General features: G+C 66.9%; 87 protein-coding genes (1 of these 87 cut by a window edge). 33 read left to right on the top strand and 54 right to left on the bottom strand.

Features of this window, described 5'->3' with window-relative positions; all coding sequences use genetic code 11:
• From DIE04_RS12430 to DIE04_RS12405, 5 genes are all read right to left on the bottom strand, one after another.
• A partial coding sequence (locus tag DIE04_RS12430; protein ID WP_148091649.1) for a methyl-accepting chemotaxis protein occupies positions 1-917 on the bottom strand: 917 nt, incomplete at its 3' end.
• A gap of 123 nt (positions 918-1,040) precedes the next feature.
• Entirely contained in the window at positions 1,041-2,174 is a 1,134-nt protein-coding gene (locus tag DIE04_RS12420; protein WP_044847544.1) for a hybrid sensor histidine kinase/response regulator, read from the bottom strand.
• Positions 2,175-2,679: 505 nt separating this feature from the next.
• Complete coding sequence (locus DIE04_RS12415) at positions 2,680-4,263, bottom strand: Na+/H+ antiporter (RefSeq protein ID WP_044847545.1); 1,584 nt, start codon at positions 4,261-4,263, stop codon at positions 2,680-2,682.
• Positions 4,264-4,507: 244 nt separating this feature from the next.
• The gene (locus tag DIE04_RS12410) at positions 4,508-5,941 is read right to left on the bottom strand and encodes an aldehyde dehydrogenase family protein (protein WP_124573038.1); all 1,434 of its coding nucleotides are present in this window, start codon (positions 5,939-5,941) and stop codon (positions 4,508-4,510) included.
• 28 nt (positions 5,942-5,969) lie between these two features.
• On the bottom strand, positions 5,970-7,610 hold the full coding sequence (locus DIE04_RS12405) for an acetolactate synthase large subunit (RefSeq protein ID WP_044847547.1): 1,641 nt from the start codon (positions 7,608-7,610) through the stop codon (positions 5,970-5,972).
• Positions 7,611-7,991: 381 nt separating this feature from the next.
• Here DIE04_RS12405 and DIE04_RS12395 point away from each other — a divergent pair, with 381 nt between their 5' ends.
• Positions 7,992-8,309 (top strand): type II toxin-antitoxin system RelE/ParE family toxin, encoded by a 318-nt coding sequence (locus tag DIE04_RS12395; protein WP_124523764.1) that lies wholly within the window; start codon positions 7,992-7,994, stop codon positions 8,307-8,309.
• 3 nt (positions 8,310-8,312) lie between these two features.
• Positions 8,313-8,612: an addiction module antidote protein gene (locus DIE04_RS12390; RefSeq protein WP_006750245.1), complete on the top strand. Its 300-nt coding sequence runs from the start codon at positions 8,313-8,315 to the stop codon at positions 8,610-8,612.
• Positions 8,613-8,660: 48 nt separating this feature from the next.
• Here DIE04_RS12390 and DIE04_RS12385 read toward each other — a convergent pair whose 3' ends face one another.
• The 5 genes from DIE04_RS12385 to andAc all read right to left on the bottom strand — a co-directional run bounded on the left by DIE04_RS12385 (position 8,661) and on the right by andAc (position 13,448).
• Positions 8,661-9,947, bottom strand: a complete 1,287-nt coding sequence (locus tag DIE04_RS12385; RefSeq protein WP_124520320.1) for a DUF445 domain-containing protein — start codon at positions 9,945-9,947, stop codon at positions 8,661-8,663.
• Positions 9,948-10,111: 164 nt separating this feature from the next.
• Positions 10,112-11,332, bottom strand: coding sequence for an anthranilate 1,2-dioxygenase system ferredoxin--NAD(+) reductase (gene andAa, locus DIE04_RS12380; protein ID WP_124488770.1), 1,221 nt, complete (start codon positions 11,330-11,332; stop codon positions 10,112-10,114).
• Positions 11,322-11,648, bottom strand: a complete 327-nt coding sequence (gene andAb / locus DIE04_RS12375; protein ID WP_044847551.1) for an anthranilate 1,2-dioxygenase ferredoxin subunit AndAb — start codon at positions 11,646-11,648, stop codon at positions 11,322-11,324. The genes andAa and andAb overlap by 11 nt, the downstream gene beginning before the upstream one ends.
• Before the next feature lie 25 nt (positions 11,649-11,673).
• Positions 11,674-12,159, bottom strand: a complete 486-nt coding sequence (andAd, locus tag DIE04_RS12370) for an anthranilate 1,2-dioxygenase small subunit AndAd (RefSeq protein ID WP_044847552.1) — start codon at positions 12,157-12,159, stop codon at positions 11,674-11,676.
• A gap of 17 nt (positions 12,160-12,176) precedes the next feature.
• The gene (gene andAc / locus DIE04_RS12365) at positions 12,177-13,448 is read right to left on the bottom strand and encodes an anthranilate 1,2-dioxygenase large subunit AndAc (protein WP_044847583.1); all 1,272 of its coding nucleotides are present in this window, start codon (positions 13,446-13,448) and stop codon (positions 12,177-12,179) included.
• A gap of 210 nt (positions 13,449-13,658) precedes the next feature.
• Here andAc and andR point away from each other — a divergent pair, with 210 nt between their 5' ends.
• Positions 13,659-14,615, top strand: a complete 957-nt coding sequence (andR, locus tag DIE04_RS12360; RefSeq protein ID WP_124488772.1) for an anthranilate 1,2-dioxygenase regulatory protein AndR — start codon at positions 13,659-13,661, stop codon at positions 14,613-14,615.
• Positions 14,616-14,817: 202 nt separating this feature from the next.
• Here the strand turns inward: andR and DIE04_RS12355 are convergent, their stop codons facing one another.
• Positions 14,818-15,708: a LysR family transcriptional regulator gene (locus DIE04_RS12355; RefSeq protein WP_044847554.1), complete on the bottom strand. Its 891-nt coding sequence runs from the start codon at positions 15,706-15,708 to the stop codon at positions 14,818-14,820.
• 91 nt (positions 15,709-15,799) lie between these two features.
• Between DIE04_RS12355 and DIE04_RS12350 the strand changes: the two genes are divergently transcribed.
• The 3 genes from DIE04_RS12350 to catC are packed head-to-tail and all read left to right on the top strand — an operon-like array spanning position 15,800 to position 18,204.
• A complete protein-coding gene (locus DIE04_RS12350) occupies positions 15,800-16,933 on the top strand; it encodes a muconate/chloromuconate family cycloisomerase (protein WP_124488773.1) in 1,134 nt (377 codons plus the stop codon).
• Positions 16,934-16,969: 36 nt separating this feature from the next.
• The gene (catA, locus tag DIE04_RS12345; protein ID WP_044847556.1) at positions 16,970-17,872 is read left to right on the top strand and encodes a catechol 1,2-dioxygenase; all 903 of its coding nucleotides are present in this window, start codon (positions 16,970-16,972) and stop codon (positions 17,870-17,872) included.
• 41 nt (positions 17,873-17,913) lie between these two features.
• Complete coding sequence (gene catC / locus DIE04_RS12340) at positions 17,914-18,204, top strand: muconolactone Delta-isomerase (protein ID WP_044847557.1); 291 nt, start codon at positions 17,914-17,916, stop codon at positions 18,202-18,204.
• A 145-nt stretch (positions 18,205-18,349) separates the two neighbouring features.
• Here the strand turns inward: catC and DIE04_RS12335 are convergent, their stop codons facing one another.
• On the bottom strand, positions 18,350-19,135 hold the full coding sequence (locus tag DIE04_RS12335; RefSeq protein ID WP_124520322.1) for an NAD(P)H-dependent oxidoreductase: 786 nt from the start codon (positions 19,133-19,135) through the stop codon (positions 18,350-18,352).
• Positions 19,136-19,221: 86 nt separating this feature from the next.
• On the opposite strand from DIE04_RS12335, the gene DIE04_RS12330 reads away from it, so the two are divergent.
• Together DIE04_RS12330 and DIE04_RS12325 are read left to right on the top strand one after the other, a co-directional pair.
• Entirely contained in the window at positions 19,222-20,115 is an 894-nt protein-coding gene (locus DIE04_RS12330) for a LysR family transcriptional regulator (RefSeq protein ID WP_124523769.1), read from the top strand.
• A 306-nt stretch (positions 20,116-20,421) separates the two neighbouring features.
• A complete protein-coding gene (locus tag DIE04_RS12325; protein ID WP_044847560.1) occupies positions 20,422-20,832 on the top strand; it encodes a DUF2471 family protein in 411 nt (136 codons plus the stop codon).
• Between the two features lie 25 nt (positions 20,833-20,857).
• On the opposite strand, the gene DIE04_RS12320 is transcribed toward DIE04_RS12325, so the two are convergent.
• Entirely contained in the window at positions 20,858-22,891 is a 2,034-nt protein-coding gene (locus tag DIE04_RS12320; RefSeq protein WP_124488776.1) for an NADPH-dependent 2,4-dienoyl-CoA reductase, read from the bottom strand.
• Positions 22,892-22,967: 76 nt separating this feature from the next.
• Between DIE04_RS12320 and DIE04_RS12315 the strand changes: the two genes are divergently transcribed.
• A complete protein-coding gene (locus DIE04_RS12315) occupies positions 22,968-24,050 on the top strand; it encodes an AraC family transcriptional regulator (RefSeq protein ID WP_124523771.1) in 1,083 nt (360 codons plus the stop codon).
• Between the two features lie 64 nt (positions 24,051-24,114).
• Here DIE04_RS12315 and DIE04_RS12310 read toward each other — a convergent pair whose 3' ends face one another.
• The 3 genes from DIE04_RS12310 to DIE04_RS12300 form a co-directional block, all read right to left on the bottom strand.
• The gene (locus tag DIE04_RS12310; RefSeq protein WP_124523773.1) at positions 24,115-24,564 is read right to left on the bottom strand and encodes an aconitase X swivel domain-containing protein; all 450 of its coding nucleotides are present in this window, start codon (positions 24,562-24,564) and stop codon (positions 24,115-24,117) included.
• Positions 24,557-25,804: an aconitase X gene (locus DIE04_RS12305; RefSeq protein WP_124523775.1), complete on the bottom strand. Its 1,248-nt coding sequence runs from the start codon at positions 25,802-25,804 to the stop codon at positions 24,557-24,559. The genes DIE04_RS12310 and DIE04_RS12305 overlap by 8 nt, the downstream gene beginning before the upstream one ends.
• Before the next feature lie 65 nt (positions 25,805-25,869).
• On the bottom strand, positions 25,870-26,298 hold the full coding sequence (locus tag DIE04_RS12300) for a MarR family winged helix-turn-helix transcriptional regulator (protein WP_044847566.1): 429 nt from the start codon (positions 26,296-26,298) through the stop codon (positions 25,870-25,872).
• 112 nt (positions 26,299-26,410) lie between these two features.
• On the opposite strand from DIE04_RS12300, the gene DIE04_RS12295 reads away from it, so the two are divergent.
• The 5 genes from DIE04_RS12295 (at position 26,411) to DIE04_RS12275 (ending at position 32,061) form a co-directional block, all read left to right on the top strand.
• Entirely contained in the window at positions 26,411-27,331 is a 921-nt protein-coding gene (locus DIE04_RS12295) for a LysR family transcriptional regulator (protein WP_044847567.1), read from the top strand.
• A gap of 107 nt (positions 27,332-27,438) precedes the next feature.
• A complete protein-coding gene (locus DIE04_RS12290) occupies positions 27,439-27,870 on the top strand; it encodes a MarR family winged helix-turn-helix transcriptional regulator (protein ID WP_044847568.1) in 432 nt (143 codons plus the stop codon).
• A gap of 61 nt (positions 27,871-27,931) precedes the next feature.
• Positions 27,932-29,020, top strand: coding sequence for an HlyD family secretion protein (locus DIE04_RS12285; RefSeq protein WP_124523777.1), 1,089 nt, complete (start codon positions 27,932-27,934; stop codon positions 29,018-29,020).
• Between the two features lie 13 nt (positions 29,021-29,033).
• Positions 29,034-30,608: a DHA2 family efflux MFS transporter permease subunit gene (locus DIE04_RS12280; protein ID WP_124488781.1), complete on the top strand. Its 1,575-nt coding sequence runs from the start codon at positions 29,034-29,036 to the stop codon at positions 30,606-30,608.
• A gap of 16 nt (positions 30,609-30,624) precedes the next feature.
• Entirely contained in the window at positions 30,625-32,061 is a 1,437-nt protein-coding gene (locus tag DIE04_RS12275; protein ID WP_124520328.1) for an efflux transporter outer membrane subunit, read from the top strand.
• A 142-nt stretch (positions 32,062-32,203) separates the two neighbouring features.
• On the opposite strand, the gene DIE04_RS12270 is transcribed toward DIE04_RS12275, so the two are convergent.
• From DIE04_RS12270 to glmS, 4 genes are all read right to left on the bottom strand, one after another.
• Entirely contained in the window at positions 32,204-32,614 is a 411-nt protein-coding gene (locus DIE04_RS12270; protein ID WP_124488821.1) for a TIGR02594 family protein, read from the bottom strand.
• 329 nt (positions 32,615-32,943) lie between these two features.
• Positions 32,944-33,168: a hypothetical protein gene (locus tag DIE04_RS12265; RefSeq protein ID WP_044847573.1), complete on the bottom strand. Its 225-nt coding sequence runs from the start codon at positions 33,166-33,168 to the stop codon at positions 32,944-32,946.
• 280 nt (positions 33,169-33,448) lie between these two features.
• Complete coding sequence (locus DIE04_RS12260; RefSeq protein ID WP_006485974.1) at positions 33,449-33,652, bottom strand: cold-shock protein; 204 nt, start codon at positions 33,650-33,652, stop codon at positions 33,449-33,451.
• Positions 33,653-34,195: 543 nt separating this feature from the next.
• The gene (gene glmS, locus DIE04_RS12255; RefSeq protein WP_124520329.1) at positions 34,196-36,013 is read right to left on the bottom strand and encodes a glutamine--fructose-6-phosphate transaminase (isomerizing); all 1,818 of its coding nucleotides are present in this window, start codon (positions 36,011-36,013) and stop codon (positions 34,196-34,198) included.
• Positions 36,014-37,285: 1,272 nt separating this feature from the next.
• Between glmS and wecB the strand changes: the two genes are divergently transcribed.
• Positions 37,286-38,503 carry a non-hydrolyzing UDP-N-acetylglucosamine 2-epimerase gene (gene wecB, locus DIE04_RS12250; protein ID WP_124488785.1) on the top strand — a complete coding sequence of 406 codons (1,218 nt, stop codon included), beginning with the start codon at positions 37,286-37,288 and terminating at the stop codon, positions 38,501-38,503.
• 144 nt (positions 38,504-38,647) lie between these two features.
• Here wecB and DIE04_RS12245 read toward each other — a convergent pair whose 3' ends face one another.
• From DIE04_RS12245 to DIE04_RS12220, 6 genes are all read right to left on the bottom strand, one after another.
• A complete protein-coding gene (locus DIE04_RS12245; RefSeq protein WP_124488822.1) occupies positions 38,648-39,436 on the bottom strand; it encodes a hypothetical protein in 789 nt (262 codons plus the stop codon).
• 102 nt (positions 39,437-39,538) lie between these two features.
• On the bottom strand, positions 39,539-41,401 hold the full coding sequence (locus tag DIE04_RS12240; protein WP_124523780.1) for a methyl-accepting chemotaxis protein: 1,863 nt from the start codon (positions 41,399-41,401) through the stop codon (positions 39,539-39,541).
• Between the two features lie 149 nt (positions 41,402-41,550).
• On the bottom strand, positions 41,551-42,228 hold the full coding sequence (locus DIE04_RS12235) for an OmpA family protein (protein WP_124573036.1): 678 nt from the start codon (positions 42,226-42,228) through the stop codon (positions 41,551-41,553).
• A gap of 18 nt (positions 42,229-42,246) precedes the next feature.
• Entirely contained in the window at positions 42,247-43,011 is a 765-nt protein-coding gene (locus DIE04_RS12230; protein ID WP_044847579.1) for a flagellar motor protein, read from the bottom strand.
• Positions 43,012-43,033: 22 nt separating this feature from the next.
• Entirely contained in the window at positions 43,034-44,269 is a 1,236-nt protein-coding gene (locus tag DIE04_RS12225) for a Crp/Fnr family transcriptional regulator (protein WP_044847580.1), read from the bottom strand.
• A 126-nt stretch (positions 44,270-44,395) separates the two neighbouring features.
• Complete coding sequence (locus tag DIE04_RS12220) at positions 44,396-44,833, bottom strand: hypothetical protein (protein ID WP_124520333.1); 438 nt, start codon at positions 44,831-44,833, stop codon at positions 44,396-44,398.
• A 90-nt stretch (positions 44,834-44,923) separates the two neighbouring features.
• Between DIE04_RS12220 and DIE04_RS12215 the strand changes: the two genes are divergently transcribed.
• Positions 44,924-45,892 (top strand): hypothetical protein, encoded by a 969-nt coding sequence (locus DIE04_RS12215; RefSeq protein ID WP_409333446.1) that lies wholly within the window; start codon positions 44,924-44,926, stop codon positions 45,890-45,892.
• Positions 45,893-45,933: 41 nt separating this feature from the next.
• Here DIE04_RS12215 and DIE04_RS12210 read toward each other — a convergent pair whose 3' ends face one another.
• Entirely contained in the window at positions 45,934-47,628 is a 1,695-nt protein-coding gene (locus tag DIE04_RS12210; protein ID WP_124520334.1) for a bacteriophage N4 adsorption protein A, read from the bottom strand.
• Positions 47,625-49,583, bottom strand: a complete 1,959-nt coding sequence (locus tag DIE04_RS12205; protein ID WP_124520335.1) for a glycosyl transferase family protein — start codon at positions 49,581-49,583, stop codon at positions 47,625-47,627. The genes DIE04_RS12210 and DIE04_RS12205 overlap by 4 nt, the downstream gene beginning before the upstream one ends.
• A gap of 959 nt (positions 49,584-50,542) precedes the next feature.
• Between DIE04_RS12205 and DIE04_RS12200 the strand changes: the two genes are divergently transcribed.
• The 3 genes from DIE04_RS12200 to DIE04_RS12190 all read left to right on the top strand — a co-directional run bounded on the left by DIE04_RS12200 (position 50,543) and on the right by DIE04_RS12190 (position 53,578).
• The gene (locus DIE04_RS12200; RefSeq protein WP_235879201.1) at positions 50,543-50,848 is read left to right on the top strand and encodes a hypothetical protein; all 306 of its coding nucleotides are present in this window, start codon (positions 50,543-50,545) and stop codon (positions 50,846-50,848) included.
• Positions 50,849-50,860: 12 nt separating this feature from the next.
• Entirely contained in the window at positions 50,861-52,504 is a 1,644-nt protein-coding gene (locus tag DIE04_RS12195; RefSeq protein ID WP_124520336.1) for a DUF2334 domain-containing protein, read from the top strand.
• A gap of 105 nt (positions 52,505-52,609) precedes the next feature.
• Entirely contained in the window at positions 52,610-53,578 is a 969-nt protein-coding gene (locus DIE04_RS12190) for a hypothetical protein (protein ID WP_124520337.1), read from the top strand.
• Between the two features lie 204 nt (positions 53,579-53,782).
• Here the strand turns inward: DIE04_RS12190 and DIE04_RS12185 are convergent, their stop codons facing one another.
• Positions 53,783-54,445 carry a glutathione S-transferase family protein gene (locus DIE04_RS12185; protein ID WP_124488793.1) on the bottom strand — a complete coding sequence of 221 codons (663 nt, stop codon included), beginning with the start codon at positions 54,443-54,445 and terminating at the stop codon, positions 53,783-53,785.
• Positions 54,446-54,778: 333 nt separating this feature from the next.
• Between DIE04_RS12185 and DIE04_RS12180 the strand changes: the two genes are divergently transcribed.
• Entirely contained in the window at positions 54,779-56,134 is a 1,356-nt protein-coding gene (locus tag DIE04_RS12180; protein ID WP_124488794.1) for a polyhydroxyalkanoate depolymerase, read from the top strand.
• Between the two features lie 123 nt (positions 56,135-56,257).
• Here DIE04_RS12180 and DIE04_RS12175 read toward each other — a convergent pair whose 3' ends face one another.
• From DIE04_RS12175 to DIE04_RS12150, 7 genes are all read right to left on the bottom strand, one after another.
• Complete coding sequence (locus DIE04_RS12175) at positions 56,258-56,725, bottom strand: DUF3761 domain-containing protein (protein WP_044848073.1); 468 nt, start codon at positions 56,723-56,725, stop codon at positions 56,258-56,260.
• Positions 56,726-56,793: 68 nt separating this feature from the next.
• Positions 56,794-56,931 carry an HHHH-motif protein gene (locus DIE04_RS29745; RefSeq protein ID WP_185500349.1) on the bottom strand — a complete coding sequence of 46 codons (138 nt, stop codon included), beginning with the start codon at positions 56,929-56,931 and terminating at the stop codon, positions 56,794-56,796.
• Positions 56,932-57,225: 294 nt separating this feature from the next.
• On the bottom strand, positions 57,226-57,660 hold the full coding sequence (locus DIE04_RS12170) for a cupin domain-containing protein (RefSeq protein WP_124488795.1): 435 nt from the start codon (positions 57,658-57,660) through the stop codon (positions 57,226-57,228).
• A gap of 70 nt (positions 57,661-57,730) precedes the next feature.
• A complete protein-coding gene (locus DIE04_RS12165; protein ID WP_124488796.1) occupies positions 57,731-58,498 on the bottom strand; it encodes an ABC transporter ATP-binding protein in 768 nt (255 codons plus the stop codon).
• A 24-nt stretch (positions 58,499-58,522) separates the two neighbouring features.
• Entirely contained in the window at positions 58,523-59,236 is a 714-nt protein-coding gene (locus DIE04_RS12160; RefSeq protein WP_044848076.1) for an ABC transporter permease, read from the bottom strand.
• Positions 59,233-59,922 carry an ABC transporter permease gene (locus DIE04_RS12155; RefSeq protein ID WP_044848077.1) on the bottom strand — a complete coding sequence of 230 codons (690 nt, stop codon included), beginning with the start codon at positions 59,920-59,922 and terminating at the stop codon, positions 59,233-59,235. The genes DIE04_RS12160 and DIE04_RS12155 overlap by 4 nt, the downstream gene beginning before the upstream one ends.
• Before the next feature lie 155 nt (positions 59,923-60,077).
• Positions 60,078-60,851 (bottom strand): ABC transporter substrate-binding protein, encoded by a 774-nt coding sequence (locus tag DIE04_RS12150; protein ID WP_124488797.1) that lies wholly within the window; start codon positions 60,849-60,851, stop codon positions 60,078-60,080.
• 494 nt (positions 60,852-61,345) lie between these two features.
• Between DIE04_RS12150 and hutC the strand changes: the two genes are divergently transcribed.
• A complete protein-coding gene (gene hutC / locus DIE04_RS12145) occupies positions 61,346-62,041 on the top strand; it encodes a histidine utilization repressor (protein ID WP_124488798.1) in 696 nt (231 codons plus the stop codon).
• 16 nt (positions 62,042-62,057) lie between these two features.
• Here hutC and DIE04_RS12140 read toward each other — a convergent pair whose 3' ends face one another.
• Entirely contained in the window at positions 62,058-63,299 is a 1,242-nt protein-coding gene (locus DIE04_RS12140) for a glycosyltransferase (RefSeq protein WP_124488799.1), read from the bottom strand.
• Between the two features lie 95 nt (positions 63,300-63,394).
• On the opposite strand from DIE04_RS12140, the gene DIE04_RS12135 reads away from it, so the two are divergent.
• Together DIE04_RS12135 and DIE04_RS12130 are read left to right on the top strand one after the other, a co-directional pair.
• A complete protein-coding gene (locus DIE04_RS12135) occupies positions 63,395-64,015 on the top strand; it encodes a TetR/AcrR family transcriptional regulator (RefSeq protein ID WP_124488800.1) in 621 nt (206 codons plus the stop codon).
• 374 nt (positions 64,016-64,389) lie between these two features.
• Positions 64,390-64,743 carry a hypothetical protein gene (locus DIE04_RS12130; protein WP_044848115.1) on the top strand — a complete coding sequence of 118 codons (354 nt, stop codon included), beginning with the start codon at positions 64,390-64,392 and terminating at the stop codon, positions 64,741-64,743.
• Positions 64,744-64,794: 51 nt separating this feature from the next.
• Here the strand turns inward: DIE04_RS12130 and DIE04_RS12125 are convergent, their stop codons facing one another.
• From DIE04_RS12125 to DIE04_RS12110, 4 genes are all read right to left on the bottom strand, one after another.
• The gene (locus DIE04_RS12125) at positions 64,795-65,607 is read right to left on the bottom strand and encodes an alpha/beta fold hydrolase (RefSeq protein ID WP_124488801.1); all 813 of its coding nucleotides are present in this window, start codon (positions 65,605-65,607) and stop codon (positions 64,795-64,797) included.
• Positions 65,608-65,730: 123 nt separating this feature from the next.
• Positions 65,731-66,648, bottom strand: a complete 918-nt coding sequence (locus tag DIE04_RS12120) for a LysR family transcriptional regulator (RefSeq protein ID WP_044848082.1) — start codon at positions 66,646-66,648, stop codon at positions 65,731-65,733.
• Positions 66,649-66,898: 250 nt separating this feature from the next.
• The gene (locus DIE04_RS12115) at positions 66,899-67,144 is read right to left on the bottom strand and encodes a DUF3717 domain-containing protein (RefSeq protein ID WP_044848083.1); all 246 of its coding nucleotides are present in this window, start codon (positions 67,142-67,144) and stop codon (positions 66,899-66,901) included.
• Positions 67,145-67,505: 361 nt separating this feature from the next.
• Positions 67,506-69,041: an amino acid permease gene (locus DIE04_RS12110; protein WP_124488802.1), complete on the bottom strand. Its 1,536-nt coding sequence runs from the start codon at positions 69,039-69,041 to the stop codon at positions 67,506-67,508.
• Between the two features lie 518 nt (positions 69,042-69,559).
• On the opposite strand from DIE04_RS12110, the gene DIE04_RS12105 reads away from it, so the two are divergent.
• From DIE04_RS12105 to DIE04_RS12090, 4 genes are all read left to right on the top strand, one after another.
• A complete protein-coding gene (locus DIE04_RS12105; protein ID WP_409333445.1) occupies positions 69,560-71,092 on the top strand; it encodes a diguanylate cyclase in 1,533 nt (510 codons plus the stop codon).
• A gap of 154 nt (positions 71,093-71,246) precedes the next feature.
• Positions 71,247-72,317 carry an FUSC family protein gene (locus DIE04_RS12100; RefSeq protein WP_124488804.1) on the top strand — a complete coding sequence of 357 codons (1,071 nt, stop codon included), beginning with the start codon at positions 71,247-71,249 and terminating at the stop codon, positions 72,315-72,317.
• 350 nt (positions 72,318-72,667) lie between these two features.
• A complete protein-coding gene (argG, locus tag DIE04_RS12095) occupies positions 72,668-74,002 on the top strand; it encodes an argininosuccinate synthase (RefSeq protein ID WP_044848086.1) in 1,335 nt (444 codons plus the stop codon).
• A gap of 207 nt (positions 74,003-74,209) precedes the next feature.
• Positions 74,210-74,707: a shikimate kinase gene (locus DIE04_RS12090; RefSeq protein WP_124488805.1), complete on the top strand. Its 498-nt coding sequence runs from the start codon at positions 74,210-74,212 to the stop codon at positions 74,705-74,707.
• Positions 74,708-74,834: 127 nt separating this feature from the next.
• On the opposite strand, the gene DIE04_RS12085 is transcribed toward DIE04_RS12090, so the two are convergent.
• Positions 74,835-76,145 carry an MFS transporter gene (locus tag DIE04_RS12085; protein WP_124488806.1) on the bottom strand — a complete coding sequence of 437 codons (1,311 nt, stop codon included), beginning with the start codon at positions 76,143-76,145 and terminating at the stop codon, positions 74,835-74,837.
• Positions 76,146-76,346: 201 nt separating this feature from the next.
• Positions 76,347-77,429, bottom strand: a complete 1,083-nt coding sequence (locus DIE04_RS12080) for a tartrate dehydrogenase (protein ID WP_124488807.1) — start codon at positions 77,427-77,429, stop codon at positions 76,347-76,349.
• Between the two features lie 108 nt (positions 77,430-77,537).
• On the opposite strand from DIE04_RS12080, the gene DIE04_RS12075 reads away from it, so the two are divergent.
• On the top strand, positions 77,538-78,446 hold the full coding sequence (locus tag DIE04_RS12075; protein ID WP_124488808.1) for a LysR substrate-binding domain-containing protein: 909 nt from the start codon (positions 77,538-77,540) through the stop codon (positions 78,444-78,446).
• Between the two features lie 160 nt (positions 78,447-78,606).
• On the opposite strand, the gene DIE04_RS12070 is transcribed toward DIE04_RS12075, so the two are convergent.
• The 3 genes from DIE04_RS12070 to DIE04_RS12060 form a co-directional block, all read right to left on the bottom strand.
• Positions 78,607-79,608, bottom strand: coding sequence for a LysR family transcriptional regulator (locus tag DIE04_RS12070; protein ID WP_124488809.1), 1,002 nt, complete (start codon positions 79,606-79,608; stop codon positions 78,607-78,609).
• A 99-nt stretch (positions 79,609-79,707) separates the two neighbouring features.
• Positions 79,708-80,127, bottom strand: coding sequence for an ATP--cob(I)alamin adenosyltransferase (locus DIE04_RS12065; RefSeq protein WP_124488810.1), 420 nt, complete (start codon positions 80,125-80,127; stop codon positions 79,708-79,710).
• Positions 80,128-80,265: 138 nt separating this feature from the next.
• A complete protein-coding gene (locus tag DIE04_RS12060) occupies positions 80,266-81,066 on the bottom strand; it encodes a helix-turn-helix domain-containing protein (protein WP_124488811.1) in 801 nt (266 codons plus the stop codon).
• Between the two features lie 171 nt (positions 81,067-81,237).
• Between DIE04_RS12060 and DIE04_RS12055 the strand changes: the two genes are divergently transcribed.
• From DIE04_RS12055 to DIE04_RS12045, 3 genes are all read left to right on the top strand, one after another.
• Positions 81,238-81,864: a LysE family translocator gene (locus DIE04_RS12055; RefSeq protein WP_044848096.1), complete on the top strand. Its 627-nt coding sequence runs from the start codon at positions 81,238-81,240 to the stop codon at positions 81,862-81,864.
• Positions 81,865-81,876: 12 nt separating this feature from the next.
• On the top strand, positions 81,877-82,638 hold the full coding sequence (locus DIE04_RS12050) for a bifunctional 2-polyprenyl-6-hydroxyphenol methylase/3-demethylubiquinol 3-O-methyltransferase UbiG (RefSeq protein ID WP_124488812.1): 762 nt from the start codon (positions 81,877-81,879) through the stop codon (positions 82,636-82,638).
• A gap of 197 nt (positions 82,639-82,835) precedes the next feature.
• Positions 82,836-84,059: an RtcB family protein gene (locus tag DIE04_RS12045; protein WP_124488813.1), complete on the top strand. Its 1,224-nt coding sequence runs from the start codon at positions 82,836-82,838 to the stop codon at positions 84,057-84,059.
• A gap of 110 nt (positions 84,060-84,169) precedes the next feature.
• On the opposite strand, the gene DIE04_RS12040 is transcribed toward DIE04_RS12045, so the two are convergent.
• Positions 84,170-84,838 carry an O-methyltransferase gene (locus DIE04_RS12040; protein WP_044848099.1) on the bottom strand — a complete coding sequence of 223 codons (669 nt, stop codon included), beginning with the start codon at positions 84,836-84,838 and terminating at the stop codon, positions 84,170-84,172.
• 133 nt (positions 84,839-84,971) lie between these two features.
• Between DIE04_RS12040 and DIE04_RS12035 the strand changes: the two genes are divergently transcribed.
• On the top strand, positions 84,972-86,267 hold the full coding sequence (locus DIE04_RS12035) for an O-acetylhomoserine aminocarboxypropyltransferase/cysteine synthase family protein (RefSeq protein ID WP_124520338.1): 1,296 nt from the start codon (positions 84,972-84,974) through the stop codon (positions 86,265-86,267).
• A 319-nt stretch (positions 86,268-86,586) separates the two neighbouring features.
• On the opposite strand, the gene DIE04_RS12030 is transcribed toward DIE04_RS12035, so the two are convergent.
• Positions 86,587-87,015, bottom strand: coding sequence for a VOC family protein (locus DIE04_RS12030; RefSeq protein ID WP_124520339.1), 429 nt, complete (start codon positions 87,013-87,015; stop codon positions 86,587-86,589).
• 83 nt (positions 87,016-87,098) lie between these two features.
• Complete coding sequence (locus DIE04_RS30110; RefSeq protein WP_260426899.1) at positions 87,099-87,221, bottom strand: hypothetical protein; 123 nt, start codon at positions 87,219-87,221, stop codon at positions 87,099-87,101.
• 418 nt (positions 87,222-87,639) lie between these two features.
• On the opposite strand from DIE04_RS30110, the gene DIE04_RS12020 reads away from it, so the two are divergent.
• Positions 87,640-87,930 (top strand): DUF4148 domain-containing protein, encoded by a 291-nt coding sequence (locus tag DIE04_RS12020; protein WP_124520340.1) that lies wholly within the window; start codon positions 87,640-87,642, stop codon positions 87,928-87,930.
• A gap of 163 nt (positions 87,931-88,093) precedes the next feature.
• On the opposite strand, the gene DIE04_RS12015 is transcribed toward DIE04_RS12020, so the two are convergent.
• The 5 genes from DIE04_RS12015 to DIE04_RS11995 form a co-directional block, all read right to left on the bottom strand.
• A complete protein-coding gene (locus DIE04_RS12015; RefSeq protein ID WP_124520341.1) occupies positions 88,094-89,302 on the bottom strand; it encodes a phosphotransferase enzyme family protein in 1,209 nt (402 codons plus the stop codon).
• Between the two features lie 60 nt (positions 89,303-89,362).
• The gene (gene pnuC / locus DIE04_RS12010) at positions 89,363-89,974 is read right to left on the bottom strand and encodes a nicotinamide riboside transporter PnuC (RefSeq protein ID WP_124520342.1); all 612 of its coding nucleotides are present in this window, start codon (positions 89,972-89,974) and stop codon (positions 89,363-89,365) included.
• A gap of 59 nt (positions 89,975-90,033) precedes the next feature.
• On the bottom strand, positions 90,034-92,265 hold the full coding sequence (locus DIE04_RS12005; protein ID WP_124520343.1) for a TonB-dependent siderophore receptor: 2,232 nt from the start codon (positions 92,263-92,265) through the stop codon (positions 90,034-90,036).
• 617 nt (positions 92,266-92,882) lie between these two features.
• Positions 92,883-93,086, bottom strand: a complete 204-nt coding sequence (locus DIE04_RS12000; RefSeq protein WP_021164122.1) for a DUF2970 domain-containing protein — start codon at positions 93,084-93,086, stop codon at positions 92,883-92,885.
• Positions 93,087-93,209: 123 nt separating this feature from the next.
• Positions 93,210-93,234 carry the end of a pyridoxamine 5'-phosphate oxidase family protein gene (locus DIE04_RS11995; RefSeq protein WP_124524417.1) on the bottom strand. 2,024 nt of this gene lie beyond the right edge of the window, so 25 of the gene's 2,049 nt are visible here — the last part of the coding sequence; its start codon lies off the right edge, out of view; it ends in the stop codon at positions 93,210-93,212.

The raw sequence follows: 93,234 nt of genomic DNA, 5'->3' as shown, positions 1-93,234 counted from the left end.
GCGGTCGCCTGCTGCTCGCGCGACGTCGCCGCGATTTCGGCGACCGACGTCGTCACCTGCAGCGACGACTGCTGCGCGCGCGCGACCAGCTCGGTCAGCTCGTCGGCCATCCGGTTGAAGCCCGTCTCGAGCGTGCCGAATTCATCGCGGCGGCGCAGGTCGAGGCGGCGCGTCAGGTTGCCGGTACGCATCACGTCGTGCACCTCGACGAGCCGCGTCATCGGCACGGTGACGGAACGGTACAGCCCGTAGCCCAGCCCCAGCGCGGACAGCAGCACGATCGCCAGCGCGGTCGCGAGCACGACCTCGGTGTCCTGCACGGATTCGCGGATCAGCTTCGCGGACTGGTCGGCGAACTTGCGGTTCTCCTGCACCAGGATATTCGCGTTGCGCACGACCTCGGCCCATGAAGGCTGCACCTTCGCATAGGCGGCGACGGCCTCTTCGCGCGACACGCGACTCTTCTGCACCGCGTCGTTCAGCAGCGGCAGGTAGCGGTCGAAGGCGCCTCGAAACGTCGCGAAGCGCTGGCGGTCGTCATCGCGGAACGTCGTGTTCTGGTAGTCGACCGACAACGACTCGACCTCCTTGAGCGCCTCGCCGATCTTCGCGAAATCGCGCTGCACGAGTTCGGGATCGGTGTCGACGAACGTCGCCTGCTGCAGCGCCGTGAACGATTCGTTGACCGCGCCGCGCAGCGACGCCGCGAGATAGACGCCGGGCAGCGAATCGCGTTCGATGCTGACGGCTTCGCTGTTGATCGCGCGCAGGCGCTCGTAGGACACGCCGGCCATCACCAGCATCAGCACGAACAGCACGCCGAAGCTGATCAGGATACGGTTGCCGAGCGTCAGCCGGGCGGCGCCGCTCGTCGTGTGCAGGCTTTCATTGGTCGCGCGGGGCGTCACGGTGGCCATGTTCGTTATGGGCTTTCTAAAATCAGCGTTGAAAAAATCCGCGCCCGCCTGCGCGCCGGACGGCGCGCCACGAGCGCATCGGGGTCTGCGGGCAACGCGGCACCGGCGGGCCGCGCCGCGAAATCATCGCTCCGCTTGTGCCGGCAGCCGAAGCGCGACCATGAAGCCGCGCGCCGTATTGCGCATCAGGATCTGGCCGCGATGCCGCGCGGCCGTCGCGCGGACGAACGCAAGCCCGAGGCCGAAGCCGCCGCGCGCCGCGCCATGCGCGGATTCGAGCCGCACGAACGACTCGGTCGCGGCCGTGCGCTGCTCGGGCGCGATGCCGGAGCCGGCGTCCTCGACGCCGATCAGCCAGGCACCGTCATCGTCGCTCAGCGTGCAATGCACGTCCGTACCGGCCGGGCCGTATTTCAGCGCGTTGTCGATCAGGTTCGCGACCGCGCGCGTGAGCATCATGCGGTCGCCCATCGTCACGCACTCGGTGCCGGGCACGTGGGCAACGACCCGGCTGCCGAATCCGGCCGCCTTCTCCCACAGCTGGTCGACCGCGTCGAGCACGATCTCATTGAGGCTCAGGACCTCGTGCGCGCGGCGTTCCGACTGCGCGCGGGTCAGATGGATGAAGCCGTCGGCGAGCGCGAGCGCGCGCCGGGCGTGGCCGGCAATGCGCTCCATGATCGCCGGCATGTCGCCGTGCTCGGTCCGGTAGACCTCGAGCAGCGCGAGAATCGAGGTCTGCGGCGAGCGCATGTCGTGCGACAGGAAATCCAGTGCTTCGTCGCGCTGCCGCGACATCAGGTACGAATTCGAGTGATAGCGGATGCGCGCGGTCAGCTCCATCGCGTCCGGGAGCTTCACGAGATAGTCGTTCGCGCCGGCGATGAACGCCTCGCGCTTGACGATCGGCTCTTCCTTCGCCGACAGCACGATGATCGGCACGCGTGCGGTGTCGGCGTTCGCGCGCCACGCGCGAACGAGGTCGAGGCCGTCGATGTCCGGCATCACGAGATCCTGCAGGATGACCGTCGGCTTCACGTCGCGCGCGACCGCCATCGCCCGGTGTGCGTCGGTGCACACATGCAGGTCGATATCGTGCTCGCTGCGCAGCGCGCGACGGATCACCTCGCCGACGAACGGCTGATCGTCGACGAGCAGAACCGATAGCCCCGATTCGAGACAATCCGGCGCATTTTCACCGCTGGATTCTTTCATAAATACCGTTTCAAACGCCAAATCTCCAATTGATTCTTTCATAGGAGTTGTTTATCCGACTTGGACGCCATCTTAAAACATGGCGGCAGAGAAATCCGCCTGTGTTGCCGAACTGGCCTGTCGGCATTGCCTCGCGGGGATCCGAACGCCGAATTCACCCCGACGACGGTCGCATTACCTCCGCGCGCTTTCTCTCAATAAAGATAACCGGCTGATTCTAAATGAAATTAGAACACAGCATCTATCTCCTTCCGGTTTAGTTTTGCCAAATATGGTGAGAGAGCGGAATTCAGATAAATCAGATCATTTCCTGGCGCGAAAGACGACAACGTTTGCGAAGCCGCCGCCATGAGGTTTGCATGCGCTGCAAGGCCGCCCGTCGAACGTATCGGGACCGGATTTCGATGCGACGGAATGGGGAAGGTGGAGAGGAGAAAAGCGCGCGCCGCCACCGGATCGGCCGCGACGCGGCACGCATCGAACGCCGCCGGCCGGCGCCGGTGGCGCAGCAAGGCGGCCGTGCGCTCACGCCCGACCGCGCGGCCGGTTACCCGCGCGCGTGCTGCGCGGACACTTCCTGCAGGTCGAGATCGCGCTCGACCATGTGCAGCATCTCGTCGTGAATGCGGCCCGTACGATGCAGGCGCAGCAGCTCCGCGCGCCCGGCCTTGATCGCGGCCAGCACGACGTCGTAGTGCGCGACGCGGACCTCCGCCGGATATTCGGGCTCGTTCTTCGCCCGCTCGGTCAGCTCCGCACGATACGTGTATTGCTCCAGCAGGCGCGGATGAATCACGTTGCCGCTGTCGTCGCGCACCAGCGGCTGGATCGCCGCGAGCTGCGCTGCCTCGATATGCGCCCACGTCTGCGGCTCGGTCAGGTGATGCGCGGCGCGCTCTTCGCGTTGCGGCAGGCGCAGCAGCCGGATCAGCGGCCCGATGGTCGTGCCCTGCAGCAGCACGGTGACGAGGATCACCGCGAACGACGCGACCAGGATCACGTCGCGGCCCGGCAGCGCCTCCGGCAACGACAGCGCGATCGCCAGCGTCACGACCCCGCGCATGCCGGCCCAGCTCATGACCGTCGCGGCCTTCCAGTCGGGCGCGCCGCCGCGCCGCACGATCCCGCGCACCGGCCACTTCAGCACCTCGACGGCATAGATCCACACGAAGCGCGATACGATCACGGCCGCCAGCACCGCGAGCACGGCCGGCATCATCGTGGCGAGCACCTGCTCGAAGCCGCCGAGCCGGTGGATCGCGCCGCGCAGCGACAGCCCGATCAGCACGAACACCAGCGCTTCGAGCAGGAACACGATGACCTGCCAGAACGCGGTGCCGCGCGTGCGCACGGCCGCCGAGAACACCTCGTGCTGATGCCAGCCGACGATCATGCCGGTCGTGACCGTCGCGATCACGCCCGACACCTCGGCCATCTCGCCCGCGATGTATGCGATCCAGCCGGCGATCACCGCGACGGTGACCACCAGGTAGTCGTCGTCGAGCAGCTTCAGGAACCACACGACGAGCTTGCCGACCAGGAAGCCGACCACGACGCCACCGAGCCCGAGTTCCGCGAAACGCACGACCGCGTGCTCGAGGCTGAACGCGCCCGTCAGCGCGGCGGCGACCGCGAAGCGGAACAGCACCAGGCCCGCCGCGTCGTTCAGCAGGCTCTCCCCTTCGAGCAGCACCATCAGACGGCGCGGCAGCGCGACGCGTTCGAGCACCGCCTTCGCGGCCACCGCATCGGGCGGCGACACGATCGCGCCGAGCGCAAAGCACGCGGCCCACGGCAGCGACGGCACGACCCAGTGCACGGCGAAGCCGACCGCGAACGTCGTGAACACCACCGCGCCGATCGCGAGCAGCAGGATGCCGCCCACATTGCGCTTGAACTCTTCCCACACGGTGAAATACGCGCCGTCCATCAGCAGCGGCGGCAGGAACACGAGCAGCACGAGCTCCGGATCGAGGTTGATCGGCGGCAGGCCGGGAATGAACGCGATGCCGATGCCGCCGATCAGCAGCGCGGCCGCTGGCGGCAACCGCAACCGCTTGGCGATGTATTCGAGCGCAACGATCGCGAGGAATGACAACAGAACCAGCTTGAATGCCGAGACGGGGGACATGAATCGACCTCGTGAGGAATGAATGCGCACGCCAGCCGGTGTCGTACCCCGGTTGGCCATTTCGCGCGATTACATCACGATGCGATGCGTGCAGTCGAGCGCGTTCGGCCGGCGCGGCCCGCATTGCCACGACGATGGCGCACGGCGGACATCGCCGCGATCCGTCGGTGTGCGCCGAAACGAAAACGGCACGCGGGCCGGCGCGATGCGCCCGCCCGCGTGCCGTCATGCGGCGCCTCTCGCGCTAGCGGCGCCGCACGACCATCAGGCGCGGCTCGGTCATGTCCTCGATCGCGTAGCGGATCCCTTCGCGGCCGAGCCCCGAATCCTTCACGCCGCCATACGGCATGTTGTCGACGCGGAACGACGGCACGTCGTTGATCACGACGCCGCCCACCTCCAGTTCGTCCCATGCGCGCTGCGCATGCGCGAGCGAATCGGTGAACACGCCCGCCTGCAGGCCGAAGTCGCTGTCGTTGACGCGCGCGAGCGCATCGTCGAAGCGCTCGAACTTCTCGAGGATCGCGACCGGACCGAGTGCCTCCTTCCGGTAGAGGTCCTGTTCGCGGCCGACGTTTTCCAGCAGCGTCGCCTCGAACATCGCGCCGTCGACCTTGCCGCCCGCGACGATCTTCGCGCCCGCCGCGACGGCCGCATCCATCCAGCCCGACAGGCGGCGCGATTCGGATTCCGAGATCATCGGGCCGACGAACGTCGACGGATCCTTCGGATCGCCCATCTTCAGCGAACGCGTCTTCGCGACCAGCTTGTCGCGCAGCGCGTCGTACAGGTCCGCATGCACGAGGATCCGCTGCACGCCGATACAGCTCTGGCCCGACTGGTAATACGCGCCGAACGCGAGACGCTCGACCACGTAGTCGAGCTGGTCGTGCTGGTCCGCGTCGACGATCGCCGCCGCGTTGCCGCCGAGCTCCAGCACGACTTTCTTCTTGCCGGCCTTCTCCTTCAGCGCCCAGCCCACGGCGGGCGAGCCCGTAAACGACAGCAGCCTGAAGCGCTCGTCGGTCGTGAACAGGTCCGCGCCGTCGCGATGCGCGGGCAACACCGAGAATGCGCCCTTCGGCAGGTCGGTTTCGGCGAGCACCTCGCCGATGATCAGCGCGCCGATCGGCGTGCGGCTCGCGGGTTTCAGCACGAACGGACAGCCAGCGGCCAGCGCCGGTGCGACCTTGTGCGCGGCGAGGTTCAACGGGAAGTTGAACGGCGAGATGAACGAGCACGGGCCGATCGGCACACGCCGCGTATAGCCGGTGTAGCCTTGCGCGCGGGCCGAGATCTCGAGGTTGATCACTTCGCCGTCGATGCGCACCGACTCCTCGGACGCGACGCGGAACGTATCGATCAGCCGCGTCACTTCGCCCTTTGAATCATTGATCGGCTTGCCGGCCTCGATGCACAGCGCCTCGGCCAGCTCGTCGAAGCGCTCGCGAAAGCGCGCGACACAGTGGTCGAGCACCGCCTGCCGCCTGTAGGCCGGCAACTCGCGCATCGGCTTCGCGGCGTCGACCGCCGCGCCGATGGCCGCATCGATCGCCTTCGCGTCGGCCAGCGCGACGCGTGTCGCGACCTTGCCGCTGAACTTGTCGGTGACTTCGAGATCGGTGTTCGCGTAGACGGCCTCGTTGGCCAGATAGTACGGATAGGTATCCTTCAGCATGGAACGCTCCTTCCGGTGAACGGCGGATTCAGAGTTGCGCCGACAGGCGCTTGATTTCGCGGTTGAGCACGCGCTCGTTGTCCGAATAGTCGATCGGCACGTCGATCACGTGCACGCCCGGCGTCGCGAAGCAGTCGCGCAGCAGCGGCCCGAGATCGTCGGCCGCTTCGACGCGATGCCCGTGCGCGCCGTAGCTCTGCGCATACGACACGAAATCGGGGTTCTTCAGCGTCATCGCGAAATCGGGGAAGTTCATGTTTTCCTGCTTCCAGCGGATCATCCCGAACGCATCGTCGCGCAGGATCATCACGACGATGTCGAGCTTCAGCCGCACGGCCGTTTCGAGTTCCTGCGAATTCATCATGAAGCCGCCGTCGCCGCAGACGGCGATCACCTTGCGCTGCGGATGCACGATCTTCGTCGCGATCGCCGACGGCAGGCCGGCGCCCATCGACGCGAGCGCGTTGTCGAGCAGCAGCGAGTTCGGTTCGTGCGCGCGCCAGTAGCGCGCGAACCAGATCTTGTACATCCCGTTGTCGAGACAGACGATCCCGTCGACCGGCAGCGCGTTGTACAAGTCGTTCACGATCCGCACCGGGTACATCGGGAAGCGCGGATCGTGCTGGCCCTTCTCGAGGTGCGCGTCGAAATGCGCCTTGATCATCTTGAAGCGCTCGAAATCCCAGTGCGATTGCGGCGTCACCGCTTCCTTCATCTGCCACACCGCGTTCGCGATGTCGCCGACCACTTCGATCTGCGGGAAGTAGACGGGATCGACCTGCGCGCCGAGGAAGTTCACGTGGATCACGGTCTTGTCGTCCGTGCGCATGAAGAACGGCGGTTTCTCGATCACGTCGTGGCCGACGTTGATGATGCAGTCCGCGTGCTCGATCGCGCGGTGCACGAAGTCGCCGTCGGACAGCGTCGCGTTGCCGAGCCACAGCGGATGCGTTTCGTCGATCACGCCCTTGCCCATCTGCGTCGTGAAGAACGGGATGCCCGTCTTGTCGACGAATTCGAGCAGCATCTTGCAGGTCGTCTTGCGGTTGCCGCCCGCGCCGATCATCAGCAGCGGGTGACGCGCGGCCTGGATCGCGTCGACCGCGTGCGCGACCGCCTTCTCCTCCGCCACCGGCCGCCGGCTGTAGCTGCGCGGAATCGGCTTGCCGTCGCCCTCCTCGTGCGCGATGTCTTCCGGCAGTTCGAGGTGCGCGGCGCCCGGGCGCTCCTCCTCCGCGCGGCGGAACGCCTCGCGCACCGCCGACGGAATGTTGCCGATCGACACGATCTGCCGCGTGAACTTCGTGAGCGGCTGCATCATGTCGACGACGTCGACGATCTGGAAGTGGCCCTGCTTGCTGGACTTGATCGGCTTCTGCCCCGTGATCATCAGCATCGGCATGCCGCCGAGCTGCGCATACGCGGCGGCCGTCACGAAGTTGGTCGCGCCCGGCCCGAGCGTCGCGAGACACACGCCGGTGCGGCCCGTCAGGCGGCCGTAGGTGGCGGCCATGAACCCGGCCGCCTGCTCGTGCCGGGTCAGCACGAGCTTGATCTTCGAGCGCCGCAGCGATTCGAGCAGATCGAGGTTTTCCTCGCCGGGAATGCCGAACACGTACTCGACGCCTTCGGCTTCCAGCGCCTTCACGAACAGATCCGATGCTTTCATGGGGGACTCTCGGTTGATGCCGCCTGGCCGGCTTACGGGCGCGCGACGTTCAGAACGCGCGCCGGCCTACGGCACGCGGACGCTTTACCTACTGGACACTGACCACGGCACTGCCCGCCGTGCAACGCACAGCGGCGCCTCCCTGTGCAGGAGGACAAACGGATTCACCCGCGCGCGGCAAGCACGCGCGGGCGGCAAGGACGTTTTTGATTGTAGACGGATTCGCGGAATTCCGACTTCGGCCGAATGGCCGGGTCCGGCCGCGCGAAAGGGTCGGCCTGACGGCCAATTCGACCTCAAGCGGCGCGCGCGGCCCTATCGTCGGGGGCAAGCCAATTTCATTCATCGAACCTGTGAACCATGGTTGACATGCCGAGATCCATGCCCTACAGTGCCCCTACGTTCAGTATCCGGACCACCGATGTCTTCGACGCGTGGTTTGCCGGCCTGCAGGATCGCGTCGCCAGGCGGCGCATCCAGGCCCGCATCGACCGCCTGTCGATGGGCACTCCGGGCGCCTGGAAATCCGCCGGCTCGCCCGTCGTCGAAATGCGTATCGACCACGGCCCCGGTTATCGCGTCCACTACGTCAGGCGCGGAACGATATGGGTGATCCTGCTCTGCGGCGGCGACAAGTCGACGCAACAGGCGGACATCCGCGCCGCCCACGCGATGCTCGAGCGGCTCGATCTGGAGTAACCGATGGACAAGATCAAGACCCGGCCGTGGGATTCGGCCGAACACCTGAAGACCGACGACGACATGGCCGACTACTTCGAGGCCTGCCTGCAGGAAGCCGGCGACGACCCGGCCTTCATCGCGCATGCGCTCGGCGTGATCGCCCGCGCGCGCGGCATGTCGCAGGTCGCGCGCGACGCGGGCCTGTCGCGCGAAGGGCTGTACAAGGCGCTGTCGCACGACGGCAATCCGAGCTTCGGCACGATCCTGAAGGTGATCAAGGCGCTCGGCCTGCAACTGCACGGCGCGAAAGCGCACGCGTGATGCGGCGGCACACGATGCCGCGCCACATGCTCGACGCTCGGGGCCGCATCAATGCAGCCACTCCGCGGCCCAGCGCGGCACCAGCGACACCAGATACAGCCCGAGCCCGATCAGCCCGCCGACCAGCGTGCCGTTGATGCGGATGTACTGCAGGTCCTTGCCGATGTTCAGCTCGATCTGCCGCGACATCTCGCGCGCATCCCAGTTGCGCACCGTGTCGCGGATGTGACGCATCAGGAAATCCGCGAAATCCGGCGCCATCTCGTGCACGGCCTTCTCGATGTGCTCGTTCAGCGACGCGCGCAGCGCCGGGCTCTCCGCGAGCCGCGCGCCGAGCCAGCCGCCGAGCGTCGCGGCCTGCCGGTGCAGCGTCGAATCGGGCCGTGCGAGATCGGCCTTCAGCCATGCGCGCAACTGGTCCCACAGATCGCGCACGTAGTCGTTGAACGCGTCACCATCGCGGATGTAGCGCTTGATCTCGTCGCCCTTCGCGATGAACGCCGGGTCGTGCTTCAGCCGCTCGGTCAGCCGCACGACCGTGCGGTCGAAGCGCTGCCGCAGCTCGTGTTCGGGATCGGCCGCCACGCCCTCGAGCACGCTGCTCACCGCGCTCGCCAGCATGCGCGCGCCGTTCTCGCCGAACCACTGCGTCGGCATGATCTTCTCGATCTTCGGGTATTGCGTCTTCAGCCATTCGACGATGAAGCCCGCGATCACCTCGCGGTTCTCCTCCTTGTCGAGCACGTCGACCACCTGTTCGATCGCGTCGTCGAGCAGCGCCTGGTGGCGGCCGTCCTTCGTCAGCGTGTCGAGGATCGCGCCGGCCGATTGCGACAGGTCGATCCGGTCGATCACCGCGCGGAACGCGTCGTGCACGAACGACTGGATCCGCGCGTCGTCGGTCATGTCGAGCGCGAAGCTCATCAGCTTCGTCACGTAGCCGCCGAGCGCGTCGGTGTTCGCGGGCTCGCCGAGCCATGCGCCGAGCTTCTGCGCGGGATCGTGCTGGCGGATCTGCGCGGCGAGCGCGTCGGGGCCGAGGAATTTCTCGCGCACGAACACCGCGAGGTTGTCGGCGATCTTGTCCTTGTTCTTCGGGATGATTTCGGTGTGGCGCGACACGAACGGGATCGGCACGCGGCGGAACAGCGCGACGACCGCGAACCAGTCGGCGAGCGCGCCGACCATCGCAGCCTCGGCCACCGCCTTGAAGCCGTCGACCCACGGGCCGCGCGGCAGCAGGATCGTCGTGACGAATACCGCGACGGCGGCCAGCAGCAGCCAGAGCGCGCGGCGCTTGCTGCGTTTCAGTTCGAGGGCTTTGTCTGTCGTCATGGGCGACCGGTGAAACGGCAATGCCGCTAATATGCACCGATCGCCGGCCCGCGACAAACCCGAGCGCATTGCGCGCGCCGGGAATGTTGTCCCGAACGGGTTTCCTCCTGCGTTTGAGCGATCCGACGCGAACACGGCCGCCCCGGCCGCATTCGCGCGTTGCCTCAGAGAAACGTCTTCAGGTTCACCGCCGGATCGGCAAGCTTCGCCGGATCGGGCACGGCCCCTGCCGCAATCAACCGCCGCGACGCGCCGATGTCGCGCCCCAGGTTCGCCGCGGCCACCGCGACGATCTTCCCGTCGTCGCCCAGCCCGAACACCGTGAACGGCCCGCTCGCGGGATCGCCGCGCACGACGGTCGTCCGTTCGCTGCCGAACAGCCCGAGCATCTGCAGGTTGCAGTCGTACTGATCGGACCACAGCCAGGGCAGCTCGGCATAGGTTTCGTCCGCGCCGAGCAGGTTCGCGGCCGCGACGGCCGGCTGGTTTTCCGCGACCTGCCACGACTCGATCCGTACGTGGCGACCGAGCAGCGGATTGAAGTGCATCGTCACCTCGCCGGCGGCGAAGATCGCGCGATCGGCCGTCCGGCATCCCGCATCGACACGGATCCCGTTGTCGACCTCGAGGCCGGCCGCCTGCGCGAGCTCGACATTGGGCACGACGCCGATCCCGACTACCACGATATCGGCCGGCACGTCGCCGCGATCGGTCTCGACGATCGCGCCGCCGCCCGGGGCGCGGCGAATCGCGCGCGGCAGCGTCGCCATCTGGAAGAGCACGCCGCGCGCGTCATGCAGTTGCCGCGCATACGCGCCGACGACTTCCGGCAACGCACGCTGCAGCAGGCGCGCAGCCGGGTCGATCACCGTCACGTCGCAACCGAGCTGGCGCGCCGCGGCCGCCACTTCGAGGCCGATGAAGCCGCCGCCGAGCACCGCCACGCGACGCCCCGGCGCGAGCTGCGCGCGCAACGCACGCGCGTCGGCCACGGTGCGCACGTAATGCGGGACGACGCCTTCGTCGACCGGCCCGCCGAACGCACGCACGCGCGAACCGGTCGCGAGCACGAGCCGCGTGTACGGCACCGTCGCATCGTTATCGAGCCGCACACGCTGCGCGGCGCGGTCGATCGCGTCGACGCGCGAGCCGAGCCGCAACTCGATGCGCTGCGCGTCGTACCACGCGGCGTCGCGGATGAACGCGCGCTGCTCGCCGCCGTCCGACAGCAGCGCGTCCTTCGACAGCGCGGGCCGGTCGTACGGCAGCTCGCGCTCCGCGCCGATCATCACGATGCGTGCGTCGGCGTCGCGCGCGCGCAGCGCCTCGGCCGTACGCCGCGCCGCGTGGCCGGCGCCGACGATCACGAACGGGTCAGCCGACATTGACTTCCACCTGCCCGTCGACGATCCGGATCGGATAGGTCCGCACCGGCTCGGTGATCGGCGCGCATTTCGGCGCACCCGTGCGAATGTCGATCAGCCCCTGGTGCAGCGGGCATTCGACGCAGCCGTCTTCCACATAGCCTTCGGACAAGCGCGCGTGACCATGCGAACAGAGGTCATGCATCGCGAACAGTTCGTCGCCGATCCGGAACACCGCGATCGGCTTCTGGCCGGCGACGCGTGCCGCCGGTTCGTCTTCGGAGAATTCGTCGAATGTGCCCAGCGGGTGCCATTCGGCGAGGGTTGCTTCGGTCATGTCGTTTCCTTGGCTGTCGGATCGGTCAGATCGGGGTGGCGAGCAGCGTCTGCACGCGCGACGTGTCGTAGATCACGCGCTTGGTCTTGTAGCGCAGCCCGTCAGGCGTGCGCACGACCGTGTCGTAATACTTGCCGGCCTGGTACACGTTCGATTCGCCGTTGCTGCGCGTCTGCACGACCACGTAGTTGCTCTCGGTGTCGATCTCGCCGTCGCGTTCGGCGACGATCGTGAGGCCCGACGTCATGTGCCGGTACGTGTGCTCTTCGAAGATGTTCGCGTGCCGCAGCGACACCACGCGGTCGCGCAGCATCCGCTGGTTCGTGCAGTGGACGATCCCGACCGGCAGCCCGAGATCCGCGTTCTCCTTCGGCACGATCTCGTACGTGCAGTCCTCGGTGAACATCTCCGGCCAGCGTTCGAGCCGGTCGTTGTCGAGGTGGCCGATGTAGCGGTTCTGGAGCATGTAAATCTCGAACCACGTCTTCATGTCTTCCGTCAGGTTTTCCATCGTTCCGCGCTCCCGCTTCAATAGCCCATCAGCTTCTGATAACCGACCCAGAACTTGCGGATCAGGCTTTCGGTGATCACCGTGTCCTGCTGGTCAGGGTTGCCGCGCGACATCTCGATCACCGACGTCGCATCGGCGTCGCGCACCGTGCCGCGCTGCACGAGTTCGGTCGCCTCCGTGTCCTCCATCGAGATGTAGCCGGCCGGCCCGACGAGGTTCGCCTGCTTGATGCGCAGCGCGCGCAGCTCGGGCGTGTCGTCCGCGTAGCCGAAGAAGTGGAAGATCAGCTCGAAGTTGTCCGGCCCCTTCGGCAGGATCTGGCGCGCGACCAGCGTGTTGTGGATCTGCTGGATCACGAGCTGCGGGAAGATCGGCTGGATGTGGTTCGTGCAGTCCTCGTCGTATTCCGACACGAGATCGAGGATCGACTCGTCTTCGAGATGGAAACCCTCGTCGAACGAGCGGATGTTCTGCTGCTTGTACGCGGCCGACGTGTCGTCGCCCGTCTTCGTCACCGTGATGATGCTGTGCAGCCCGTGGTTCGCATCGGGAATCGAGCGCGCCTTCATCCCGACGCGGAAGATGTTGAAGGTCGTATGGAACAGGTGCAGCATGCTCGCGTGATACGGATCCTTCACGTTCTCCATGTACAGCTTCCAGTTCGACTTCGAATACTGGCGCGTGCAGCCGAGATACTCGATCGGCTTGTGGAAGATCCGGTCGATCCACGGACGCATCTGCTCGCCCAGGTATTCGGGCAGCGGCGCCACGTCGTCGCTGAAGGTTGCGAACACGAGCCCGCGATAGCTGTCGACGCGCAGCTTGCGCAGCCCGTGCTGCTTCGGGTCGAAGTCGGCCGGCATCCCGGTCATCCCCTTCTGGCCGCGCCGGAACGGCACGCCGAGCAGGTTGCCCTGGTTGTCGAAGCTCCACTGGTGGTAGACGCACGTGTGCGAGCTCGCGTTGCCGCGCGACTTGCGGCAGACCTGCGCGCCGCGGTGCGCGCAGCGGTTCACCCAGGCTGACAGCGTGCCGTCCTCGGTGCGCGTGACGACGACCGGCGTATCGCCGACGAACGTGCTCTTGAAGTCGCCGGCGTTCGGGATTTCCGCTTCCAGCGCGACGAAATTCCAGGTCGGCCCGCGGAAGATGCGTTCCTGCTCGCGATCGTAGACCGCGCGCGAGCTGAACACCTTGTACGGCACGCGCGAACCGTCTTCGTGCGGAAAGCGCACATCGGACGCGTCGTCACGCGTGGCGAATACGACGGGCGATTCTGTCTGCTCCATGTCGGACTCCTTGTGGTTCCGTTTCGTTGATTCCATGGAGCCGATTTTTGAAAAGCTAATATTCGGCGTCTATCCGGAAAGTGTGATTGCGGCGGCGCAATATCCACTTTCGGCGGATTTCTGCGCTAGCATGGCGACACACGCGACCCGGCGCACGATCGCGACCCATTCGTCGGATCGAAGCGCGCGTCCACACCAAGGCCGATGCCCATGTCCCCAACGTCGTTCGAGCCGCTTGCGCTGCGCGCGCACCGGCTGTTCGAATCCCGCGATCTCGACGAGACGCGCGAGCGGATCTCGCGCGTGATGCAGCCGCACGCGCTGCTGCCGAGCGGGCGCGTGCAAGGCGCATCGCATATGGATTTCGTCCGGCTCGGCGGCCTCGGGATCGGCACCATCGCGTTCGGCGACGCGATGCGCGTGCAGGTCGACGCCGTCGACGGCTATTACCTGCTGATGTTCTGCCTGTCCGGGCAGGCGGAAGTCCACGCGATGGGGCGCCGGCTCGGCGTCGACGGGCAGACGGGCGTGCTGTGCGCGCCCGGCGAGCGCTTCGACGCGGTGCTCTCCGCCGACTGCGAGCAGTTCGTGCTGCGCATCGATGCCGCGACCGTCGGCTCGCTGACCGGCGATCCGCGCGCGATGCTCGACCCCGTGCTGCACATCAGCGATGCCGCGCTCGCCGCGTGGCGCCAGCAGCTGATGCTCGTCGCCCGCTCGCCCGAGCTGCTCGAACGTGCGAATGCCAACCCGCGCGTCGCGTCGCAGCTCGAGCACCTGCTGATCGATCTGCTGATCGAAGGCCACCCGCCGTCGGTACCGAGCGCGCGCCTCGATCCCGCGCCGGGGTTCGTGCGGCGCGCGCAGGAGTTCGTGAACGCGCACTACGCGCAACCGCTGCAGCTCGCCGATATCGTCCAGGCCGCCAACGTGCCGGAGCGGACGCTGCGCGACGCCTTCCTGCAGTTCCGCGGGATGAGCCCGATGCAATACCTGCGCGCGACGCGGCTCGAGCATGCGCGGGAGTTGCTGCGCGGGTCGGCGTCCAAGCGACGGATCGCCGATATCGCGCTCGATTGCGGGTTCACGCACCTCGGGCGGTTCGCGATCGCGTACCGGGAGAAATTCGGCGAATCGCCGTCGGAGACGCTCGACGGGATGCGGTAGGCGGGTGCCGGGCTTGTCGGGCTCGGCTGCCTTGCTGCCTTGCTGCCTTGCTGCCTTGCTGCCTTAGCGCCTTACCGGCCTGATCGGCTCGCTGCGCGCCTGCATCTACGGCAAATGACATCGCATCGCGATGCCCTCTCCGCATTTGGCGTAGCGTGGTGAAATTGACCGTTAGTTGCAATTGATACGGAAACGGCCGGCCCTACGCCGCCGGCGCGATCATCGCCCGCGCGATCGCGCAGAACGCGGTCGTCGCGGCGCTTTCGCCGTGCAGCCGGCGGCTCATGATGATCGGCGACGTCGCCGTGGGTTCCGGCAGCCGCCGGTAGACGACGCCCTTCACGCGCACGCCTTCCACGCTTTCCGGCACCAGCGACACGCCCACCTGCGCGGCGACGAGCCCAAGCGCCGTCTGCAGTTCGCGCACCTCGTGCACGGCCGCGGGCACGAGCGCGCCGTCGCGCAGCGCGGACAACTGCTGGTCCGCGAAGCTCGGCCGCGGCGTGCTCGGATAGACGATCAGCGTCTCGTTCGCGATGTCCGCGAGCGTCAGCGGCCGGTCCGGATCGGCGAGCGGATGGCCGACCGGCAGCGCCGCGATCAGCTTTTCCTCGATCAGCGCCTCGCGCACGAGCTGGTCGTCGTCGAAGCGCAGGCGGCCGAACCCGACGTCGATCCGCCCGCCCTTCAGCGCGCCGAGTTGCTCGAGCGTGAACATTTCGATCAACGACAGCTCGACGTCCGGCTGCGCCTCGCGAAACGCGCGGATCACGTCCGGCAGCGCGCCATAGAGCGTCGACGGCACGAAGCCGATCACGATCCGCTCCGACAACTGCGCGAGCCGCCGCGTCAGCGGGCCGAGCTCGTCGGCCTGTTCGACGACCCGCGTCGCCTGCGCATAGAACACGCGGCCCGCGTCGGTCAGTTTCAGCGGCCGCGCGCCGCGCTCGAACAGCGGCAGCCCGACCTCGTCCTCGATCGCCTGGAGCTGGCGGCTCAGCGGCGGCTGCGTCATGTGCAGCCGCTCCGCGGCCCGCGTGATGTTCATCTCCTCCGCGACGGCGATGAAGTACCGGAGCTGGCGCAATTCCATTTCATGCCTCAAAGGTATGGAAGTAGTCGGAAAGAGTGTTGGACGACGCCGGGCGGGAATTCCTACCATGTGCACCAACAGGAGGAATCGCATGATAGCAACTGCCGCCACCATCGAACGCATCGAGACGCTGCTCGTCGACGTGCCGACGATTCGGCCCCACAAACTGTCGGTCGCCACGATGAATTGCCAGACCCTCGTACTGGTCCGCGTTCGATGCACGGACGGTATCGAAGGCGTCGGCGAGGCGACCACGATCGGCGGGCTCGCGTATGGCGAGGAGAGCCCCGAGAGCATCAAGGTCAACATCGACACCTACTTCGCGCCGCTGCTGCAAGGCATGGACGCGACACGTCCGGGCGCTGCGATGGCGCGTGCGCGCAAGCTGTTCCAGGGCAACCGGTTCGCGAAGTGCGCGCTCGAAACCGCGCTGTTCGATGCGCAGGCGCGCCGCCTCGGCGTGCCGCTGTCCGAGTTGTTCGGCGGCCGCACGACCGACGCGGTCGACGTCGCGTGGACGCTCGCGAGCGGCGACACGCAGCGCGACATCGCGGAAGCCGAGGCGATGCTCGACGCACGCCGCCATCGCGCATTCAAGCTGAAGATCGGCTCGAACGCGGTCGACGACGACGTCGCGCACGTGATCGCGATCAAGCGCGCGCTCGGCGAGCGCGGCGACGTGCGTGTCGACGTGAACCAGGCCTGGACCGAAACCGACGCGATCCGCGCCGGCGCACGACTCGCGGACGCCGGCGTGAGCCTCGTCGAGCAGCCGATCGCCGCAACCAATCGCGCGGGGCTGAAACGCCTCACGCAGCTCGCGCACATTCCGATCATGGCCGACGAGGCGCTGCACGGCCCCGTCGATGCGTTCGCGCTCGCACAGGACCGCGCGGCCGACGTGTTCGCGGTGAAGATCGCGCAGTCGGGCGGCCTGCTCGGCGCGGCGAGCGTCGCATCGATCGCGTCGGCGGCCGGCATCGACCTGTACGGCGGCACGATGCTCGAAGGCGCGGCCGGCACGATGGCGTCCGCGCAACTGTTCAGCACGTTCGGCTCGCTGAAATGGGGCACCGAGCTGTTCGGCCCGCTGCTGCTCACCGAGGAAATCCTCGTCGAGCCGCTGCGCTACCAGGATTTCAAGCTGCACCTGCCGGCGACACCCGGCCTCGGCATCACCTTCGACTGGGCCCGCATCGAACGGATGCGACGCGACGCCCGCTGATCCCGCACGACACGACAACCGAAACCGGAGACACAGATGAACAAGCAAGCCATCGACGCCCTGCTGAAAACCTTCGACGACGCCGCGGAAAAGCCCGGCAATCCGCGCGTGCGCGCGATCGTCAACCGGATCGTGAAGGACCTCTGCTACACGATCGAGGATTTCGACGTGCAGCCGAGCGAGTTCTGGACCGCGCTCAACTACCTGAACGAAGCCGGCCGTGAATTCGGGCTGATCGCCGCGGGCCTCGGCCTCGAGCGCTTCCTCGACGTGCGGATGGACGAGGCCGAGGAGAAGGCCGGCTTCCACGGCGGCACGCCGCGTACGATCGAAGGGCCGCTGTATGTCGCGGGCGCACCGGAATCGGTCGGCCATGCGCGTCTCGACGACGGCACCGATCCGGGCCAGACGCTGATCATGCGCGGCCAGGTGCTCGGCCAGGACGGCACGCCGCTCGCGAATGCGCTCGTCGAGGTATGGCACGCGAACCATCTGGGCAACTACTCGTACTTCGATCAGTCGCAGCCGGCGTTCAACCTGCGCCGCTCGATCCGCACCGACGCCGAGGGCCGCTACAGCTTCCGCAGCGTGCTGCCGGTCGGCTACAGCGTGCCGCCGGGCAGCAAGACCGAGCAACTGCTCGACCAGCTCGGCCGCCACGGCCATCGTCCGGCGCACATCCACTTCTTCGTTTCCGCGGACGGATATCGTAAGCTGACGACGCAGATCAACATCGAAGGCGATCCGCATATCTGGGACGACTTCGCATTCGCGACCCGCGAAGGGCTGATCCCGAAGATCAGGCAGGCCGAGGGTGCGGAAGGCAAACCGTATGGCGTCGACGGGCAGTTCGCGCTGATTGACTTCGATTTCTCGCTGCTCAAGGACAAGCAGGACGTGCCGGCGAGCGAAGTCGAACGGGTGCGGGCGCAGGCCTGAGCGGCCGTCCCGTTCGCCGAATCGACAACAAGGAGCGCAGGATGCTGTTTCATGTGGAAATGACCGTCCGCCTGCCGGCGGACATGGATCCGGTCAAGGCGGCCACGCTGAAGGCCGAAGAGAAGGCGATGTGCCAGCGGCTGATGAACGAAGGCGTCTGGCGGCATCTGTGGCGGATCGCGGGGAAGTATGCGAACGTCAGTATTTTCGACGTCGAAAGCGTGCAGCAGCTGCACGACCTGTTGAGTCAGCTGCCGTTGTTTCCGTATATGGAGATGGAAGTGCGGGCGCTGTGCCGGCATCCTTCTTCGGTGCGGGAAGATGATCGGTAAGAAGTGAATGTGAAGCGCGGCGTTATCGAACGGCCGCGCGAAGCACGGCCCCGGGCGGCCGGCGATTTTCTCGCCGGTCGCCCGTGACGTTTTGCACAGCCGCCGGGTTCAGGTGGCGCCCCGCGTCACGACGATACAGTGACGATCACCGCTCGCTCGCCAGATGCGCCGCGAACCCGACCGTCCCCGGCGCGATTTCCGCCTTCAGCGTCAGCGCCGGAATGTCGTAGTCGCCCGCGTTCTGTCGCCGGAACGGAATCGGCTGCGCGGTCCACAGTTCGTCGAGACGCTTGCCGAGCGCCGCACGCGTTGCGTCGAAGCGCTCATCGTTCATCTTTCCCGTCCGGTAAATCACGAACGGCGGCAGCACGTCGAACCCCGGGTAGTACAGAATCCCGTGCTGGATCGGGAACAGCACGTCGTCGATCGGCCCGTTGATGCCGCGCGCGCTGTAATGCGACTCCCAGCCGCCCGTCGTGACGATCACCATCGCCCGTTTGCCCGCCAGCGAACCTTCGCCGTAACGGTCGCCCCAGTGCAGGTCGGAATGCTCGCCGACGCCGTATGCGAAACCATACGCATACACACGCTCGACCCAGCCCTTCATGATCGCCGGCATCGAGAACCACCACAGCGGGAACTGCAGGATCACCGCATCGGCCCACTTCAGCTTGTCCTGCTCGCGCGCGATGTCGTCGCGCTGCGTGCCCGTCTCGAACGCATGCTTCGAATCGAGCGCAGGATCGAAACGCGCGTCGGGTGCACGGACGGTCACGTCGTCCGCGTCGAACGCGGCCTTCCAGTTCATCGCATACAGGTCCGTCACCTGCACGCTATGACCCGCCGCTTCGAGATGCTCGACGGCAAAGTCGCGCAGCGCGCCGTTCAGCGAACGCGGCTCCGGATGGGCATAAACGATCAGCACATTCATGTTCGTCACTCCGTTGATTGAATGACTGCAGGATGACGTCGCCGAAGGTATATTGGAAATGAATTCCCGATATTCCAGGTATAGCCGTGAACAATCTCAGACGACTGGATCTGAACCTGCTGGTCACGCTCGACGTGCTGCTTGCCGAGCACAACGTCACGCGGGCGGCCGAGAAACTGAACATGTCGCAGCCGTCGGTCAGCGTGCAACTGCAGAAACTGCGCGACCTGTTCGGTGATCCGCTGTTGCTGCCGGGGCCGCGCGGAATGCGGCCGACCGCGCGGGCGGAAACGCTGCGCGAGCCGCTGCGAGATGCGCTCGAAGCAGTCGAACGCGCGGTGCTGACGGCCACGCCGTTCGATCCGGCAACCGCGACGAACACGTGGCGCGTGGCCGCAACCGACTATGGCGAATCGACGATCGTGCTGCCCGCGCTGAACAGGCTGCGCTCGGCCGCGCCCGCGACGCGCCTCGCCGTCGTCGAACTCGTGCCGCCGCGCATCGAGCAGGACGCCGAGCGAAACGGTATCGACCTGGCCTTCCACACGACAGACGGTTCGCCGGAAGGGATGCGGCGTCTGCCGCTGTTCGTCGAGCGTTACGTGCTGGTCGGCCGCGCCGGTCATCCGAAACTCAAGCGCCGCCCGACGCTCGCGCAGTTCGGCGCACTGGAACACGTGATCGTGTCGCCCGACGGCGGCGGCTTCTTCGGCGTGACGGACGAAGCGCTCGCCAAAGCCGGCGCCACGCGGCGCGTGGTGCTGTCGGTGCCGCATTTCCTGTTCGTGATGACGGCCGTCGCCGGCACGGACCTCGTCGCGATGCTGCCCGAGCGGCTGGTGCGCAATACGCCCGCATTGCGCGTCGTGGAGGCGCCGGTCGAGGTACCCGGCTACGAGATGTCGATGCTGTGGCACGAACGCGTGCATCGCGATCCGGCGCATCGATGGTTGCGGGAGACGATCGCCGCGTCGGTGTAGATCGCCAGACGAGCGGTCGGCACAGTGAGGCCATCGCGAGGTTCCGAGACATGACGTGCGCAGCGCGATGCAGCGAAGAGCACGGAGCAGAAACGCGCTTCTTGCCAATGCGGCTTCATGCGTCGGCCGCCCTTGCCGGTCGCCCTTGCCGGTCGCCCGAATCCGCTCACCCGAATCCCGGTCGCCGCACGAACACATTCATTCAGTACTTGAAACCGCCTCGAACACTGTATATATTTACAGTGCTTTTGTACCATTTGACCCGAATTCCGTCACCCATGACGGACGGACTTTTGTGAGGCGACCATGTTCCAGTCATCCGCATTCGATCCCGAGCAACCCGGCTTCAACCCCGTCCACTTCGAGCGTGCCGCGCGGCAAGCGGTCGTCGATCTCCAGCGTGTCGTCGGCGGCCCTGCGCAGCGGGCGCTCGGCTTGCGGCGCCGCAGCCATCCGGCCGCCGTCCGCACGATGAGCTGGCAGGCGCTGCTGAATGTCGAGGAGCTGGCGTTCTCGAACACCGGCTTCCTGAACCGCAACGATCCGATGGTCGTCGACGCCTTCATCCGGCTGCGCGACAGCCGGATGGTCGCCGCGGACGTCGAGGAAGCCGTCGACTGGAAGCGCGACGACGACGATCTGCCCGCCGTCTATCTGATCGTCAAGGCGATGCTGGAAGCGGAAGAGCGCGAGACACAACGCGTCGAGATGGAGTGACGGCGGCGCCTCGCGCGCCGTACCGTTACAGCCGCGCCGCGAGCCGCGCGCCCTGATCGATCGCACGCTTCGCATCGAGCTCGGCCGCCAGCTCCGCGCCGCCGATCAGATGCACGGAGCGTCCGGCCGCCTGCAGCGGCGCGAACAGCGCGCGCTGCGACTCCTGCCCCGTGCACAGCACGATCGTGTCGGCTTCGATCAGTTCGTGATCGGTGCGCTGCTCGCCGTACGACACGTGCAGCCCGCGCGCATCGATCAGTTCGTAGTTCACGCCGCCGATCATCTTCACCTGCTTCATCTTCAGCGTCGCGCGGTGAATCCAGCCGGTCGTCTTGCCGAGCCCCTTGCCGAGCGGCGCGGCCTTGCGCTGCAGCAGCGTCACTTCGCGAGCGGGCGCCGCGACCTGCGCGCGCGTCACGCCGCCGCGCGTCGCGGCCGGATCGGTCACGCCCCACTCCGCCTTCCACTCTTCCAGATCGAGCGTCGGCGACTCGCCGTCCTGCACCAGATACTCGGCGACATCGAAGCCGATGCCGCCCGCGCCGACCACGGCGACCCTCCGGCCGACCGGCTGCCTGCCGGCGAGCACGTCGATATAGCTGAGCACGTTCGGCCCGTCCTGGCCGGGAATCTTCGGGTCGCGCGGCGCCACGCCGGTCGCGAGCACGATCTCGTCGTAGCCGCCCGCGATCAGTTCGCTCGCGTCGACGCGGCGGTTCAGGTGCAGGTTCACGCCGGTCAGCTCGACCTGACGGCCGAAGTAACGCAACGCTTCGTCGAACTCCTCCTTGCCCGGAATCCGCTTCGCCATGTTGAACTGGCCGCCGATCTCCGGCGCCGCGTCGAACAGGTCGACGTGGTGGCCGCGCTGCGCGAGCACGGTCGAGCATGCAAGCCCGGCCGGCCCGGCGCCGACCACCGCAATGCGCTTCGGCTGCTGCACGCGCGTATAGATCAGCTCGGTCTCGTGGCAGGCGCGCGGGTTCAGCAGGCACGACGCGATCTTGTTCCTGAACGCGTGGTCGAGACACGCCTGGTTGCAGCCGATGCAGGTGTTGATCTCGTCGGCGCGGCCCTGCGCGGCCTTGACGACGAACTCGGCATCCGCGAGCAGCGGGCGCGCCATCGACACCATGTCCGCGCAGCCGTCCGCAAGGATCTGCTCGGCCACTTCCGGCCGGTTGATCCGGTTGGTCGTCACGAGCGGAATGCCGACCTCGCCCTTCATCTTCTTCGTCACCCACGCGAACGCGCCGCGCGGCACCGACGTCGCGATCGTCGGCACGCGTGCCTCGTGCCAGCCGATCCCGGTGTTGATGATGGTCGCGCCCGCGCGCTCGACGGCCTTCGCAAGCTGCACGGTCTCGCTCCAGTCGCTGCCGTCGGGAATCAGGTCGAGCATCGACAGCCGGTAGATCAGGATGAAGTCGCGCCCGACCGCTTCGCGCGTGCGCTCGATGATCTCGATCGGCAGGCGGATCCGGTTCTCGTACGAACCGCCCCACTGGTCGGTGCGCTTGTTCGTATGCATCGAGATGAACTGGTTGATCAGGTAGCCCTCGGAGCCCATGATCTCGACGCCGTCGTAACCGGCCTCGCGCGCGAGCTGCGCACATCGGACGAATGCACGAATCTGCCGCTCCACGCCGCTTGCGCTGAGTTCGCGCGGCGCGAACGGCGAAATCGGCGACTTGATCTTCGACGGCGCAACCGCGAACGGGTGGTAGCCGTAGCGGCCGGTATGCAGGATCTGCAGCGCGATCTTGCCGTCGTCCGCATGCACGGCGTCGGTGATCACGCGATGGCGCCGCGCGCCGGCCGACGTCATCAGCGTGCCGCCGAACGGCTTGGTCCAGCCGGCCACGTTCGGCGCGAAGCCGCCGGTCACGATCAGGCCGACGCCGCCGCGCGCGCGTTCGGCGAAATAGTCGGCGAGCCGCGGCAGCGTCTTGCGGCTGTCCTCGAGGCCCGTGTGCATCGACCCCATCAGCACGCGATTCTTCAGCGTGGTGAAGCCGAGGTCGAGCGGCGCGAGCAGATGGGGAAAGGAGGTCGTCATGATGATCCAGCCGGTAAGCGATGCGTGTCATCGTAGGCCGCGCGCCGCCTTGAACGTGAGGGGGCAAACAGCCATAATGCTTGTCATTTCCGGCCAAATCGACATGACCTCCCCGTCTCGCAAGGATCACCTCGGGCTACGCCGGCCGACGATTCCGGTCGCCTATACGCGCCTGCTGCTGCAGGCGCTGGCCGCACGCGGCGTCGACCTGGCCGCGGTGCGCGCGGGCACCGGGCTGCGCGATGCGGTGTTGGCCGAACCGGACGCGCGCGTCGCGCCGTCGCAATGGGGCCGGCTCGTGCTCAACGCGATCGAGATCGGCGGCGATCCGGGCATCGGGCTGGCGTTCGGGCTGCTGCTGAAGCCGACCGTGCACGGCTTCCTCGGCTATGCGACGCTGACCGCGCGGGACATCCGGGAAGCGCTGGTCGTCACGCAGCGCTACTTCCGGATGCGCAACCGCCAATATCGGCTGACCTACGCGGAGGACGCGCACGGCGCGACGCTCGAGCTGCACGGCGTGCAGGCGAGCCCCGTGCTGCAGCATCACGTGATGTTCGAGTTCGTGCTGACGGGGCTCGCGCAGAACATCTCGCAGTGGTCCGGACGCGCGTCGCCGCCGATCGTGCTGCGCTTCACGTGGCCCGAGCCCGGTTATTTCGCGCGTTATCGCGACCAGTTGCCGCCGGTCGAATTCGGCTGCGCGGCGAACGCGCTGTGGATCGCGCACGACGTGCTCGACTGGCCGCTGCCGCTCGCCGACGAAGTCGCGCACCGGCAGGCGCTGGTGCAGGTCGAGCGCGAGTATGCGCAGGTACGCCAGGAGGAAGGCGATCTCGTCGAGCGCGTGCGTGCGGAACTGGCGCGAACGGCCGGCGACTATTCGAGCCCGGAGGCGCTCGCCGACGCGCTGCTGGTATCGACGCGCACGTTGCGGCGCCGGCTCGAGGACGCCGGGTCGAGCTATCGGCAACTGCTCGACGAAGCGCGGTTTCGCGACGCGAAGCAATTGCTCTGCGCGTCGGACCTCGACCTGAAGACGATCGCCGAACGGCTGCAGTTCACCGACCCGGCGAATTTCACGCGCGCATTCCGGCGCTGGGCCGGGCAGACGCCGAGTGCGTATCGGGAAGCGGCCGGCGCCCCGGCGAGCGAGTGAGCCGGAAAGCGCTCGCGCTCCGTCGCCCGCATCGCCGACGTGAAACGGAACCAAGCGCTGCCCGTCAATCGCCGACGAAGATCCACGCGCCGCCGTCGCCCTCACCCGCCTCGATCCGCACCTCGCCCGTCGCGGCGACGATCGCGTCGTACACGTCGTCCGTCACGCACACCACCGGCACCGCGATCGCATACAGCTCGGCGGCGACGATCGCGCCGATCGAGATGATCAGGTCGCGCTCCTTCAGCACGATCCCGACCGGCCCCGTGCCGTTGCGCACCGCTTCCGCGAGCACGCTGCTGCTCGAACTCGAGCCCTTCGCGTGCGGCATCACCATGATCCGGCCGGCGAGGCTCGCGCCCGCCTGCGGATGCCCGCGATCGACGATCCGCCCCGCCCCCGAGTCGTAGCCGCCCCAGAAGCTGAGCGGCTTGTCGAGCACGATCGTCTTCGCGCATGCGCTGCCCGGCACGAGCGTGTCGCCCGTCAGTTTCCCGATCGTTGCATCAGTCATCGAATCGCACCTTTCCTTCCAACGCGGAACGCACGCATTCGCGCATGCTGCCGTACGCCACCGTGACGCCGATGTTCGCGGGCGCATACGACGCCCACTTCCCCGAGTTGGTCATCACCAGGCCCGACAGCTGTTTCATGACCGGCGTGATGTACGTGCAGGTATCGACGACGATCTGGATGCCGCGCGCGTCGAACTTGCCGGCGAGCCCGAGCTCGCCCAGCTCCCACAGGATGAAGCGGCTCGTGTTCACGTAGAAATCGCACTTCGGCCGGCCGTCGAACTGATCGAGCAGCGCGTCGAGCGTGCGGAACTCGGCCAGCGAGAAGTGCGGCGTGCCGAGCGCAACCGCGACGAGCGCATCGCCGGCCGCGCCGTGGTTCAGCGTGCGGCGGATCTCGTCGAGATCGGCCATCGCGACATCGACCGTGCGCTGCGCCGCCCGCCCGTGCAACGCGGCGTCGAGCGTCGGCGCCTCGGGCGTGACGCCCACCGCATGGAACAGCGCAACCGCGCCGCTCGATGCGGCAGCCGCGCCGAGCGCCTTGAGTTCGTCTTCGGTGGTGTCCGCGGGCAGCCCGACGATCGCCGGCACGGTCGCGCCGGCGATCCGGCCGATCAGAAGCCCAAGCGCCGCGAAATAGATGTCGCGCGAGGGCCGCTTGCCGAAGTCCGGCGCGTTGAACACGATCCGCGCCGCGCGATTCGCTTCGACGTGCAGCCCCGCATACGGCGCACGCCCGGTGATCGCGGCGGCCAGGTCGAGAAAGTCGCCGTAGCGGCTGGTACGCGCACCGAGCACCGAATTGGCGAACACGATCGCATTGGATTCCGCCCACGCGATCTGCTCGCCCAGGCGCGGACGATTCTTCAGCTGATACGGCGCGCACGTGAAGCTCGATTCGCAGCCGAGCTGCAGATGCGCATCCATCAGGCGCTGCGCGTCGCGCTGGATCGCGCGGTCGCCGTGATACAGCTCGGGATGGATCAGGTCGAGCGACCCGACGTTCAAAGTGGTCGGCACCGCGACCCGCGCGCCGGTGTCGACGAAATACTCGACGAAGTCGAGGCTGGTCCGGCCGTGGTAAAGACAGCCGTCGATATGCGCGGACGTGATGTCGATCAGGTGCGGCGCCGACATGACCTCGGCCGTGCGCGCGACGATCCGCATCGCGCGCGCGACGCCGTCGCCGAATGCGCCGCGCAACATCGCGTCGTCGCGTTCGCTCAACTGCAGCATGGGGGGCTCCTCGTGTCTCGTCCGGTGGATCCGGATCGCTTTTGTCATACTACCGCGCGTCGCGCCTAGCGCTGCGCCGTCAGGCTGAACAACTCGTCGCGCAACGCCTGGGCGCGGCCCTGGCCGAATTGCGTCTCGAACTCGTCCTGCGCGGCTTGCCACGCGACCTTCGCCTGCGCGTAGGTGCGCTCGCCGAGCTTCGTCAGGCTGAGCGCATGCGCGCGGGCGTCGTGCTCGGACGCGGCCGCGGCGACGAAGCCGTCGCGCTGCAGCGGCTTCAGCGCGCGCAACAGCGTCGTGCGGTCCATCACCAGCCGGTCGGCGAGTTCGCTCATCAACAGGCCGGGCCGGCGCGACAGGTTCGCCATGATCGAGAACTGCGCGGCCGTGACGCCGACGGGGGCCAGATGCCGCTCGTAGAGTTGCGTGACGAAGCGCGCCGCCTGACGCAGCGCGAGGCAATTGCAGGCCTGGGCCATCTGGATGTCGTTCATGACCGGCAATTTATATGTGCATATGCATAAAGTCAATGTACACTCGGCCGTAACAAGGGCCGGCGCCGGCCGCGCGCATCCGGCGCCGCGCCATCGCTTCGAGGAGACGGACATGGACTACATCGACAAGCTGCGGATCTTCCGGTCGGTGGTGGAAATGCGCAGCTTCACGCGCGCGGCCGACATGCACGGCCTCGCGCGGCCGGTCGTGTCGCGGGCGGTCGCGGATCTGGAAGCGCGCTTCGGCAGCCGCCTGCTGCACCGGACCACGCGCCAGGTCTCGCTGACCGAAACTGCCGAGCGCATCTACGAGCGATGCGCGGCGGTGCTCGACGAGCTCGACTCGCTGGAAGCGCAGGCGCAGTCGTACACGCGCGAGCCCGAGGGACTGCTGCGGCTCGTCGCGCACACGACGGCCGCGCTGAACCGGCTCGTGCCGCTGATCGCCGGTTTCAAGGCCGCGCATCCGAAGGTGCGGCTCGACGTCACGCTGACCGAGCGCCCGGTCGACCTCGTCGGCGAAGGCTACGACATCGGCATCGTCGTGCCGTACATGCTGACGAGCGAGACGACCGTCGTGCGGCTGATCGAACGCATTCCAGTGGTGATCGTCGCGACGCCCGCCTACCTGCGCGCGCATCCGCGTCCCGAAACACCGGCCGAGCTCGCCGGCCACATGTTCGTGCCGATGTCGCCGTCGCTGCGCCGGCCCGCGCTGTCGTTCCGCGTCGACGGCGACACGCTGACCGTGCCGTTGAGCTTCGACGTCTCGTCGAACAGCCCCGTCTTCAACCGCGAAATGGTGATGCACGACTTCGGCATCGGCGTGGTGCCGAGAGCGCTCGTCGAAGCCGAACTCGCGTCGGGTGCGCTCGTGCAGTTGCTCGAAGGCGCCGATCTCGTCGACGCGTTCGTGGAAATCAAGCTCGCCTACGCGAACCGCGCGCTGCTGCCCGCGAAGGTCAAGGCGTTCATCGACTACACGGCCGCGTACTACGACCGCGAAGGCTCGATTGTTCCGGCCGCGGCCTGATCCGGCGCGCAAACGCACCTTTCCACCGCCGATTGGTACAGCCACGGCACCAATCTGATCCTGTCTCGCCGCTCGCTTCGCATCGCGTGGGCACCTAATATGTGCACATGCACAAGTCCACGCTTATCGATGACGATTGCTTCGCGGTCCGGCAAGCCGCCCGGCGAATCTCGCAGTTCTACGAGCGCTACCTGTCGCGGGCGGGCGTCACGCCGTCGCAGTACAGCATTCTCGCGCTGCTGCGGGAGCGTCCGGGCCTGACGATGGCGACGCTGTCGGCCGTGCTGGTGATCGAGCGCACCGCGCTGTTGCGCGCGCTGAAGCCGCTGGTCGGCGCGGCGCTGGTCACGGGCCGGCTCGAGCCGCGTTGCCGCCGCCAGACGTTCGCGCTGACCGCGCACGGCGAAACAAAGATCGCCGACGCGCATGTGCACTGGCTCGCCGCGCAGGAAGCGTTCGAGCAGCGGTTCGGACCGGCGCAGGCGGCCCGCCTCAGAGACGAATTGTTCCGGATCACGCACAACCTGCCGGAACGCTAACTTCCCCGATCGGCGACGCGTCGTCGGTCGTTTCAATAAGTGCATATACATAGGTGAATCGATGGAAACGACCCAAGCCGCTGCCTCCCGCGAGGCAGCCACAACCGACCGGCCGGCAAAGCAGCGCCGCGTGCCGTGGATGCGGATCGCGGTGGCCGCCGTCGTCGTCGCGGTCGCGGCCGCGGCGCTCGACTGGCTGTTCGTGCTGCGTTTCCAGGAGAGCACCGACGATGCGTATGTCGGCGGCGACGTGACGGTGCTCGCACCGAAGGTGAACGGTTTCGTCGACAAGATCCTCGTGACCGACAACCAGCGCGTGAAGGCCGGCGACGTGCTCGTGCAGCTCGATGCGCGCGACTACGATGCGAAGCTCGCTCAGGCGAGCGCGGAAGTCGACAGCGCGCGCTCCGCGGTGGCCGAACTCGAAGCGAAGCAGCAACTTCAATACGCGGTGATCGGCCAGCATGCGGCGGACCGGAATGCGTCGTCGGCCGAGCTCACGCGCGCGTCGTCCGATCGCGTGCGCTACCGCGAGCTCGTGAAATCCGATGCGGTGTCGAACCAGATCGTCGAGCGCGCGGACGCCGATTACTCGAAGGCGGATGCGGCCGTCGCACGCAGCGACGCCGCGCTGCTCGCGTCGAAGCGGCAGCTCGACGTGCTCGGCGCGCAGCTCGCCGATGCGCGGGCCCGCGTGAACACGGCACTCGCCGCGCAACGCGTCGCGGCGCTGAACGTCGAGTACACGACGATCCGCTCGCCGGTCGACGGTTACGTCGGCAACCGCACGGGCCGCGTCGGGATGCTCGCGAACGTCGGCGTGCCGCTGCTGACGGTCGTGCCCGCGGCCGGGCTGTGGATCGACGCGAACTTCAAGGAAGACCAGCTGCGCAAGATGCGCTCAGGCGATCGCGTCGATGTCACGCTCGATGCGTCGAGCACGCGCCTCCACGGCCGCGTCGACAGCCTGGCGCCCGCGACCGGCGCGACCTTCAGCGTGCTGCCGCCCGAGAACGCGACCGGCAACTTCACGAAGATCGTCCAGCGCGTGCCGGTGCGCGTGCATCTCGATCCGCAGCCGGGCATCGAGCACGTGCTGCGCCCCGGTCTCTCCGCGGTCGTGACCGTGCATACCGACCACGCGAACTGAACGGGAGCCTGCGATGACCACCGCGATTTCCGGCGACCCCGCGTCGCAACCGACCAGGCAGCGCGTCTTCGCGTTCGCGCTGATGTGCGTCGGCTTCTTCATGGCGACGCTCGACATCCAGATCGTCGCATCGTCGCTGCGCGACATCGGCGGCGGGCTCTCCGCGAGCCAGGACGAGCTGTCGTGGGTGCAGACGGCCTACCTGATCGCCGAGATCATCGTGATCCCGATGTCGGGCTGGCTGTCGAAGGTGATGTCGACGCGCTGGCTGTTCACCGCGTCGGCGGTCGGCTTCACGATCACGAGCATGCTGTGCGGGCTCGCGTGGGACATCAACTCGATGATCCTGTTCCGCGGGATGCAGGGTGCGCTCGGCGCCGCGATGATCCCGACCGTGTTCACGACCGCGTTCGTGCTGTTCCCGGGCAAGCAGCGGCTGATCGCGTCGACGACGATCGGCGCGCTCGCGTCGCTCGCGCCGGCGATCGGGCCGGTGATCGGCGGCTGGATCACCGATCAATGGTCGTGGCACTGGCTGTTCTACCTGAACCTCGTGCCGGGCATCGCGGTGGCCGCGCTCGTGCCGCGCTACGTGCACATCGACGCACCGGACCTGAGCCTCGTCAAGCGCGGCGACTATCTCGGCATCGTGCTGATGTCGGGCTTCCTCGGCTGCCTCGAATACGTGCTCGAGGAAGGCCCGCGCAAGAACTGGTTCGGCGATCACGTGATCGTGTTCTGCGCGTGGATCTCCGCCATCTGCGGCTTCCTGTTCATCGTGCACGCCCTGACCGCGGAAGACCCGATCGTCGACCTGCGCGCGCTCGCCGTGCGCAACTTCGGGATCGGCAGCCTGCTGTCGTTCGTGACCGGTATCGGGATCTTCGTCACCGTGTTCCTGACGCCGCTGTTTCTCGCGCAGGTGCGGGCGTTCAGTTCGCTGCAGATCGGCATCGCGCTGCTGTCGGTCGGCGCGTTCCAGCTGCTCGCGCTCTGCGCGTATGCATTCGCCGCGCGCTACTTCAGCATGCGCGCGCTGCTCGTGTTCGGGCTGATCTGCTTCGGCCTCGGCTGCTACCTGTACACGCCGATCACGCACGACTGGGGCTGGCGGGAACTGCTGCTGCCGCAGGCGCTGCGCGGCATCGGCCAGCAGTTCAGCGTGCCGCCGATCGTGACGATGGCGCTCGGCTCGCTGCCGCAGTCGCGACTGAAATCGGCGAGCGGCCTGTTCAACCTGATGCGCAACCTCGGCGGTGCGATCGGCATCGCGGTGAGCGCGACGATGCTCAACGACCGGCTGAACTTCCACTACCTGCGCCTGAACGAGCATGTGAGCGCCGGCGAGCCGCAAGTCGCGTCGCTGCTCGACCGTCAGGCCGCGTACTGGACCTCGGTGGCCGGCAACACGCTGGATACCGCGCAGGCCGGCCTCGCGAACCTGCACCGCCTGATCTATCGGGAAGCGCTGACGCTCACCTACGCGGATGCGTACTACGTGCTGTCGCTGTGCTTCGTGGTCGCGCTGGTCGCCGTCGCGTTTTCCCGTCCCATCACCCTGAACGCGCCGCCGCCGGACGCGCACTGAAGCCAAGGTCGTCATCATGAAAAAGCTACTCGTCGCGCTGGCCGTCAGCGCCTTCGCCGCAGGGTGTGCGGTGCAGCCCGCGCAGCATCCCGCGCTGCACGATTCCGTCCAGTCGCTTGCGCCCGCCGCGTGGGACACCGACGTGCCGCGCGCCGACATCGACGCCGCCGCGTGGTGGGCGCAGTTCAACGACCCCGTGCTCGACCGGCTGATCGCGACCGTGCTCGACGGCAACCTCGATCTGCAGGCCGCCGCCGAACGCGTGAAGCAGGCGCAGGCGCTGACCGTGCAGAAGCGCGCGGTGCTGCTGCCGGAACTCGACGCGACCGCGCATGCGGCCGACGCGCGCCAGAACACGCCGCCGCCGCTCGGCTACGTGCGGCAGGCCGGTGCGGGGCTCGCGCTGAGCTGGTCGCCCGACGTGTTCGGCGGCGAACGGCTCGACCTGCTGGCCGCGCAGGCCGAGCTGGTCGGGCAAAAGCATGCGGAAGACGCGATGCGGCTCGCGCTCGCGGCCGATGCGGCATCCGCCTATGTCGACCTGCGCTGGGCGCAGCAGGAACTGAAGATCCTGGAGGACAACGCGGCGATCCGCCGGCATGCGCTCGAACTCACGCGCAAGCGGCAGGCGTTCGGGCTGTCGACGGAACTCGACGTCACGCGCGCGCAGAACCAGCTCGATGCGCTGGAGGCGCGGATTCCGCCGACGCAGGCGCAGATCGCGCATCAGCTCAACCTGATCGCCGTGTATTCGGGCCGCACGCCCGAATCGGTCGACCGGCTCGTGCTCGCGCAGGCCGGCGCCATTCCGGCGCCGCCGGCCGGGTCGCCCGCCACGCTGCCGTCGCAGGCGCTGCTGCGCCGGCCGGACGTGCTGACCGCTTACGCACAGGTCGAGCGGCGCGCGGCACAGGTCGGTGTCGCAAAGGCCGAGCGGTATCCGAAGTTCTCGCTGAACCTGACGGACGGGATTCTGGCCGCGTCGTATCTCGGCTTGCCGACGCTGACCGACAACCTGTTCAGCACGGCGCTGAGCGCGACGAGCCCGATCTTCAACGCGGGGCGGATTACCGCCGATATCTCGCAGAGCGAAAGCCGGATGCGCGAGTCTGAACTCGGGTTGCGGCAGACGATGCTGCAGGCGTTGCGGGAGGTCGAGGATGCGCGCGCGAACCTCGTCAGCAGCGATGCAGCGACGCAGCGGCTCGGCAGCGCGCTCGCGGCTTCGGACAAGGCGCTCGGGCTGGCGAACCAGCTCTACAAGGGCGGCGCGACGGATTTTCTGGACGTGCTGTCGGCGCAGGAGGTGTATCTGCGGGATTCGGACGCGCTCAACCAGGTCAGGCGCGAGCATGCGCTGGCGGCGGTCGCGTTGTATCGCTCGCTCGGGGGCGGGTGGAGCAGGAATGATGCGGCCGGTGGGCCCGAGGTGGAAGCCGTGGCGAAGAACTAGGCGCGATCACGATACGGCGCCGGCCTCGACACGTGCCGGGGCCCCGCTCTTCGGCCGCACGATCCCGGGCATTCGACCGACAACGCGATCAAGCAAGCCGCCAACCACGCGATTGCAAATTCGCGTATGCCGGAGGACGAGGTCATCCCGCGTCGGGCCAACGGTAACCGATCACTTCGTTCAGCGGGTACGCAAGCTCGCGTACCTCTTCAAGCTGATTGCCGCCGAACAGATGCACGTGCTCGTCGTCGTGGCGCAAGTAGAACCCGACATGCCCTTTCCAGCTCGCGGGATCGTCACGCGTCAGGATCGCGATGCAGCCGTAGACCGGGCGGTCCAGCGGGCGGCCCCATTCGAGCCACGAACGCGCGAGCGCGGACCCCGTGCCGCGGATGCCCGCATGCGTCATGCACCAGTTGACGAACGAAGAGCACCAGGAAATCTTGTCGTCGTAGCCGACCAGATTCGTCCGGTTGTTGTACTCGACGATGCGCGGGTTCACGCTGCCGGGCGGATGGCGGCGGATGCCGAGTTCGGCCAGGGCGACGGCCATCCACGGCGGATCGGCGGCGTCCGGGTTGCGCTCAGGATTTGCTCGGGTCACGTCGTTCTCGGGCGAGTGTGATGTGCGTGCAATCTTCGCACGGATGCGGAGGTCGGCACCACCGTTCGGTCAGCCCAGGCCTCTCATGTACGCCACCCGCTTCGACGCCGGGATGGCGTCATGCGCCGCCGGCGTCGAAAGGAAAATCCGGTAACCCGAATCGAGCGCGCGGCTCCAGTCGGGAGGTACGGAGTCGATCGCACGCGAGGTTCGGGCGCGCATTGTTGCGCGCCCGGGCGACTCACATGCGTCGGGTATCCGGTCCCACGGCGCTGCCTTTAACCGCGCGTATCGACCCAGTTGCGTGCCCAGCGTTCCGAGTGCCGCAATGCCTGCGCTTCACTCGCGAAGTAATCGAGCGAATAGAACCGGTAGCGGCCTTCGACAGACGCGCTATCGATGCGCTCGAGCAGCAGGTTGGCTGAAAAACTGCCATCGGGCAAACGATGCGCCGAGGGCCGGACGGCATAGCCGTTGTATTGATGATTTTGTGTGTTTTGCATTTTTAATTTTAATAATGTTCGGCTGCGCGCGTGCCGTGCGAAATGTGCACGGATGCGCCGATCCAACGCCATTGCGAGCTGAACCCGAAGCAGTCGGAAAGCGAAAATACGGCGCTGCGGCCGGAGGGGGAACGAAGTGCAGCGAGGTGTATGGCGCCTGGTTGGCGGCTCAATGAGCAGACGCAGCCGGAAACGAGCGCGCCAACTTTACGAGACCAAGCTCCGTGCGGATGTCGCTGCGGCCCGGCGCCCATCGTGGGATGGCCGGGCCCTTCAGACTTTACAGCGGCTTGATGTTGGCCGCTTGCAGACCCTTCGGGCCTTGCTTCGTCTCGAAGCTCACTTTCTGGTTTTCGGCCAGCGTCTTGAAGCCGTCGGCACGAATTTCCGAGAAATGAGCGAACAGGTCGTCGCCGCCGTTGTCCGGCGTGATGAAGCCAAAGCCTTTGCTGTCGTTGAACCACTTGACGATACCGGTATCCATGAAGATTCCTTGAGAAAAATGAAGATTTGCCCTGCTGGAGAGCGCGTGAAGCATCAAGGAGGGAGAGGACAACGAATACCGCTGAGGAGAGCGAGCAATTGATGAACAGCAATCGGACTTCTTGGACTTCGACGCACACACTAACTGCCGGGGAGATGCGCGTCAACGGCTAACTTGTAACTGTTTTACCCCGCGACCCGCTGTTCGGGCGAAGCGATGCGGCCCTGACTGACGGCGCGCGTGGCCTGGCCGGGCGCGCGTTGCACATGATCTCCGCACGAACGGGCCGATCGGCAACGATTTTCCCGCCTTCCGGTTTCCGTTCGATCCGCCCGTATCGTGTCGACAGCCTCCTCCGATTCCCTGCGCCCATGACGTCGTCGTGCTCGCCGGAAATCCGCTCGACGATATCGGCCTCGTCGCGGGAGAAGGCGAACGTGTCGCGTACGTGCTGCAGCGGGGCAAGATCGTGAAGGCCCGGGCGGCGGCCTTGCGCTGACCGTCCGCGCGGGCCGGCCGGCAATCGTCGGCCGGCCCTGCCCGTCACTCGACCGTCACCGATTTCGCCAGGTTCCTCGGCTTGTCGATATCCGCGCCGCGCAGGCACGCGGCGTGATACGCGAGCAGTTGCAGCGGCACGACGTGCAGGATCGGCGACAGCAGCCCGTAGTAATCTGGCATCCTCATCACCGACACGCCTTCGCTGCCGTCGATCCGCGTATCGGCATCGGCGAACACGTACAGCTGACCGCCCCGCGCCCGCACTTCCTGCATGTTCGACTTGAGCTTCTCGAGCAGCGCGTCGTTCGGCGCGATCGTCGCGACCGGCATCGCGTGTGTCACGAGCGCGAGCGGCCCGTGCTTCAGCTCGCCGGCCGGATACGCTTCCGCGTGGATATACGAAATCTCCTTCAGCTTCAGCGCCCCTTCGAGTGCGATCGGGTAATGCAGCCCGCGCCCGAGAAACAGCGCATTCTCGTGCCGCGAGAATTCCGCGGCCCAGCGCTCGATCTGCGGCTCCAGCGCGAGCACGTCGTCGAGCGCGCCCGGCAGCCGCCGCAGCTGCGTCGCATAGCGCGCAAGCTGCGCATCGTCGACGTAGCCGCGCAACCGGCCGAGCGTCACCGCGAGAATGAACAGCGCGACGAGCTGGGTCGTAAACGCCTTGGTCGACGCGACGCCGATTTCCGGGCCGGCGCGCGTCAGGAACCGCAGGCTCGTCTGCCGCATCATCGCGCTGGTCGGCACGTTGCAGATCGCGAGCGTATCGATATGCCCGAGCGCCTGCGCATACTTGAGCGCGGCGAGCGTGTCGGCGGTCTCGCCGGATTGCGACACGCCGACCACGAGCGTATTCGGCAGCGCGAGCGCATCGCTGTAACGGTATTCGCTCGCGATCTCGACCTGCGCCGGCAGGCGCGCGATCGTCTCGAGCCAGCGGCGCGCGGTCAGGCCGGAATAGTGACTCGTGCCGCACGCGAGGATCAGCACGTTGTCGATCTGCTCGAACGCGCGCGCGGCATCGGGGCCGAACGCCGCCGGATCGAACAGCCCCGCATCGGGGATGGTCGCGGCCACGGCCCGCGGCTGCTCGAAGATCTCCTTCTGCATGAAATGCCGGTACGGTCCGAGCTCGACCGAGCCTTGCGTCGACGAGACGGTCTGGATCGGACGATCGACCGGCGTGCCGCCGCGTTCGAGAATGCGCACGCCGCCCGGCGTCAATTCGACGATGTCGCCCTCCTCGAGAAAGATGAAGCGGTCGGTGATGCCGGCGAGCGCGAGCGCGTCGGACGCGAGGAAGCATTCGTCGTCCTTCAGGCCGACGACGAGCGGCGAGCCGACCCGCGCGCCGATCAGCCGCTGCGGCTCGTGCTTGCTGAACACCGCGATCGCGTATGCGCCGTGCAGCTGCGACGTCGCATCGCGCACGGCGGCGAGCAGGTCGCCGTGGTACTTGCTGTGGATCAGGTGGGCGACGACCTCGGTGTCGGTCTGGCCATCGAACTGGTAATGCTCGTCGGACAGTTGCCTGCGCAACGTCTCGTGATTCTCGATGATGCCGTTGTGCACGAGCGCGATCTCGTCGCGCGAGAAGATCGGATGCGCGTTGCAGGTGGCGGGCGCGCCGTGCGTCGCCCAACGGGTGTGCGCGATGCCGGTGCTACCGGACAGCCCGGCGCTGCGCACGTGCGCGTCGAGATCGGCGACGCGCGACACGCTGCGTTCGCGGCGCGCCTGGCCGTCGACGACGGTCGCCACGCCGCATGAATCGTAGCCTCGATACTCGAGGCGGCGCAAACCTTCGATCAGAATCGGAACGACGTTCCGTTGCGCGACCGCGCCGACGATGCCACACATGACACGTCTCCTTCCCCTGTTTCCGTTGATCGACCGTGCGCTTCTGTATCAACGCGATCCGGTCACCGTTGTCTTCGCCATCGTGAACCCGCATGGGCGGGAGCGAGCGGGGCGGCATCGGCGTAATGGCCGGCACACTCCGTCGCGTCGGCAACCTGCCGTGATGCGCGGTCAAGCGCGGCCTGCACGCCGCCCGCCCGGCACGTGTCGTCGCGCCTGGCAGGTTTGTCGTATCGGTATCCCCGCCCTTCCGTCGTCGCTCGAACTCGGACGGGCACGCCTGTCCTCCTGAACAAAGCAAGCGGTGAGCCATGGATCGCCCTGCCCCGTGATGCAATGGCCTGCGGGTACCCGATCGACGGGCTCGCGGCACGGATCGCGTGTTTTTGATTCACCGGTGAATCAGGGTTCACCTCCCCCCTAGCGGGATCTTCCGCCTTCAGTGAACCGAAACGTCGCGCGCCACCCTTTCTGCTGGTCGACCGCTGCAGGCTGTCGTTGCAGGGCTCTTGTCCGGCAACGCTCCGTGCGCGGCATGGCACACATCGACCAACCGACGTGCGGATATGGCCGGCCGGCTCCGGGCGGTCGTTACAGATACGCAACATTTCGCATCGCCCGCTACGGACGATGCGAGCGCCGCGATTCGTCAGGGTCATCCTTCGTGCGGAACCACTGCGTGGCAGCCGACGACGTCCCCCGGGTTGCCCGGACAAAACTCGCATGTCGAAACGCTCCGAGGCGCGTGACACGGCGCATGCGGTTCGATCGGCAGCCAGCGCGCGACGCAAGTCGCCATCCTCCGCATGACGTGACCGGCTCGATGGCGCAAACGGTCGGATTTTTACCCGCACCGCGGCAGGGCGCCGCAATCGCGCTCGTAGCAATTGTGAAACGTTCCCTGGCATTCCACCGGTGCGGCGCGAAGCGGGGCCGGCCACAGGGCCACTGGTTTGAATATTGCTCTATCGGAAGGAGGAACGGGTGCGGGCGCGCAGCGACGTGGAAACGTACGCGGCCTGACCGGCAGACATGGCGATCGACACAGCGAGAAATGCTCATGACGTGATTGACGAGGTGCAACGGGACGGCCGTAGTTCGACGATTGCGTGGCGCAGACCACGCGGACAAAAACGGCGCGCTCGCCCCGCAATACCGCTGCATGTCGCGCGACTGGCGCCGATACATGCGGGGACGGGACGGGTTGCCTGCAACCATGCCTGGCGCCAGACGCCGGATCTTCCGGCGCGAAGATGCTCAACGAGGACATCGATGAAAAAGATCTTGCTTGTGTTCGGAACTCGACCGGAAGCCATCAAGATGGCGCCGCTCGTCCGCGCGCTGAAGGCGCGCAAGGATGTCGATGCCCGCGTATGCGTGACCGCCCAGCATCGGGAAATGCTGGATCAGGTCCTTACGTTGTTCGACATCAAGCCCGACTACGATCTCAACCTGATGCGTCAGAGCCAGACGCTGACCGACGTGACGACCGGCATTCTTCAGGCGATCGGGACCGTCTTCGACGACTTGCGTCCGGACGTCGTGCTGGTGCACGGCGACACGACGACGACGCTGGCCGTCAGTATCGCGGCGTTCTACCGCTATCTGCCAGTCGGGCACGTGGAAGCGGGCCTGCGCAGCGGCGACATCTGGTCGCCGTGGCCGGAGGAATTGAATCGCCGCGTGACCGATGCGGTGTCGTCATGGCATTTCGCGCCGACGGGCCAGGCGCGCGACAACCTGTTCAGCGAAGGCGTGCCGGTGGGTGCGGTCGTGATGACGGGCAACACCGTGATCGATGCGCTGCACGACGTCAAGCGCATGCTCGACCACGATAGCGCGCTCCACGACAAGGTCGCCGCACACTTTCCGTTTCTCGAAGCGTCGCGCCGCGTCGTGCTGATCACAGGCCATCGCCGCGAGAGTTTCGGCGAACCATTCCGGCATTTCTGCGAGGCGCTCTGCACGCTCGCGAAGCGCTATCCCGATGCGCAGTTCGTCTATCCGCTGCACTTGAATCCGAACGTGCGCGAGCCGGCGCGCGCGCTGCTCGGCAGCGTACCGAACATCTACCTGATCGAACCCCAGGAATATCTTTCGTTCGTATTCCTGATGTCACGCTCGCACTTCATCATCACCGATTCGGGCGGCATCCAGGAGGAAGGGCCGGCACTCGGCAAGCCGGTGCTCGTCACGCGCGAGACGACCGAGCGGCCCGAAGCGATCCACGCCGGCACCGCACGGCTCGTCGGCACGGACCAGGAGCGGATCGTCTGGGAGGCGTCGCGGCTATTCGACAGCGACAGCGCGTACGAGGAAATGGCGCGCGCGAGCAATCCGTATGGCGACGGCCATGCGAGCGAGCGGATCGTTCATGCGCTGATGCACGCGCCCGGGGCGACCGCAAAGGCGACGAGCTTTTCGATGGGCGCCGCGGAGATGCCGTTCAACCCGCTCACCCTGGGGTTGCAGGCGTTGCGCTCGCGTTGAAGTCGCTCGCCGGACGGCATGCCGACGGTCGGCGACGCGTGATGTCGCCGACCGTCATTCGTCGGACGCGAACCTCCATCCAGCGCTGTCGAATCGCGCCGTGCGAGCGACGGCTGCGACCCGTGTCTGCCGCCCGCTATCCCGCTATCGGACCACGGCATCGGCCATCGATTGCGCCTGCGCGACCAGCCGCGGATAAATCCGCTGGGTCCCCACCTGCCTGGCGAAACACGCCTGCCGCGCGTTCTCGGGCACGCGCGCCGCGCCGCACGCCGCGATCGGGCGCAGCGTCACGCCCCGCCACAGGATATAGACGCGTTGGCCCTGCCGGACCGACACGGCCAGCGTGTTCGGCCCGTCCGGCACGCCGTCCTGGCTTTCGCCCAGCAGCCACGCCTTCACCACGCCGTCGGCCGGCTGCCGCTTGACGGGCAACTCGGCGAAGCGAAACGCGGCGGCATCGTCGCTGAATACGTGCGTGTAAAGCGTTTCGTTGCCGAACATCGCGGCGACGTCGTCGGTCGGCTTGATGCCGGCGTCCGCCGTGCTCGCCCAGGCCTTCAGCAGCGGAACGGTCGTCACGACGAGATGCGTCTTGCCGTCGTCCGACTTGAAGGACAACCCGTCCGGCCCCGGCGGCATCCCGTCGACCGGGCCAACGCTCTGCACCGTGCCCTCAGCCTGCGCAACGAACCCTCTCGCCCTGACCGTGCCAATTAGTTTGGCGAGCCGCGCGTTCACGTCGGCCGTGTACTGCCGGTCGAGGCCCGCCCGATCCTCCATCCGGGCCGCCGCCACGGCCGCCGCGGCCTGCTTCCGATAGGCAAGATACGCATCCGCCGGCGATGCGATCACCTTCGCCCCGACCGCGGCGAGCACCGCCGCGACCGCCACCGCCCCCACCCCGATCTTCAGTCTTGAAATGCGCTTCATTTTTATGACGTCACCGATTCCCGCGCTGACAGCGAAAACGGCTACCGTATCCCCACGGCAGCCGTCCCCCAGAAACGCGTTCATTCTAACGTCGCGCGGACGCTATTCATTTACCTTGAACGCCGATACCAGGCGCGTCAGATCCGCCGCCTGCTGCTTCAGGCTCTCCGCGGCCGCGGCGCTTTCCTCGACCAGCGCCGCGTTCTGCTGCGTCATCTGATCGAGCGACTGCACCGCATCGCCGATCTGGTCGATGCCCGCGCTCTGCTCCAGGCTCGCCTCGGCGATCTCGCTCATCATCGCGCTGACGCCCTGCACCTGCGACACGACATCGCGCATCACCTTCCCGGCCTCGCCGACGAGCCGCGACCCGGTGCTCACCGTCCCCGCACTGTGCTCGATCAGCGCCTTGATCTCCTTCGCCGCCTGCGCGCTGCGCTGCGCGAGGTTCCGCACTTCCGCCGCGACGACCGCGAACCCGCGCCCCTGCTCGCCGGCGCGGGCGGCCTCGACCGCCGCATTCAGCGCGAGGATGTTGGTCTGGAACGAGATGCCGTCGATCATCACGATGATCTCGGCGATCCGCCGCGACGCATCGCTGATCTGCTCCATCGTGGTCACGACTTCGCCCACGACCTGCCCGCCGCGCGTCGCCGTGTCAGCGGCGCCGGTGATCAGCTGCGCGGCCGTCGTCGCGGTTTCGGTGTTGTTGCGCACGACCGCCGTGATTTCCTCCATCGACGAAGCCGTCCGCTCGAGGTTGCCCGACTGCCCTTCGGTGCGTTCGCTGAGGTCGGCATTGCCCGACGCGATCTGCGCGGACCCGGTCGCAATCGACGCGGACGCCGCGCGGATCCGGTGGACGAGCGTCGACAACGACGATACGAAACGGTTGAACGCGTCCGACAGCTGGCCGATCTCGTCCTGGCTTTCGACCGTCATCCGGCGCGTCAGGTCGCCCTGGCCGCTCGCGATGTCCGACAGCAGCGTCGCCGCGCGGCGGATCGGCGCTGCGATCGCACGCCCGACCAGCCAGATCACGACCAGCGCGACGCCGAGGCCCGCGATCGCGGCGACGAGCGACGCACTGCGAATCGCACGCGTCACCGGCCCGAGCAGCTCGGCCTGCGGCACTTCGACGACCACGTACGCATTCAGCTCCGGAACGAACGACGTCGCGATGAAGCGCGCGCCGCCGTCGCCGTCGTAGCTCAGCGTCGCATACGGCTTGCCGGCCAGCAGCGTCGACGATGCGTCGCCGGGCAGGCCCGGTTCGTCCTTCAGGAAGTGCTTGCCGTCGATCAGCGACGCATCGCGATGCATCATGATCGCGCCGTCCGGCCGCACGAGGTACGCAAACCCGGTGTCGCCGATCCGGTATGCGGCGATTCCCTTCGCGAGCGCGTCGACGGACAGGCTCATGCCGGCCGCGCCGATCGGCGTGCCGTCGAGCTCCACCCGGCTGTTGATGAACATCATGTAGCCGCCGGCCGTGACCTCGCGGTCCATGTTCACCTCGTAGGCCTTGCCCGACGCGAGGAAATCCGTCAGCCACCGATCCTGGTCGGTGACCTTCCGCTGCAGGCCGGCTTCGTTGTAGTAGTTGCCGCTCTTCACCGACACCCACTGCACGGACGCCGCCTTCTGCTCGTCCTTCACGTTCTTCGCCAGCTGAATCCAGCTGCGCGTGCCGGCATCGGGTTCGCCGTCGGCCTCCCATTGCAGCAGGAACGCATCGCGCGCAAGGAGGCGCGACGCGGCAATCGGCCCGGCCATCTGCCGCTGCACGTCGGCGCGGATGCCGCTCACGGCCGTCGGCAGTTCCTCGCGGACGACGCGATCGCGCACGGCGTTGCCGATCAGACGGACGCTCAACCCGCTCGAAATCGCGACGAACACGAGCAGGCAACTCGTCATGCTGAGAATCAGCTTGTTCTGAATGGACAGCTTGCGCCAGAAATGCATGGGGAACCCTCGATAACCGCTCGGTCTGAGCCAGCCTGGGTTATCGGCAGGCACGCGCGGAATCGCATCGCCGGGTTCACATGTTCGTCATCCGAGATCCGATATGTCGTCGACGGGCGGCCGTCGCGCGCCCGTCGAGATTCGCGCGCTCAATACGCGACGAAGATCGTCACCCGCCGGTTGCGCGCCCGCGCGGCCGCATCGTCGCCCGCGACGAGCGGCTGCGTATCGGCCCGCCCGATCGCGGCGAGCCGGTGCGGCGCGACGCCGCGATCGGCCAGATAGCGCACGACGCTGCCCGCCCGCGCGGACGACAGCTCCCAGTTCGACTCGTATTTCGCGTTCGCGATCGGCACGCTGTCGGTATGCCCTTCGACGAGGATGTCGCCGCTCGCATGCGCGCTCAGCGCCTGCGCGATCTGGCTCAGCACCGGTGTCGCGTCCGGCAGCAAGCGCGCATCGCCGACGTTGAACAGGATCTTCGCGTCGATGCCGATCTCGATGCCGTGCGGCGCGCGCACGAGCGAGATGCGGCCGGTCGTCTTCAGCGCGTCGAGCAATGCGAGCCACGCGGGCATGCGCCCGGTCGCTGCGTCGGGCGCGCTTGCCGTCCCGCCGTCATGCCGCGCAAGCGTCTGATAACGCGCATCGAGCGCGTTGTATTTCGCGAGCTGCAGCACGTACAGCGCGAGAAACAGCACCATCAGCGTCGTGACGAGATCCGCGTAGGAAATCAGCCAGCGCCCGGACTGCGTGCCTTCGGCCTCATCGTCGTCGCGCCCGGCCGCGGCCGAACCCGCGCGCGCGCCGTCAGTTCGAGCGGTCATGTCGAAGCTCCCGGTGCGTCATGCGAGCGATTCCGCCGCGCGGCCGCGCACGTCGCCGGTCAGCCGCGTCTCGATCGTGTGAGGCGACTCCTTGCGCGAGATCGCGAGCAAGCCGTCGAGATACAGCTTGCGGAACCGCAGTTCGCTGTCGATCTGCGCGCGCAGCTTGCCGTAGAGCGGCAGAAACACGAGGTTCGCGAACGCGAGGCCGTAGAGCGTCGCGATGAACGCGACCGCGATGCCCGGCCCGAGCTGCGCCGGTTCGAGAATATGGCTCGTCACCTGCACCAGCCCGAGCACCGAGCCGAGAATGCCGAACGTCGGCGCATAGCCGCCGGCCTGGTGCCAGACGCGCGCGGCCGCGAGGCGGCTGCGCTCGTAGGCGTCGAGCTCGCGCTGCAGCGCGTCCTCGAGCACCGCGGTCGACACGCCGTTCGCGAGCAGTTCGAGCCCGCGCCGCGCGAACGGATGGATGCCGCTCACGTCCATCGATTCGAAGGCGAGCAGCCCGTCGAGCTTCGCGCGATCGCCCCACTCCAGCAGGTCGGTCAGGTGCTTGCGGTCGACTTCCTGCGCGCGCACGAACGCGAGCCGCAGCTGCTTCACCGCATCGAAGAAGCGCGCCCACGTATTCTGGATCATCACCGCGCCGAGCGTGCCGCCGAGCACGATCACGAGCGCTTCGAACTGGAACAACATTGAAAAATGTCCGCCTTCCAGCGCGAAGCCGAACACGATCGCCACGCCGCCGAGCAGCACGCCGGCCAGGGTCAACAGGTCCATGGATGTCTCCGTCGGGTGGGCGTTACGCGGCGGATGAAGCCGGCGGCACGGACGCCGCCGGCGCCTTGGCCGCGCGCACGGCATCGAGCACGCGCCGCTCGATCTCCTCGATCTCGATCGGGTCGAGCTTGAGCTCGCGGCGCATCACCCACGACACCTCGTTGCGCCGCGCTTCCGTCATCACCGAGAACAGCTTGTCGGCCACCGCGCGATCGTCGAGGCTCGCGATCAGCTTCGCGAGATCGTACGTATCGAATGCGCTGATCACGTCGAACAACGTGCGCTGGTCGACCCCCACGAGATCCTCGAGCGCGCGCACGTCGCCGCCGGCGCGCGGGCTGCGCCGCGAGAAATACGCGACGCCTTTCTGCCCGACGTAACCGAGCACCTTCGACTTGCGGAACGCGAACACCTCGTCGGCGATCTCGCCGTGCGACAGCTTGTTGAGCAGCAGCTTCCGGTCGACGCCGATCAGCGCTTCGAGATCGGCGAGCTCGATCAGCTCCAGCTCGCTGTTGATCGACACGTCGAGATCGTGATCGGCAACCTGCTGCGCGCGATCGACCACGCGCGCCGCATCGAACGTGACGGTCTGGCGCGCATCCGACGACGCCGGGTAATCGGCCGCGCCGCCGGCATGGTCGCCCTGCGCGGCTTCGATCGTGACGAGATTGAGCTTCTCCATGCGGCGCAGCATCGCAAGCACGTGCGGGCGCGAATGGCCGGCAATCGCGCGGCACCGGCGGATCACCTCCGCGAGCGGCACCGACACCTCCGCATGTGCCTGCATCGGCCGCCGCGACCACGCGTCATCGGAGCCGCGCGCGTCGGCGCCCGCCATCAGCGACAGCACGTGCGCATACGACAGCACGCCCGGCATGAAGTCGGCATGCGTATAGGTCGCGAGCTGGTCGTCCTTGCGCTTCACGCGCCGGATCATCGTGCGCACGATGTGGCGAAGCAGCGCCGACACGTGCTCGATTTCCTCGTCGATCGTCGCGGCCGGCACGACCGTGAGCTGGCAGAACGACAGCGCCTTCGCGGTATGCGCGCGCGGCTCGGCGGCGAGCAGCGCCGATTCGCCGAAGAACTCGCCGCGCCCGAGCGTCGCGACGACGACGCGCTTGTCGTCGCAGCGCGTCGACAGCTCGACCTTGCCGTCGGCGATCAGAAAGATGACGGGCTCGCCGGCGAAGCCCTCCGAGTAGATGATCTCGCCGGGCGCGGCCGTACGCGTCCACGATTGCTGACGATTCATGTTGGTTCCCCTGCAGCGCTGGTTGTTGCGGACTGCGCGTCGCATGTCACATGCATGCGATCGGCAGTCATCCCCGTGCCCGTTTAACGTCATCGGCGCCGGCATCCTTTAGCGAAATCCTGCGCGTTACCGACGAAAATCAACGTGAAACGTTTGCGGATTGCCAGCATCGTCAGCAGATTCTTCGATGCGTGCGCTTGCGTGCGGCACCGCCCGTGAGCGGATCACCGCCTGGCCATCGCGAACGATGCGGCCGATCGTGAGCACGGCAGTGTTGACGATGGCGAAGTCGATGTCGAAGCCGATGTCAAAGCCGATGTCGAAGTCGAAGTCGAAGTCGAAGTCGAAGTCGAAGTCGATGCCGACGCCGAAGCCGAAGCCGATGTCGAAGCCGACCGCGAAGCCGAAGCCGAATCGCAGCGCGTATACCCGAATGCGCCACCACGCCCGGTCGTCAGGAGATTCGCCGTTCCGCCGGTCGTCCCGATGCCCGCTTGCAAACGTTTCGGGATGCTGCGTTTTTGATCGCCAGCCAGCCGCGCAGCAATTTCCATTCCGCAGCATCCGCCCCCTTATTGCGCATATCGTCCGATAATTACCTTTTATTTTCGTCTAAAATCGCGCTTCTTCTTACCTTAGGACGGAACCGAAGTTTTGATTAAACTGACGAAAACCATCTCACGCACGGCCATTGCCGCATGCGTTGCTTATGCCGGGCTGATACCCTTGTCCCAAACCGCCAACGCCCAGGTCGAACCGCTGAAGAATCCGGTCTACGGCGTCACGCTCGATGACCTGACGAAACTGGATGCGATCATCGCGTCGCTGCAGAACCTGCCGTACCGACCGACGGTGCGCGTCGTGTTCGATCCGGGCACGTCGGCCGCCGACTACTACGCACCGCTGCTGCGCCTGCACTCGGTCGCATACGTGATGGGCGAAGTCTACGATTCGTACTATTTCCCGACGGATATCACGACGTACAAGGCGCGCACGCAGGAACTGGTGTCGCAGCTGAAGAACACGGTCGACGTGTGGGAAATCGCCAACGAAATCAACGGCGAATGGCTGCGCAACGATCCGAGCGGCACGAACACCGTGGTCAATTCGGAAGAGCAGCAGATCGGCCAGATGGTCGCCGCGGCCAACACGATCGTCAAATCGAACGGCGGCAAGACTGCGATCACGCTGTACTACAACGACGACAGCAAGGGCAACAACTGCTGGGAGAAGCCGCAGGATTACTGGAAGACGTGGCCGACCGCGTTCCTGCCCGCAACGGTTCGCCAGCAGGCCGACTACGCGCTGTTCAGCTACTACCCGTACCAGGATTGCCCGGGGCTGAATCCGTCGTGGAACAACGACTTCGCGGCGCTGGAAAGCATCTTCCCGAACGCGAAGGTCGGCTTCGGCGAAATCGGCACGTCGGATATCGCGGCGCCTGCGTCGGTGCAGCAGAACCTGATCAAGACCTACTACCCGATGGTCAACAGCATGACCGATCCGCGTTTCATCGGCGGATTCTTCTGGTGGAACTACGTCGAGCAGATGCTTCCGTATTCGACCAGCTCGTACTTCCAGCTGCTGCGTCAAACGATCATCACGCTCAAGTCGCCCAGCTGATCAGCCTCACCATCGAGTCGCCTGATCGTCAGCGCAGTTGCTCAGAACCACAATGTCGCGCGTACCACGAGACCACGTGCGCGTGCCGCTGACGTCAACCCGAACCGGTATTGCACCGTCACGTCGAGATAGCTCGCCGGCGCGGTATACCTGCCTTCGCGAAACCAGTACCTGAACTGGACCCCTGGCCCCGCACCGATTGCCGTCTTGTCAGGCTGACGGTTGTCGTGATCGCCCGCCACCGCGGCGTGCGGGTAGACGGTCAGCCGGTCGCTGATCATCGGCAAGCGCCACGTGTGCCCGTAACGCAACTCCGAATAGATGATGTAACGCCCGGCATTGATGAAGTACGCACCTTCTACATAGGCCTGCCAGCTGCGCCAGCTCGGTTCGGTGACCCGCAGGTCGGTGCCCGCCTCCGACGAGTAACCCAGGCGCATCAGCCAGTCCGTCATCGACAGGCTGCCGATATGGAACAACCGCTCGGCGGTCACCACCACGTTCTGATCGGGTATCGGCTTGTAGCGCACGCCCACCGACCCCTGCACGGTCGGCATGCCGGTCACGTTGCCCGTGCCGTCGTAGGCCGTGCCGTATCCGCGCACGAAGAACTGAAGAATGCGGCCGTTCCGATAGCCGATCTTCGGCGGCTGCCAATACGCCTCGATACCCGGCTGGAGCACGCTGATCGTGCCTTGCGGGCCGAATGCGGCCGACTGGTATGGCGCACTCAGCACGAAACCCCAGGTGCGCTCGAGTTGCTCGACCTCTCGCCGATAGCCGAACTTGCGCTGCGCGTCGAACGCATGTTCGTTTTCGTCGGCGTCGAGACTCTGCTCGAACATCTGGACGGACTGCTCGTTCAAGCCGATCCGCTTGGCCGCATAGCCGGCGTCCGCGTAGTTCATCGCGTTGCCGGCGCCACCGGCGAAACCTTCCTGAAATGCGTCGAGCGCCTCGCGATCCTTGTGTTCGCGCAGGAGATCATAGGCGTGCTGCAAGGTCCGTTGCGCGGTATCGTCCACCGGCACCTCGGGCTGCTGATCGGCTTGCCGCGCCTGTGCCGCGATCGACTCGGCCATGCTCCGCTCGGCATCGGTCGATGCGTCGCCGGCCGCCAGCTCGGCCACGCGGAGCGCGCTGTCGTGGTCGCCCGCCTGCAAGCTCATCTGCGCGATACGCAACTGAATCACGGCGGATTTTTCATCAGCCAGCGGCGCCAGCGCGACGCCGGCCTCGTGCGGACGCTTCGCCGCGAGCGCACTGTCCGACCACGCGAGGCGCAAGTTGCGCTGCTGCTCCTTGCTCCAGTTTCCAGTCGCGACGGCCGCCGCGAAATTGCTGCACGCGACGTCGTAGCGCATCTGCCGCTGCGCCAGATAGCCATGCTGCGCCAGTACCGCCGCGCTTTTCGGAAAACGAACGCTAAGCGATTCCAGCAGCGCGTCCGCTTCGTCGACTTTCCCTTCGCGCCGGTACACATCCACGAGCAACAGCCCGAGTTGCTCGCTTCCCGGCTGAATCTTGAGGGCGCGCAACGCGTACGCTTCCGCGCGGGGCAGGTCGCCTGCGTTGATCGCCTTGTAGGCGCCATCGGCGAGCCGATAGGCTTTGGGGTTGAGCTGCTGGGCGGCGGATGCCGGCGCCTGCCAGGCGAGCGACAGGGCAATGGCCAGCGCGCTCAAGCGTGCGCAGCGCTTGAGGCCGGCCGCGATCGGACGTGTCGAGCGCTTCATGCCTGTTCTCCCGACGGCTTTTTCACCGGCACTGCCTGCTGCGTCGCGCCGTCGCCGTCGCGCAGCCGCGCGATTTCGACGAAGCGCGAGTGCCGGCCAAGTTCGGCGGCGATCTCCGCATCGCAGGCAATGAAGTAGGCAACGTTCGTTCGGGCGCCGCGCCGCACGACGTCCTGTTCGTCCTGCGTGAGCGGCCGCCCTACCGCGACGTTCAGCGTCCCGTCGGCGGCGGTCGAAAACGGGACGACACGATACGCGTACTGCAGCTCGAATGCCAGCGAGTCCGCGAAGTGGCCCACCGCCACGTTGCCGAGGCTTACCCGCGGCAGATCGGCCTGCTCGGCGATCGCATCCGCCAGCGATTCGGTGGACAACGCACTGGCTTCGAGCAACAGTTCGCCCAGCCGCTTGCCGCATGTCAGTTGCCGCTCGAGGCCGTCCTCCAGTTGCGCCGGGGAAACCACGCCCCAGCCGACCAGGATCTCGCCGATCTTGTGGCGCACTTTCCCGAGTTCTTCGTTGGACAGGTATGTGTGACTGGTCTTGTCCCATGCGATCGGCTTGCCGCTCACCAGGTGGCCGACATAGATGCGCCACGCGCGACTCACCGCGCAGAAATTGATCAGGTTGTTGACGAACATCCTCGGGATCGAGAGCAGCCCCTGGAGCGGGCCGTTCAGCTTGCTGACGAAGTAGAAGCGCTGTCCGGCACGGGCGAACAGCATGAGGGTGTTGACCCACAGCAGCGGCGTGACCCAGGCACTGGCCGTCACGAGGTGAGCGCTGGCGGGAATGACGTGACCGGCATTCTGAAGAAAGGAAAGCAACACGAAGTTGAGCAGCACGCCATAGGCAATCACCGAAAACAGCGACGTCACGATGCCCTTGCGATCGTGGAAGAACATGTAGCGGGTGAGGAAGTCGCCCTTCCAGCCGAGTTGCTCCCAGCCTTGAAACGCAATGCCGAGAATCCAGCGCGCGCGCTGCCGGTAGGCGGTGCGGAATGTCTTGGGAAAGTACTCGCGCGTGGCCAGCAGGTTTCGACCGGCGGCACCGTCCTTGGCGCGATTGCCGCCGGCATCGCGCACGATGTCCGAAAGCGGCGTGCGGGCGAAGGTTTCCTTCATGCCGAGGTCTCTCAAGCGAAAGCTGAAGTCATAGTCCTCGGTCAGCGAACTCGTGTTGAACGGGCAACCGTTGCGCTCCTTCATCGCCGCTTCGATCGAACGCCGGCTGTAGCACGATGCAACACCCGCGCCCGGCACGACCCCGGTCAAGCGTGCCCGCACCGGCACGTCCTTCTGGTGCGTTTCGCTGAAATCGTCGAGATAGCAGCCGGCGACGAACTCGTTCCATTTCCGGGGCAATGACAGCACGGGAAGCTGGACCAGATCGCTCTCCGCCACCGCATGGTTGAGGTACTTGAGTTCGACCGGGTGAATGACATCTTCGCAGTCGTGCATGACGACGCCCGCGAACTGAATATGATGGACCGCTTCGTAACGCAGGATCGCCTCGAGAATCCAGTTGAGGCAGTCCGCCTTGCAGGTCGGCCCGTCGTTCATGACCGTGGCACGCGTCACCCTGCCCGGATACCGGCGGACCATCCGTTCGACTTCCGCCGTGGTTTCGGCGTCGTTGTGATAGGTGCCGACGAAGATGACATACCGCTCGTACTCGATGGTCGCCAGCGTGTTTTCGATCATCTTGGCGATCACGTCGTACTCTTTCCATGCCGGCACCATGAGTGCGAGATGGCGCTCTTCCAGCGCGCGCAGCATGCCGATGTCGACGGTCTGCGATTTCTCGCGACGCAGGATGCGCCCGATTTCGAATGACCAGTAACAGCCATCCAGCGTCAGGTCATCCAGCGTGCTGACCAGGATGACGAGGGCGGTCACAATGGCGACAAGGTTGAGCGCATATAAATACGCACTCCATATCATATTATCCATTACCTTTCCGCGATTTTCGCTCGTCTGTATTTCTTCTCCGCACACCAACGGAAGACGAAACCGCCCTGTCCCCGTCGACCCCGTCACGTCCACTCTTGCGGCTAACGCCACATCCGTTCTCGTCGTTCTCAAAAGACTCGAGGCTGCCTGGAGCGCTATTGATACGACCACGCAACATCACCAAAAATGCAACGTGTTCAGTGGATGACTTTTGACAGCCGGTTTCCCCGCTTGCCTGCATTCGTCCCCTGCGTGCGCCGGCGCTTGCAGCCGCCCCCCGATCCAGCGCCTTGCAGTGCGCCCCATACACCGCCTCTTCGATACACAGCGCTTCAAGCAAGTCGTGCGCCATCGTCCACCACCCTTGCGCCTTCCGGGTACCGGGCGTGTGCCGCACACGATCGGCGAATCGAAACCGAGCCAAATGTTTCAGTGCTGAAACATGCGGACCGGCGTTCCGAATATGAGACGTTTGGCAGGTTCTCTACCCTCGCCCCCGATCATCGCGACCGGAGCGCGTCACGCGATTCCGTCGATCCTGGACGGACGGATCGACGATGAAACCGAAAATCCGGTGCTCCGGTCGCCGTTGGATGGATGCGCCGCCGGCTCGGTTGCCGCGTTGCCGTGGGCGGAACTAAGCACGCAACCGGTTTCACCTGAATCGCTCAAACAGACGTTACGCGTTCGTCGGACCCAATTTCCGAAACCGGTCGCGTTGCATGCGTGAAACGTTTATCGAGACAATTTCGGACCGTCTCGACGCGCCGATTTTGGCATCCCGGCCCGGTGTCCATTTGCGGCGGATGGTACAGAACTAGCTTGAAAGCCAACTGTCCGGTTTCGTTTCATTAACCGGGGTATTAAACGCAAAAAAATAACGACATAACACCCGATTCTAAATCGGGCAATGGGGCGTGCTCGTTTCGTTAACGAGAATCCAATTTGCATATCAAAGGATGAAAATCATGCCCTCGCATCGCAATCGATTTTTTCGAATCGGGTTGAGCACCGTTGGGCTACTCCTTGCATTGAGTCCCGCGCTCGTCATCACCAGCGCGGTTCAGCATGCGAGTGCGCAGCAGACGAACCAGTCGTCCGGCGGCAAGATCAAGCCCCCGCCATTGCCAAACGGTTCTGCCCAAGTCAACGTGAAACCCGGCATGTCCGATGAGGATTGGGACAAGGCATACAAGGAGACGGGGCGCCCGAAGTTCAGCAGAAATTCCGTCAAGAAGCACGGCGGCAACGTCGAACGCGACTAGGGAGATACGGCCATGAAAAAGATCTTGATCGTCATAGCCCTGCTTGCCGGACTCGCGCAAATGACATTGCCGGGCACGGCGCACGCGCAGACCACGACCGCACATACGCTCGTGTTATACGACAACCCGGCCAACGACCCGTTTTCGAAGCTCGGCCTGATGTACAGCATCATGTTGAGGAACCTGCTCGGCCACTTCAATACGACCGTCGACCTGGTACCGATACAGAACTACACGTCCGGCATGATCGGGAGCCACGACGCCACGTTCTATATCGGCGACTACTACAACAACCCGATTCCGACGGCGTTCATGAGCGACGTGATGACCGCCACGAAAACCGTGGTCTGGTTCAAGTACAACCTGTGGCAGCTCGCGTGGAACACGGCCTATACGTTCAACCAGACCTTCGGGTTCAGCTTCCTGGGCCTTGCCGGGATGAACGCGACACCGTCGTCGAGCAATCCGAATCCCGGCTTCTACGACACCGTCACGTACAAGAACCTGGCGATGGTCAAGTACTACGCGTTCGACGCGTCGACCGGCGCCATCAACGCGGACCCGGATGTCGGCCTGACCCAGGTTCTCGATGCCACCAAGGCGCAAGTGCTCGTCACCATCAAGAACAGCAAGAGCGGCGCAACCACGCCCTACGTCATGCGCTCCGGCAAGTTCTGGTACTTCGCGGACATGCCGTTCTCCTACATCGGCCCGACGGATCGCTACCTGGTGATATGCGACATCCTGCACGACATCCTGCAGACCAATGCACCGGTGAATCATCGTGCACTGGTCCGCCTCGAGGATCTGGACGCATTCACGACGACGAGCTCGATGAGGCAGCTGTCGGACTATCTGTACTCGAAGAGGATCAAGTTCACGATGGCGACCATTCCGTTGTATACCGACCCGAACGGGTATTACAACGGTGGCGTGCCGGAGACGATTCACCTCGCACAGGCAACGGGCCTCAAGAGCGGGTTGAACTACGCGCTCCTGCGTGGCGGCTCGATCGTGATGCACGGCTATACGCACCAGTATGACTCGACGCCGAATCTTCAGAATGCGGTGAGCGGCAGCGACTTCGAGTTCTGGTACGCAGTCCAGAATCGTCCGGTCGACGAGGACTCGGTGCAATGGGCGAAAGGCAGAATGGCCGACGGCCTGCTCGAGTTCACGCTCAACGGCTACAAGATCGTCGGCTGGGCTGCGCCGCAGTACCAGATGTCGCCGATGGCATCAACGGCCACGGCGCAGACGTTCCCGACCACGTTCCAGCGGGCCGTCTACTACACGTCGACCAATCCGCAGATCGGGACGGGCGCGCCCAACCAGGACTTTTCTGCCGGGCAATTCTTCCCGTACATCATCAACTCCGATTACTACGGGCAACGAATCATTCCGGAGAACCTGGGCAGCCTTCAATACAACATCTGCAGTAAAGACCCGTTCTCGTGCATCACGTACACGTGGCAGCAAATCGTGACCAATGCGCAATACGGTCTGGCGGTGCGGGACGGCTTCGCGTCGTTCTTCTTCCATCCGTACTGGCTCGAGCCCGATCTCGGACTGCCCGCCTTCCAGGACTTCCAGAGTATCGTGACGGGCATCACGAATCTCGGCTACACATGGGCGGACGGCACGACGGCCAAGTGACGCGAGCCGGTGGAAGCCTCGTGCGACCCGCAGCAGCAAGGCGGGTCGCACGTTTGCATGTGATCGGCTACGATGTCGCGCAGGAATGCTTCCGGGGAGGCCGCGATGATCACGTACGCCATCCCGGCCTTGCGCGGGATTCGACTGCGTCTGGGCCGGTTCCGGCACGCAGGCCGGCCACGCCGGCGCGCGCGCGCGCCGCGTTCGTCCCGCGCGGCGATGCTCGCGGCCGTCGGGGCATCGCTCGCCGTGGCCGCGTGCAGCTGGACGGCGCATGACGTGCATGCCGACGGAATCGTCTGGCAGGTCGACAACGCGACGACGAATCCCGTCGGGAACTGGCAACAGCTCGGCGTGCACGATCTGTTGATCCAGTGGAGCGTCGTCGACGATACCGCGTACGTGCCCGACGCCGGCATCCGTCCCGCGGCACACCTTCCCGACTGGGGGCGCATCGGCCGCGAACCCTGGGCCAGAAACGTCATCCTGGGCCTCGCCGGTTACCAGGATGAAAAGCGAGCACGCACCCATTTGTCGACACTCGCGGACCAGTCCCTGGCGGTAGCGCGCACGCACGTTCCGCTGAATGTCACCGGCTACTACTTCCCGGTCGAAATCGACCCGACCTGGCAGGACGCGCCGAAGCTTGCCGATATCCTGAAGCGACTGCCGCGTCCGCTGTGGGTGAGCGTCTACGACCAGACCAATATCGGCGGGAAGGCGCTGGCGGACTGGCTCGTGTCGTGGCTGCCGTCGGACGTCGGGGTGTTCTTCCAGGACGGCTGCGGCGTCTATGCGCGCGAACCCTACGTCGCGCGCGCCTATGTCGACGAGCTGACCTCGCGCCTCGGAAAGCAACGTGTGCGGGTAATCGCGGAGGCCTTCCGGCCCGCCGAGCACGGGGGATTCCGGGCGGCCAGCGCCGACGAATTGAGCAGGCAGCTGACAACCTACCGTGGCTATCAAGTCTATCTGTTCGATGGCCCGCACTATGTGTCGGACAACCTCACACGCGAACTCCTCACGCGTCCGGCCAAGCCACCCGCGGCCGAGCCGGCCAAAACGAGTCCCTAATCCTGCTACGCCGTGCTGCAATGCGGGGAGCGAGCCTCAGGGTGCCCGGCAGCAGGTAAGCAACGCCCCGCCGAAACGGCGGGGCGCGATGCCCGACAGATGCTGCGCGGGCAATGGGCGAGCAGGACACGCGCGGCCGCATCGACGATTCGTTTCGATGCACGTGCCGGTCATCCGGTTGAACGCGCGAAGGTGCGTTGCAGGTCAGAACTCCATGTCGAGTTCGTCGATGTCTTCGTGCTCCGCCTTCGCGGCATCGATCCACTCCGCCACGAACGGATGCGCGAGCATGCGCATGCAGTACTCGGCAATATCGGGTTCGAGTTTCACGTCGTACGTCAGGAATCGCGTGACGACCGGCGCGTACATCGCATCGGCGATGCCGATCTGCTCGCCGAACAGCCAGGGGCCGCCATACGCGGCCAGACACGCGCGCCAGATCGTCACGATGCGCTCGATGTCGTGCTGCGCACGCGACCAGATCCGGAAGCCGGGAAAATGCGCACGCAGGTTCATCGGCAGCGCGGAGCGCAGCGCACTGAAACCGGAATGCATCTCGCCGCAGATCGACCGGCAATGCGCACGCGCACGCCGGTCGTCGGGCAGCAGCCGCGCCTGCGGCCGGATTTCGTTCAGGTATTCGGCGATCGCGAGCGTGTCCCATACCGTGCTGCCGTCGTGTGTCAGGCACGGCACGAGAATCGACGGCGACAGCAGCAGCAGTTCCGCGCGCGATGCCGCATCGATCGGCACGCTGATCGTCTCGAACGCGAGGCCGCTCAGCTTCGCGAGCAGCCAGCCGCGCATCGACCACGACGAGTAATTGCGGCTGCTGATGGTCAACGTCGTCTGTCCGGTAACGTCCATGTCGCTCCCCTGCTGATTGCCGTTCGTACCCCTGCACCGAAAGCGCGCGCCACGCCGTGCGAAGCGCACCACGCCTGTGCGAAGCATTCGCCGAAGTGGCGCAGCGCGCTGCCCGGCGCAGCGACACATCGAGTAGGCCGAGCGTCGTTGGCAACGGCGGCGCATCGCATTCGGTCGTCGGGCCCCACGCGCCGCATGCATCGCCGCATGAGACGCCGCGCGCGTCGCCACGCGTATCGCCGCATTCGCAAACCCCGTGCAACGCGCGTGCCAGCCGCACGCTGGCATACGGCTTGCCTCGCTCGACGTAACGCGACGCAACGAACGACGGCCATGAACCTGCTTGCCTATCCTTTCTACCAATGGTCTGCCGAATGCCTGCGTCCGGCGCGCGCATGGGCGGCCGCCACGCGCGCGACGATGTCGCTGTGGCCGCCCGCCACGTCGACCCCGACGGGCCGCATGGTCGACGCGCTGTGCGAACTGCTCGAATGCTGCGCGTTCTCGCACCGGCGTCCGGCGTTCGGCATCGCGTCGACCGTCGTCGACGGCGAAGTGGTGCCGATCGTCGAGGAAGCCGCGGCGGCCACGCCGTTCGGCACGCTGCTGCATTTCCGCAAGGCGCGGCCGGTGGCGCGCCAGCCTCGCGTGCTGATCGTCGCGCCGATGTCCGGGCATTTCGCGACGCTGCTCCGCGGCACGGTCAGCACGATGCTGGCCGATCACGACGTGTACATCACCGATTGGCACAACCCGCGCGACATCCCGCTCGCGGCGGGCCGCTTCGGCTTCGACGAATACGTCGGGCACGTGATCGATTTCATTCGCCACATCGGCCCGGATGCGCACGTGCTCGCGATCTGCCAGCCGACCGTCGCCGCGCTTTCGGCGGTCGCGCTGATGGCCGCCGCCGGCGATCCCGCCCAACCCGCGAGCCTGACGTTGATGGCGGGGCCGATCGACTGCCGCGTGAATCCGACGAAGGTCAACGCGCTCGCCACGAGCCGGCCGATCGAATGGTTCGCGCGCAACCTGATCAGCGTGGTGCCGGCCGGCTTCGTCGGGGCGCAGCGCTGCGTGTATCCGGGCTTCGTGCAGGTCGGCGCGTTCATGTCGATGAATCCCGACCGCCATGCGGCGTCGTTTTCCGACCTGTACTACGAGCGCGCGAAAGGCGACCCCGCGAAGGCCGACACGCTGCGCCACTTCTACGACGAATACTTCGCGACGGCCGACCTCACCGCGGAGTTCTACCTGGAGACGGTCGAGAAGGTATTCCAGCAATACGCGCTCGCACGCGGCGAGCTGACGGTCGGCGACCGGCTGGTGGAACCGGCCGCGATCCACCGCACCGCGCTGTTGACGATCGAGGGCGAGAAGGACGACATCTGCGCCGTGGGCCAGACGGTGGCCGCGCAGGAGCTGTGTTCGGGATTGCCGCCGTACCTGAAAACGCACCACGTGCAGACGGGCGCGGGCCATTATGGCGTGTTCAACGGCGGCCGCTGGGAAACGCAGATTTATCCGATCGTGCGCGCGACGATCCACGACAACGAGCCGTACGATCGCACCGCTACGAACGGCAGCGCGAGCGGCGCGCACTACGTGACGCTGCGGGCGTTGCTCGACGCGCGCGCGGCCGGTCGCGACGCGACGGCGGCCGCGGCGCCATCCGATCACGTGCACTGAGCCCGCGCGGGATGGCAACGCTCGGTGCGGCACACCGGCGTTGCGCTCGAATCGCCCCGCCCGGATGGCGGGGCGCGATGCCGGGCAGTGCGCGAGCGGCAACGCTCGCGCGTTCCGCCGGTGTTACGAACAGGCCTTGCCGTGCGACGCGTGGTAGCCCTTCGCCTTCGCATCGGCTTCCGACATGTAGCTGCCGTGCTTCGTCTTGCCGTAGTACTTGTCGGTCGAGCAATGGTAGACCTTCGTGCTGTCGTTGGCCCACACCTTGCCCGCGCCGCCGCCGGGCGCCGCCGCGGCGGTCGTCGCGGGCGCGCTCTTCGCCGGGGCGGCGCCGGATGCGGCGGAAGCGACAGCCGCGCTCGCGGGGGCCGCGGCCGGTGCGCTCGCCGCGGCTGCCGACGCTGCGCCATACCACGTCTTCACGCCCTTGTGGCCGGCGCACGCGCCCTTCTTCGACGCGCCCGAGTAGAACGAGCCGTCCTTGCACAGCCCGGTCGTACCGGCCGGCGCGCTGGCCGGAACCTGTGCGAACGCACCGATCGACACACCCATGCCGGCGACGAGCGCGGCGATCAACATCGTCTTTTTCATGATCCTCTCCTGATTTGCCTGAACGGGAAAAGCGTCCCGACGCTTTGCCGGGAATAACGCGTCGCGGGTCAACGGACCCAGCGGCACACGCGGTGATGGTGGTGATCGAAATGGCACACACGGTGCGAATGGGCTTCGGCCAGCGCCGGCACGAGGGTGGCACAGGCGACGGCCGTCACGGTCAGGATCTTCGCGATGCGGGTCATGGACATTCTCCTGGGTAGGCCAGCCGGTGGTCCGGCTGTTACGTCCTTAACGCCGGTCGCCGACGCGCCGTGCACCGCACCTGCATCGAATTGACGATCTTTGACACGGTGTAACGAAACATCACGCGAAGCTGACAAATTGCCACCTGTCTTTTCGATTTCCTTACGCGGCAAATGCTTCGGATGTCGAATGACCCGGTCAGAACCCGAAGCCCGGACAGGATCCATAAAAAAACCGCCCGAAGGCGGTCTTTCTCGGGCACGCGGATGCCTCGCATCCGATGCGACGGAGGGCTACGCGCCCGCGTCGCCCCACGGCGTCGGCGCCGGCACCGCGCACGGCCCTTCGACGTCGATCGACTTGAAATCGGCCGGCCCGACGATCTCCAGGTACTCCATGTCGGGCGAGTAGTCGAACAGGTAGTGCACGATTCCCGGCGCCTGGTGCACGCAGTCGCCGGCGCTCACCAGCGTCTCGCGATCGCCGTACATGAAGCGCGCCCAGCCCTTCAGCATCATCACGATGTGGAACTCGGCCTCGTGACGGTGCCAGCCGGTGCCCGCCGCCGGTGCATGATTCGCCCTGACGAGTTGCGCGACGACCTTGCCGTTCGTCGCGGCCGCGATGCCGAGATCGCGATACAGGAAGAAGTCGCGCAGGCCTTCGCCTTGATATGCGGTGTCCTGCGGCTTCACGTGGGAAAACGCGGTAGGGGTCGGCGTGCTCATCGCGGCGCTCCTCGATCGAAAGAGTCGTCCGAAACAAGCATTTAGCGTTCCAGGCTGCGGCGGCCCCCGCTTACTTGAGCCGCCCCGACAGGAACTGCCCGAGCCGCTCGCTCTTCGGGTTGACGAGAATCTCCCGCGGATCGCCCTCTTCCTCGATCTTCCCCTGATGCAGGAAGATCACGTGGTTCGACACGTTGCGCGCGAAACCCATCTCGTGCGTGACGACGACCATCGTGCGGCCTTCCTCGGCGAGCTTCTGCATCACCTTCAGCACTTCGCCGACGAGTTCCGGATCGAGCGCCGACGTCGGCTCGTCGAACAGCATCACTTCGGGCTCCATCGCGAGCGCACGCGCGATCGCGACACGCTGCTGCTGGCCGCCCGACAGGTGCGACGGATACATGCCTTCGACGCGCGGCGCGAGCCCGACCTTCTCCAGATACTTGCGTGCCCGCGCAACGGCCTCTTCCTTGCCGATCCCCAGCACGGCCATCGGTGCCTCGATCACGTTCTCGAGCACCGTCATGTGCGACCACAGGTTGAAGTGCTGGAACACCATCGACAGCTTCGTGCGCATCCGCTGCAGCTGCTTCTGGTCGGCCACGCGCAGCGAGCCGTTACGGTCGCGCGCGGTCTGGATCGGCTCGCTGCCGATCGTGATCTGCCCCGAGCACGGCTGCTCGAGGAAGTTGATGCAGCGCAGGAACGTGCTCTTGCCGGAGCCGCTCGAGCCGATGATGCTGATCACGTCGCCGGCCTTCGCCTTCATCGATACGCCCTTCAACACCTCGTTGTCGCCGAACTTCTTGTGCAGGTTGTCAACGGTGAGCTTGTACATGCTTGGTCCTTCCTTGCGAATGCATTAGTGGCTGCGCGGCGAGAGGTACGCGAGCCAGCGCGTCTCGAGCTTGCGGAACGCCCAGATGAGCGTGAACACGACGATGGCGTACAGCACGGCGGCGATGCCGTAGGCCTGGAACGACATGTACGTCGCGGAGTTGACGTCGCGCGTGACCTTCAGGATGTCGGGCACGGTCGCGGTGAACGCGAGGGTCGTCGCGTGCAGCATCAGGATCACTTCGTTGCTGTAGCTCGGCAGCGAGCGGCGCAGCGCGGACGGCAGGATGATGCGCGTATAGAGCTTGAAGCGCGACATTCCGTAGGCCATCCCGGCCTCGATCTCGCCGGCCGACGTGGCCTTGATCGCACCCGCGAAGATCTCGGTCGCATACGCGCATTCGTTCAGCACGAACGCGAGCAGCGTGCAGTTCATCGCGTTGCGGAAGAACGTGTCGAGCAGCACGTGGTTGTGCACGACCTGCAGGCTGTAGATGCCGGTGTAGCACATCAGCAGCTGCACGTAGAGCGGCGTGCCGCGGAACACGTACGTATAGAGCCACACGGGGCCCGAGATCCAGCGGTTCGACGACGCGCGCGCGATCGCGAGCGGCACGGCGAGCGCGAAGCCGAACGCGATCGACACGACCAGCAGCCACAGCGTGATCGCGAGGCCGCTGAAGCGGTAACCGTCGGTATAGAGATAGCTTTGCCAGTACTGGCTGACGAGTTCGATCACAGTGCAAGCCTCCGGACGCCGACGGAATAACGCTTCTCCAGGTGGTGCAGCACGACGTTCGACACCGTCGTGATCGCGAGGTAGATCGCGCCGGCCGCGAGCGTGAAGAAGAAGAAATCGAGCGTGCTCTTGCCGGCGTCCTGCGACGCCTTCACGACGTCGGCGAGGCCGATGATCGACACGAGCGCGGTGGCCTTCACGAGCACCTGCCAGTTGTTGCCGATGCCCGGCAGCGCGAAGCGCATCATCTGCGGGAACAGGATGCGGTGGAACACGCGCCAGCCGCTCATCCCGTATGCGAAGCCCGCTTCGAGCTGGCCGCGCGGCACCGCGAGGAATGCGCCGCGGAACGTCTCGGTGAAGTACGCGCCGTAGATGAAGCCGAGCGTCACGACGCCGGCCACGAACGGGTCGATGTCGATCTGGTCCCAGCCGAGCAGGTCGGTCGCGTCGTTCAGCAGGATCTGGATCCCGTAGAACAGCAGCAGCATCAGCACGAGATCGGGTACCGCGCGGATCAGCGTCGTATAGAACGTGCCGACCGACTTGAGCACGCGGTTGGTCGAGAGTTTCGCTGCCGCGCCCGCGAGGCCCAGTATCAGCGACGCGGCAAGCGACAGCACCGCGAGCTTCACGGTCTCGACCGTGCCGGCCCACAACAGCGGGCCAAATCCTTGGAAGATCATATAAGGGATCCAGAACGATGTGGCTGGATTGTCAATAGCCATTAACCGCGCATCAAACGAGTTCTGCGCACTACCTGATGCCGTCTGCTCATCAAGCCAGAGGCATCACGCGAAGCGGGCGGCGCGCGCCACGGCCGGTGCGCGCCGCGAAGGCGTCAGCCGCCGTACACGTCGAATGCGAAGTACTTCTTCTCGAGCTTCTTGTAGGTGCCGTCCTTGATCATGTCGGCGATCGCATGGTCGATCTTCGCCTTCAGGTCGGCGTCGTCCTTGCGCAGGCCGATGCCGGCGCCGTTGCCGAGCGTCTTCGGATCGTCGATGTCCTTGCCGGCGAATTCGAAGTTCGCGCCACGCGGTGTCTTCAGGAAGCCGATATCGGCCTGCACCGCGTCCTGCAGCGCGGCGTCGAGGCGGCCGGACATCAGGTCCTGGTACACGCCGTCCTGGTTCTGGTAAGGCACGACCTGCACGCCCTTCGGCGCCCAGTAGGCCTTCGCGTAGGTTTCCTGGATCGTGCCCTGCTCGACGCCGACCGACTTGCCCTTCAGCGATTCGGCCGTCGGCTGCAGGTTCGCGCCCTTCTTCGCGACGAGGCGCGTCGGCGTGTTGAACAGCTTGTCGGAGAACGCGATCTGCTCGGCACGCGCCGGCGTCATCGACATCGACGACAGCACGCCGTCGAACTTCTTCGCCTTCAGCGCCGGGATCATCCCGTCGAAGTCGTTCTCGATCCACACGCATTTCGCCTTCAGGCGCGCGCAGATCTCGTTGCCGAGATCGACGTCGAAGCCGACGACCTTGCCGCTTGCATCCTTCGATTCGAACGGCGGATAGCTGGCGTCGACGCCAAACCGGATCGTCGACCAATCCTTGGCGTGGGCACCGACCGCGAGGCAGGCAAGGGCAATACTGAGCGCGAGTTTCTTCATGGCGTTCCTGTCATAGGCGAACTGGGCACGGGTCCCGTCGGGCGTCGCCGCCGCGAACCCTTCCAACCGGGAGGTCATCCGTCAGACGACTCTCCAAGTTGTACATACAACTTTGCCTTTTTCAGGTCACTGGCAGCAATCCGTGTTTATCTCTAATTGTCGGCGGATTGTTTACCTGAGCGAATTTTCCTTATATTTCAATTCGCTACACCTTACATGAAGCTGAACCCCTTGTTTCGGTGCGGATTCGGCACATCGTCGCCGCCCATGCATTTGTCTATACTTTTCGTTTGCCGGGCTCGCCGGCGCGGCGGCCGCGGCCCGTACGGGCCCCGCGGGCCCTTGGCCGGCGCGCCGGATGCGGGCCGGAATAACCCGAATCCCGGGCCCACAGTCGGGCCCGCGCGGCGTCGAACCCGGTACACTCCGCCCGGACACCGCACGAAGGCCCGCGCGCGACGGCACGCGGCCGCCGTCTCTCGAACAGCAATGCAATGACCACACCGATCTATCAGGAAATCAAGGACTTCATCCTCGCGCGCATCCATGCGGGCGAGTGGGCGGAAGGCGACCAGGTGCCGTCGGAAAACGAGCTCGCGCGCGAATTCAACGTCGCGCGGATGACGGTCAACCGCGCGCTGCGCGAACTGACGGCCGAGCAGGTGCTCACGCGCACGCGCGGCTCGGGCACGTATGTCGCGTCGCCGAAATACGAATCGACGCTGGTGGCGATCCGCAGCATCTCGGACGAAGTCGCCGCGCGCGGCCATGCATATCGCGCGCACGTGCTGGAGGTCGGCGCGGCCATCGCCGACGCGAAGCTCGCCGACGAGCTGCGGCTCGACGCCGGCAGCCCGATCTTCCATTCACGCGTGCTGCACTTCGAGAACGACACGCCGGTGCAACTCGAGGAACGCTGGGTCAATCCCGCCTGCGCGCCCGAATACGCACTGCAGGACTTCACGACGACGACGCCGAACCAGTACCTCACGCGCGTCGCGCCGCTGCAGCGGGTCGAATACCGGATCGAGGCCGCGATGCCCGATGCGCAAACGCGCCGCCACCTGACGATGGACGAACGCGAGCCCTGCCTGCTGCTGCATCGGCGCACATGGTCGCAGGGGATGGTCGCGTCGGTGGCCAATCTGTGGCACCCGGGCAGCCGCTACCGGTTCACCGGGCATTTCTGACGCGGCGCCGGCGCGTTCACCGCATGCCGGGCCGCCCCCAGCGCTCGATCGCGGCGACCGCCCGCCGCACGCCGTCCTCCCGTGCGATCCGCGCACCGAGTCCGGCGGCGCGCGCCTGCGTGTCGGCACGCGCCGCGAACGCGATCGCGCGTGCGAGCGCGGCGGCGTCCACGCGCCGGCCCGCCACCGGCGCATCGGCCACACCGAGCCGATGCAGCCGGTTCGCCCAGAAGAACTGATCGCCCGCGAACGGCACGACGACCGACGGAATGCCCGCCCGCGCGGCCGAATGCGTGGTACCCGATCCGCCGTGGTGGATCGCCATCGATACATGCGGAAACAACCGGTCGTGCGGCGTCTCGCCGATCACGCACACGTGCGCCGGCAGCATCGACGCATCGATGCCGCTCCAGCCCGGATGGAACAGCGCGCGCCGGCCGTCGAGCGCCTGCAGCAGCGCGCCGACCATCGCGGCGCGATCGAACCCGGCCATGCTGCCGAAGCCGATGTACACGGGCGGCTCGCCCGCGCCGAGAAAGGTCGCCAGCGCGGGCGGCGGCGTCCACGCCGGCGCGTCGGCGTGCCACTGACCGCAGGCCTGCACGTGTGACGGCCAGTCGGCCGGATCGGACAGCAGCACGGGCGACACGCCGTACAGCATCGGATGATCGGTCCAGACGTGCCGGCGCGCCGGCAGGCCGCACACGCTGGCGCGCGCTGCATTGGTCGCGTTCCTGAACGCGTGCCACAGCAGCGCGTTCACGAGCCGGTGGCTCGCGCGATTCAGCCGGCGCGGCACCTTGCCGGGCGGCAGGAACGGCGACGCGAATGCCGCGGTCGGCGTGATCGGAATCATCCCCGTGCCGATCGCCGGCACGCCGCGATACTCGGCGACCGACAGCCCGACGAACGACGCCAGCCCCGACACCAGGATCGCATCGCAACCGGCCGACGCGGCCGCGACTTCGCGCATCCATGCCGCCGTGTTCGCATTCGCGATCGCCGCGAGCGCCTTCGACGTGTCGTTGAAGCCGCCGCGCCCGCGCACCGCGTCGGACAACGCGCCATCCGGCGCGATCGCCGCGCGGATATCGCCGGACAACGGCGCGCACGGCACCCCGAGCGCGGCGGCCGAACCGAGCGTCGCGGCGTCGGCCAGCAACCGGACCTCGTGGCCCGCATCCAGCAGCGCACGGCCGAGCGCCGCGAGCGGACGCGTGTCGCCTTCGGTGCCGTAAGTGACGATGACGAGCTTCATGCGTGAACTCCCCCTGCACGATGCAGGCAAGTGGATTCATAAAAATGCACGTCGTATACTAATGCAATTCGTGCACTTTCATTCGATACCGAACCATGCCGACGACGACCGACGATCCGGGCCGCCGCGCACGCAAGCGCATCCAGATGCTCGCGCATCTCGCCGACACCGGCGCCCGCCTGTTCGATGTGCATGGCTACGATGCCGTGACGATGGAGCAGATCGCCGCGCAGGCCGATGTCGCGAAACGAACGCTGTACAACCACTTTCCGACGAAGGAAGCCGTGCTCGCGCACTGGCTCGAAGGCGAACTCGCGCGCGACCTCGCGCACCTACAGCGCGACGTCGCGCGACGGAAGACCTTCGCGTCGCGGATCGCCTGCGTGCTCGACGCGTCGGCCGCGTGGTGCGAGCAGCACCCGGTGTACCTGCTCGCCTACCTGCGGCATCGGTTCCTGAGCATCGGCGTGACGGAAGCGGAAAGCGGGAAAGACGGCGGCGGCGACATCGCGCTCGTGTGGCAGCAGCTGATCGCGGCCGGACAGCAGGCGGGCGAACTGGACCCGGCGCTGGCGGCCGACCAGCTCGCCACGTGGTTCCATCATCTGTATCTCGCGGCGATGCTGCGCTGGCTGACCGTGCCGGGGTTATCGCTGAAGCGGGAATTCCGGTCGGTCGCGAAGCTGTTCGTCGAAGGCGCGCAAGCGAAAGGCTGAGCGGCCGCCGAGGCGACGCTCGGGCAGGAAGGTGCGTGCGCATCGAACGTGCACGGCGCTCACGCAATTCACGCGCACGCCGGGCGCGCGCGCTGGCCTGCGATCTGGAACACCATCCGGAATCGCTGCTGCCCGGCAACGCGGGCGACACGCAACCGGCCGACGCGTCGCGCTCCGCGAGCGGAAGCCGCTGCATGCTTCGCGCGATGCGCCGGGATTTTTACAACGCATGCACGCACGGGATGCCAAATCTTCCGCGCAGCAGTATGCTGATGTCGTACGGCCCCGCACGATGCCTCGGGCAATCCCTTAGTCCGCACGTCGTCGCGCCGCCGTCGCGACCGCAATCATGCGTTTGCAAGGAGGGCTTCGTGATGGCTACCATGCATCAGCACTTCCACCTCGAACTACGGCACGCCACGGCGCCGACGTATTTCATCAGCTACCTGTTTCCCGCCTTGCTGTTCGTCTACGAACTGCTGCGCGTCGGCCAATGGATCCGCGATCACGGGATGCAATTCGCCGCGTTCAAGCAGATGGGTTACGAGTACCTGCTGATGCTGCTGTTCGTCGGGCTGCAGATCGTCGTCGAGGCGATCTTCCTGCTCGGCGCCGCGATGCGCCGCGACAATCGCGACTTCGAACACCGGTTGCCGAACGTGGTCCTCGGCATCGGCTGCTCGATCGCGATTCTCGCGCTCGATCTCGCGATCCAGCTGTCGTTCTGAGCGCCGGCGGGCTCGGCCCGCCGGTCGCATCGCGCGCCTGCGCCCGGCCGTTCAGGCGAGCCCACCGCGCAGGAACCTCGCCACGGCCGCGAGTACGTCGCCGCTCCGCTCGCGATGCGGCATGTGTCCGCATCCGTCGAGCAGCAGGAACGACGACGGCCCCGCGACGCGCGCGGCGATCCGCTTCGGATGCACGTCCGACCCGTATTCGTCCTGCTCGCCGTGAATCGCGAGCGTCGCGCAGCGCACGCGCGGCAGCGCGTCGTCGAGACTCCAGTCGCGAAACGCCGGCGACAGCCACGTGCCGACCCACGCACGCAGCACCCATTCGGCCTTGTCGCCGTGATAGCGCACGAGCCGCTCGAGCTGGCCCGGCGCGTCGAACTGCTGCCCCGCCTCGCGAATGCCGTCGAGCGTGCGATCCTCGACGAACGCCTGCGCGGCGACCGTCACCAGCGCGCGGCAACGCGCGGGATACGCGGCCGCGCAGCTGACCGCCATGCCGCCGCCGACGCTGTGCCCGAACGCCACGAACGCATCGATGCCGAACCGTTCGAGCAGCGCGCGGAAGCCCTGATCGGCCTCGTCGCGCACGAACGTCGTGCCGAGCTGTCCCGGATGGCGGTCGGACCGGCCGAAGCCGAGCCGGTCGTATGCGATCACGTCGCGTTGCGTGGCGCGCGCGAGTTGCGCGGGGAAGTCGCGCCAAAGTTCGACACAGCCGAGTGAATCGTGCAGCAGCACGATCGGCGCGGCCGGCCCGGTCGCGGCCGTCGCCTGCGCGGGCGCACCGCGCCAGCGCTTCGCGAAGAGACGCCCTTGCGGCGTCTCGACCCAGGTCTCCTCGGTCACGATTTCAGTCATGTGCATGTCATCGTCTGCATGAAGGCTGCATGAAGGCGGCCGCACGCGGGCGGACCGCAGAATGCCGACGATGGTGGCCGGCCGACGCGCGCGGCGTCAAGCAAGCCCCCACCGCCCGCGCGCTCATTCGGGCTGCGGCGGCAGATACTCCATCTGCGACTCGTCGTACAGCCGGTAGATCAGCGCCTGCATCGCGCGGATGTCCTCCGATTCGTCGAGCATCCGCATGCTCATGATGATCGGCGACACGAGTTTCGGATCGTCGAGCGGCTTGTAGCTGATGTCGTCGCGCTTCAGCCCGTACACGCTGTGCGGCACGACCGACACGCCTTCGCCCATCGCGACGAGCCCGAGCGCGATCTGCAGTTCGCGCGTCTCGTAGATCTTGCGCGGCTGCAGCGCGCGATCGTGGAATGCCGCGAGCACCTGGTCCGCATAGCTCGGCCGCGGCGCCTTCGGGAAGATGATCAGCGTGTCGTTCACGAGATCGTGCAGCGACAGCACGGGTTTCGCGCCGTCGAGCACGTGACCGACCGGCAGCGCGACGATCATCCGCTCCTCGCGCAGCACGACGCGCCGCACGCTCGGGTCCTCGTGACGGATGCGCCCGAACCCGACGTCGATGCGCCCTTCCTTCAGCGCCTTGATCTGGTCCATCGTCGACATCTCGTGCAGGCTCAGCTCGACGGCCGGATACTCGCTGCGAAAGCGCCGGATGATCTTCGGCAGCATCCCGTACAGCGTCGAGCCGACGAAGCCGACCGACATGCTGCGCTCGATCTTGCCGACCCGCTTCGTCATCGATTCGAGCTCGGTGGTCTGCGCGAGCAGCTGCACCGCGTGCGAATAGAAGAACCGCCCCGCGTCGGTCAGCTTCAGCGGCCGCGCGTTGCGCTCGAACAGCGGCACGCCGAGCGCGTCCTCGAGCTGCTGGATCTGCCGGCTGAGCGGCGGCTGCGCGATGTGCAGGCGCTCGGCCGCGCGCGTGAAATTCCGCTCCTCGGCAACCGCGACGAAGTAGCGGAGGTGTCTCAACTCCATGTTCGAACCCTCCCGGACAGGCCACGGACGTTCATTCGGCCCCGCGCACACACGTGCCGCGCCGGTCGTCCCGTGAGCGCCTGCTCCCGATGCCATGACGATACCTCAGCCCGCGCCGATACCGGCGCGAGCCGCGCCGCGCCCGCCCTCGCGGGCGGCGCACCGCGCAAAGCCGCAAAGCAAAACGGGAAGCCGCCAGGCTTCCCGTTGCTTCATCGACGCCGCGTCGCGGCAGCGTCCCGACCGCGCGTCATGCCTCGGTCGCGTACAGCGCATCGCGCTGCGCGTCGCTCAGTGAGTCGAGCGGCACGTCCGGCAGCCGATAGCAGATCATCGTGCCGTACAGCTCGGCCAGGCAGTTGCTGCCGGCGTCGAGCGCGTAGCCGTCCTCGCCGTCCGGCGCCGGCGGATACACTTCGCGCCACGCGTTGATCGCGGCTTCGATTCGCACGATGGAAACGGGTCCGGCCTTCCGCTCGGCGGGTGATGCGCTCATGGATTCCTCTGGATTGCGCGCTCCGCGGGCCGGGCCGGCCGCGGCGGAACGATGGAAACGCCGGGCGCCGCCGGCCGCCGCAACAGGCGCGCGCCGGATGCCCGATCCGCGCCGCGCTCGTCGCGCCGGCCGGACCGTGGCCCGGTAGGGTCGGGAAATATAACCGGCTTTGACCCCGTGCAGCGCAAAGCCGACAAAAAAAGCGGGGTCGGCGGCGGCTGGAACGGTATCTGGAACGACGCACGCGTCGGCTACCGACGTCGGCGGCACCCCGCGTCGCCCGGACGTCCCAACGAAAAACGGGAAGCCCGCGGGCTTCCCGTTTTCATCGCGCACCACGCGGCCGGTGGCCGCACCGGCATCAGCCGACGGTTTCGCGGTTCTCCACGCGCTGCAGCTGCGCGCTGCGGTTCGCGGCCGCCCACGGCGCGATCTCCATGTCCTCGTAGCGCACGAAGCGGCTCTTGTTCAGGAGCCGGTAGCCGAGCCACACGACGAGGAACAGCGGAATGCCGACGTAGGTCGCGGCCACGCCCGCCCAGTCGATCCGGTTCGCGAGAAACGCCTGGTAGTCCTGGCCGAGCGCGATCACGAGACACAGCACGAACGCGAACAGCGGGCCGAACGGAAACCACTTCGACTGGTACGGCAGCTGGTCGACCGCGTAGCCCTGCTTCACGTAGCCCTTGCGGAACCGGTAGTGGCTGATCGCGATGCCGAGCCACGCGATGAAACCCGTCATCCCCGACGTGTTCAGCAGCCACAGGTACACCGTCTTGTCGCCGTACAGCGACGTGAAGAAGCACAGCGCGCCGACGGCGGTCGTCGCGTACAGCGCGTTGCGCGGCACGCCGCCCGGCGACAGCTTCGCGAACAGCCTCGGCGCACGGCCTTCCGTCGCGAGGTTGTAGAGCATCCGGGTCGACGCGTACATGCCCGAGTTGCCGGCCGACAGCACGGCCGTCAGGATCACCGCGTTCATCACGCCGGCCGCGAACGCGAGGCCCGCGTGGCGGAACACGAGCGTAAACGGACTCACGCCGATGTCGGTCACGTCGCTCTTCAGCAGGTTCGGGTCGGTGTAGGGAATCAGCACGCCGATCACGAAGATCGCCAGCACGTAGAACAGCAGGATCCGCCAGAACACCTGACGCACCGCGCGCGGGATCGTCGTGCGCGGGTTCTCCGATTCGCCGGCCGCGACGCCGATCAGCTCGGTGCCCTGGAACGAGAAGCCCGCGATCATCGCGACGCCCATCAGCGCCGGCAGGCCGCCCGCGAACGGCGCGTCGCCGATCGTCAGGTTGCCCCAGCCGTTGCCCGGCGCGCCCTTCAGAATGCCGAAGATCATCAGCAGGCCGACGCCGATGAACGCGACCACGGTGACGACCTTGATCAGCGCGAACCAGTATTCGGCTTCCCCGAAGCCGCGCACGGTCAGCGCGTTGAGCAGGAACATCACGCCGAGGAACGCGGCGCTCCACCAGACGCCCGGCACGTCCGGGAACCAGTAGTGCATCACGAGCTGCGCGGCGACCAGCTCGACCGCGATCGTCACGGCCCAGTTGTACCAGTAGTTCCAGCCGAGCGCGAAGCCGAAGCCTTCGTCGACGTATTTCGCGCCGTAGGTCGCGAACGAGCCCGACACCGGCATGAACGCGGCCATTTCGCCGAGGCTCGTCATCAGGAAATAGACCATCAGGCCGATCAGCATGTACGCGACCATCGCGCCGCCGGGGCCGGCCTGCGAGATCGACGCGCCGGACGCGACGAACAGGCCCGTGCCGATCGAGCCGCCGATGGCGATCATCGTCAGATGGCGCGCCTTCAGCGCGCGATGAAGCTTGGGTGGGTTCGCGGACGAACCGGGTTGGTCGGAATTCGGGATTGCGGACATAAACGAGACGAACGTTGAGCGGGCCGGCATCCGGGGCCGGCGCATGCGGGATCGGGGCGCGTCGCGCCGCCTGCTGCGATGCATTCGATGCGGCCCCGATACGCGTTGCGCGCCGGGCGCCAGCGGCGAAGCGCGGATTCTACCTGATTCGCCGTCGGAACCGCTCGGGTCCGGACACCCCGGCGCCGCATGCCGACGCGGGGTGAGCCGCGACGGTGCACCTCCCCGCCCGATACGCAATCGCGCCGGCGCAATAGCCCGATCCTGTATTAAAACGACAAAATCGATCGATATGCCCTAATAATCAGACAAAATACCGTCTACCCATAATCGCGATTCAAATCGAAACGAACGCCCGGCTCAAGGTAATGATGCGTAATCGTTCCGAATCGGATTGGCGCATGCATGTTTTGCATCGAGCGGCGAATTTCGGGAATTCGCGAGATAATGCCGACTAATGCGAATTAATCAGAGCGCGGAATCGTCGACGACGCACATATCCGCCGCCTGCCCCGAGGATGATGCCACCCACGCCGCTCGCTACGCTGCGCCGTCATACCGCGACGGCCGTGGCACGCATACTGTCGCCCCGCGGCGTGCTCGTCGCCGGCGTCGTGCTGCTGCTGTTCAGCTGGGGACTCTCGACGTCGCTTTTAATCGAGGCACGCCACGACGCGTATGACCATGCGGTCGAAAATGCGCGCAACCTGATGCTGCTGATCGAGCGCGATATTTCCCGCAATATCGAACTGTATGATCTTTCGCTGCAAAACGTCGTCGACGGGCTCGCCGATCCGGAACTGACGGCATTGCCGCCGCGCCAGCGTCACCGGCTGCTGTTCGACCGCGCCGCGACCGGCGCGTATCTCGGCGCCATTTTCGTAATGGATCCGCACGGCAATATCGTGATCGATTCGGCCGCATCGCCGCCGCGACAAGGCAATTTCGCCGACCGCGAGTATTTCGCCGTGCATCGCGACCGGCTCGTGCAGGGCCTCTATATCAGCCGGCCCTATGCGTCCCGGCTGCGCGGCGGCGCGCTGACGATCGCGCTCAGCCGCCGGATCACGCTGGCCGACGGCCGCTTCGGCGGAATCGTCGTCGGCACGCTCAACATCGGCTACTTCCGCGCGCTGCTCGACGGGCTCGCGGTCGGCCAGCACGGCAGCGCGGCGATCGTCGAGGACAATGGCGCGCTCGTCTCGCGCCTGCCGTACGATCCGCGCGTGGTCGGCCTCGACCTCCACCACTCCCCGCTCTTCATCAAGGCGCAGCGCAGCAGCGAAGGCGTGCTGACGGGCGTCGGCGCGATCGACGACGTGCGGCGCATCTACGTCTACAAGCATCTCGCGCATCTGCCGCTGATCGTCGACGTCGCGCCCGCCGAGATCGACATCTACGCGCCGTGGCGCCATCGCGCGATCTGGACCGCCGTGCTGATGGGCCTGTTTACCGTGTTCATCCTGGGGGGCTCGCTCGCGCTGTCGCGCGAACTCGAGCGCCGGCAGGTCACCAAGTTGAATCTGTACCGGCTCGCGCATACCGATTCGCTGACCGGGCTCGACAACCGCGGCACGTTCGATGCCGTGCTCGCGAAGGAGGCGCAGCGCGCGTCGCGCAGCGGCCGGCCGCTGTCGGTGCTGTTCGTCGACGTCGATCATTTCAAGGCGTTCAACGACTACTACGGCCACCTCGCCGGCGACGACGTGCTGCGCCGCGTCGCGCAATCCGCGTCGCGCTGCCTGCGCCGCGACAGCGACCACGTCGCGCGCTACGGCGGCGAGGAATTCGTCGTCACGCTGCCCGACACCGACGCGCAGGGCGCGGCGACCGTCGCCGAAGCGATCCGCCGTGCGATCGCCGGGCTCGACATCGCGCACGTCCGCAGCCCGTACGGGCACGTGACGGCGAGCATCGGCGCGGCGACCAGCGCCGGCGGGCGCGTCAACGCCGCGACGCTGCTGCGGCAGGCCGACGCGGCGCTGTACCACGCGAAGTCCGGCGGCCGCAATCGCGTGTCGAACGCCGAGGCGAATACGGCCGACGCGTGACGCGGCGGCCGGCGGCACCCGCGCCGCGCCGCGCCGTCGTGGACAGCCCGCGCGCGTTCGGCTAGCGTTACGTCAGCCGCGCGTGCGGCGCGGCGCCGGCCCGCCCGCGCCGCACGCGCATTCCGGCCATCCCGCCGGCCACCCCCGCTCCGTCATGACCGCCCAGTTCCCTGCCCGATTCCCGCCGCTCCTGCGCCACGCGCTCCGTCCCCTGCTGGACCCGTACCGCCGCTACCGGCACGCGAAGCTGATCCATGCGGCGCGCGTCGCGCTCGCGATTCTCGTGTCGATCGCCTTGTCCACCGGCCTGCGCGTGCCGCACGGCGAATGGTCGACGATCACCGTGCTGATCGTCGTCGGCGGACTGCAGCACCACGGCAACATCCGCAAGAAGGCGGCCGAGCGCGCGCTCGGCACGTCGATCGGCGCGCTCGCGGGGCTGGGGCTGATCCTGCTCTACTCCGTCCTGCACGCGCCGCTCGCGATCTACCTGCTGATGGCGATCGCGTGCGGGCTCTGCGCGTATCACGCGATCGGCAAGGCCGGCTACATCGCGCTGCTGTCGGCGATCACGATGGTGATCGTCGCCGGGCACGGCGACAACGAGATCGTCGACGGCCTGTGGCGCGCGGTGAACGTGCTGACCGGCATCGCGATCGCGCTGGCGTTCTCGTTCGCGCTGCCGCTCTATGCGACCTACTCGTGGCGCTACAAGCTCGCCGACGCGCTGCGCGCGTGCGCGGCCGTGCATGCGCGGCTCGCGGGCGACCGCCACGTGAGCGACGACGCGCACCTGAAGGAAATGGCCGCGCTGAGCGCGCTGCTGGTGCAGCTGCGCTCGCTGATGCCGTCGGTGTCGAAGGAATGCGACATCCCGGTCACGCAGCTCGAGGCGATCCAGCGCGGCCTGCGCCTGTGCATCGGCTATCTGGAGATCCTGTCGAGCACGGTGCCGGCCCGCGACGACCTCGCCGCGCGCGAATACATGCGCACCGAGATGAAGGCGATGAACCGGCGCATCCGCGACACGCTCGTCGGCGCGAGCCGCGCGCTCAAGTTCGGCACGCCGAGCCGGCTCGCACCGCGCCGCCGGCCGGCCGAGCCGCCGCACGACGCCCCGCCGGCGCAGTTGTCGGGCTACGTGTCGATCACGGCCAAGCTGGCCGGCGAAGTGGATCAGTTGCGCGAGAAACTGCTCGATACCGCGCAGGCGTGGAATATCTGAACCTGGAGCTTTGACGATTCGAAGGCCGACGGACGCCGGGCGCCTCAGGGCATCTTTCATTAGCCTTTCATAAAGGTGGCCCGGCATCCTGAGCGCGGATGCCGCACCGGCCGACCGATCTGGCCCCGCCAATCGGGCGTGCGCGCCGGCGCGCCTTCGCCAGTTTCGACCGCCGTCCGAGGCCGTTTCGCGCCGGATTCTCCGGCCGGTTAATCGCCCGCCAGGCCCGTCGCGACAGGCCCGAAGACGTATTGGCGCGAAAATCAGGTCTTGCCCCAACTTCCCGGACAGCCGATACTCGCATATTCCGCGAAATACGATCCCACCGGCTTCAATCCACGGTAATTCCTATGAGCACGATTCTCGAAAGCCTCCCGACCGGCCAGAAGGTCGGTATCGCCTTCTCCGGCGGCCTGGACACCAGCGCCGCGCTGCACTGGATGAAACTGAAGGGCGCCGTCCCGTACGCATACACGGCGAACCTCGGCCAGCCCGACGAAGACGATTACGACGCGATCCCGAAACGCGCGATCGAATACGGCGCAGCCGGCGCCCGCCTGATCGACTGCCGCGCGCAGCTCGTCGCCGAAGGCATCGCCGCGCTGCAAAGCGGCGCGTTCCACATCACGACCGCGGGCGTCACGTACTTCAACACGACGCCGATCGGCCGCGCCGTGACGGGCACGATGCTCGTCGCCGCGATGAAGGAAGACGGCGTCAACATCTGGGGCGACGGCAGCACGTACAAGGGCAACGACATCGAGCGTTTCTACCGCTACGGCCTGCTCGTGAACCCGGACCTGAAGATCTACAAGCCGTGGCTCGACCAGACGTTCATCGACGAACTCGGCGGCCGCGCCGAAATGTCCGAATTCATGAACCAGGCCGGCTTCGCCTACAAGATGTCGGCCGAGAAGGCGTATTCGACCGACTCGAACCTGCTCGGCGCGACGCACGAAGCGAAGGACCTCGAAAGCCTCGAAAGCGGCATCAAGATCGTGAACCCGATCATGGGCGTCGCGTTCTGGCGCGACGACGTGAAGATCGCCGCCGAGGAAGTGACGGTGCGCTTCGAAGCCGGCCAGCCGGTCGCGCTGAACGGCGTCGAGTTCAAGGATCAGGTCGAGCTGCTGCTGGAAGCGAACCGCATCGGCGGCCGCCACGGCCTCGGCATGAGCGACCAGATCGAGAACCGCATCATCGAGGCGAAGAGCCGCGGCATCTATGAAGCCCCGGGCCTCGCGCTGCTGTACATCGCATACGAGCGTCTCGTCACCGGCATCCACAACGAAGACACGATCGAGCAGTACCGCGAGAACGGCCGCCGTCTCGGCCGCCTGCTGTACCAGGGCCGCTGGTTCGACCCGCAGGCGATCATGCTGCGCGAAACGGCGCAGCGCTGGGTCGCGCGCGCGATCACCGGCGAAGTGAAGATCGAACTGCGCCGCGGTAACGACTACTCGATCCTGAGCACGAAGTCGCCGAACCTCACGTATCAGCCGGAACGCCTGTCGATGGAGAAGGTGGCGTCGACGTTCTCGCCGCGCGACCGGATCGGCCAGCTGACGATGCGCAACCTCGACATCACCGATACGCGCGACAAGCTGCGCGTGTATTCGCAAGTCGGCCTGCTGACGCCGGGTGAAGCGTCGGCGCTGCCGCAGATCAAGGGCGACGACAAGTAAGTCGCTTCGTTCGACGCCGGGGCGCGTAGCCGATACGCGCTCCGGCCGGGCAGGCCGCATGTGCATCGGTGCACGCGCGGCCTGCTGCTTCTTCCTCCGCTTCTTTCCCTTCCTGCTCTACTCGCGCCACCGCGTCACGCGCAAACGGCGCTGCAAGGCTACGGCAATCGTGGCAAGCTGCCAGTCGTCCGATTTCCGGCCCGGCTCATGACTTCCCTCACCGTCATCCACCTGAACGGCCCGATCAACAGCGGCAAGACGACGATCGGTCGCGCACTCGCGCAGCGACTGCCCGATGCGCGCTTCATCGACGGCGACGATCACGACGCGCCCGACGACACCCCGTTCGACGTGCAGTGGGCGATCGCGCTGGCGCGCCTCGTCAAAGAGATCGCGCAGGCACGCGAACGTCATCTGGTGATCGCCTATCCGATCGGCGACGCGGAATTCGACCGGCTGCGCGCAGCCTGCGACGCACGCGACGCGCGCCTGTTCGTCGTGACGCTCGCGCCGCCGGAAGCGATCGCGGCGTCGGATCGCGGCACGCGCGCGCTGACGGACTGGGAGCGGCAACGTATCGCCGAGATGTATCGCGAAGGGTATGCGGCGCGCGCGTTCAGCGATTGCTTCGTCGACACGTCGAAAGCGTCGGCCGATGCGTGTGCGCAGGAGATCGCACGAAGCGCGCAATCGCCGAACGTGTAGCGGGGAAACCGGCGCGCGCGAGGGGCGGAAGTCGCGTCACACCGCGTAGTGGGCAAAGGCCTCGCGCACGCGAGCGCCGGCACCCTCCGCACAGTCGCCACGTCCGGCAACACGCGCTGCCTGCAATTCAATGATGATGCCGCACCCCCGGCACGACCTGCTCGCGCGCCCCCTTGCGGCTCAGCATGAGCGTGACGACCGCCGACACCGCGAGCGTGCCCGCCACCACGTACAGCCCGGCCGCATAGCCGCCCGTCACGTTCTTCAGCCAGCCGATCGCGAACGGCCCGACGAAGCCGCCGAGGTTGCCGATCGAGTTGATCATCGCGATCCCCGCGGCCGCGCCGGCGCCGGACAGGAACGCGCTCGGCATCGCCCACAACGGCGCCTTCGCGGCGCTGATCCCGATGTTGACGACGACCAGCGCGAGCACGGTCAAGAGCGCGGTGCTCGCCTGCCCCGCGAACACGAAGCCGATGCACGCGAGCACGCACGGAATCACGACATGCCACGTGCGTTCGCCGGTGCGATCCGAATGCCGCGCCCAGCCGATCATCGCGACGACCGCGGCGATGCTCGGGATGCCGGTCAGCAGGCCCGTCTGCCACGCGGTGAAGCCGAACTGCCTGACCATCAGCGGCGCCCAGAGGCCGAGCGTATAGAGCCCCGCCGACGTGCCGAAGTAGATCAGCGCGAGCGCCAGCACGCGCGGGTCGCGCAGCGCCTGCCACGCGCCGGCCGTGTGCCCGGCATGCGCGTGCCGCGCGTCGGCCTCGGACTTCAGCTTCGCGACCAGCCAGTCGCGCTCGTCCGGCTGCAGCCACGCGGCCTTCGACGGCGCATCGGTCAGGCACGTCAGCACGACGAAGCCGAGCAGGACCGCGGGCAGCGCCTCGACGATGTACAGCATCTGCCAGTCGGCGAGCCCGAACAGCGGCGGCATCTGCATGATCGCGCCCGACAGCGGCGAGCCGATCGCGGTCGAGATCGGCGCGGCCGCCATGAACCACGCGGCCGCCACCGCGCGCTGCTTCGCGGGAAACCACAGGCTCAGGTACAGGATGATGCCGGGGAAGAAGCCGGCTTCCGCGATGCCGAGCAGGAAGCGCAACACGTAGAAGCTCGTCGGCCCGGCTGCGAACGCGGACACCGCCGACACGATGCCCCACGTGATCATCACGCGCGCGATCCAGATGCGTGCGCCGACGCGATGGAGAATCAGGTTGCTCGGCACTTCGAACAGAAAGTAGCCGATGAAGAACAGGCCGCCGCCGAGTCCGAACGCGGTCGGCGACAGGCCGATCGCCTTGTTCATCGTCATCGCCGCGAAGCCGACGTTGACGCGATCGAGAAAGCTGACGAAGTAAAGCAGCATCACGAACGGAATGATGCGCCACATCAGTTTCCGCGCGACGCGGGTTTCCAGATCCGCTTGCATGTGTCTCCTCCTTCGAGGTCGAGTCGCGCGCTGTCCGCGCGGGCTCGGTGGGTACCGCCGGCATCACGACGAAGCGTGCGCGCCGGCGCCCGGCTCGCGTCGAATGCGCGAGTCGCGGGCAAAAAATCCGGGAGGCGGCGAACGGAAGGCGACCGGCTGCGCGTGCGGCCGTCGCCGTCCTCATCGCCGTTCTCGTTACTGTCAGGCGGCGACCGCCGCGTGCGCGACGCGCTCGCAGATGGCGGCCGTCACCTGCGCGGTCGTCGCGCTGCCGCCGAGGTCGCGCGTATGCAGCGACGGATCGGCCGTCACGGCCTCGATCGCCTGCATCACGCGCGCGGCCGCTGCCGTCTCGCCGAGATGCTCGAGCAGCATCACGACCGACCAGAACGTGCCGACCGGATTCGCGAGGCCTTGGCCCATGATGTCGAACGCGGAGCCGTGGATCGGCTCGAACATCGACGGATAGCGGCGCTCGGGATCGATGTTGCCGGTCGGCGCGATGCCGAGGCTGCCCGCGAGCGCGGCCGCGAGATCGCTGAGGATGTCCGCGTGCAGGTTGGTCGCGACGATCGTGTCGAGCGACGCCGGGCGGTTCACCATGCGCGCGGTCGCGGCGTCGACGAGTTCCCTGTCCCACGTGACGTCGGGGAATTCCTGCGCGACCTGCTTCGCGATCTCGTCCCACATCACCATCGCGTGACGCTGCGCGTTGCTCTTCGTGATGACGGTCAGCAGCTTGCGCGGACGCGACTGCGCGAGCCGGAACGCGAAGCGCATGATGCGTTCGACGCCGGCACGCGTGAGGATCGACACGTCGGTCGCCGCCTCGATCGGATGCCCCTGGTGCACGCGGCCGCCGACACCCGCGTATTCGCCCTCCGAGTTCTCGCGCACGATCACCCAGTTCAGGTCGGCCGGCCCGCAGCGCTTCAGCGGCGCGTCGATGCCGGGCAGGATGCGCGTCGGCCGCACGTTCGCGTACTGGTCGAAGCCCTGGCAGATCTTCAGGCGCAGGCCCCACAGCGTCACGTGGTCGGGCACGTCGGGGTCGCCCGCCGAGCCGAACAGGATCGCGTCCTTGCCGCGCAGCGCGTCGAGGCCGTCGGCCGGCATCATCGCGCCGTGCAGGCGGTAGTAATCGGCGCCCCAGTCGAAATCCTCGAACTCGAACGCAAAGCGGTCGCTGCCGCGGGCCAGCGCTTCCAGCACCTGCTTGGCCGCAGGCACCACTTCCTTGCCGATGCCGTCGCCGGGAATGGTCGCGATACGGTAGGTCTTCATGCTGACATCCTCGATTGATCGTGAGCGTGAACGCACTTTACCGAACTGGAAGTGTGGAAACCGGGGCTATACTCAAAGCATCTTTAACTTCAATTCATGAATCCCGTCATGGCGGATACCGTCCAGCCGGCCGATCTCGGCTTCTTCTCGACGCTGGCCGCGGCGGGCAGCCTGAGCGCGGCCGCGCGCGAGCTCGGGCTGACCGCGGCGGCCGTCAGCAAGCGGCTCACACAGATGGAGCGGCGCGCGGGCGTGACGCTCGTCAACCGCACGACGCGGCGCATGATGCTGACGCCCGAGGGCGACGTGTATCTCGACTACGCGCGCCGGATCCTCGATCAGATGGACGAACTGGGCGAACTGCTCGGCAGCGCGCGGCAGCGGCCGAAGGGGCTGCTGCGCGTGAACGCGACGCTCGGCTTCGGGCGCAGCCACGTCGGCCCGGCGATCTCGCGCTTCGTCGCGCGTTTTCCGGAGGTGTCGGTGCAGTTGCAACTGTCGGTGATGCCGCCGCCGCTCACCGACGACGCGTTCGACGTGTGCATCCGCTTCGGCGAGCCGCCCGATACGCGCGTCGTCGCGCGACGGCTCGCCCCGAACCGCCGGCTGCTGTGCGCGGCGCCCGCGTATCTCGCGCGGCACGGCACGCCGGGCACGCCGCACGAGCTGACGCGGCACAACTGCATCGGCATCCGGCAAGGCGACGAAGGCTACGGGATCTGGCGGCTGGCGAGCGGACGCGGCGCGGCGCGCAATACGGAAGCCGTGCGGATCAACGGCAACCTGACGACGAACGACGGCGAGATCGCGGTGAAATGGGCGCTCGACGGGCACGGCATCCTGATGCGCGCCGAGTGGGATATCCGCGACTACCTGGCCGACGGGCGCCTCGTCGTCGTGCTGCCCGACTACGAAACGCCGAGCGCGGATATCTACGCGGTGTATGCGCAGCGGCATCAGATGTCCGCGCGAATACGCGCGTTCGTGGATTTTCTGGCGGGGGAGCTGGGTGGGTGACGGGAGGCGGGCGCCAATGCACGCGAACGTATCAGGATCGCGGCGCGACCGGTTCGACTGATTGAGTCTGACGATGCACCGGCTGGCGGAATGCCAGTATTTTGGCGAACCGGCCCACAAATCGCCAGAATATTGGCACATCCGGACGCGCGCCCCGCCGTCACGCCGCGGCCGCCAGCCTCCCGTCGGGCTCGCACGCGGCGATCGCCGTCGCTGCCATCTGCCGCAGCGCTGCCCCAGGCACGCTCACACCGGCCCGGTCCTGCGCGGCATCCTCGAAACGCTCCGCGATCCAGTCGACGAACGCGCGCACGCCCGGCGACACGTGCCGGCGCTTCGCATAGACGGCCGACACCGAAACCGCGCCCGGCCGCCACCGCGGCAGCACTTCCTGCAACTGTCCCGCGTCGATCAGCGGCTGCGCGACGACGCGCGGCGGCTGGATCAACCCGAGGCCATGCACGCCGCACGCCAGGTACGCCTGCTCGTCGTCGACGCTGACGATGCCATCGAGCCGGATCTTGCGCACCGCGCCGTCGATCGCGAATTCGAGTTCGGCGGTGCGCTGGGCCGACGCGAACGCGCCGTTGACCGCGCGATGCCCGGCGAGCGCATCGAGCGAACGCGGCACGCCGCAGCGCTCGAGATACGCCGGGCTCGCGCAGGTCACGCGCTCGAGTGCGCCGAGCGGGCGCGCAACCAGCGACGAATCGGGCAGCGCGCCGAGCCGGATGCTGCAGTCGACCGCATCGCCGATCAGGTCGGCCGCGCGTCCGGACACGCCCAGCATCAGCACGAGTTCCGGATGACGCGCATGGAACGCGCCAAGCGCCGGCAGCACGATCGCGTCCGCCACCGCTCCCGGCAACTCGACGCGCAGCGGCCCGCTCGGATGCCGCGCCGCATTGCGCAGGCTCGCTTCGAGCTCGTCGACGTCCGCGGTGATGCGCTGGCACCGCCGGTAATACGCGTCGCCTTCCGGCGTCGCCCGCAGCGCGCGCGTCGTGCGCACCAGCAACGGCATGCCGAGCGCCGCCTCGAGTTCCTGCACGGTGCGCGTCGCGGTCGCGCGCGAAATGCCGAGCGAGTGCGCCGCGCGCGTAAAGCTGTTCATCTCGACGATGCGCGTGAAGATGCGCATCGCGCGAATCGGATTGTCCACCGGAAACTCCCGCGGAATACGGCATCACGCATCACGCGCGAACGCGACGCGGCGCATGCCTGTCAGTGAGCGAGCCGCGCCGCCGGCGCGGCGACCGGTTCAGTCGCGCGTGGCCGTGGCCGCGCGGGCCGGCGCGGCGAGCAGCTGCCGTGCCAGCGCGAGCGCCTCGTCACGATTCACCGCCGCGTTCAACGGATACCCCCAGACCTTCTCGAACGCGGCCGAGAACGCATCGAGCGCCGCGCGCCGCTGCGCGTCGGGCTCGACCGCGATCATCGCGGGAATCCATTCGCGCGATTGCGCGCGATTCGCCTTGCTCCATTTCGCGAGCTGCTTGCGCATCTCGTGATCCTGCGCATCGCGATCGTCGCCGGACGGTGCATCGTCGGTCAGGAACACGAAACGTTCGCGGCGCGCGAGCAACGCGTCGAGTTCGGCCAGCAAGTGCGCGGGATCGCTCGACGGCGAACGCGCGTAACGCAACCACACCAACGGGAATTCAGTCGTGACGATCTGCATGTCTGCCTCCAGATGAGAATGATTCTCATGTTAAGGAGCGACGCCCGTCCCGTCATTTCTCGTGCCGGCCAACCGCTTGTTCGATCCGGTCAAGCGCGCGCGTGCCGACCTGGCACGGCACGGCTCAGCACGGCACGGTCAGCGCTGCCGGTCGGTCAGGTATTGGGTCGGCGACTTGCCGGTCGCCTTGCGGAACATCGTCACGAAGCTGCTCGCGCTCTCGTAGCCGAGGTCGATCGCGATCTGGTGCACGCGGCGGCCCGCCGTCAGCATCCGCAGCGACAGCGCGACGTGCAGCCGCCGGCGCCAGTCGCCGAGGCTCATGCCGAGTTCCTTCGCGGCGAGCCGCGTGAGGCTGCGCTCGCTGACGCCGGCGCGGCGCGCGAGTTCGGGCAGCGGCGACTTGTCGGCCGGGTCGTCGAGCAGGTGATCGATCAGCCGGCGCAGCCGGCGGTCGGCCGGCATCGGCAGATACAGGTCCTCGACCGGCGCCGCGACGAGTTCGTCGAGCAGCGTCGCCATCAACCGCCCCTGCGGACCGTCGACGTCGTACAGGCTCGGGAAGCTCGCGGCCTTCAGCAGCAGTTCGCGCAACAGCGGCGACATGCCCAGCGTGCAGCAGCGCGCCGGCAGGCCGGGCGCCGCATCGGGCTCCACCAGCACCGCGTAGAACGTCGCGCCGGCCGAACCGCGCGCCGAATGCGTGACGCCGCCCGGAATCCACACCGTGCATTGCGGCGGTGCGCTCCACACGCCGCCGTCGATCTCGCAATAGATGACGCCGCTCAGCGTGTACAGCAGTTGCGCCTGCGGATGGCTGTGCCGTTCGAGCCGCCATTCGGGCTCGACGACCGAGCCGCCGAACACGACGAGCGGGCGCGGCACGTGATAGACGTCGGCGTCGGCAGCGGGGGCGGTAACGGGTGGCAGGTCGCGCATGGAACGATGGTGTCGAAAGCGGCCGGACGGCGTGCCCGCGCGGCCTTTCGTGCTTATACCAGAAAGGCGCCGGCGCGGCTGCGCGGTTCCCGGCCGGCATCGGCAGACGCGCGCCGATCCGAATACAATGCGTCGATCCCCCGCCGCCTCGCCAACCTTGCCGGAGCCGCCATGTTCGACCTGACCACGCTGGCCACCTTCACCGCCGTCGTCCTGGGCCTGTTCCTGATCCCGGGCCCCGCCGTGCTGCTCGTGCTGAGCCGCACCGTGCAGGGCGGCCGCAAGACCGGCATCCTGACCGGCCTCGGCGTCGCGAGCGGCGACTTCGTGCATACGCTGTTTGCCGCCGTCGGGCTGTCGGCGCTGCTGATGACGTCGGCGCTCGCGTTCAACGTCGTGAAGCTGGTCGGCGCGGCCTACCTCATCTACCTCGGCGTGCGTGCGCTGCTCGACGGGCCGTCCGATCCGTCGCTGCCGAAGGTGCCGCCCGTCACGCCGCTGACGGCGTACCTGCAGGCGATTCCCGCCGAAGTGCTGAATCCGAAGACCGCGCTGTTCTTCCTCGCGTTCATGCCGCAGTTCGTGCATCCGGAACGCGGCTCGACGTTCGTGCAGTTCGCGGTGCTCGGGCTGATCTTCGTCGTGCTCAGCTCGCTCTATACGACGCTGATCGCATGCTCGATCCGTCCGCTCGGCCGCGTCGTGAAGCGGCTTGCGTGGCTCACGCGCTGGCAGGGAAAGATCATCGGTTCGATCTTCATCGCGCTCGGGCTGCGCGTCGCGGTGCAACAGCGCTGACGCGGGTTTCGCGTGACGTCCGACGCGGCGGCCGCCGGCGAAATCCTCTATGCCGATCCGCGCCTCGTCGCGGTCTACGACCGGTTCAACGCCGGCGATCGTGACTTCGCGTTCTACGCATCGCGCCTCGGCACCGGGCGGCAACGGATTCTCGATCTCGGCTGCGGCACCGGCACGTTCGCGCGCCGGCTTGCGGCGGCCGGGCACGACGTCGTCGCGATCGACCCCGCACCCGCGATGATCGACCATGCGCGACGCCAGCCGGGCGCCGGCGCGGTGCGCTGGCTCGCGTGCGATCTCGGCGGCCTGCCGCCCGGCGCGCCGTTCGATGCCGTCGTGATGACCGGGCACGCGTTCCAGTGCCTGCTGACCGACGCGGAGATCGACGCGACGCTGTGCGGCGTGCGGCGCGTGCTGGCCGACGGCGGGCGCTTCCTGTTCGAGACCCGCAATCCGCGTGTCGAGCCGTGGCTCGGCTGGACTCCGGCGGCGTCGGCCACCCGCATCGATTCGCCCGAATTCGGCAGCGTCGAACTCCATCATGCGGTGACCGCGGTCGACGGTCCGATCGTGTCGTTCGACACGGTCTACCGCTTTCATCGTGACGATACGCAAGTGAAGAACGCGAGCCGGCTGCGCTTCATCGCGCAACCCGACCTGCAGGCGCGTGTCGCGGCCGCCGGCTTCTCGTCGGCCGACTGGTGCGGAGACTGGAACGGTGCGCCGTTCGACGACGCGGCCAGCGCGGAGATCATCGCGATCTGCCGAGCGTGAATGGTGGAACATCGTTCACGCGCGGCTACCGTGCAGCGAGCACTCCGCGAATCGAGTCGACCCGGTCGCGTCGTACCCCGATTCGGCCAACGCACGTCGGCCGGCAGCCAGTGAAGAAAAAGACAAGAATAGATGGAAGCATCATGCGTTCAAGAGCTTGCGCCGGACGACTGAAGGGGCGATCGAAGGTGAAGCAAATGAGTAACGATGATTTTCAGGTGATGGAACTGGCGAACGGCAAGCCGGTGAAGATGTGGACGCAAGGCGTCGCGGTCGAGGACGACGCGCGCACGCAACTGCGCAACACCGCGCAAATGCCGTTCATCTTCAAGCACGTCGCGGTGATGCCCGACGTCCACCTCGGCAAGGGCTCGACGATCGGCAGCGTGATCCCGACGAAGGGCGCGATCATCCCGGCCGCGGTCGGCGTCGACATCGGCTGCGGGATGATGGCCGCGCGCACGACGCTCACGGCGGCGGACCTGCCGGACGCGCTCGGCGGGCTGCGCAGCGCGATCGAACGCGCGGTGCCGCACGGCCGCGCGCCGGGCCGCCGCGATCCGGGCGCATGGGGCGATCGCACGCCGGCCGCCGTGACGGAGTCGTGGAAGTCGCTGCTGCCGGGCTTCCAGCGGATCGTCGGCAAGTATCCGAAGCTGGAAAAGACGAACCACTACGCGCATCTGGGCACGCTCGGCACGGGCAACCACTTCATCGAGGTGTGCATCGACGAAGCGGATCGCGTGTGGTTCATGCTGCACAGCGGCTCGCGCGGCGTCGGCAATGCGATCGGCAGCCTGTTCATCGAACTCGCGCAGGCCGACATGCGGCAGCACATCGCGAACCTGCCGGATCGCAACCTCGCGTATTTCACCGAGGGCAGCCGGCACTTCGACGACTACGTCGAAGCGGTGGGCTGGGCGCAGGACTACGCGCGCCGCAACCGGCAGGCGATGATGGACGCGGTGATCGGCGCGGCGCGCGGCGTGATCGCGAAACCGTTCGCGGTCGACGAGCACGCGGTGAACTGCCACCACAACTACGTGCAGCGCGAACGCCACTTCGGCGAGGACGTGCTCGTCACGCGCAAGGGAGCCGTATCCGCGCAGAAGGGACAGCTCGGCATCATTCCGGGTTCGATGGGCGCGAAGAGCTTCATCGTGCGCGGGCTCGGCAATCCGGAGAGCTTCTGCTCGTGCAGCCACGGCGCCGGCCGCGCGATGAGCCGGACCGAAGCGAAGCGCCGCTTCACGGTCGACGACCAGGTCAAGGCGACGCGCGGCGTCGAATGCCGGAAGGACGCGGGTGTCGTCGACGAGATCCCGATGGCCTACAAGGACATCGATGCGGTGATGGCGGCGCAGCGCAGCCTCGTCGAAGTGGTGCACACGCTGCGTCAGGTGGTGTGCGTGAAAGGATAGCGCGGCGCGCGGCCGAAGGCCGGGCGGCCGCGCTCGATGAAAGATCCGTGGCCGCGACCGTATCGCACGTCCGGTGCGGCCGACGACCGCGGTGATGCGCCACCGTCACGTCACGCGCCGACGATCGAGATCGAAAACCCGTCCCAGCCCTTCAGCCCGACCGTCTGCAAGGCGGTCGTCGTGAGGTTCGGCTCGGCGACGATCCGCGCGAACCCGTCGCGCACGCCGACGACGTCCGGCTCACGGTTGTCCGGATCGGCCACGCGCCCGCCTCGCACGACGTTGTCGACGACGATCACCGTGCCGGGCCGCGACAGTTTCAGCGCGGCGTCCAGATAAGCGGCGTTGTTGTCCTTGTCCGCGTCGATGAAGATGAAGTCGAACGGCGCCTCGCCCGCATCGACGAGCCGCGCGAGGCTGTCCTTCGCGCTGCCGACCACCACCGACACGACATCCGCGAACCCGGCGCGCGCGATGTTCCGCGTCGCGACCTTCGCGTGATCGGGGTTCAGTTCGAGCGTCACGAGCCGGCCGTCCGGCGGCAACGCGCGCGCGAGCCAGATCGTGCTGTAGCCGCCGAGCGTGCCGACTTCGAGGATGCGCCGTGCGCCGCGAATCGTCGCGAGCAGCTGCAGCAGCTTGCCCTGGTTCGGCGCGACGTTGATCGCGGGCAGCCCGGCCGCGTCGCTCGCCGCGAGCGCGGCGTCGAGCGCGTCGTCGGTCGGCACGAGCGTCGCGGAGAAATACGCATCCACCTTGTTCCACTGATCCTGGTCCATCGCGCCCCCTTCATCCGAGGAAAAACGCATTCTATGCGCGGCGGCCCCATAAGCAACAAACCATTCGTTCTAAGGACGGCAGCGCACCTGCTTCTATAATCGCTCGACCACGACAACAACAGATGGAGCACTCATGACCGATCAGGCCTCTTCGAACTGGCGCCTCGAAACCATCGCCGTGCACGGCGGCTATCGCCCCGACCCGACCACGCGCGCGGTCGCGGTGCCGATCTACCAGACCGTTGCGTACGCATTCGACGACACGCAGCACGGCGCAGACCTGTTCGACCTGAAGGTCCAGGGCAACATCTACACGCGGATCATGAACCCGACGACCGACGTGCTCGAACAGCGGATCGCCGCGCTCGAGGGCGGCATCGGCGCACTGGCGCTGGCGTCGGGCCAGGCGGCCGTCACGTACGCGATCCAGACGATCGCGGAAGCCGGCGACAACATCGTGTCCGCCAGTTCGCTGTACGGCGGTACCTACAACCTGTTCGCGCATACGCTGCCGCAATACGGCATCACGACGCGCTTCGCCGATCCGCGCGACCCCGCGTCGTTCGAGCCGCTGATCGACGCGCGCACGAAGGCGATCTTCGCGGAATCGGTCGGCAATCCGCTCGGCAACGTGACCGACATCGCCGCGCTCGCGGAAGTCGCGCATCGCCACGGTATCCCGCTGATCGTGGACAACACGGTGCCGTCGCCGTACCTGCTGCGTCCGTTCGAACACGGCGCGGACATCGTCGTGCACTCGCTGACGAAGTATCTCGGCGGCCACGGCACGAGCCTCGGCGGCGCGATCGTCGATTCGGGCAAGTTCCCGTGGGCGCAGCACGCGGACCGCTTCAAGCGGCTCAACGAGCCCGACGTCAGCTATCACGGTGTCGTCTACACCGAAGCGTTCGGGCCGGCCGCGTATATCGGCCGCGCGCGCGTCGTGCCGCTGCGCAACATGGGCGCGGCGATCTCGCCGTTCAACGCGTTCCAGATCCTGCAAGGCATCGAGACGCTCGCGCTGCGCATCGAGCGCATCAGCGACAACGCGCTGAAGATCGCGCAGCATCTCGCGCGCCATGAACACGTCGAATGGGTGAACTACGCGGGGCTGCCCGATCACCCGGATCATGTGCTCGTCGCGCGCTACCTGTCGGGCCGCGCGCCCGGCATCCTGACGTTCGGCGTGAAGGGCGGACGCGACGGCGGCGCGAAGTTCCAGGATGCGCTGAAGCTGTTCACGCGGCTCGTCAACATCGGCGACACGAAGTCGCTCGCGACGCATCCGGCCTCGACGACGCACCGCCAGCTGTCGCCGGCCGAGCTCGCGAAGGCCGGCGTGAAGGAGGAAACGGTACGGCTGTCGATCGGCATCGAGCACATCGACGACCTGCTCGCCGATCTCGACCAGGCGCTCGCGCAGCTGTGAGCCGATGCGGGCGTGCCGACACGCCCGCTTCAAGGTGTTCAATCCCCGGTTCGCGATGGATCGCGTCGCATACCATCGAATGCGTGACGGGTGATGCCCGTTGCGAACCACGCAAGCGTATCGCTGTCGCACGGCACGATCACGCGTTGGCCCGGACACTGCGAGTGCCGGGCCTTTTTTTGCTCGTTTGCGGAATTCCGTGGACAGGGCTTGCCGATCCGGTTCGGCCAACCGCACGTCCGCGAAGCAGCCATCTATCCGGTGCGGGATCGTTCAAGGCGATACGAACCGCGACGACTCCCGTGCATCCATTGGATTGCTATGAGCGTCGCTTGGGGTTCCACGCCTTGTGTACGAACTCGAGACGGTTGCCGTCGAGGTCGGCGACGTTGGCGGCGTAGTAGCCGGGGGCGAAGTAGGTACGATCCGCCGGTCTTCCCTCATCGATGCCGCCGGCCTTGATTGCGGCTGCGTAGGCAGCGTCGACGAGTTCGTTCGTATCGCAGACGATCCCCAGGTAAAGCCCGGTCTCGCCTGGCTGACGTTTGCGTAGCCAGATGCTTGATCCAACCCCCTCTCCCTTGCCGTACACATCGTCGCCGATGCCGTAGAGATCGGGGACGCTCGCCGGGCCATTCGCGGAGTCGTAGTTGCCGAATACGCTCCAGCCGAGTGGCTTCAAGGCTTCGGAGTAGAAGATCAGCGACTTCTCGATGTCGGTGACTGAGATGTAAACGTGATCGATCATTTGCCCGCCTTCGCCGTGGATGGGTGCTGTTCGTGCATAACTATAGTCGACAGCCGCGCATGTGGCGCGGGGATATGACTGCATCAAGGAGTGACGTTGCGCTTCGGGAACAGGCACGGATGCGTGTTCACGTAGAAGTTCGGATTGCCGCATCGATGCCCCGCATGGTCGATCTGTTCGCCGGGCATCAGGCCGGTGGACCGCATCGCGCGCGGCCTTCGGCGCGGACGATCCGACCGTCCCGGCTTCGGGACGGGATGACGCGCAACCGGCGACCAACGGGGCAATCAGCAGGGCAAGCAACGACAGGCGAATGGCGGGACGATCCACTGTCGGGTCCGGAATGAAAGTCTACACGAGACCGTCCGCCCTCCATGCCGGTGCGGCGAACGGTGCGCATGCCGTCGACACCATCGGCCGTCGGCAGGCGACATGCTCCGCGTCCCGCTCATCGCATGCATGACCCGAACATGACGATTGCATCACGTCGGCCAGACCCGCACGTCACGCCCCTCGGCCCCGCAATCTGACGCATTTGTCATCTGCCGATCACGGTCACGCTCGGCGGCTTTCGCATACTGCGCTCATGGATCGCCACCCGGCGGCCACATCAAGGAGAGCTTCATGAAAACGGCAAGACTCGCAGCCCTGTTCGTCACCGCCACGCTGTCGCTCGGCGTCGCCTCGCAAGCCGCCTTCGCGCAAACGCACACTCAAACGCAAGGCAAGACCCGCGCGGAAGTCATCGACGAACTCAAGCAGGCGCAGCACGACGGCGTGGTGCCGACGAGCAAGACGCAGTACCCGCCGACCAGCGAGATCATCGCGCGCAACAAGGAACTTCACGGGATCTCGGTGCATGCCGGCGAGAAGTCGCCACAGGCCGACAATCACGACAGCCTCGCGACGCGCTGATGCGAGTCAGGCGTGGGTGCTGCCCGGCGATCGCCGGCAGCGTGCCGCGCGCCGCCGGGTCGCGGCGAACGTGCGGCCGTGCCGTGCGGTGCGATCGCGGCACCGCAGAGGGTGAAGATCGGGCAGACGACACTGCCGGCTGGACAGTGTCCGCAACGCAGTTTTACAAGCTGCCCCGCTTCGCGCGCCGGCGTTGCACCAGCCAGTCGAGCAACTGCCGTCCGTCGCGTTCGCCGAACCATCGCGCATGACCGATCAGATAACCGTCGTACGCAACCTCGACGATGTCCGGTGCATTGACGATGCAGCCGAAATACGCGACTTCCGACAGCGCGAATTCGGTATGCACGATCGGCAGCATCGCGACCAGCGCCGCATATGCGTCGTCGCTCAGCGGTTCGAGCGATTCGTAGCCGTCGAGCAGCGCGCCGATCTGTTCATGCTCGACGCGACGTGCATCGGCCGGCGCCATCCAGTCGATCGCGTTGCGTTCGATCGCGAGCGCGAGATCCATGACGGCGCAGGTGCGATCCGACAAGCCGAAATCGAGCACGGTCCGCACCTGCGCGCCGGGCGCGGCGTCCGTCCACAGCAGATTCGACGCATGCCAGTCGCCGTGCGTCCAAAGCGGCGCCAGCACGGGCAGCAGCGGCACGAGGCGCGCGTGGTACGGGCCGATCGCATCCGCGACATCGCCGCGCCAGTCGCGCGTGCCGAGCGCGCGCACCAGCAGCGGCTGCGCATCGACCCAGCGTTCGAGCGCATCGGGAAGATCGGCGGACGACAGCACCCGGAAACTCGACAGCAGCGTGCGCACGGGCCGCGCCGGCGCATCGTAGCCGGCCGACGCGCGATGCAGTTCGGCCAGCGCGCGGCCTGCCGCGTACGCATGTGAAGGATGCGTAAACGGCTGCCACGACATCACGCCGCGATACGCGTCCACACCTGGCGCCACCACGTGCACTTCATAGGTCCAGTCGCCGGATGAGAACGCGGTCGCGCCGTCGCGACCGGCGAGCACGTCCGCGACCGGCACACCGCGATCGCGCAAATGCGCGATGAAGCGATGCTCCTCCTCGAGCCCGGCGACGTCGCGCAGGCTCGCGTGATGACGCTTGACGAACAGCGCGCGCGCGTCGGTCGTGTGCACCAGCACCGCCGCCGAGAACGGCCGCGGGCTGTGCCACGTAAGCCGCGCCGGCGCGCCGACGCCATCGATCCGCGCAAGCACGCCCGCGACTTCGTCGTGCGTCATCAGCGGCCAGTCGCGTTCGGCCTGCTCGCCGTCGACGCCGAATTGCGGCGGCGCGACGTCCCGCATGTCGGCGACGTCACGCGATGCAGGCGCGTCCGGCTCGAGTGGAAATGACATGAACGACGTCGCTCCGTAGTTGAATCAGCCCGTGAATCGGCTCGTGAATCAGCCCTTGGATCAGCCCGCCGGGCTCGCCGTCGTGCGCAGCGCATTCGCCGTCCGGCTCCAGTCGCGCCAGCCGACGACGGCGAGCGCGATGAACAGCGCGTAGAGTCCTGCCGTCAGATACAGCGCCTTGAACACGAACATCCCGACGTACACGACGTTCACGACGATCCACAGCCCCCACGACGCGATGTAGCGCCGCGCGGTCCAGTATTGCGCGACGAGGCTGAACGCGGTCAGCGACGCATCGACGAACGGCAGCGCCGCATCGGTCCAGCGCGCCATCATCCCGCCGAGCAGCGCGCTGCCGACGACGGCCGCGATCAGATCGGGCAGCATCTGCCGCGGCCGCACGCCGGTGACGGGCGCGACGTCGCCTTGCGGCGCCGCGCCGCCGCCCGCCTCGAGCGTACGCTGCGCGATCCAGCGGCGCCAGCCGTACACCTGCAGCACCGCGAACGCGCCCTGCAGCAGCATGTCGGAATACAGCTTCGCGTCGAAGAAGATCCAGCCGTACAGCGCGACCGACGCGAGCCCGACCGGCCAGCACAGCATGCGCCGCTTCGCGGTCAGCCAGATCGCGAGCGCGCTGACGATCACGCCGGCGATTTCGAGTGGGGACATCGTCTGTGCTCTCCTGGTTGGCTGCCGGGGCCGCGCATCACGCGGCCGGGTCCGGACGATCAGAAATCATAGGTCAACGACACGCGCGCGGTGCGCGGCGCGCCGGGGAACAGGTACGCGTCGCCCTGCTGCTCGCCCGCGTCGCGCCAGTAGAACTTGTTGAACAGGTTGTCCACCGACACGCGCAGCACCGTGCGATGGCCCGCGATCTTCGTCGTATAGCGCGCGCCGAGATTGAACACGAACCACGACGGCACGCGCGCGGTGCCCTCCTCGTTCGCGTTGCGCGCCGCGCTGTACTCGACGCCGCCGAGCATGTTCAGGCCGGCAACGCCCGGCACCGCGTAATCCGCATACAGCGATGCGCGCAGCGCCGGCATGTTGATGATCTGGTGCCCTTCGTACGCCGGCGAACCCGAGTCGTACGCGCGCGCGCGAATCGCCGCGACGCTGGCCGTCAGCCCGAGCCGCTCGGTCACGCGCCCGGCCGCGCCGAGCTCGATCCCCTGGTGGCGCTGCGTGCCGCGCTGCACGAACGTATAGCTCGTGCCCGACGCATCGGGGTCGGCGAACTGGAACGGCTTGCTGATCGAGAACACGGCGGCCGTGAGGCTCAGCCGGTCGAGCCAGTCGTATTTCGCGCCGAGCTCGAACTGGTGCGATTCGACCGGCGGCAGGAACGCATACGCGTTGGTCGCGCGCACCGGCGCCTGGTCGCCGAGCGACAGCGCCTTGCTGTACGACGCGTACAGCGACAGCACGTTCACCGGCTTGTAGACGAGCGCGACCTGCGGCAGGAACACCGAGCGGTCGGTGTGCGTCGCGTCGCCGTCGAGGCTGCTCCAGCTGCGCTGGCGCAGCAGCACTTCCTTGCCGCCCGCGAGCACCTGCCAGTGCTCGCCGATGCTGATGCGGTCGAGCCCGAACACGCCGTACTGCCACGCGTCGAGCTGCGGATACGACGGCCCGGCCGTGTTCGGCGACGGTGCGAACGCGACGTCGGGCCCATAGATGTTCTCGCTGCCCACGTAGTCGTACACGGCATTCGCCATGTGCACGACGCGGCGCTGCACGCTCACGCCGAGCGTCAGCTCGTGCCGCAGCGGGCCTGTCGCGAACTTGCCGGTCGTGACCGCGCGCAGGTCGTCGTTGCGGCGGTATTCGCCCGGGCTGCGGAAGTCGTACACGTCGTAGTCGCCGTTCGCGCCGAAGAAGAACGGCGACGTCGTGCCGGCCGCGCAGCTCGCCGCGTAATAGCAGCCGTACGCGAACGCGCTGTTGTCGTCGATCATCGTGCGGCTGCGGCCGGCGGCGACGTAGGCCTTCCAGTCGTCGTTGAACTGGTAGTCGAAGCGCGCGTTCAGGTTCAGCGCATCGGTCGTCACCGGCTTCGCCCACGGCTGCGTGCCGAGCGCCTTCGACGTCGTCTTGACCGACGGCACGACGGTGCCGCCGAGCAGCTGGTAGCCGGGCGCGGAACGCTGGATCCACTGCTGGAATTCCGCGTTGAACTGCAGGCTCGCGCGCGGGCTGATGTCCCAGTCGGCGGCGATCGACCCGAACGTGCGTCGTCCGTTGGTGCCGTCGATATAGGAGTGCATGTTCTCCTTCGCGGCATTGATCCGGAAGCCGAACTGATTGTCGGGGCCGAAGCGGCGGCCGAGATCGACGGCCGCCGATGTCGAGCCGCGGCTGTCAACGCCGCCCGTCACGCTCGCGACGTTCGCCGAACGCTTCGTCACGAAGTTGATCACGCCGCCCGGCGCGACCACGCCGCTGTCGATGCCCGCCAGCCCCTTCAGGATCTCGACGCGCTCCTTGTTCTCGAGCGGCACGTTCTGCTCGCCGGACACCGTCAGCCCGTCGATCCGGATCGCGCTCGCGAGATCGACCGGAAAGCCGCGGATCGCGAAGCCTTCGAAGTAGCCGACCGGCGCGTAGTCGTTGACGACCGATGCGTCGTTGCGCACCACGTCGCTCAAGCGCTTCGCCTGCTGGTCGTCGATCAGCGCCCCCGTGACGACGTTGACGGAGGCCGGCGTGTCGCGCAGCGGCGCATCGTCGAGCCCCGCGACCGACGCCGTGCGCGCGCGCAGCGTGTTGCCGCGCTCGCCGCTCACCGTGATCGCCGGCAGCGTCGTGCTGCCGGTCGCACCGGCGTCCGGCGCCGGCGCGTCGCCCTGCGCCACGGCGGCCTGCGCCGCGAAAAGCGTGATGCCGAGACCGACGCCAAGCCCGGCCTTCGCGCGCCGCCGCCGTGCGGGCGACGCTGTTGTTCTATTCACCGTCATTGTTCTGGATGGAAAACTCGCCACTCGACCCTGTCGAAACCTTCGAAACGCTTTGCGCCGCTGCGAAGCGCGACCTCATGCAAGAACCCGCGACGGTCCTGCGGACGCCGGGCACGAACGTCGACACGACATTCATCAGACGAATCTGACGATCGGGCAGCATGCGTGCCGATCGATCGGGAAAGCGCAGGATGGGACATCGGATGACGGTGACGCGCGGGGCACCGACGCAGCCGTCGATCCTGGATCGCGAGCATGTCGGGCGGCCGGCTGCGTCGCGCGGTCTTGTCATGCGGGGTTCGCTTCGAACGCCCCGGTTGCGGGCGCCGGGCAGTTGCGTACGCCGTTCGTCGGAACGGCGGCATGCCCGTCGCGCGCGACATCGCGGCGTGGCGCGCATTTTACCCCGGGCGGGGCTGAAGGCCGTGGAATCGGGTGGAACGGGAGACGGGAACGGCGGGATGGGGGAAATACGCTTCGAATGGTGCGACAGCGGCGGCGATGCGATCGCGATGCGCATCGCGCGCGGCGACCTCGACAACCGGTGCAGTCACGCGCCGGTCGAACGAGCGAAAACCGGAGCGGGAATGACGGCCCGCTGCCGGTTCACCCAACGTTCAGAACCCCTGCATCGTCGCGGTCGGATCGACAACCAGATGCACGACGCCGTAGATGACCGCGCCGACCAGCAGCGCGAGCACAATCGCCACGAACGGCAGCAACGTATAGTTGACGTTCGCGAGATCGGCCGCGTGCGCCTTGCTGTTGCGTACGCCGAAGAAACTCCACAGGACCAGCTTGATCATGCCGAGCAGTTTCATGGTTGTGCTCCTTTCATCGAATCGGTTGACGCTATCGTCGATCCGGCCGGCATTCGAAAAAAGAAGCAGTTGCGCGTGCTTTTCGCGCAGCAGGCCGTCTGCGGCGGCGTGTCGCAGGGGCCATCAGCGGTCGAGCACGAGCGCCTCC

The sequence above is a fragment of the Burkholderia sp. Bp8994 genome (genome assembly GCF_003853805.1).
GTDB lineage: Bacteria > Pseudomonadota > Gammaproteobacteria > Burkholderiales > Burkholderiaceae > Burkholderia.
This window is presented reverse-complemented; position numbering and strand designations above follow the sequence as displayed.

Bases quoted from the DNA above. Each gene is read 5' to 3' on its own strand.
- DIE04_RS12420 (WP_044847544.1), bottom strand. From the start codon at position 2,174: ATGAAAGAATCAATTGGAGATTTGGCGTTTGAAACGGTATTTATGAAA.
- DIE04_RS12415 (WP_044847545.1), bottom strand. From the start codon at position 4,263: ATGTCCCCCGTCTCGGCATTCAAGCTGGTTCTGTTGTCATTCCTCGCG.
- DIE04_RS12410 (WP_124573038.1), bottom strand. From the start codon at position 5,941: ATGCTGAAGGATACCTATCCGTACTATCTGGCCAACGAGGCCGTCTAC.
- DIE04_RS12405 (WP_044847547.1), bottom strand. From the start codon at position 7,610: ATGAAAGCATCGGATCTGTTCGTGAAGGCGCTGGAAGCCGAAGGCGTC.
- DIE04_RS12395 (WP_124523764.1), top strand. From the start codon at position 7,992: ATGCCCTACAGTGCCCCTACGTTCAGTATCCGGACCACCGATGTCTTC.
- DIE04_RS12390 (WP_006750245.1), top strand. From the start codon at position 8,313: ATGGACAAGATCAAGACCCGGCCGTGGGATTCGGCCGAACACCTGAAG.
- DIE04_RS12385 (WP_124520320.1), bottom strand. From the start codon at position 9,947: ATGACGACAGACAAAGCCCTCGAACTGAAACGCAGCAAGCGCCGCGCG.
- andAa (WP_124488770.1), bottom strand. From the start codon at position 11,332: ATGTCGGCTGACCCGTTCGTGATCGTCGGCGCCGGCCACGCGGCGCGG.
- andAb (WP_044847551.1), bottom strand. From the start codon at position 11,648: ATGACCGAAGCAACCCTCGCCGAATGGCACCCGCTGGGCACATTCGAC.
- andAd (WP_044847552.1), bottom strand. From the start codon at position 12,159: ATGGAAAACCTGACGGAAGACATGAAGACGTGGTTCGAGATTTACATG.
- andAc (WP_044847583.1), bottom strand. From the start codon at position 13,448: ATGGAGCAGACAGAATCGCCCGTCGTATTCGCCACGCGTGACGACGCG.
- andR (WP_124488772.1), top strand. From the start codon at position 13,659: ATGTCCCCAACGTCGTTCGAGCCGCTTGCGCTGCGCGCGCACCGGCTG.
- DIE04_RS12355 (WP_044847554.1), bottom strand. From the start codon at position 15,708: ATGGAATTGCGCCAGCTCCGGTACTTCATCGCCGTCGCGGAGGAGATG.
- DIE04_RS12350 (WP_124488773.1), top strand. From the start codon at position 15,800: ATGATAGCAACTGCCGCCACCATCGAACGCATCGAGACGCTGCTCGTC.
- catA (WP_044847556.1), top strand. From the start codon at position 16,970: ATGAACAAGCAAGCCATCGACGCCCTGCTGAAAACCTTCGACGACGCC.
- catC (WP_044847557.1), top strand. From the start codon at position 17,914: ATGCTGTTTCATGTGGAAATGACCGTCCGCCTGCCGGCGGACATGGAT.
- DIE04_RS12335 (WP_124520322.1), bottom strand. From the start codon at position 19,135: ATGAATGTGCTGATCGTTTATGCCCATCCGGAGCCGCGTTCGCTGAAC.
- DIE04_RS12325 (WP_044847560.1), top strand. From the start codon at position 20,422: ATGTTCCAGTCATCCGCATTCGATCCCGAGCAACCCGGCTTCAACCCC.
- DIE04_RS12320 (WP_124488776.1), bottom strand. From the start codon at position 22,891: ATGACGACCTCCTTTCCCCATCTGCTCGCGCCGCTCGACCTCGGCTTC.
- DIE04_RS12315 (WP_124523771.1), top strand. From the start codon at position 22,968: ATGCTTGTCATTTCCGGCCAAATCGACATGACCTCCCCGTCTCGCAAG.
- DIE04_RS12310 (WP_124523773.1), bottom strand. From the start codon at position 24,564: ATGACTGATGCAACGATCGGGAAACTGACGGGCGACACGCTCGTGCCG.
- DIE04_RS12305 (WP_124523775.1), bottom strand. From the start codon at position 25,804: ATGCTGCAGTTGAGCGAACGCGACGACGCGATGTTGCGCGGCGCATTC.
- DIE04_RS12300 (WP_044847566.1), bottom strand. From the start codon at position 26,298: ATGAACGACATCCAGATGGCCCAGGCCTGCAATTGCCTCGCGCTGCGT.
- DIE04_RS12295 (WP_044847567.1), top strand. From the start codon at position 26,411: ATGGACTACATCGACAAGCTGCGGATCTTCCGGTCGGTGGTGGAAATG.
- DIE04_RS12290 (WP_044847568.1), top strand. From the start codon at position 27,439: ATGCACAAGTCCACGCTTATCGATGACGATTGCTTCGCGGTCCGGCAA.
- DIE04_RS12285 (WP_124523777.1), top strand. From the start codon at position 27,932: ATGGAAACGACCCAAGCCGCTGCCTCCCGCGAGGCAGCCACAACCGAC.
- DIE04_RS12280 (WP_124488781.1), top strand. From the start codon at position 29,034: ATGACCACCGCGATTTCCGGCGACCCCGCGTCGCAACCGACCAGGCAG.
- DIE04_RS12275 (WP_124520328.1), top strand. From the start codon at position 30,625: ATGAAAAAGCTACTCGTCGCGCTGGCCGTCAGCGCCTTCGCCGCAGGG.
- DIE04_RS12270 (WP_124488821.1), bottom strand. From the start codon at position 32,614: ATGGCCGTCGCCCTGGCCGAACTCGGCATCCGCCGCCATCCGCCCGGC.
- DIE04_RS12265 (WP_044847573.1), bottom strand. From the start codon at position 33,168: ATGCAAAACACACAAAATCATCAATACAACGGCTATGCCGTCCGGCCC.
- DIE04_RS12260 (WP_006485974.1), bottom strand. From the start codon at position 33,652: ATGGATACCGGTATCGTCAAGTGGTTCAACGACAGCAAAGGCTTTGGC.
- glmS (WP_124520329.1), bottom strand. From the start codon at position 36,013: ATGTGTGGCATCGTCGGCGCGGTCGCGCAACGGAACGTCGTTCCGATT.
- wecB (WP_124488785.1), top strand. From the start codon at position 37,286: ATGAAAAAGATCTTGCTTGTGTTCGGAACTCGACCGGAAGCCATCAAG.
- DIE04_RS12245 (WP_124488822.1), bottom strand. From the start codon at position 39,436: ATGAAGCGCATTTCAAGACTGAAGATCGGGGTGGGGGCGGTGGCGGTC.
- DIE04_RS12240 (WP_124523780.1), bottom strand. From the start codon at position 41,401: ATGCATTTCTGGCGCAAGCTGTCCATTCAGAACAAGCTGATTCTCAGC.
- DIE04_RS12235 (WP_124573036.1), bottom strand. From the start codon at position 42,228: ATGACCGCTCGAACTGACGGCGCGCGCGCGGGTTCGGCCGCGGCCGGG.
- DIE04_RS12230 (WP_044847579.1), bottom strand. From the start codon at position 43,011: ATGGACCTGTTGACCCTGGCCGGCGTGCTGCTCGGCGGCGTGGCGATC.
- DIE04_RS12225 (WP_044847580.1), bottom strand. From the start codon at position 44,269: ATGAATCGTCAGCAATCGTGGACGCGTACGGCCGCGCCCGGCGAGATC.
- DIE04_RS12220 (WP_124520333.1), bottom strand. From the start codon at position 44,833: ATGCTGCGGAATGGAAATTGCTGCGCGGCTGGCTGGCGATCAAAAACG.
- DIE04_RS12210 (WP_124520334.1), bottom strand. From the start codon at position 47,628: ATGAAGCGCTCGACACGTCCGATCGCGGCCGGCCTCAAGCGCTGCGCA.
- DIE04_RS12205 (WP_124520335.1), bottom strand. From the start codon at position 49,583: ATGGATAATATGATATGGAGTGCGTATTTATATGCGCTCAACCTTGTC.
- DIE04_RS12200 (WP_235879201.1), top strand. From the start codon at position 50,543: ATGAAAATCATGCCCTCGCATCGCAATCGATTTTTTCGAATCGGGTTG.
- DIE04_RS12195 (WP_124520336.1), top strand. From the start codon at position 50,861: ATGAAAAAGATCTTGATCGTCATAGCCCTGCTTGCCGGACTCGCGCAA.
- DIE04_RS12190 (WP_124520337.1), top strand. From the start codon at position 52,610: ATGATCACGTACGCCATCCCGGCCTTGCGCGGGATTCGACTGCGTCTG.
- DIE04_RS12185 (WP_124488793.1), bottom strand. From the start codon at position 54,445: ATGGACGTTACCGGACAGACGACGTTGACCATCAGCAGCCGCAATTAC.
- DIE04_RS12180 (WP_124488794.1), top strand. From the start codon at position 54,779: ATGAACCTGCTTGCCTATCCTTTCTACCAATGGTCTGCCGAATGCCTG.
- DIE04_RS12175 (WP_044848073.1), bottom strand. From the start codon at position 56,725: ATGAAAAAGACGATGTTGATCGCCGCGCTCGTCGCCGGCATGGGTGTG.
- DIE04_RS29745 (WP_185500349.1), bottom strand. From the start codon at position 56,931: ATGACCCGCATCGCGAAGATCCTGACCGTGACGGCCGTCGCCTGTGCC.
- DIE04_RS12170 (WP_124488795.1), bottom strand. From the start codon at position 57,660: ATGAGCACGCCGACCCCTACCGCGTTTTCCCACGTGAAGCCGCAGGAC.
- DIE04_RS12165 (WP_124488796.1), bottom strand. From the start codon at position 58,498: ATGTACAAGCTCACCGTTGACAACCTGCACAAGAAGTTCGGCGACAAC.
- DIE04_RS12155 (WP_044848077.1), bottom strand. From the start codon at position 59,922: ATGATCTTCCAAGGATTTGGCCCGCTGTTGTGGGCCGGCACGGTCGAG.
- DIE04_RS12150 (WP_124488797.1), bottom strand. From the start codon at position 60,851: ATGAAGAAACTCGCGCTCAGTATTGCCCTTGCCTGCCTCGCGGTCGGT.
- hutC (WP_124488798.1), top strand. From the start codon at position 61,346: ATGACCACACCGATCTATCAGGAAATCAAGGACTTCATCCTCGCGCGC.
- DIE04_RS12140 (WP_124488799.1), bottom strand. From the start codon at position 63,299: ATGAAGCTCGTCATCGTCACTTACGGCACCGAAGGCGACACGCGTCCG.
- DIE04_RS12135 (WP_124488800.1), top strand. From the start codon at position 63,395: ATGCCGACGACGACCGACGATCCGGGCCGCCGCGCACGCAAGCGCATC.
- DIE04_RS12130 (WP_044848115.1), top strand. From the start codon at position 64,390: ATGGCTACCATGCATCAGCACTTCCACCTCGAACTACGGCACGCCACG.
- DIE04_RS12125 (WP_124488801.1), bottom strand. From the start codon at position 65,607: ATGACTGAAATCGTGACCGAGGAGACCTGGGTCGAGACGCCGCAAGGG.
- DIE04_RS12120 (WP_044848082.1), bottom strand. From the start codon at position 66,648: ATGGAGTTGAGACACCTCCGCTACTTCGTCGCGGTTGCCGAGGAGCGG.
- DIE04_RS12115 (WP_044848083.1), bottom strand. From the start codon at position 67,144: ATGAGCGCATCACCCGCCGAGCGGAAGGCCGGACCCGTTTCCATCGTG.
- DIE04_RS12110 (WP_124488802.1), bottom strand. From the start codon at position 69,041: ATGTCCGCAATCCCGAATTCCGACCAACCCGGTTCGTCCGCGAACCCA.
- DIE04_RS12105 (WP_409333445.1), top strand. From the start codon at position 69,560: ATGATGCCACCCACGCCGCTCGCTACGCTGCGCCGTCATACCGCGACG.
- DIE04_RS12100 (WP_124488804.1), top strand. From the start codon at position 71,247: ATGACCGCCCAGTTCCCTGCCCGATTCCCGCCGCTCCTGCGCCACGCG.
- argG (WP_044848086.1), top strand. From the start codon at position 72,668: ATGAGCACGATTCTCGAAAGCCTCCCGACCGGCCAGAAGGTCGGTATC.
- DIE04_RS12090 (WP_124488805.1), top strand. From the start codon at position 74,210: ATGACTTCCCTCACCGTCATCCACCTGAACGGCCCGATCAACAGCGGC.
- DIE04_RS12085 (WP_124488806.1), bottom strand. From the start codon at position 76,145: ATGCAAGCGGATCTGGAAACCCGCGTCGCGCGGAAACTGATGTGGCGC.
- DIE04_RS12080 (WP_124488807.1), bottom strand. From the start codon at position 77,429: ATGAAGACCTACCGTATCGCGACCATTCCCGGCGACGGCATCGGCAAG.
- DIE04_RS12075 (WP_124488808.1), top strand. From the start codon at position 77,538: ATGGCGGATACCGTCCAGCCGGCCGATCTCGGCTTCTTCTCGACGCTG.
- DIE04_RS12065 (WP_124488810.1), bottom strand. From the start codon at position 80,127: ATGCAGATCGTCACGACTGAATTCCCGTTGGTGTGGTTGCGTTACGCG.
- DIE04_RS12060 (WP_124488811.1), bottom strand. From the start codon at position 81,066: ATGCGCGACCTGCCACCCGTTACCGCCCCCGCTGCCGACGCCGACGTC.
- DIE04_RS12055 (WP_044848096.1), top strand. From the start codon at position 81,238: ATGTTCGACCTGACCACGCTGGCCACCTTCACCGCCGTCGTCCTGGGC.
- DIE04_RS12045 (WP_124488813.1), top strand. From the start codon at position 82,836: ATGAGTAACGATGATTTTCAGGTGATGGAACTGGCGAACGGCAAGCCG.
- DIE04_RS12040 (WP_044848099.1), bottom strand. From the start codon at position 84,838: ATGGACCAGGATCAGTGGAACAAGGTGGATGCGTATTTCTCCGCGACG.
- DIE04_RS12035 (WP_124520338.1), top strand. From the start codon at position 84,972: ATGACCGATCAGGCCTCTTCGAACTGGCGCCTCGAAACCATCGCCGTG.
- DIE04_RS12030 (WP_124520339.1), bottom strand. From the start codon at position 87,015: ATGATCGATCACGTTTACATCTCAGTCACCGACATCGAGAAGTCGCTG.
- DIE04_RS30110 (WP_260426899.1), bottom strand. From the start codon at position 87,221: ATGCGGTCCACCGGCCTGATGCCCGGCGAACAGATCGACCATGCGGGG.
- DIE04_RS12020 (WP_124520340.1), top strand. From the start codon at position 87,640: ATGAAAACGGCAAGACTCGCAGCCCTGTTCGTCACCGCCACGCTGTCG.
- DIE04_RS12015 (WP_124520341.1), bottom strand. From the start codon at position 89,302: ATGTCATTTCCACTCGAGCCGGACGCGCCTGCATCGCGTGACGTCGCC.
- pnuC (WP_124520342.1), bottom strand. From the start codon at position 89,974: ATGTCCCCACTCGAAATCGCCGGCGTGATCGTCAGCGCGCTCGCGATC.
- DIE04_RS12005 (WP_124520343.1), bottom strand. From the start codon at position 92,265: ATGACGGTGAATAGAACAACAGCGTCGCCCGCACGGCGGCGGCGCGCG.
- DIE04_RS12000 (WP_021164122.1), bottom strand. From the start codon at position 93,086: ATGAAACTGCTCGGCATGATCAAGCTGGTCCTGTGGAGTTTCTTCGGC.